106 protein-coding genes, 3 tRNA genes and 1 pseudogene (2 of these 110 running past the window's edge) are annotated in these 113581 nt (G+C 66.5%); 25 read left to right on the top strand and 85 right to left on the bottom strand.

Annotated elements, in window-relative coordinates; all coding sequences use genetic code 11:
- A protein-coding gene (locus tag ACQE2J_RS07755; protein WP_425118786.1) for a heparan-alpha-glucosaminide N-acetyltransferase domain-containing protein crosses the window boundary here: on the top strand, positions 1-436 show its final stretch. 839 nt of this gene lie to the left of the window's left edge; only the last 436 of its 1275 coding nucleotides appear in the window; its start codon lies off the left edge, out of view; its stop codon occupies positions 434-436.
- On the opposite strand, the gene ACQE2J_RS07750 is transcribed toward ACQE2J_RS07755, so the two are convergent.
- The 8 genes from ACQE2J_RS07750 to ACQE2J_RS07715 form a co-directional block, all read right to left on the bottom strand.
- Complete coding sequence (locus ACQE2J_RS07750; RefSeq protein WP_135539369.1) at positions 399-857, bottom strand: tetratricopeptide repeat protein; 459 nt, start codon at positions 855-857, stop codon at positions 399-401. The two genes, ACQE2J_RS07755 and ACQE2J_RS07750, sit on opposite strands and share 38 nt — an antisense overlap.
- Positions 857-1603, bottom strand: a complete 747-nt coding sequence (dapB, locus tag ACQE2J_RS07745) for a 4-hydroxy-tetrahydrodipicolinate reductase (RefSeq protein WP_135539371.1) — start codon at positions 1601-1603, stop codon at positions 857-859. Before dapB ends, ACQE2J_RS07750 begins: the two co-directional genes overlap by 1 nt.
- A 204-nt stretch (positions 1604-1807) precedes the next feature.
- Entirely contained in the window at positions 1808-2368 is a 561-nt protein-coding gene (locus ACQE2J_RS07740) for a GNAT family N-acetyltransferase (protein ID WP_425118787.1), read from the bottom strand.
- Positions 2369-2480: 112 nt separating this feature from the next.
- On the bottom strand, positions 2481-3107 hold the full coding sequence (locus tag ACQE2J_RS07735) for a superoxide dismutase (protein WP_135539373.1): 627 nt from the start codon (positions 3105-3107) through the stop codon (positions 2481-2483).
- A 176-nt stretch (positions 3108-3283) separates the two neighbouring features.
- On the bottom strand, positions 3284-4450 hold the full coding sequence (locus tag ACQE2J_RS07730) for an acyl-CoA dehydrogenase family protein (protein WP_425118788.1): 1167 nt from the start codon (positions 4448-4450) through the stop codon (positions 3284-3286).
- A gap of 103 nt (positions 4451-4553) precedes the next feature.
- Positions 4554-6197, bottom strand: a complete 1644-nt coding sequence (locus ACQE2J_RS07725; protein WP_425118789.1) for a thiamine pyrophosphate-dependent enzyme — start codon at positions 6195-6197, stop codon at positions 4554-4556.
- Positions 6198-6199: 2 nt separating this feature from the next.
- Positions 6200-8242 (bottom strand): acetate--CoA ligase family protein, encoded by a 2043-nt coding sequence (locus tag ACQE2J_RS07720; RefSeq protein ID WP_425118790.1) that lies wholly within the window; start codon positions 8240-8242, stop codon positions 6200-6202.
- Between the two features lie 4 nt (positions 8243-8246).
- Positions 8247-9431, bottom strand: a complete 1185-nt coding sequence (locus ACQE2J_RS07715) for a Glu/Leu/Phe/Val dehydrogenase dimerization domain-containing protein (protein WP_425118791.1) — start codon at positions 9429-9431, stop codon at positions 8247-8249.
- 123 nt (positions 9432-9554) lie between these two features.
- Between ACQE2J_RS07715 and ACQE2J_RS07710 the strand changes: the two are divergent.
- Positions 9555-9647 (top strand): annotated as a pseudogene (locus ACQE2J_RS07710) (SDR family oxidoreductase); the annotation flags it as partial.
- Positions 9648-9679: 32 nt separating this feature from the next.
- Here the strand turns inward: ACQE2J_RS07710 and ACQE2J_RS07705 are convergent.
- From ACQE2J_RS07705 to rimP, 14 genes are all read right to left on the bottom strand, one after another.
- Positions 9680-10327: a TetR/AcrR family transcriptional regulator gene (locus ACQE2J_RS07705; RefSeq protein ID WP_425118793.1), complete on the bottom strand. Its 648-nt coding sequence runs from the start codon at positions 10325-10327 to the stop codon at positions 9680-9682.
- Between the two features lie 15 nt (positions 10328-10342).
- A complete protein-coding gene (locus ACQE2J_RS07700) occupies positions 10343-11596 on the bottom strand; it encodes a M16 family metallopeptidase (RefSeq protein WP_425118795.1) in 1254 nt (417 codons plus the stop codon).
- 62 nt (positions 11597-11658) lie between these two features.
- On the bottom strand, positions 11659-13881 hold the full coding sequence (locus tag ACQE2J_RS07695; RefSeq protein ID WP_135539382.1) for a polyribonucleotide nucleotidyltransferase: 2223 nt from the start codon (positions 13879-13881) through the stop codon (positions 11659-11661).
- Between the two features lie 449 nt (positions 13882-14330).
- On the bottom strand, positions 14331-14600 hold the full coding sequence (gene rpsO / locus ACQE2J_RS07690) for a 30S ribosomal protein S15 (protein WP_135539384.1): 270 nt from the start codon (positions 14598-14600) through the stop codon (positions 14331-14333).
- A 91-nt stretch (positions 14601-14691) separates the two neighbouring features.
- Positions 14692-15630, bottom strand: a complete 939-nt coding sequence (locus ACQE2J_RS07685; RefSeq protein WP_135539385.1) for a bifunctional riboflavin kinase/FAD synthetase — start codon at positions 15628-15630, stop codon at positions 14692-14694.
- A 166-nt stretch (positions 15631-15796) separates the two neighbouring features.
- Complete coding sequence (locus ACQE2J_RS07680) at positions 15797-16168, bottom strand: hypothetical protein (protein ID WP_135539387.1); 372 nt, start codon at positions 16166-16168, stop codon at positions 15797-15799.
- Positions 16158-16784: a hypothetical protein gene (locus ACQE2J_RS07675; RefSeq protein WP_135539389.1), complete on the bottom strand. Its 627-nt coding sequence runs from the start codon at positions 16782-16784 to the stop codon at positions 16158-16160. Before ACQE2J_RS07675 ends, ACQE2J_RS07680 begins: the two co-directional genes overlap by 11 nt.
- A 76-nt stretch (positions 16785-16860) precedes the next feature.
- Positions 16861-17799: a tRNA pseudouridine(55) synthase TruB gene (truB, locus tag ACQE2J_RS07670; protein WP_135539391.1), complete on the bottom strand. Its 939-nt coding sequence runs from the start codon at positions 17797-17799 to the stop codon at positions 16861-16863.
- Positions 17800-17810: 11 nt separating this feature from the next.
- Entirely contained in the window at positions 17811-18671 is an 861-nt protein-coding gene (locus ACQE2J_RS07665; RefSeq protein ID WP_135539393.1) for a ligand-binding protein SH3, read from the bottom strand.
- A gap of 119 nt (positions 18672-18790) precedes the next feature.
- A complete protein-coding gene (gene rbfA, locus ACQE2J_RS07660) occupies positions 18791-19225 on the bottom strand; it encodes a 30S ribosome-binding factor RbfA (RefSeq protein ID WP_135539395.1) in 435 nt (144 codons plus the stop codon).
- 153 nt (positions 19226-19378) lie between these two features.
- Entirely contained in the window at positions 19379-22315 is a 2937-nt protein-coding gene (gene infB / locus ACQE2J_RS07655) for a translation initiation factor IF-2 (RefSeq protein ID WP_135539397.1), read from the bottom strand.
- Positions 22316-22445: 130 nt separating this feature from the next.
- The gene (locus ACQE2J_RS07650; RefSeq protein ID WP_135539399.1) at positions 22446-22721 is read right to left on the bottom strand and encodes a YlxR family protein; all 276 of its coding nucleotides are present in this window, start codon (positions 22719-22721) and stop codon (positions 22446-22448) included.
- 117 nt (positions 22722-22838) lie between these two features.
- Complete coding sequence (nusA, locus tag ACQE2J_RS07645; RefSeq protein WP_135539401.1) at positions 22839-23801, bottom strand: transcription termination factor NusA; 963 nt, start codon at positions 23799-23801, stop codon at positions 22839-22841.
- A gap of 157 nt (positions 23802-23958) precedes the next feature.
- Positions 23959-24423, bottom strand: coding sequence for a ribosome maturation factor RimP (gene rimP / locus ACQE2J_RS07640; protein WP_135539403.1), 465 nt, complete (start codon positions 24421-24423; stop codon positions 23959-23961).
- A gap of 197 nt (positions 24424-24620) precedes the next feature.
- Between rimP and ACQE2J_RS07635 the strand changes: the two genes are divergently transcribed.
- Positions 24621-25625: a hypothetical protein gene (locus tag ACQE2J_RS07635; RefSeq protein ID WP_425118797.1), complete on the top strand. Its 1005-nt coding sequence runs from the start codon at positions 24621-24623 to the stop codon at positions 25623-25625.
- A complete protein-coding gene (locus tag ACQE2J_RS07630) occupies positions 25622-26641 on the top strand; it encodes an aminoglycoside phosphotransferase family protein (RefSeq protein ID WP_135539407.1) in 1020 nt (339 codons plus the stop codon). Before ACQE2J_RS07635 ends, ACQE2J_RS07630 begins: the two co-directional genes overlap by 4 nt.
- Before the next feature lie 51 nt (positions 26642-26692).
- On the opposite strand, the gene ACQE2J_RS07625 is transcribed toward ACQE2J_RS07630, so the two are convergent.
- Positions 26693-27517 (bottom strand): TSUP family transporter, encoded by an 825-nt coding sequence (locus tag ACQE2J_RS07625; RefSeq protein ID WP_240689744.1) that lies wholly within the window; start codon positions 27515-27517, stop codon positions 26693-26695.
- A 9-nt stretch (positions 27518-27526) separates the two neighbouring features.
- Positions 27527-29401: a proline--tRNA ligase gene (locus ACQE2J_RS07620; protein ID WP_135539409.1), complete on the bottom strand. Its 1875-nt coding sequence runs from the start codon at positions 29399-29401 to the stop codon at positions 27527-27529.
- Positions 29402-29643: 242 nt separating this feature from the next.
- Here ACQE2J_RS07620 and ACQE2J_RS07615 point away from each other — a divergent pair, with 242 nt between their 5' ends.
- Together ACQE2J_RS07615 and ACQE2J_RS07610 are read left to right on the top strand one after the other, a co-directional pair.
- On the top strand, positions 29644-30390 hold the full coding sequence (locus tag ACQE2J_RS07615; RefSeq protein ID WP_135539411.1) for an NUDIX hydrolase: 747 nt from the start codon (positions 29644-29646) through the stop codon (positions 30388-30390).
- On the top strand, positions 30387-30803 hold the full coding sequence (locus tag ACQE2J_RS07610) for an RNA-binding S4 domain-containing protein (protein WP_135539413.1): 417 nt from the start codon (positions 30387-30389) through the stop codon (positions 30801-30803). Before ACQE2J_RS07615 ends, ACQE2J_RS07610 begins: the two co-directional genes overlap by 4 nt.
- A 14-nt stretch (positions 30804-30817) precedes the next feature.
- Here ACQE2J_RS07610 and ACQE2J_RS07605 read toward each other — a convergent pair whose 3' ends face one another.
- Positions 30818-31699, bottom strand: coding sequence for a DUF4081 domain-containing GNAT family N-acetyltransferase (locus ACQE2J_RS07605; protein WP_240689746.1), 882 nt, complete (start codon positions 31697-31699; stop codon positions 30818-30820).
- A gap of 89 nt (positions 31700-31788) precedes the next feature.
- A complete protein-coding gene (ispG, locus tag ACQE2J_RS07600) occupies positions 31789-32940 on the bottom strand; it encodes a flavodoxin-dependent (E)-4-hydroxy-3-methylbut-2-enyl-diphosphate synthase (RefSeq protein ID WP_135539415.1) in 1152 nt (383 codons plus the stop codon).
- A gap of 236 nt (positions 32941-33176) precedes the next feature.
- On the opposite strand from ispG, the gene ACQE2J_RS07595 reads away from it, so the two are divergent.
- Positions 33177-34616: a serine hydrolase domain-containing protein gene (locus tag ACQE2J_RS07595; RefSeq protein ID WP_425118799.1), complete on the top strand. Its 1440-nt coding sequence runs from the start codon at positions 33177-33179 to the stop codon at positions 34614-34616.
- A gap of 12 nt (positions 34617-34628) precedes the next feature.
- Here the strand turns inward: ACQE2J_RS07595 and ACQE2J_RS07590 are convergent, their stop codons facing one another.
- Positions 34629-36137 carry a M50 family metallopeptidase gene (locus tag ACQE2J_RS07590; RefSeq protein ID WP_135539418.1) on the bottom strand — a complete coding sequence of 503 codons (1509 nt, stop codon included), beginning with the start codon at positions 36135-36137 and terminating at the stop codon, positions 34629-34631.
- Positions 36134-37426, bottom strand: coding sequence for a 1-deoxy-D-xylulose-5-phosphate reductoisomerase (gene dxr, locus ACQE2J_RS07585; protein ID WP_135539420.1), 1293 nt, complete (start codon positions 37424-37426; stop codon positions 36134-36136). Before dxr ends, ACQE2J_RS07590 begins: the two co-directional genes overlap by 4 nt.
- 171 nt (positions 37427-37597) lie before the next feature.
- Between dxr and ACQE2J_RS07580 the strand changes: the two genes are divergently transcribed.
- Positions 37598-38797 (top strand): acyl-CoA dehydrogenase family protein, encoded by a 1200-nt coding sequence (locus ACQE2J_RS07580; protein ID WP_135539676.1) that lies wholly within the window; start codon positions 37598-37600, stop codon positions 38795-38797.
- 96 nt (positions 38798-38893) lie between these two features.
- Here ACQE2J_RS07580 and ACQE2J_RS07575 read toward each other — a convergent pair whose 3' ends face one another.
- The 9 genes from ACQE2J_RS07575 to rpsB form a co-directional block, all read right to left on the bottom strand.
- Positions 38894-39778, bottom strand: a complete 885-nt coding sequence (locus tag ACQE2J_RS07575; RefSeq protein WP_425118801.1) for a hypothetical protein — start codon at positions 39776-39778, stop codon at positions 38894-38896.
- Positions 39779-39809: 31 nt separating this feature from the next.
- Positions 39810-40496 (bottom strand): hypothetical protein, encoded by a 687-nt coding sequence (locus tag ACQE2J_RS07570; protein WP_425118802.1) that lies wholly within the window; start codon positions 40494-40496, stop codon positions 39810-39812.
- Positions 40489-41049 (bottom strand): DivIVA domain-containing protein, encoded by a 561-nt coding sequence (locus ACQE2J_RS07565; protein WP_425118803.1) that lies wholly within the window; start codon positions 41047-41049, stop codon positions 40489-40491. The genes ACQE2J_RS07570 and ACQE2J_RS07565 overlap by 8 nt, the downstream gene beginning before the upstream one ends.
- A 114-nt stretch (positions 41050-41163) precedes the next feature.
- Positions 41164-42468, bottom strand: a complete 1305-nt coding sequence (rlmN, locus tag ACQE2J_RS07560) for a 23S rRNA (adenine(2503)-C(2))-methyltransferase RlmN (protein ID WP_240689748.1) — start codon at positions 42466-42468, stop codon at positions 41164-41166.
- A 65-nt stretch (positions 42469-42533) separates the two neighbouring features.
- Positions 42534-43556, bottom strand: a complete 1023-nt coding sequence (locus ACQE2J_RS07555) for a phosphatidate cytidylyltransferase (protein WP_426937386.1) — start codon at positions 43554-43556, stop codon at positions 42534-42536.
- Positions 43556-44113, bottom strand: a complete 558-nt coding sequence (frr, locus tag ACQE2J_RS07550) for a ribosome recycling factor (RefSeq protein WP_135539428.1) — start codon at positions 44111-44113, stop codon at positions 43556-43558. Before frr ends, ACQE2J_RS07555 begins: the two co-directional genes overlap by 1 nt.
- Before the next feature lie 168 nt (positions 44114-44281).
- Entirely contained in the window at positions 44282-45034 is a 753-nt protein-coding gene (gene pyrH, locus ACQE2J_RS07545) for a UMP kinase (protein ID WP_135539682.1), read from the bottom strand.
- Between the two features lie 185 nt (positions 45035-45219).
- Positions 45220-46047, bottom strand: coding sequence for a translation elongation factor Ts (gene tsf / locus ACQE2J_RS07540; RefSeq protein WP_135539430.1), 828 nt, complete (start codon positions 46045-46047; stop codon positions 45220-45222).
- Positions 46048-46080: 33 nt separating this feature from the next.
- Positions 46081-47055 (bottom strand): 30S ribosomal protein S2, encoded by a 975-nt coding sequence (rpsB, locus tag ACQE2J_RS07535; RefSeq protein WP_135539432.1) that lies wholly within the window; start codon positions 47053-47055, stop codon positions 46081-46083.
- 588 nt (positions 47056-47643) lie between these two features.
- On the opposite strand from rpsB, the gene ACQE2J_RS07530 reads away from it, so the two are divergent.
- The gene (locus ACQE2J_RS07530) at positions 47644-48774 is read left to right on the top strand and encodes a D-alanyl-D-alanine carboxypeptidase family protein (RefSeq protein ID WP_135539434.1); all 1131 of its coding nucleotides are present in this window, start codon (positions 47644-47646) and stop codon (positions 48772-48774) included.
- 9 nt (positions 48775-48783) lie between these two features.
- Here ACQE2J_RS07530 and ACQE2J_RS07525 read toward each other — a convergent pair whose 3' ends face one another.
- From ACQE2J_RS07525 to smc, 18 genes are all read right to left on the bottom strand, one after another.
- Positions 48784-49836: a tyrosine recombinase XerC gene (locus tag ACQE2J_RS07525; protein ID WP_135539436.1), complete on the bottom strand. Its 1053-nt coding sequence runs from the start codon at positions 49834-49836 to the stop codon at positions 48784-48786.
- Positions 49837-49992: 156 nt separating this feature from the next.
- The gene (dprA, locus tag ACQE2J_RS07520; RefSeq protein WP_135539438.1) at positions 49993-51201 is read right to left on the bottom strand and encodes a DNA-processing protein DprA; all 1209 of its coding nucleotides are present in this window, start codon (positions 51199-51201) and stop codon (positions 49993-49995) included.
- Positions 51198-52778 carry a YifB family Mg chelatase-like AAA ATPase gene (locus tag ACQE2J_RS07515; protein WP_240689750.1) on the bottom strand — a complete coding sequence of 527 codons (1581 nt, stop codon included), beginning with the start codon at positions 52776-52778 and terminating at the stop codon, positions 51198-51200. The genes dprA and ACQE2J_RS07515 overlap by 4 nt, the downstream gene beginning before the upstream one ends.
- A complete protein-coding gene (locus tag ACQE2J_RS07510) occupies positions 52775-53176 on the bottom strand; it encodes a YraN family protein (RefSeq protein ID WP_240689752.1) in 402 nt (133 codons plus the stop codon). The genes ACQE2J_RS07515 and ACQE2J_RS07510 overlap by 4 nt, the downstream gene beginning before the upstream one ends.
- Before the next feature lie 154 nt (positions 53177-53330).
- Complete coding sequence (locus tag ACQE2J_RS07505; RefSeq protein ID WP_135539440.1) at positions 53331-53648, bottom strand: DUF2469 domain-containing protein; 318 nt, start codon at positions 53646-53648, stop codon at positions 53331-53333.
- On the bottom strand, positions 53635-54396 hold the full coding sequence (locus tag ACQE2J_RS07500) for a ribonuclease HII (protein WP_135539442.1): 762 nt from the start codon (positions 54394-54396) through the stop codon (positions 53635-53637). Before ACQE2J_RS07500 ends, ACQE2J_RS07505 begins: the two co-directional genes overlap by 14 nt.
- Positions 54396-55052: a signal peptidase I gene (lepB, locus tag ACQE2J_RS07495; protein ID WP_426937385.1), complete on the bottom strand. Its 657-nt coding sequence runs from the start codon at positions 55050-55052 to the stop codon at positions 54396-54398. Before lepB (ACQE2J_RS07495) ends, ACQE2J_RS07500 begins: the two co-directional genes overlap by 1 nt.
- 221 nt (positions 55053-55273) lie before the next feature.
- A complete protein-coding gene (gene lepB, locus ACQE2J_RS07490) occupies positions 55274-55897 on the bottom strand; it encodes a signal peptidase I (RefSeq protein ID WP_425118806.1) in 624 nt (207 codons plus the stop codon).
- Between the two features lie 31 nt (positions 55898-55928).
- The gene (gene rplS, locus ACQE2J_RS07485) at positions 55929-56270 is read right to left on the bottom strand and encodes a 50S ribosomal protein L19 (protein WP_135539448.1); all 342 of its coding nucleotides are present in this window, start codon (positions 56268-56270) and stop codon (positions 55929-55931) included.
- Positions 56271-56444: 174 nt separating this feature from the next.
- Complete coding sequence (trmD, locus tag ACQE2J_RS07480; protein ID WP_425118892.1) at positions 56445-57215, bottom strand: tRNA (guanosine(37)-N1)-methyltransferase TrmD; 771 nt, start codon at positions 57213-57215, stop codon at positions 56445-56447.
- 74 nt (positions 57216-57289) lie between these two features.
- Positions 57290-57790 (bottom strand): ribosome maturation factor RimM, encoded by a 501-nt coding sequence (gene rimM / locus ACQE2J_RS07475; protein ID WP_425118807.1) that lies wholly within the window; start codon positions 57788-57790, stop codon positions 57290-57292.
- Between the two features lie 190 nt (positions 57791-57980).
- Positions 57981-58211, bottom strand: coding sequence for an RNA-binding protein (locus ACQE2J_RS07470; RefSeq protein WP_135539452.1), 231 nt, complete (start codon positions 58209-58211; stop codon positions 57981-57983).
- Position 58212: 1 nt separating this feature from the next.
- Positions 58213-58647, bottom strand: coding sequence for a 30S ribosomal protein S16 (gene rpsP, locus ACQE2J_RS07465; protein WP_135539453.1), 435 nt, complete (start codon positions 58645-58647; stop codon positions 58213-58215).
- 157 nt (positions 58648-58804) lie between these two features.
- Entirely contained in the window at positions 58805-60418 is a 1614-nt protein-coding gene (ffh, locus tag ACQE2J_RS07460) for a signal recognition particle protein (protein WP_425118808.1), read from the bottom strand.
- Positions 60419-60745: 327 nt separating this feature from the next.
- On the bottom strand, positions 60746-61966 hold the full coding sequence (locus tag ACQE2J_RS07455; RefSeq protein ID WP_425118809.1) for an ammonium transporter: 1221 nt from the start codon (positions 61964-61966) through the stop codon (positions 60746-60748).
- A gap of 161 nt (positions 61967-62127) precedes the next feature.
- Positions 62128-63270, bottom strand: coding sequence for a signal recognition particle-docking protein FtsY (gene ftsY / locus ACQE2J_RS07450; RefSeq protein ID WP_135539459.1), 1143 nt, complete (start codon positions 63268-63270; stop codon positions 62128-62130).
- Between the two features lie 195 nt (positions 63271-63465).
- A complete protein-coding gene (locus tag ACQE2J_RS07445; protein WP_135539461.1) occupies positions 63466-63867 on the bottom strand; it encodes a hypothetical protein in 402 nt (133 codons plus the stop codon).
- A 309-nt stretch (positions 63868-64176) separates the two neighbouring features.
- Positions 64177-67764 carry a chromosome segregation protein SMC gene (gene smc / locus ACQE2J_RS07440; protein WP_426937384.1) on the bottom strand — a complete coding sequence of 1196 codons (3588 nt, stop codon included), beginning with the start codon at positions 67762-67764 and terminating at the stop codon, positions 64177-64179.
- Positions 67765-67850: 86 nt separating this feature from the next.
- Here smc and ACQE2J_RS07435 point away from each other — a divergent pair.
- Both ACQE2J_RS07435 and ACQE2J_RS07430 read left to right on the top strand, forming a co-directional pair.
- A tRNA-Asn gene (locus tag ACQE2J_RS07435) sits at positions 67851-67923 on the top strand.
- 534 nt (positions 67924-68457) lie between these two features.
- On the top strand, positions 68458-68940 hold the full coding sequence (locus ACQE2J_RS07430) for a hypothetical protein (RefSeq protein ID WP_135539465.1): 483 nt from the start codon (positions 68458-68460) through the stop codon (positions 68938-68940).
- A gap of 89 nt (positions 68941-69029) precedes the next feature.
- Here ACQE2J_RS07430 and mutM read toward each other — a convergent pair whose 3' ends face one another.
- From mutM to ACQE2J_RS07395, 7 genes are all read right to left on the bottom strand, one after another.
- Entirely contained in the window at positions 69030-70049 is a 1020-nt protein-coding gene (mutM, locus tag ACQE2J_RS07425; protein WP_135539467.1) for a bifunctional DNA-formamidopyrimidine glycosylase/DNA-(apurinic or apyrimidinic site) lyase, read from the bottom strand.
- Between the two features lie 38 nt (positions 70050-70087).
- Entirely contained in the window at positions 70088-70792 is a 705-nt protein-coding gene (gene rnc, locus ACQE2J_RS07420) for a ribonuclease III (RefSeq protein WP_135539469.1), read from the bottom strand.
- Positions 70793-70796: 4 nt separating this feature from the next.
- A complete protein-coding gene (gene rpmF / locus ACQE2J_RS07415) occupies positions 70797-71000 on the bottom strand; it encodes a 50S ribosomal protein L32 (protein ID WP_025777330.1) in 204 nt (67 codons plus the stop codon).
- Positions 71001-71002: 2 nt separating this feature from the next.
- Positions 71003-71482 (bottom strand): YceD family protein, encoded by a 480-nt coding sequence (locus ACQE2J_RS07410; RefSeq protein WP_240689754.1) that lies wholly within the window; start codon positions 71480-71482, stop codon positions 71003-71005.
- Between the two features lie 155 nt (positions 71483-71637).
- Positions 71638-72828 carry an MFS transporter gene (locus tag ACQE2J_RS07405; RefSeq protein ID WP_135539473.1) on the bottom strand — a complete coding sequence of 397 codons (1191 nt, stop codon included), beginning with the start codon at positions 72826-72828 and terminating at the stop codon, positions 71638-71640.
- Positions 72829-72831: 3 nt separating this feature from the next.
- Positions 72832-73362, bottom strand: a complete 531-nt coding sequence (gene coaD, locus ACQE2J_RS07400; RefSeq protein ID WP_135539475.1) for a pantetheine-phosphate adenylyltransferase — start codon at positions 73360-73362, stop codon at positions 72832-72834.
- A 66-nt stretch (positions 73363-73428) separates the two neighbouring features.
- A complete protein-coding gene (locus tag ACQE2J_RS07395) occupies positions 73429-74187 on the bottom strand; it encodes a GntR family transcriptional regulator (protein ID WP_425118812.1) in 759 nt (252 codons plus the stop codon).
- Positions 74188-74303: 116 nt separating this feature from the next.
- Here ACQE2J_RS07395 and ehuB point away from each other — a divergent pair, with 116 nt between their 5' ends.
- Genes ehuB through ehuA form a run of 4 tightly spaced genes read left to right on the top strand, consistent with a single transcriptional unit; the run spans position 74304 to position 77500 of the window.
- Complete coding sequence (gene ehuB, locus ACQE2J_RS07390; protein ID WP_135539478.1) at positions 74304-75182, top strand: ectoine/hydroxyectoine ABC transporter substrate-binding protein EhuB; 879 nt, start codon at positions 74304-74306, stop codon at positions 75180-75182.
- A 23-nt stretch (positions 75183-75205) separates the two neighbouring features.
- The gene (gene ehuC / locus ACQE2J_RS07385; protein ID WP_425118813.1) at positions 75206-76036 is read left to right on the top strand and encodes an ectoine/hydroxyectoine ABC transporter permease subunit EhuC; all 831 of its coding nucleotides are present in this window, start codon (positions 75206-75208) and stop codon (positions 76034-76036) included.
- Positions 76033-76692 carry an ectoine/hydroxyectoine ABC transporter permease subunit EhuD gene (ehuD, locus tag ACQE2J_RS07380; RefSeq protein ID WP_425118814.1) on the top strand — a complete coding sequence of 220 codons (660 nt, stop codon included), beginning with the start codon at positions 76033-76035 and terminating at the stop codon, positions 76690-76692. Before ehuC ends, ehuD begins: the two co-directional genes overlap by 4 nt.
- Positions 76679-77500: an ectoine/hydroxyectoine ABC transporter ATP-binding protein EhuA gene (gene ehuA, locus ACQE2J_RS07375; protein WP_425118815.1), complete on the top strand. Its 822-nt coding sequence runs from the start codon at positions 76679-76681 to the stop codon at positions 77498-77500. Before ehuD ends, ehuA begins: the two co-directional genes overlap by 14 nt.
- A gap of 35 nt (positions 77501-77535) precedes the next feature.
- Here the strand turns inward: ehuA and rsmD are convergent, their stop codons facing one another.
- From rsmD to thiL, 4 genes are read right to left on the bottom strand one after another with little or no spacing between them, the layout of a single operon-like run.
- Positions 77536-78123 (bottom strand): 16S rRNA (guanine(966)-N(2))-methyltransferase RsmD, encoded by a 588-nt coding sequence (gene rsmD, locus ACQE2J_RS07370; protein ID WP_135539486.1) that lies wholly within the window; start codon positions 78121-78123, stop codon positions 77536-77538.
- A gap of 10 nt (positions 78124-78133) precedes the next feature.
- Positions 78134-80281, bottom strand: coding sequence for an ATP-dependent DNA helicase RecG (locus ACQE2J_RS07365; protein WP_135539488.1), 2148 nt, complete (start codon positions 80279-80281; stop codon positions 78134-78136).
- Positions 80278-81909, bottom strand: coding sequence for a DAK2 domain-containing protein (locus ACQE2J_RS07360; RefSeq protein ID WP_135539490.1), 1632 nt, complete (start codon positions 81907-81909; stop codon positions 80278-80280). Before ACQE2J_RS07360 ends, ACQE2J_RS07365 begins: the two co-directional genes overlap by 4 nt.
- A 1-nt stretch (position 81910) precedes the next feature.
- Complete coding sequence (gene thiL, locus ACQE2J_RS07355) at positions 81911-82954, bottom strand: thiamine-phosphate kinase (RefSeq protein WP_135539492.1); 1044 nt, start codon at positions 82952-82954, stop codon at positions 81911-81913.
- A gap of 32 nt (positions 82955-82986) precedes the next feature.
- Between thiL and ACQE2J_RS07350 the strand changes: the two genes are divergently transcribed.
- Positions 82987-83535, top strand: coding sequence for a DUF3515 domain-containing protein (locus ACQE2J_RS07350; RefSeq protein ID WP_135539494.1), 549 nt, complete (start codon positions 82987-82989; stop codon positions 83533-83535).
- A gap of 4 nt (positions 83536-83539) precedes the next feature.
- On the opposite strand, the gene ACQE2J_RS07345 is transcribed toward ACQE2J_RS07350, so the two are convergent.
- The 7 genes from ACQE2J_RS07345 to leuC all read right to left on the bottom strand — a co-directional run bounded on the left by ACQE2J_RS07345 (position 83540) and on the right by leuC (position 90643).
- A complete protein-coding gene (locus ACQE2J_RS07345; protein ID WP_135539496.1) occupies positions 83540-84655 on the bottom strand; it encodes a D-alanine--D-alanine ligase family protein in 1116 nt (371 codons plus the stop codon).
- 92 nt (positions 84656-84747) lie between these two features.
- Positions 84748-85281, bottom strand: coding sequence for a YbhB/YbcL family Raf kinase inhibitor-like protein (locus ACQE2J_RS07340; RefSeq protein ID WP_135539498.1), 534 nt, complete (start codon positions 85279-85281; stop codon positions 84748-84750).
- A gap of 8 nt (positions 85282-85289) precedes the next feature.
- Complete coding sequence (locus tag ACQE2J_RS07335) at positions 85290-86303, bottom strand: NAD(P)H-dependent glycerol-3-phosphate dehydrogenase (RefSeq protein WP_425118817.1); 1014 nt, start codon at positions 86301-86303, stop codon at positions 85290-85292.
- The gene (locus ACQE2J_RS07330) at positions 86300-87067 is read right to left on the bottom strand and encodes a lysophospholipid acyltransferase family protein (protein ID WP_425118818.1); all 768 of its coding nucleotides are present in this window, start codon (positions 87065-87067) and stop codon (positions 86300-86302) included. The genes ACQE2J_RS07335 and ACQE2J_RS07330 overlap by 4 nt, the downstream gene beginning before the upstream one ends.
- Positions 87064-88380, bottom strand: a complete 1317-nt coding sequence (gene murA, locus ACQE2J_RS07325; RefSeq protein ID WP_425118820.1) for a UDP-N-acetylglucosamine 1-carboxyvinyltransferase — start codon at positions 88378-88380, stop codon at positions 87064-87066. The genes ACQE2J_RS07330 and murA overlap by 4 nt, the downstream gene beginning before the upstream one ends.
- A gap of 162 nt (positions 88381-88542) precedes the next feature.
- Positions 88543-89142 carry a 3-isopropylmalate dehydratase small subunit gene (leuD, locus tag ACQE2J_RS07320; protein ID WP_135539506.1) on the bottom strand — a complete coding sequence of 200 codons (600 nt, stop codon included), beginning with the start codon at positions 89140-89142 and terminating at the stop codon, positions 88543-88545.
- Positions 89143-89158: 16 nt separating this feature from the next.
- The gene (leuC, locus tag ACQE2J_RS07315; protein WP_425118821.1) at positions 89159-90643 is read right to left on the bottom strand and encodes a 3-isopropylmalate dehydratase large subunit; all 1485 of its coding nucleotides are present in this window, start codon (positions 90641-90643) and stop codon (positions 89159-89161) included.
- A 176-nt stretch (positions 90644-90819) separates the two neighbouring features.
- On the opposite strand from leuC, the gene ACQE2J_RS07310 reads away from it, so the two are divergent.
- From ACQE2J_RS07310 to ACQE2J_RS07295, 4 genes are all read left to right on the top strand, one after another.
- Positions 90820-91536: an IclR family transcriptional regulator gene (locus ACQE2J_RS07310; protein ID WP_426937383.1), complete on the top strand. Its 717-nt coding sequence runs from the start codon at positions 90820-90822 to the stop codon at positions 91534-91536.
- 76 nt (positions 91537-91612) lie between these two features.
- Positions 91613-92371 (top strand): DeoR/GlpR family DNA-binding transcription regulator, encoded by a 759-nt coding sequence (locus ACQE2J_RS07305; RefSeq protein WP_426937382.1) that lies wholly within the window; start codon positions 91613-91615, stop codon positions 92369-92371.
- 172 nt (positions 92372-92543) lie between these two features.
- Positions 92544-94241 (top strand): sodium:solute symporter family protein, encoded by a 1698-nt coding sequence (locus ACQE2J_RS07300; RefSeq protein ID WP_426937381.1) that lies wholly within the window; start codon positions 92544-92546, stop codon positions 94239-94241.
- A 17-nt stretch (positions 94242-94258) separates the two neighbouring features.
- Positions 94259-94546 (top strand): hypothetical protein, encoded by a 288-nt coding sequence (locus tag ACQE2J_RS07295; RefSeq protein WP_426937380.1) that lies wholly within the window; start codon positions 94259-94261, stop codon positions 94544-94546.
- Positions 94547-94699: 153 nt separating this feature from the next.
- Here the strand turns inward: ACQE2J_RS07295 and galK are convergent, their stop codons facing one another.
- Together galK and galT are read right to left on the bottom strand one after the other, a co-directional pair.
- On the bottom strand, positions 94700-95992 hold the full coding sequence (galK, locus tag ACQE2J_RS07290; RefSeq protein WP_426937379.1) for a galactokinase: 1293 nt from the start codon (positions 95990-95992) through the stop codon (positions 94700-94702).
- Positions 95989-97215, bottom strand: coding sequence for a galactose-1-phosphate uridylyltransferase (gene galT / locus ACQE2J_RS07285; RefSeq protein WP_426937378.1), 1227 nt, complete (start codon positions 97213-97215; stop codon positions 95989-95991). The genes galK and galT overlap by 4 nt, the downstream gene beginning before the upstream one ends.
- 122 nt (positions 97216-97337) lie before the next feature.
- On the opposite strand from galT, the gene ACQE2J_RS07280 reads away from it, so the two are divergent.
- Together ACQE2J_RS07280 and ACQE2J_RS07275 are read left to right on the top strand one after the other, a co-directional pair.
- A complete protein-coding gene (locus ACQE2J_RS07280; protein ID WP_426937377.1) occupies positions 97338-98432 on the top strand; it encodes an aldose 1-epimerase family protein in 1095 nt (364 codons plus the stop codon).
- A gap of 138 nt (positions 98433-98570) precedes the next feature.
- Positions 98571-99278 (top strand): DUF4282 domain-containing protein, encoded by a 708-nt coding sequence (locus ACQE2J_RS07275; protein WP_426937376.1) that lies wholly within the window; start codon positions 98571-98573, stop codon positions 99276-99278.
- A 118-nt stretch (positions 99279-99396) separates the two neighbouring features.
- Here the strand turns inward: ACQE2J_RS07275 and ACQE2J_RS07270 are convergent.
- The 5 genes from ACQE2J_RS07270 to ACQE2J_RS07250 all read right to left on the bottom strand — a co-directional run bounded on the left by ACQE2J_RS07270 (position 99397) and on the right by ACQE2J_RS07250 (position 103391).
- Positions 99397-99469 (bottom strand) — tRNA-Glu (locus tag ACQE2J_RS07270).
- A 39-nt stretch (positions 99470-99508) separates the two neighbouring features.
- A tRNA-Gln gene (locus ACQE2J_RS07265) sits at positions 99509-99580 on the bottom strand.
- Positions 99581-99706: 126 nt separating this feature from the next.
- Entirely contained in the window at positions 99707-101047 is a 1341-nt protein-coding gene (locus ACQE2J_RS07260; RefSeq protein WP_426937375.1) for an alpha/beta fold hydrolase, read from the bottom strand.
- Positions 101048-101049: 2 nt separating this feature from the next.
- Positions 101050-102462: a glutamate--tRNA ligase gene (gene gltX, locus ACQE2J_RS07255; protein ID WP_426937499.1), complete on the bottom strand. Its 1413-nt coding sequence runs from the start codon at positions 102460-102462 to the stop codon at positions 101050-101052.
- 122 nt (positions 102463-102584) lie between these two features.
- Entirely contained in the window at positions 102585-103391 is an 807-nt protein-coding gene (locus tag ACQE2J_RS07250; protein WP_426937374.1) for a fumarylacetoacetate hydrolase family protein, read from the bottom strand.
- A 178-nt stretch (positions 103392-103569) separates the two neighbouring features.
- Between ACQE2J_RS07250 and hrpB the strand changes: the two genes are divergently transcribed.
- From hrpB to ACQE2J_RS07235, 3 genes are all read left to right on the top strand, one after another.
- Complete coding sequence (hrpB, locus tag ACQE2J_RS07245) at positions 103570-106284, top strand: ATP-dependent helicase HrpB (protein ID WP_426937373.1); 2715 nt, start codon at positions 103570-103572, stop codon at positions 106282-106284.
- An 84-nt stretch (positions 106285-106368) separates the two neighbouring features.
- Positions 106369-107322 (top strand): 3-methyladenine DNA glycosylase, encoded by a 954-nt coding sequence (locus ACQE2J_RS07240; RefSeq protein ID WP_346763084.1) that lies wholly within the window; start codon positions 106369-106371, stop codon positions 107320-107322.
- Positions 107323-107382: 60 nt separating this feature from the next.
- Entirely contained in the window at positions 107383-108438 is a 1056-nt protein-coding gene (locus ACQE2J_RS07235) for a zinc-binding dehydrogenase (protein WP_135539533.1), read from the top strand.
- A 45-nt stretch (positions 108439-108483) separates the two neighbouring features.
- Here ACQE2J_RS07235 and ACQE2J_RS07230 read toward each other — a convergent pair whose 3' ends face one another.
- The 5 genes from ACQE2J_RS07230 to ACQE2J_RS07210 form a co-directional block, all read right to left on the bottom strand.
- Complete coding sequence (locus tag ACQE2J_RS07230; RefSeq protein ID WP_135539535.1) at positions 108484-109062, bottom strand: CG0192-related protein; 579 nt, start codon at positions 109060-109062, stop codon at positions 108484-108486.
- A gap of 23 nt (positions 109063-109085) precedes the next feature.
- A complete protein-coding gene (thyX, locus tag ACQE2J_RS07225) occupies positions 109086-109871 on the bottom strand; it encodes an FAD-dependent thymidylate synthase (RefSeq protein WP_135539536.1) in 786 nt (261 codons plus the stop codon).
- A gap of 63 nt (positions 109872-109934) precedes the next feature.
- Positions 109935-110804 carry a peptidase E gene (locus ACQE2J_RS07220; RefSeq protein ID WP_135539538.1) on the bottom strand — a complete coding sequence of 290 codons (870 nt, stop codon included), beginning with the start codon at positions 110802-110804 and terminating at the stop codon, positions 109935-109937.
- Between the two features lie 28 nt (positions 110805-110832).
- Complete coding sequence (locus ACQE2J_RS07215; protein WP_135539540.1) at positions 110833-111912, bottom strand: lipoate--protein ligase family protein; 1080 nt, start codon at positions 111910-111912, stop codon at positions 110833-110835.
- 9 nt (positions 111913-111921) lie between these two features.
- A protein-coding gene (locus ACQE2J_RS07210; protein ID WP_135539542.1) for a prolyl oligopeptidase family serine peptidase crosses the window boundary here: on the bottom strand, positions 111922-113581 show its 3' portion. It continues 572 nt past the right edge of the window; only the last 1660 of its 2232 coding nucleotides appear in the window; its start codon lies beyond the right edge, outside the window — the gene reads right to left on this strand; the stop codon is at positions 111922-111924.

Here is a 113581-nt window from a genome sequence, read left to right as displayed (position 1 = left end):
CACTCCCGCGACCTCGTGGTGGTGGCTGGCAATCGCCGGACCGCATTCGGGCACACCGTTCGACCTGCTCTCCACCGGCGGGACCGCGGTGATGACGATCGCGGCGTGCCAGGCCGCCGCGGTGCTGTTGGGACGCAGGTCCTGGGCACTCGCGCCGCTGTCGGCACCGGGATCGATGCCCCTGAGCGTCTACGCGGCACATGTGGTGCTGATTGAGATCACCCGGCCGCAGATCGTCGGCGACCCGGTCGAAGGTGCGGCGACCGTGGCCGAGCAGACCACGGAATACTCGATCCACGCACTGGTCTTCGTGCTCGTCCCGCTGCTGTGGAAGATGTGCGTCAACTCGCGCGGACCCTTGGAAGGCGGAATCGCGGCTCTTATTCGGGCGTCTTCGCTCAGGCGCCCTGCTTCTGCCCTTCGCGGAAGAGGCTGATCGACTTCCGCATCGTCGCCCGGGCGCGTTTGCGATCCCCGCTGGCGTCATAGGCGCACGAGAGTCGGAACCAGGAGCGCCAGTCTTCGGGGGCGGATTCGGCTTCGGCCTGGTATTTCACGAATTCCCGATCGGCGGCTTCGCGGATGATCTTCCCGCCCGGCGTGCGCGGCAGATCGTCGACGGGCAGTCCGCCTTCGGCGCCGAGGATGCGGGCAAGCTTCTCGGTCCGTGCTCCGAAGATGAGTTCGACGGTGAGCGTCCACGCGCCGATGAGCGGGAGAACGAACAGGGCGATGCCCATGATGCGCGGGATGAGGTCGGGTTCGCGCACGAGGATCCACGCCCGCTGCCCCATGAGGACGAAGTAGAAGACGAGGACGACGGAGACGATGATCGCCCCGATCTTGGCCTTCGACATCAGAGGTCGAGCATGTTCTCGAGGCCGTGGATGAGCCCCGTGTAATCGGCGATCGAACGCACCGCGGTGATGATGCCGGGCATGAACGCCGAGGTGGAATGCGAGTCGGTGCGGATGGTCAGTGCCTCGCCGTCGGAGCCGAAGAGGATCTCCTCGTGGGCGTTCATGCCCTGTTGGCGGATGGCGTGGACATGGATGCCGTCGATGACGGCGCCCCGGGCACCCTGCGGGTCGGATTCCGTCGAGTCGGGCACAGCGGGCAGTCCGGCGGCGTTGCGGGCCGCGGCGATGCGCTGGGCCGTGTGGTTCGCGGTGCCCGAAGGTGCGTCGAGTTTGCGGGTGTGGTGGATCTCGACGACTTCGGCGGAGTCGAAGTAGGGGGCGGCGAGTTCGGCGAAGCGCATCGCCAGAACCGCACCGATCGAGAAGTTCGGGGCGATGAGCACCGCGGTCTGCGGATGAGCCTCGAGTGTCGATGACAGCCGGGCCAGGCGGTCGTTGTCCCAGCCGGTGGTGCCGACGACCGTGTCGATGTCATGTTCGACGAGGAAGGTGACGTTGTCCTCGGTGGATTTGGGCACGGTGAGTTCGACGGCGACGTCGATGTCCTCATCGAGCAGGGTCTCGAGCGAATCGCTGCTGCCGAGTGCCGCGACGAGTTCGATGCCCTCGGCGTTCTCGATCGCTTCGACGGCGTGGGATCCCATCCGCCCCTTGGCTCCGATGACGGCTACGCGAATGCTCATGTGTCTTTGACTCCTTGTGTGATGATCCCGGCGATCTCCGCCAGCCAGTCTAGCGACCCAGGGGGGTGACTCCTCACATCCGGTGCCCCAAAGAACACTCCCATTTGCTACCTGACGGCGGCGCAGCAACCTGGCGCGAGGTTGCTGGGCAGCCGTCAGGTGCTTCTGGGCGGACTCCTACGGCAAGCAATTGTGCGGTAGAGGTCAGTGAGGCGGAAGGATCGGCAGACGCGGCCCTGCGGTTCGAGGATCGTCGGCGAGCCGGGCGCAGACTTCGGTGTCATATCGGATGCCGTCATAGAGCAGCTTCTGGCGTTCGCGACCTTCGATGATGAAACCAGCGTTCATCGCCACTGCGGCCGAGGCGGGGTTGTTCACTCGGTACCCGAGTTCGAGTCGATAGATGCCGAGTTCGTCGTGGAGGTGATCGACGAGGCTGCGCAATCCCGCCGAGGTCAGCCCTCGGCCTCTCCCCTCGGCGGCAGTCCAGTAGGAGATCCACGCAGTCGAGTGCCGGTGTTCGATCCCGGAGGCCATGACGTTGCCGAGGATACGTAGATCAAATCCGTCGGCATGATCAACGACGGCGAAGGCACAGACCTTGCCCTCCGCCTCGGAGCCGGTGACGATCTCGATCCACTTACGAGCACCATCGGGACTGCGGTCGTCGGGAACGTTCGACAGCAGAGCCGCGTCGGCCTGCTCAAAGACGCGGCCCAACCCTGCGGCATCATCGTCTCGCCAGCGCCTGAGGTTTGCGTTCATAGGATCACCCTGACTTCGACCATGTGTGCGATAGGCACTCCCTCCACACACGTGACGGCGGCCCAGCTACCTCGCGCAAGGTTTCTGGGCCGCCGTCAGGTAGCAATTGGGGTCAGCCGAGGAGAAGGCCCTTGGTCTGTGCGACAGCGCGGTCGAAGCGTGCGCCGGCGTCGGCCCAGTTGACGATGTTCCACCAGGCCTTGACGTAGTCGGGCTTGACGTTCTGGTAGTCGAGGTAGAAGGCGTGCTCCCACATGTCGAGCTGCAGAACGGGGGTGCCGCCGAGCTGGATGTCGGACTGCTGGTCCTTGAGCTGTTCGATGAAGAGGTTTCCGCCGAGCTGGTCGTAGACGAGGACGGCCCAGCCGGAGCCCTGGATCGTGGTGGCTGCGGTCGTGAAGTGCTCGCGGAACTTGTCGAACGAACCGAACTGGTCGTCGATGGCTGCGGCGAGTTCACCGACCGGCTTGTCTCCACCGTCCGGGGACATGTTGTTCCAGAAGATCGAGTGGTTGACGTGTCCGCCGAGGTTGAATGCGAGGTCGCGGGTCAGCTTCGGCACGTTCGCGAGGTTGCCGGACTCGCGGGCCTCGGCCAGCTGCTCAACGGCGGTGTTGGCGCCCTTGACGTAGGTGGCGTGGTGCTTGTCGTGGTGCAGCTCCATGATGCGAGCCGAGATATGCGGCTCGAGAGCGGAGTAGTCGTAGGGCAGTTCCGGAAGTGTGTACTGCTCAGCCATGAGATTCCTCCTGATGAGATTTGATGACCACCACATCGGTGGCTTCATTTCGACCCTATCCCAGGGTCTCATCTCGGACAACAAGGGTTCCCCGAGTCCTATTCCCTTTTCCGCTGATCAGCCCGTCGAAGACACGACCGCCCCGTCTCGATGACACATGAGCCCCTTTCCGCTTCTCAACCGAGGTTGCGCGAGATGAGCAGCCGCATGATATCCGAGGTGCCCTCTTCGATCTCCTCGAGTTTGGCGTCGCGCATCCACTGTTCGACCGGGTGTTCGCGTGAGTAGCCCCACCCGCCGAGCGTCTGCACCGCCGCCCAGGTGCAGAACATCGCCGTCTCCGAGGCGATGAGCTTCGCCATCGCCGCCGCAGCCGTCATCTTCTGCCGCTCCACCGCGTCCCCAGCGTCGAGCATCCGTGCGGCGTTGAGCACCTGCAGCCACGCCGCATCGATGCGCGAGGACATGTCAGCCAGGCGGAAGGCCACAGCCTGGTGGTCGATGATCTTCGTCCCGAACTGCGTGCGCTCGTGCGCGTAGTCGCGCGCGTATTCGAACGCCGCCCGCGCCGTGCCCAGGGCCGCCGCCCCGAGCACGACCCGTGAGATGTCGAAGGTGCGCATGAGGCCGTAGAAGCCCTTGCCCTCCTCGCCGAGGCGGCCCGACGTGGGCACGAATGCGTCGGAGAAGAAGATCTCCCGGCATACGATCGCCCGCTGGCCCATCTTCTTCATCGGCGCCCCGAACTCCATCCCCTCGGTCTCGCGCGGCAGCAGGAAGGCGCTGATTCCGCGTGAGCGCTGAGTCGGGTCGGTCTTGGCGAAGACGACGTAGTAGTCCGCGAGTCCGGCATTGGAGATCCACGCCTTCTGCCCGTTGAGCACGTATCCGCCGTCGACGGCGTCCGCGCGTGTGATGATCGACGCCGAGTCCGATCCGGATCCCGGTTCCGTCGTCGCCAGTGCGGTGATCACCGGCTCCGATCCGGTCAGGGGGCGCAGCCAGGCCTCCTTCTGCTCATCGGTGCCGAGCGCGAGGATCGGATCGGCGAAGAACCCGTTCGAGCACACGAAGTTCCCGATGCCCGGGTCGCCGAAGCACAGCTGCTCCTGGACGAGGCACTGGGTGAAGACATCGGTGAACCCGCCCCCGCCGAACTCATCGGGGACCATGAAGTCCGTGATCCCGAGCTTGGCGGCGGCCCGGAAGATGTCGACGGGCGATTCGGTGTCGGCTTCGTCGACGCGGCGTCCGGCGGGCCGGATCGTGTCCGCGGCGAATCCGCGCACCAGGTCGAGGATGTCATGCTGTTCATCCGACAGCGGCCAAGGCGTGTAGCTCATGCTGATCTCCTTCAGATTCGTGTGCAGGTCGGACGCGCCGTTGCGCCCGACCGAATTCCTTCGTTCTCCACCGGTTGACGACAGCGGCCCCGGCGCGTCCGCCTCACCGGCGAAGCATGTCCGCCCCGGCCCGTGAGTCCTCTGTGATGTGGATGAGCGTCGGACCCTCCGCTGACTCGGCGTCGGTCAGCGCGTCCAGCAGCTCCTGCGAGCCGTCGACGTGGATGCCTCGGGCGCCCATCGCCTGCGCCAGGGCGGGGAAGTCGGGTCTGGTGAGCTTGACCCCGGAGGGCGTATCGCCGCGGTCTTCCATCTCGTTGCGGATCTCGCCGTACCCGCCGTTGTCGACGACGATGAGCGTCATCCGCACGCCGGCCTGCACGGCCGCGGCGAGTTCGGCGATGGTGAACATCGACCCGCCGTCGCCTTCGACGGCAACCACTCGAGCTCGGGGTGAGGCGAGTTTCGCGCCGATTCCGGCGGGCAGTCCGTAGCCGAGCGTTCCGGCCCCGGCCGGGTAGAGGAACCGGTCACCGCGGCGAGCCGCCCACCCGGTCTGCACTCCGTAGTAGCAGGCCATCGTCGAATCCGCGGCGACGATGAGCGGAGATTCCTCGGCTTCCGCGAACGCAGTCAGCGCTGCCGAGAGCTCGGCCCAGGGCCGACCTTCGGATTCCGCCGCCGAGGCGGTCCGCGCCTTCCAGCCGGCCGTCCAGTCCCGTGCGGCAGCCGCGTCGGCGTCGCTCCGCAGACCCGCCACACGAGTGTTCAGATCAGCGGCCGCGGTGGCAGCGTCCGCGAGGATCGGGTGGGTCACGGTCGCGTTCGTGAGCATCTGCACCTCGTCGATGTCGATGCGCACGACGGTCTCGGGCAGCGACAGCGGCTCGGGCCAGAAATCGCTGGACGCCAATTCGGTGCCGATCGCAATGACGGCATCGGCATCGCCGAGGAGTTCGGGCAGCACTTCGAGGAACCCGACAGCGCCGAGGCAGCTCACCGTCCGATCGTCGAGAAGCCCCTTGGCGTTCGAGGACAGGAGGATCCCGGCCCCGAGCGTGTCCGCCAGCGCTTCGATCTCTGTGCCGGCACCCCCGCCGAGCGCGCCGGCGCCGGCGATGATGAGAGGGCGCTTCGAGGCGGCGATCGCCTCGGCGGCGGTGTCGATCTGGGTCTGTACCGGGGCCGGCAGGGCACGGGTCACCGACGGGTGGAGGCGGCCGGGTCCGGTGGTTTCGATGAGGTCGAGCGGAATCTCGATGGCGGCCGGCCGCTTGCGTCCCGAACGCATCGCCGACAGGGTCTGTCCGACGGCCAGGGACACCTCGCCGGGGCTGGTGACGCGGTGGACTTCGGTGAGGACCGCGGACAGCGCCGCCTCCTGGTTGCGCACCTCGTGGAGGAGCCCGTTGCCGCGGCCCGGGTGGGTCAGCGGCATGCCCGGGGTGATGAGGAGGACCGGTACGGAGTCGGTGAATGACTGCAGCAGCGCGGTCAGGGCGTTGAGCGCGGCCGGACCGGTGGTGGTGACGATGACCTGCACCTCTCCGGTGGTGCGCGCGGCGCCGTCGGCCATGTACCCGGCGCCCTGTTCGTGGCGGGGAGAGACGATGTCGATGCCGTGGGCGCTCAGCTGCGCGAAGATCTCGAGGTTGTGGGTGCCGGGGATCCCGAACACGCGGGTGATCCCCTCGGCCTGGAGCGCGCGGGCCAGGTGGGCACCGCCGGTGATGGTCATCTGTTCCATTCTCATTCCTCGCTGTCAGGGTTCTCTGTGGTCACGACGAGTGCGTCGACGGCAACCGCCCCATCAGGGGCGACTCGCACGGGGTTGATTTCGATCTCGGCGATGTCATTGCTGCCGGCGACCAGCCGTGAGACGGAGACGATGACTTCGGCGAGTCCGTCGATATCGGCGGCGGGTCGCCCCCGCCACCCGGTCAGCAGCCGCGAGCAGCTCAGTCGCGAGATCATCTCGAGCGCTTCGGTATGCGACACGGGCGCCAGTTCGAGCCACGTGTCGGCAAAGAGTTCGGTCTCCGTTCCGCCGGCCGCGACCATGACCAGCGGCCCGAAGTTCTCATCCTGCCGACCGCCGACGAGGATCTCGACGACATGATCGCGGGTGTCCATCTCCTCGAGAATGTACTCCCCGTCACCGAGGCGGCCGACCATGTCCGCATAGGCCTCCTCGACGGCGCTGAGATCGTTCAGCCCGAGAGCAATGCCGCCGACTTCGGTCTTGTGCGCCGGCCATCCGGCCTTGAGGGCGAACGGCGGGTTGAGTCCGGAGTCCGGGACCACCTCGGCAGGTTCCCGGCCTCTGCCCAGGCTCACGGCGGCGGGGACGGGAACACCGGCGGTGGCGATGACGTCGCGGGCGGCGGCGTATCCGGTCCCCCACGGAGTGACGGGGCCGGTGACGTCCTGGGTATCGGTGAGTCGGCCGGAGTGGGCGGCGTAGAAGCCGGCACGGCAGAGCACGCGCATGGCGGCCTCGATCGAGGTGTAGGCGGGGACACCGAGCTCCCACAGTCGGGTCACGGCCTGCGAGTCCGCGCTCATCGAATGGACGATGACGGGCTTCTTCGCCTCCGCGACGATCCGGCCGAAGCGTTCGACGACGGCCAGCTCGGTCTCGAGGAGTTCGGGGATGTCTTGGCCGTAGCAGCCGAAGTAGCCGCTGAGGACGACGGCGTCGATGTCCGGGCCGGCCAGCAGCACCTCGGTGAGGTCGGCGTAGGTATCGAGATTCTTCTCCCCGGCCCCGTCGAGGTCGATGGGGTTGTCGACATGGTCGGCTTCGGGCAGTGCGGCACCGATTCGGGTTGCAGTGTCTGAGTGGAGTTCGTGCACATGGAGTCCCCAGTTCTCGGAGGTGTCGGCGGCGATCGCGCCTTGGCCGCCGGAGTCGGAGAGCACGGCGATGCGCGGGCCGGCAGGCAGCCACGCGGTGGTGAAGAAGCCGGCGAGTTCGACGAGCTGGCCTGGGGTATTCAGCCGGATGGCCCCGGCCGCGCGGCAGGCGGCATCGACGGCATCCATCGTCGAGGTCAGCGAACCCGTGTGCGATTTCGCCATCCGCGCGCCCGCCGAGGAGGCTCCGGTGGTGAGGATCATCGTCGGCTTCCCTGCTGCCCGCAGCGCTTTGAGCGCGGCGACGAGGGCGGGGCCGCCGGCGAAGGATTCGAGGTACAGGGCGACCTGAGTGGTGGCGGGGTCGTCGACGAGTGCGGTGAGGATCTCGGCGGCGCGGACATCGGATTGCCCGCCGATCGAGGCGAAGCGGGAGATGCCCAGTCCGCTGCGGGCCGACAGAGTCGCGATCTCCGTGCCGAGCTGCCCGCTCTGCGTGACCACGGCCAAGGAGCCGGGGGTGAAGTTGCCCCAGGCCAGGAGCAGGTCGTTGCTCGAATCGACGAGGCCCAACGAGTTCGGGCCGATGAGACGTCCGCCGGCGGCTCGGATGGTGGCGGCCAGCCCGGCCGCATCGGGCACGCGTGCGGAGATGACGAGGAAGGCGCGCACCCCGAGCTCGAGCGCCTCGGCGACGACTCCTGCCACGGTGGGACCGGGCACGGAGACGACGAGGAGTTCGGGCACCTCCGGCAGTTCGCCCAAGTGCGCAAAGGTGGGGTGGCCCTGGATCGAGGCGGCCTTCGCGTTGATGAGGTGGACACTGCGGCGGTCGGCTCCGCGCAGTGCTCCGGCGGCGAGCCAGAATCCCCATTTGCTGGAATCGTTCGATGCTCCGAGGACGGCCACACTGCCGGGATCGAAGAACGCGTCCATGCCGCTAGCTTTCCGGCACCGAGGCGGGGGCTGGGCTGAGGTCCGCGAGTTTCACGAGGTTCGTGTCGACCTTTTCCTGGGCGGCCTGACGTGGGCTCATGCCCTGGTCGCGGGCGGTGGTGAGCACCTCGGTGGTGAGGTCGCGCAGGGTCGTGGTGACGAGGGCGCGGCTGTCGTCCCAGCTGCCGTCGACGTCGCCGAAGGTCACCCACCACCACCAGGCGTTCGTCGCGGAGTTCGCGAGGAAGTCCGGGATCACGGTGACTCCGCGGGCCAGCAGCTTCTCTTCGGCGGCGGGCAGGACGGGCATGTTCGCGGCTTCGACGATGAGTTCGGCGCGGATCCGGTCACAGCTGTCAGCGGTGATCGCGTAGCTGACGGCGGCGGGGACGAGGACGTCAGTGGCGGCGGCCAGCCAGTCGTCGCGGTCACCGTCGTGGTCTGTCGGCCGCAGTCGGGCACGGTCGATTCCGCCGAATGGGTCGCGGCTGGCGAGCAGGGTTTCGACGTCGAGTCCGTCCGGGTTGGAGACGAATCCGTCGGCATCGGCGATGCCGACGATACGCAGTCCCGCCTCGGCGAGGTAGCGGGCGGTGGCTCCGCCCATGGAGCCGAAGCCTTGGATGACGGCGGTGGATTCGCTGGGTTTCCGGCCGGCGGCTTCGAGTGCGGCGATCACCGAGGTGGCCACGCCGAGTCCGCCGACGAGTTCGTCCTGAGCGACGCCGTCGACGATCGTGGAGAATGCGGTGTTCGCGCGGGCTTCGACGGCGTCCGGATCATCGACGAGTTTGTTCACGGCGGAGAGTCCGGAGCCGAGTTCGCGACGGGCGAGGATCTCGTCGATGTCGTCCTGGCGGACTCCGAAATCTTCGCCGAGGGCCCAGTAGGTGCGCATGATCGGGTTCATGGCGACGAGGAAGCGTTCGAGGACGTCTTTGGCTCCCGGTGCGCGGGGGTCGAAGTCGATCCCGCCTTTCGCCCCGCCGACCGGGACGTAGTGGCGGCCTTCGCGCAAGTGGATGGCTTCTTTCCGCGTCATGCCTTGAGCCAGTCCGCGCACCTCTTCGAGGGTGCAGCCCTTGCGCATGCGCAGTCCGCCGGAGGCCGTGCCGCGCACGAGGGTGTCGATGACGACGTAGCCGAGTGCGCCGGTGACAGAATCCTGCCACGTGATGTCCATGAACATAGGGCCTCCAGGAGGGCATCGGGGTCAGACCGCAGCAGAAGGTTACTGAACCGCGATTCAGTAGCGCTGTGACACCAGTCTGACTCGGCGAGGGCTGGCGCGTCAAGACCACGTGCGACGAGGGCTGGTCTCACCGCATTCCTGCTCTCCGAGGAGGGACGATGGATCAGCGGTCAGCTGCTCTCCGCTGACGGTGGGTTCTCTGCTCGCTATTGACGCGAAGGAATCAACTGAGATGGCTGAAGGAGTCAGGCGAGTTCGCGGGCGAGGAAGTCCTCGACCCAGACCGCGATCCGCTCGGCGTCGACGGTGTCGGGATTGACCATCATCTGGATCGCCAGGCCGTCAAGATAGGCCAGCATCCTCGTCGCACAGGCTTCCGTGCCGCCTTCAGGAGGCCGGCACTCCCCCGCGGCTATGCCCTCGTCCATGAGACCGCTGAGCACCGACTTCCATTCGCGGTCGAGTCCGGCGAACGTCGACTTCACTTCCTCGTCGAAGAGACCAGCCGACCAGGCGTCGATCCAGATCCGCCAACTGCGCGACGAGCCGCTGGGCATGTACCACCGGATGACATTCCACAGACGCTGCCGAGCCGAGAGCGCCGCTGAGTCCGGCTCCGCAACCGCGTCGGCGGCAGTGGCAGTGGGATGCGCGGGCGGCGCCCCCGAAGCGAGGTCCCGGGCATGGTCGATGTCCTGACGTCCGGCATAGCCGAAGGCCTCGGAGACGAGAGCTTCCTTCGTCTCGAAGTGATAGATGACGAGGCTCGCGCTCAAACCGAGCCGAGCAGCGACATCGGAGACGCGCAGGGTCCGCAGACCGGAGGCTTCGATCTCCTCGACCGTCGCCGCCAGGATCTCGTCCCGGCGCACGGCCGCGTTCTTCCGCGCCATCGTCTCAGACTCCCTTCAGGGCAATTCGACCTCGGCCGTCGGGCCGACCATGGCCAGGGCCTTCGGCCGCGAGAGCAGCCGACCGGCCATCGCACTGACGTCCTCGGCCGTGACCGAGCGGACGCGTTCGATAAGGTCCATCGGCGATTCCATCGGCAGTCCGAAGATCTCCGACCGCGCCAGACGATTCATCCGCGCCGCCGAGGATTCGAGACCGAGCACCATCGAGCCCGAGAGCTGTGAGACGATCTCGTCGAGTTCGAACTGGCTCGGAGCCTCCTGCGCCAACCGGTCCCATTCGCTCAGAGCCAGATCGACGACAGCCTGCGCGTTCTCCGCAGTGCATCCGGCGTAGATGCCGAAGGTGCCGACATCCGTGAACTGGCTGGCCACGCAGTTGACAGCATAGGCCAGTCCGCGTTCCTCACGAACGCTCTGGAACAGACGCGACGACATGCCGCCGCCGAGCATGGTCAGCAGGACCGAGTAGATGAACCGATCCTCGTGACCTTCTTCCAGGCCTTCGCAGCCGAGCATGATGCCCAACTGCTCGATGTCCTTGACGGTATGGGAGATTCCGGCATGGAAGTCCGGGCGCACGCGTGCGGCCCCACCCAGATGCGATCCCTTCTCGACCCCCGCACCCGACCAGACGTCGGCACGGGATCCGAGCCCCGCCTCGGAGAGGGCATCCTCAACCATCGCCAGCACATCCTCATGGGTCGCCCCACCGGCGGCAGCGATGACCAGCCGCGGCGGAATGTACGTCGAGGTGTAGTGGTCGATGACCGTGTGATGGCCGAGCGCCCGGATCTGGTCCTTCGTCGCCCCGACCGGGCGCGCCAGCGAATGCGAACCGAAGACGAGCGAATCGAAGTCGTCGAAGAGCACATCGCCGGGATCGTCGGCCGACATCGCGAGCTCTTCGATGATGACACCGCGCTCCCGCTCGAACTCCTCGACGTCGAGTTGGGCGTTCGAGACCATGTCGAGCAGCAGATTCGTGATGTTCGGCAGATCGGTCACGAGGCACCGCGAGTAATAGCAGGTGAGCTCCTTCGCGGTGATCGCGTTCGAGTCACCTCCAGTGCGGTCGAAGGCCGCGGCGATCGTCTTCGCGTCACGGCTGCCGGTGCCCTTGAACAGCATGTGCTCGAGGAAGTGCGTCGAACCCGCGGTCGCAGCGGATTCGTCCCGGGAGCCGGCGGCGACCCAGATGCCGATCGTCTCCGAGGCCAGGCCCGGCATGTGTTCGGTGGTCAGCGTCAAACCACCGGGGAGGACAGACCGATCGATTCGGCTGCCCTCCCCGGTGTGTGAACTGTTGAGTATCAGTTGTCTGATCCCTCGTCGTCCGACTGCTCATCGTCATCGGAGACCGGAGCCAGCGAAAGCTTGCCGCGGTCGTCGATCTTCGTGATCTCGACCTGGACCTTCTGGCCGACACCGACGACGTCTTCGACGTCCTCGACGCGCTTGCCCTCATTGAGCTTACGCAGCTCCGAGATGTGCAGCAGACCGTCCTTGCCCGGCGTGAGGGAGACGAAGGCACCGAAGCTCATCGTCTTCACGACGGTTCCCAGGTAGCGTTCGCCGACCTCGGGCACCTGCGGGTTCGCGATCGCGTTGATCATCGAGCGGGCGGCCTCGGCAGCCGGTCCGTCGGTGGCACCGATGAGGACGGTTCCGTCGTCTTCGATGCTGATGTCGGCGCCCGTGTCCTCCTGGATCTGGTTGATCATCTTGCCCTTGGGCCCGATGACCTCACCGATCTTGTCGACGGGGATGTTCACGGAGATGATCCGCGGAGCCGTCGCAGCCATCTCGGCGGGAGTGTCGATGGCGTCGTTGATGACGCCGAGGATGACCATGCGGGCCTCGTGCGCCTGCTTCAGCGCTGCGGACAGCACCGAGGCGGGCAGACCGTCGAGCTTCGTGTCGAGCTGGATCGCGGTGACGAAGTCCGGGGTGCCGGCGACCTTGAAGTCCATATCGCCGAAGGCATCTTCAGCGCCGAGGATGTCGGTCAGCGCCGCGTATGCGGTCTGCTCACCCTGGTCGGTGGAGATGACGTCGGAGACCAATCCCATGGCGATGCCGGCGACAGGGGCCTTGAGCGGCACACCGGCCGAGAGCATGGCCAGGGTCGAGGCGCAGACCGAACCCATCGAGGTCGAACCGTTCGAACCGAGGGCCTCGGAGACCTCGCGGATGGCGTACGGGAAGTCCTCGCGACTGGGCAGGACCGGCACGAGCGCACGCTCGGCAAGGGCGCCGTGACCGATCTCGCGGCGCTTCGGGCTGCCCACACGGCCGGTCTCACCGGTCGAGTAGGGCGGGAAGTTGTAGTGGTGGATGTAGCGCTTCGACGTCACCGGCGACAGCGAGTCGATGTGCTGTTCGAGCTTGAGCATGTTGAGCGTGGTGACACCGAGGATCTGGGTCTCGCCGCGTTCGAACAGGGCCGAACCGTGGACGCGCGGGATGACGTTGGTCTCCGCGGTCAGCGGACGGATGTCCTTGAGTCCACGTCCGTCGATGCGGACCTGATCGGTGAGGATGCGCTTGCGCACGACCTGCTTGGTCAGAGCGTTGAGCGCGTTCGCGATCTCCTTCTCACGTCCGGCGAAGCGCTCCCCGAGCTTCTCGAAGAGCTCGTCGAGGAGGACGGCACCGGCGGCTTCGCGCTCCTGCTTGTCCGCGATCTGGAAGTTCTCGGTCTGCTTGGCCTCGGCGAGCTCGCGCACGGCCTCGTAGACATCGTCCTCGTAGTCGCGGAAGACGGGGAATTCGACGGTCGGCTTCGCGGCACGACCGGCGAGTTCGGACTGGGCGCGGCAGAGCTCGGCGATGAAGGGCTTGGCGGCGTCGAGGCCTTCGGCCACGACTTCCTCAGTGGGAGCCTGGGCGCCGGTTTTGATCTTGTCGATGACGTTGTCGGTGGCTTCGGCCTCGACCATCATGATGGCGACGTCGTCACCGACGACACGGCCCGCGACGACCATGTTGAACACGGCGTCTTCGAGCTGCGAGTGGTTCGGGAAGGCGACCCACTGACCGTCGATGAGCGCGATGCGCACAGCGCCGATGGGGCCGGAGAACGGCAGACCGGACAGCTGGGTCGACATCGAGGCGGCGTTGATCGCCAGGGCGTCGTAGAGGTGGTCGGGGTTGACCGACATCACGGTGACGACGACCTGGACCTCGTTGCGCAGGCCCTTGACGAAGGAGGGGCGCAGCGGGCGGTCGATGAGGCGGCAGGTGAGGATCGCGTCGGTCGAGGGGCGTCCCTCACGGCGGAAGAACGAGCCGGGGATGCGTCCGGCGGCGTACATGCGCTCTTCGACGTCGACGGTCAGGGGGAAGAAGTCGAAGCCCTCACGGGGGTGTTTGCCGGCTGCCGTAGCCGACAGCAGCATGGTGTCGTCGTCGAGGTAAGCGACGGCGGAACCGGCGGCCTGCTGGGCCAGACGCCCGGTTTCGAAGCGGATGGTGTGCGAACCGAAGCTGCCATTGTCGATATTGGCAACGGCGGATTCAGGGTTGAGTCCCACGTAGTCTCCTATGTTGTGCCGGTGCGCGGTGGCCCTCATCGATGTGAGGCCTGCAGCGCTCGAGGAATGGCCCTCGACGTATGAGGCATCGCTCTGCCTTGTGCAGCGCGAGGCCCCGCGTCCTGCCGGCGGGATATTGGCTGTGGACTCTCCATGGATCCAGGCCGGTCATCGATCGGGGCCCACGGAACCGGCGCTGCACACAGGTGAAAGCAGATGCAGACGCGCATTCCTCCGGAGGCCACTACCGAAGACCGAAACGTCCATGGCAAGAGTGTCCACGTCCGAGTCTACCGCAGAAGCACGAAACCGCCGAAGCACCGTTGCGAAGCGGCACGCACCGGGCCGGACCCGGCCGCGGAAGCACGAAAGCGCCCCACCGAGTGGTGGGACGCTTCCGAATCGATCGGTGAGAGAAGATCAGCGTGAGCTGATCGGCTCAGACCGAATCAGCGGCGCAGGCCGAGGCGCTTGATGAGCGAACGGTAACGCTCGATGTCGACCTTCTGCAGGTACTTGAGCATGCGGCGACGCTGACCAACGAGGAGCAGCAGGCCACGACGCGAGTGGTGGTCGTGCTTGTGATCCTTGAAGTGCTCGGTCAGATCGGTGATCCGGCGGGTCAGCAGTGCAACCTGAACCTCGGGAGAACCGGTGTCGCCCTCGTGAGTTGCATATTCCTTGATGATCTCTTGCTTCACAGCAGTGTCGAGAGCCATGGAGTTCTCCTTCGTATCGTTGCGCGGCGCGAAGACCTGAAATCCTCGCACTCTGGGACCGCGGCCGGTGAAAACGGCAGAGTTCAGCGTATCAGGTGTGCAGGACCTCGCGCACATCGGCGATGTCCTCATGCATCTGCACGATGAGGTCGTCCATCCCGGTGAACGCGACCTGGCCGCGGATGCGGGAGACGAATTCGAGAGTCATCTCACGGTCGTAGACGTCGAATTCGCCGAACTCCTTGTCGAGCACATAGGCCTCGACCCGACGCGTCTCACCGTGGAACGTCGGATTCGTGCCCACGGAGATCGCCGCCGGATACGCCTGACCCTCACCGGAGAACGTCGCCCATCCCGCGTAGACGCCATCGGCGGGCACGAGCCCTTCGGGGTCGGTCGAGAGGTTCGCGGTCGGGAACCCGAGGTCGCGGCCGCGCGCATCGCCGTGGACGACGGTGCCGTGCAGGGCGTGGTAGCGACCGAGCTGGTCGGCCACCTCGGCGACATCCCCGGCTGTGAGCTGTTCGCGGATGCGCGAGGACGAATATCGTCCCCCACGTCCGACTTCGTCGATCGTCTCGGTCCGGAACCCGTACTTCTCGCCGAGGCGGCGCAACGTGTCGATGGTGCCTTCGTTGTCGCGCCCGAAGCGGACATCGTCGCCGACGACGACGATCTTCGTGGCCAGGCCCTCGACGAAGTAGGTGCGGACGAACTCCTCGGCCGTCTGGGCGGCGAAATCGAGATCGTAGGGCTGGATGAGGAGGGCGTCGATGCCCGTCTCGGCGATGAGGTCGGCCCGCTGCCGGGTCGAGGTGATCATCACGGTCGGGTCGGCTGGACGGTGCACCGTGCGCGGATGCGGGTCGAAGGTCATCGCGATCGAGCGCAGTCCCTCTTGCCGAGCGAGGGCGGCGACGGTCTTGAGAACCGTCTGGTGCCCGCGGTGCACGCCGTCGAAGTTGCCGAGGGTGACGACGGTGCCGACAGCGTCGGCCTCGACTTCACCGAGTCCGTGATACAGCTCCACCAGACATTCGCTCCTTCCGTGCACCGATTCAGATTATCGCAGAGATCTCACGCCTCCTAACCCACACCTCGCCGAGGCGGCTCCACCCGATCTCGGGCGCGGACGAACCGGCGGAGGCGGGCGGGTCACGCCGGTCGGGCGATTACGGTCGTCTGCGCGTCTGCGCTCAGGCGATGATCGCCCAGCCGACGACCCCGACGAGGGAGGCGAAGGCGATCGAAACGAAGGTGCCGATGATGAACCGCTCCCCCGCTGCCGCCGAGGATTTGATCTCGGCGAAGCGACCGAGGCCCTTGACCGCGATGACCACGGCCATGAGTTCGGGACGGCCGAGGACGATGGCCCCGGCGATGAGGGCACGTTCGACGATGCCGACCCACAGTCCTCCGCGCAGGACTTCGACATCTTCGGCTCCGGTGCGCTCGGGTCTGCTTCCGGGACCCGAATGGGTCAGCCGCAGGAAGGCGGGGACGAGGGGCCAGCCGATGAGTGCAGCGACGAGTGCCGCGCCGACGGCGACGAGGACTTCAGTCCACATCGAATGCTCCTTCCGCCAGCTCGAGATGGTGACGGGCGAGTGTCTGGGCGCCGGCGACGATATCCGCGGTCCCGGGAGCGAGCACTCGCGACACGGCCTGCTGGGAGACGTCGAAGCGGGCGGCGATCTCGGCCTGAGTCGCCTCGGGGTGGTCGAGCCGGTAGTCGACGTAGCCGCGCGATTGTGCGCGCAGTTCGGCCAGTGTGCTCACGAGCAGGCGCAGGGCCGCCTCGGCGAGCGAACAATGGTCCGCCGTCGCGGACCTCTCCCCCGGGTCCTCCCCGGAGCGGACGACGAGGTGGGCGGGAGCGGATTTCGCGGCTTCGACGGCTTCTCGGGCGACGTAGAAGGCCGGGCCCCGGCCCGCGGCCGTCGCTTCGGGCAGCGGTTCGTCGACCTCGCCGATGCCGATGCCGATGTGCCAGCCGGTGCGGACCGCGAGTCGGCGCACCGCCTCGGCGACGGCGTTCGCATCCTCCAGGGCTCCCTGGACCTCATCGCCGATGGTGCGGGCGAAGGGCACGACGGTCGCAATGGGGGCCAGCACCGCGAGGACCTCGGGCACGGCGTCGGCGCTCGTGCGCGAATTCTGCTGGTCGATGGTCAAGACGAACATGGTTCCAGTACAGCAGACCCTCGGCCGCAATACAAGAGTTTCCATTGTATTGATCGAATACAATCTTTTAGGTTGTTCAGGCGAGGTCGATGGCGAAGGCAGTGACGGATTTGAGTCCTCCGTCCGCTCGCACCTCTGCCACGGAAACGAGCGTGTCCTCGCAGATCACGGACACTTCCGTGCCGGGGAGGGCGTCGGCGGCCGAGTCGCCGGCCCAGTCGCGGGAGGCGACGATCTTGCCCTGCATGAGCGCCGTGGCCCGGTCGCGCGTGACCGTGACGACGGGCAGAAGGGTGCGGGCCGCCTCGGCGAGGGGGATGAGCCCGGGAGCAGGGTCGTCGAGGTCCTCGGGCAGGGTCACGGCCTGGTCGAGCTCGAAGTCGCCGACGCGGATGCGGCGCAGAGCCGTGAGGTGGCCGTAGACGCCGAGGTCGGCGCCGACATCGCGAGCCAGGGCACGCACATAGGTGCCCGAGGAGCAGTCGATTTCGACATCGACGTCGATGTGCCCTTCGTCTGCCGCGAAGCGGATGTCGATGACCTCGAACGCGGAGACTTCGACCCGGCGGGCCTTGAGCTCGACGTTCTCACCGGCGCGGACGCGGGCATAGGAGCGTTTGCCGTCGACCTTGATCGCCGAGACGGCGCTGGGCACCTGGTCGATCGGGCCGCGCAGGGCTGCCACGGCGCCCTCGATGGCGGCGGCGTCGATGCGCGCGAGCGCTGCGGGCTCGGCGAAGCGGTCGGGTTCGGAGTCCGCGTCATCGGTCGGGGTCGACGCGCCCAGTCGGATCGTCGCGAAGTAGGTCTTCGAGACTCCGGTGATGTAGGTGAGCAGTTTGGTGCCGCGGCCGAGGCCGAGCACGAGCACACCGGTGGCCATGGGATCGAGCGTGCCGGCATGGCCGACCTTCTTCGTGCCGAACCAGCGCCGGATCCGCGAGACCACACCGTGGGAGCTCAGGCCCTGCGGCTTGTCGCAGACGAGGATGCCCTGTGGGGAACTATCGCTCACTGAGGCCGACTTCAGTTGAAGGAGGCGTGCACGTGGTCGAAGTGGTTGGCAGTCGTGCTGCCGCGGTCCTCCATGCCCTTCCAGCCCTGGCCGGGCATCCAGATGCGCTGCTTCCAGATGACGTACTTGACGTTGAGGCTGCCCTGGTTCTTGATCAGGTAGTCGGCGATGCGGTCACCCGTGGCGCCGCTGATCATGATGTCCACGGCTTCACCGGTGTTGTGGTCCGACCCGGTGCCGGGGCGACGGCCGCCGAAGGTCTTGACTTCGGGGAACTTCGCGCACACGGCACGGTATCCGTTGACGGCGTTGGGCAGCAGACCGGATTCGATCGACGATGACACGCTGCACGACGGGGCGGAGGTGTCGTCCGAGGTGCCTCCGCCCTCGGTGGACTTGTCCTTGGACGAGGAGTCGCTGCCGCTCTTGGTCGCCGCGGTCGAGGATTCGGCGGTCGGCTCCGGCTTCGGCGTCTTGACCTCGAGGGTGGACTTCGAAGACTTGTTCTTGTACTTCGGGTTGTCCTTGACCTTCTCGAGGTACTCTTCGCCGGCCTTCTTCCGCTGCGCGTCGATCTCGTCCTGGCTCACAGACGAGGGACTCGCCTGCTCAGGCGTGGTGCTGGCGGCTTCGCTGGTGACCTCGCCGGATTCCGGCGGGCCCATCACGACGGTCGAACCGACCACGGCCGCGGTCGCTGCGGCCGGAACGGCGATCGCGGCGACGACGGGACGCTGCTTGACGGTCGCCAGCACGGATGTCGCCGTCGACGGCGCAGTCGCTGCGCGTCGTCCCGCGGGGCGCCTGCCGGGAGTCAGGTCCCGGATGAGCTGCTTCGCGAACGACGGCTTCGGTGAAGAGTGCTTACCCAATGCAGAATTCCCTTAACAGAGTCGTGATCATTTCGTTACCCGAAGAAGTCTACGACATCTCGGAAACATAACAAAACTGTTACGACGACGTTTTCTGCATTCGTGACGAAGATCGCCGATCACTCGTCGTCGGCGCTCTCGCTCTTCTTGTACGGATCGGCGTCTCCCGCGTGCTCCGCGTTCTCAGCCAGATCGGCCACGCGGGCATCGTCGGCGGCGGCCTGAGCGAGCAGTCCATCGAGACGGGCGGCCGCCTCGGGGACGGCATCGGCGATGAACTCGAGGCTCGGGGTCAGACGGATCGTCAGCCCCTTGCCGACCTCGGAGCGGATGAAGCCCTTCGCGGATTCCAGCGCTTTGCCGGTGCCGATGAGGTCCTGGTCGTCACCGTAGACGGTGTAGAAGATGGTGGCGTGCTGCAGATCTCCGGTCACACGCACATCGGTGACGGTGACGAAGCCGAGGCGCGGATCCTTGAGCCGACGCTCGATCGTGCTGGCGACGATGACCTTGATCTGATCGGCGATCTTGCGAGCCCTGGTGGGGTCTGCCATAGTGCTGTCCTTCGTGGTTCGGGGCCGGAGCGTGTCTCCGGCCCTATCTTAGACGTGGAATCGAACCGGCTCCGGCCGGTCCCCTGTTCCAGGGGCCGACCGGAGCCAACGGTTGCGACTCACATCGTGAGCGTGCGACTCAGACTGGTCCGCTCAGTCGCGCGGCTTCTCCTGCATCTCGAAAGTCTCGATGATGTCTCCGACGCGCAGGTCGTTGAACTTGCCGAGTCCGATACCGCACTCGTAGCCCTCACGGACCTCGGTGGCATCGTCCTTGAACCGGCGCAGCGACTCGATGCTGACACTGTTGCCGATGACGACTCCGTCGCGAGTGACGCGTGCGGTCGAGTTCCTCTTGATGTGACCATCGCGGACGATCGAACCGGCGATGTTGCCGAACTTCGAGGACCGGAAGACCTCGCGGATCTCCGCGGTACCGGTCTGGACCTCTTCGTACTCGGGCTTGAGCATGCCCTTGAGCGAGCTCTCGATGTCGTCGATCGCCTGGTAGATGACCGAGTAGTAGCGGACGTCGACGCCTTCGCGGTCTGCCAGGTCGCGAGCCTTCGCTTCCGGACGGACGTTGAAGCCGATGACGATCGCGTTGTCGACCGTGGCCAGGTTGATGTCGTTCTCGGTGATCGCACCGACGCCGCGGTGGATGATCCGCAGATCGACTTCCTCGCCCACATCGATCTTGAGCAGCGAATCCTCGAGTGCTTCGACAGCACCGGAGACGTCGCCCTTGAGGATGAGGTTGAGCATGTCGACCTTGCCCTCGGCCAGCGCCTTCGTGAAGTCCTCGAGGCTGATGCGCTTGCGACCGCGGGCCTGAGCGGCATTGCGCTCGATGGCGTCGCGCTTCTCAGCGATCTGACGTGCGGTGCGGTCGTCATCGGTGGAGATGAACGAATCACCGGCACGCGGGACCGAGGACAGACCGAGGACCTGGACCGGACGGGAGGGACCGGCCTCCTCGACGAGGTTGCCGTTCTCATCGAACATCGCCCGCACACGTCCGTAGGCGGTGCCGCAGACGATGGCGTCGCCCTGGCGCAGGGTGCCGGACTCGACGAGCACGGTCGCAACCGCGCCGCGGCCCTTGTCGAGCTTGGCTTCGATCGCGATGCCGCGAGCGGACTTGTCGGGGTTGGCCCGCAGGTCCAGTGCCGCATCGGTGGTCAGGAGCACGGACTCGAGCAGCTGGTCGATGCCCTCACGCTTGAGCGCGGAGATCGGCACGAACATGGTCTCGCCGCCGTACTCTTCGGCCACGAGGTTGTACTCGGTCAGCTGCTGCATGACCTTGGCCGGGTTCGCCCCCTCCTTATCGACCTTGTTGACAGCCACGACGATCGGCACATTCGCCGCCTGAGCGTGATTGAGCGCTTCGATGGTCTGCGGCATGACACCGTCATCGGCGGCGACCACGAGGATCGCGAGGTCGGTCGACTTCGCACCGCGGGCACGCATGGCGGTGAACGCCTCGTGGCCCGGGGTGTCGAGGAAGGTGAGCTTGCGCTCCTGGCCCTCGTGGTCGACCTCGACCTGGTAGGCGCCGATGTGCTGGGTGATGCCGCCGGCTTCCCGTGCTGCCACATTGGCCGAGCGGATCGCGTCGAGCAGCTTGGTCTTACCGTGGTCGACGTGACCCATGACGGTGATGACCGGCGGACGAGCCTGGAGGTCTTCATCGTCTTCTTCGGCGGCTTCGGCATCGAGATCGATGTCGAAGGTCTCGAGCAGCTCACGGTCTTCGTCTTCGGGCGAGACGATCTCGATCTTGTAGCCGAGCTCCTCGCCGAGGATCTCGAAGGTCGCCTCGTCGAGGGACTGGGTGATCGTCGCCATCTCACCGAGGTGGAAGAGCACGGTCACGAGGTTCGTGGGATCCGTGTTGATCTTCTCGGCGAAGTCGGCCAGCGAGGAGCCGCGACGCAGACGCAGCGGCGTGTTGCCGTTTCCGCGCGGAACGGTGACGCCACCGACCGACGGAGCCTGCATCTGCTCGAGCTCTGCGCGCTTCGCCCGCTTCGACTTCCGTCCCTTCTGACGGGGACCGCCGCCGCGGCCGAATGCACCCTGGGTGCTTCCGCGACCGCGACCTGAACCGCGTCCGCCCGGACCGCCGGGACCGCGACGCGGACCGCCGCCGGGACCGCCTGCCGGAGCACCGGGACCGCCGCCGGGGGCATTGCCGCGTCCCCCGCCGCGACCGCGGCCGGGAGCGGGCTTGTTCAGTGCCGAGTTCTTCAGCATCGACGGGTTCGGGCGAGGTGCGCCCGGACGCGGTGCCGGACGCGGACCTGCCGCGGACTCCTCACCGGTGCCGCGCGGCTTCTGGCCGGGCTTCGGCATTCCCTGCGAGGGAGCAAACGGGTTGTTGCCGGGGCGTCCGCCCTGACCACCCTGACCGCCGGGACGGCCGCCGGGCTTCGGGCCGCGACCGGGCTTCGGCATTCCCTGCGAGGGAGCAAACGGGTTGTTGCCGGGGCGTGCCGATGACCGGCCCCCGGGCTTCGGCGCACCGGGCTTGGGCGCACCCGGCTTGGGGGCACCGGGCTTCGGCGCACCGGGCTTCGGCGCACCCGGCTTGGGTGCGGCAGCCGGCTTCGGTGCATCGGGCTTGGCGGAGGCGGAGCCTTCGGGCTTCGTCTCGGCCGCGGGAGCCTCGGCGGGAGTCTCTGCCTTCGGGGCAGCCGGAGCTGCGGGCTTGGCGCCCGGCTTGGCTGCCGGCTTCGACGCCGGCTTCGCTGCGGTCTCGTCCGCCTCAGCGGACTTGGACTTCTCCGGGGCCGGCTTGGCCGTCGACTTCGCGGCGGGCTTGGGTGCCGGCTTCGCACCGGGCTTCGGGGCTCCGGGCTTCGCCGCGGGCTTGGCAGCGGACTTCTTCGCGGCACCACCGGCAGACTTCTCGCCAGCGGCGGGTGCGGAATCGGCGAAGGCTTCCTTCACTCGGCGCACGACGGGCGCTTCGAGCGTCGAGGAAGCAGAGCGAACGAATTCGCCCATGTCCTGAAGCTTCTCAAGGACGTTTTTACTGGTTGTGCCGAGCTCTTTCGCGAGCTCATGGACACGGGGCTTTGCCACAGTTCTCCTGTCCGGGTTCTTTCCCGGTCAGGAAAGAACCTCATCAATGAAGAGCAGTACTCATTTCACTGCTCTCTCGATTTCCGTCTGGGTGTCATCGTGCGACACTCACAACTTGTCATCCATTCGGCTACCCGTTCTCTTTGGGTTCGGTGTCCGGCTTCGGGAGGTCCGAGGCCGTGATCTTCGTTCGAAAGGCTCGAGCGAAGGGGGCAGCGGTCCGTGCCTTGGTCAGGCACTTCTCGTCAGGGTGCACCCAGGCGCCGCGTCCCGGCAGTGTCGCTGACACGTCGTGGACGACGGCGGGGTGCTGATCGGGGCGGAAGACGAATCGCGTCAGCTCGCTCCGATCGGCCTTCTGCCGACAGGCGATGCACGTCCTTACGGGTCCATCGCCAACATTCACAATGAATGATTCTACAGCACCGACGCCACGGCGCGCGCCAAGGGGCCAGTGGTGAGGATCACTGCGGAAGGCTGTTCGCCTGCGGCGATGTCGACCGGTGGGCCGCCTCGGCGAGGATCAGTCGGCTGCGACGATGTCGATCTTCCAGCCGGTGAGCTTCGCGGCCAGGCGGGCGTTCTGCCCTTCCTTGCCGATGGCCAGTGAGAGCTGGTCGGTCGGTACGACGGCGCGGGATTCTTGGGCGGCTGCGTCGAGGATCTCGACACTTCTGGCCTTCGCCGGCGACAGCGCGTGGGCGATGAACTTCGCCGGATCGTCGGAGTAGTCGACGATGTCGATCTTCTCCTGGCCGAGCTCGTTCATGACTGCCCGCACACGGGATCCGAGCTCGCCGATGCACGAGCCCTTCGCGTTGACGCCGGGCTTCGTGGCGCGCACCGCGAGTTTCGTGCGATGGCCGGCCTCACGGGCCAGGGACACGATCTCGACGGTGCCGTCGGCGATCTCCGGGGCCTCATGGGCGAAGAGACGGCGCACGAGGTTCGGGTGGGTGCGGGAAACGGTGACCGAGGTGCCCTTCTGCCCCTTGTGGACGTCGGCGATGTAGACGCGCAGACGAGTGCCGTGGGTGTATTCCTCGCCGGGGACCTGTTCGTGCGGGGGCAGAACGGCCTCGACATCGCCGAGGTCGACCTGGACCATCTGCGGATCCCTGCCCTGCTGGATGGTACCCGAGGCGATCTCGCCCTCGCGGCCCTTGAACGTGCCGAGCACGGTTTCGTCCTCGACGTCGCGCAGGCGCTGGTAGATGACCTGCCTGGCGGTCTGGGCGGCAATGCGGCCGAAGCCGGTGGGGGTGTCGTCGAATTCGCCGATCGGGTTGTCGTCGTTGTCGAACTCAACAGCGAGAATGCGCACCTCACCGGAGGACTTGTCGAGCTCTGCGCGGGCGTCGGGCCACGCACCCTCGGTCTTCTGGTAGGCGAGGTAGAGAGCCTGTTCGATGAGTTCGACGAGGGTCTCCAGCGGAATCTCACGCTCTCGTTCGATCACGCGCAGAACATTGAGATCGATGTCCATATGCCTATGTCCTCTCCGGCTCACTCAAGCATTGCAGCTCACTCGAGCGTTGAATTGTCTGTGTTCACTTATGCAGGCGTAACAGTCTATCCCAGTCCGCGCCCGCACCGTATCAGCGAAGCCCCACGTTCGGCCGCGGCGGAACGTCAGTTCGACCTCAGCGGAACTTCAATTCCACCTGCGCCGTGCGGATGTCGTCGAGCGGCACCTGCTTCGTCTGCCTGTTCTGGGGGTTCGTTCCCGTGATCGAAGTCTCCCCCACCTCGGCGAGGTCGAGTTTGAAAGTGTCCTTCTTCGTCGTGATCTCCAGGCGGCGGCCGATCACGCGGCGGAAGTGACGCGGGGTCTCGAGCTTGCGTGTGGCACCGGGGCTGGTGACCTCGAGCTGGTAGGGCTTGTCTCGGAAGATCTCGACCTCGTCGAGGGCGGCGCCGACGATCTTCGTCGATTCGGCGATCTTCTCCATCGACATCGGATCCGTGCTCGACTCATCGAGGTCGACGACGACGGTGAGCGTGCGGCGGGGGCCTGCGGCGACGGCCTTGACGTTCTCCAGGTGGAATCCCGCGGATTCCAGGGGTGGGGCGAGCAGACCCTTGATCCGTTCGATGTCCTCGTCCATATCTCCTCCTCGTCACTGGACGGCCCACTCGCCGAGGCGGCGGCGTGGGTGCGGTGGCCCGTGCGCATGCCCGGTCGACCGTTTCACCCCACCCTAAGCGACACCCTCGCTCGACGTTAAGCATCCGATCCGCGGGGCGAGTTTCCGCCCGGACTGTGCGTCCGGGCCGGCCGGTGGGCATCCGATAGGATTGCCGTATGCGTTTTCCCGTCAGTCGCCGCGTCCTCCTGACTACCGGCGTCAGCGGAATGAGTCTGAGTCTACTCACGGCCTGTGGCCTGCGCATCGACTCCGACCCCGACATCCCCACCCTCGATTCCACGCAGCAGCTGCGCAACCGCATCGCACGCATCCTCGACGCCGCCTCCCCCGGCTCCGGTGACCCGGAAACCGCTGGTGAGGATCTTGCCGATTTCAAGACGGCGATCGGCCCCGAGTGGAACCCGCCGACGGAGTTCGCCACCGATCCTCCCCCGACGGAGGAATCACGCCCATTCGTCGACGCCGCCGAGGTCGTCCTCAAGGCCGTCTTCTCAGCGTCGTCGCCGCTCGGATCGGGCCTCATCCCCGTCCTGGCCGACGTCGCGACCGGGCTGGCACTGACGGCCGGGACGAAGCGGCCCGAGCTCATCGACACTGCCGATGACCTCATCCGCACCGGGCGTGAGGACATGTCCGACCGTGCGCAGCCGTCGGCAGCCGCCGAGGATGCCGAGGGCGGCGAGGATGGCGAGGGCAGCGAGGATGGTAACGGCAGCGGCGATTCCCCGTCCGGCGGTGCGGAGGATCGGCAGGCGATGTTCAACGCGATCCTCAATCAGTCGCGGGCGGCGGCCTACGGCTACGAACGCCTGGCCGTGAATTTCCCGGTCAAGTCCTCTCAACGCATGAGGGCGCTGGCCCGGCTCGAGTCCCTGGGGGCCCTGTCCGGGGAGATGCTCGAACTCCTCGGCGAGAAGCAGGCGGACCCGAACGCCTCGGCGTGGAAACTCGAGCCCACCCCCACGGATGCCGAGTCGGCGAAGGAGCTCGCCCTCAATCTCGAAGACGGCGTGGCCGCCTCGGTGCTGCCGTGGTTGGACGGTGACGCCTCGGCGATCCTGCGGTTGTGGGAATCGGCGCGGGCACGCACGGTCTTCGCCGCACCGCAGCCGCTGCGTTTTTCCTACGACGATCCGGGACGGGCGGAGGCGACGAAGTGAGGGTTCCACCTGTTCTCTACCGGTCCACTCGCGACATCATCGGCGAGTTCCGCACCGATGCCTGGGTCGCGGCGCTCGATTTCATGGCCACTGAGCTCCTCGATCGGTGGAAGCTGCGCTTCGACGATGTGCCCGGCTCCCCGTGGGCCGGCTGCGAATCGCTGGTCATTCCGGTGCTCACTCAGGAGAACTATCAGGGTGTGCTGCGGTTCGCGGCCCCCACCTCGGCGCATACCGCCGCGCATGCGCAGGTGCTGCGCGCGTTGAAGATGTGGAACGGGCACGGCGCCGTGCGGGTCATCCGCGATGATCGCAGCTTCCGCGTGACCCTGCAGGAGCGGCTGCGCACGAAGGACAATCTCTCGGTGCTGCCCTTGGCCGATGTGCCTCCCGTGTGGGGTGCCCTGCAGCGGTCTCTGGAGATTCCGGCGGCGGCGGAGTTCCTGCGCGTCCAGGACGTCGTCGGCGGGTGGCTGAACAGCTTCGATGCCGATGCCGGGCTGCTCACCGGGTGGTCGGAGGCGGGTCCGAATGATCGGCTGCTGCTGTCGTTCGCCCGCAATTGGATGCAGACCTTGGCCTCCTCGGATGAGAACTGGCTCATCCACGCCGACCTGCACTACTACAACATCCTTGCCGGCAATCCGGATCCGACGGGCATTTCGACGTGGAAGGCCATCGACCCGCAGCCTCTGGCCGGGCCGACCGCCTATACCTTGGCCCCGGTGCTGTGGAATCGTCTGGCTGAGATCCCATCGAACCATCCGCAGGCGCAGGCGGCGTGGCTGCGCGGTTTCGCCACGGACCTGGCCCTGTGCGCGCGCATCGACCCGCAGTACGGGATGGGCGCGACCGTGGCCCGCGAGATCACGAACATGTTCTGGTATCTGCGCTCGGCCTCCGAGGGGTCGACGTCGAGCCTGGCCGATGCGGCGCGTTCCCTGTGGGTCGCCCGCGCCCTGTCCGGCGCCGACGTGGCCGGAGTCAACGCCCACGCCCTCAAACCCATCGGCTAATTGCTACGTGACGGCGGCCCAGCAACCTCGCGCGAGGTTGCTGGGCCGCCGTCAGGTAGCAAGGGGTGGGTGGATGAGGGTGGTCAGGATGTCGAAGCCGAGTTTGAGGATCATCGCGGAGACCACGACGACGAAGATGACGCGGACGAACCCGGACCCCTTCTTCAGCGCGGTCCGAGCCCCGAAGATGCCGCCGGCGACGTTTCCGACCGCCACGACCATTCCGAGCAGCCACACCACCTGACCATCGGGGACGAAGTAGACGAGCGCACCGAAGTTCGTCGCCCAGTTGATGACCTTGGCCGTGGCCGAGGCCTGCAGGAACGAGAACCCGATGACCGAGACGAAGGCGATGACGAGGAACGATCCCGTCCCCGGCCCGAGCACCCCGTCATAGACGCCGATGACGAGCCCGATGAGCCATGACAGCGCATGGTGCCGCTTCGACGTCTCCCCGAACCGCAGGCTCGCATCCGCGCCGAGGCTGGGGTTCAGCAGCGTGAACAGTCCGACCCCGATCAGAGCGAGCAGGATGATCGGCGTGAACAATGCGGAGGGAACCAGGGTCGCAAGCTTCGCCCCGAGCACAGCGCCGAGGAACGCCGAGGCAGCCGCCGGGATCGTCGCCGACCGATCCGGGGTGATCTTGCGCAGATACGTGATCGCCGAGGCGGTCGTGCCCGCGATCGACCCGATCTTGTTCGTCGCGACCGCCTGGACCGGGGTCATCCCCGGGACGAGCAGCAGCGCGGGCAGCTGGATGAGTCCACCCCCGCCGACGACCGCATCGATCCACCCGGCCAGGACTCCTGCGGCGAGCAGCCACAGGACCATGGCCACGGTGACATCGATGCCGCCGGTGAGCGCTTCGAACACCGAGGAGGCTCAGTCGTTCGCGTCGGCGGTGTCGGACGCGTCCGCGCCGTCGGCAGCCACCGCCGCATCGGCTGCATCGTTCGCCTTCGCATATGCTGCGCGCACTCGTGCCACGGTCGACGGCACCACCTCGGCGACGGGGACATCGCCCTTGCCGTCACCGAGACGGTCGCGGACCTCGACGACACCGTCGGCCAGCCCCCGTCCGACGACGATGACCGTGGGGATGCCGATGAGTTCGGCATCGGCGAACTTGAAGCCCGGTGAGACCTTGTTGCGGTCGTCGAGCAGGACGCTGACACCTTCGGCTTCGAGCTCGGCGGTCATGGTCTCGGCCGCTTCGGCGATCTCGTCGCCCTTGCCGGCGACGACGATGTGGACATCGGCCGGGGCCAGATGCTGGGGCCACAGCAGGCCGTTCTCCGAGTGGTACTCCTCGGCGATGCAGGCCATGACGCGGGTGACGCCGAGCCCGTAGGAGCCCATCGTCACGGTCTGCGCCTTCCCGTTCTGGTCAAGCACCTTGAGGTCGAGGGCTTCGGCGTACTTGCGGCCGAGCTTGAAGATCTGACCGATCTCAACGCCGCGAGCCAGTTCCAGGGGTCCCGAACCGTCCGGTGCGGGGTCGCCGAGAACCACCTGGGCGGCTTCGATCGTGCCGTCGGCGGTGAAGTCACGACCGGCGACGAGGTCGAAGACGTGACGTCCGGGTTCGTTGGCTCCGGTGATCCAGCGCGTGCCGTCGACGACACGGGGGTCGAGCAGGTAGCGGATCTTCGAGGGCGATTCGAGACCGAGCACGGGGTCGGCCAGGTCGTTGCCGGGCCCGATGTAGCCCTTGACGAGTTCCGGGTGGGCGGCAAGATCCTCGGCGGTGGCGGCCTCGAGGCCGACCTCGCCGTTGCCGAGCATTCCGGTGCCGGCGGCCCGGTCGAGGTCGACTTCGCGATCACCGGGCAGGCCGATGACGATGATCTCGCGCGTGCCGTCGGGATGGGTGACGGCACAGACGACGTTCTTCAGTGTGTCTGCGGCCGTCCACTCGCGGTCGGCGCGCGGATGCTGAGCGTTCGCGGCGGCGACGAGGGTTTCGATCGTCGGGGTGTCCGGGGTGTCCTCGACGTGGGCGGCAGGAGATTGAGCGTACGGAATCGCCTCGGGAACGATCGAGGTCACGGCCTCGACGTTCGCGGCGTACCCGCCGGGCGAGCGCACGAAGGTGTCCTCGCCGACCTCGGAGGGGTAGATGAACTCTTCGGTGCCGGAGCCGCCCATCGCGCCCGGGGTCGCCTTGACGGGCAGGCAAGGCAGGCCGAGGCGAGCGAAGGCCCGCAGGTAGGCCACGCGCATGGCCTCATAGGAGGCGTCGAGTCCGGCATCGTCGATGTCGAAGGAGTAGGCGTCCTTCATGATGAATTCGCGTCCGCGCAGCAGTCCTGCCCGGGGCCGGGCCTCGTCGCGGTACTTCGTCTGGATCTGGTAGATCGACAGCGGCAGGTCCTTGTACGAGGAGTAGAGATCCTTGACGAGGAGGGTGAAGACCTCCTCGTGGGTGGGCGCGAGGATGTAGTCGTTGTCCCGACGGTCCTTGAGGTGGAAGAGGTCGGGTCCGAAGGCTTCCCAACGGCCCGAGGTCTTGTACGGGTCGGCCGGCAGCAGGCCGGGGAAATGGACTTCCTGGGAGCCGGCGCGCGCCATCTCTTCGCGCACGATGGCCTCGATCTTGCCGAGTACGGCCAGACCCAGCGGCAGCCACGTGTAGATCCCCGGGGCGGACCTGCGGATGTATCCGGCGCGGTGCAGCAGTTTGTGGCTGGCCACCTCGGCGCCGACCGGGTCCTCCTTCTGGGTTCGCACGAACAGGGACGACATGCGCAGGGCCATGGGTGATTCTCCTCAACTTGTCAGGACTCTGCTCGAACACTATCGCACGCGGGCGAGGGTCAGGGAATCGGCGCGGAACAAACGGCGGGGGCAGGATTTCGCTCACCGGTGAGAGAGGATTCGTCACCCGGCAGAAGAGAATTAGACTGGTGCGTGCTGCACGGAAGTCCAGCACCACGCGAGACCTCCGGTCTCCTCGCCGACCACCTGCACCGACGACGAATTCGAACGATACGAAGAGCATGCCTGATCCGAGTCAACTCACGCAGTTCCCGCGGCCCTCGGTCGCGGTCGACACCGCGGTCCTCTGCCCCGTGCCCGGCCGCGGCCTGCATGTTCTCATGACCCATCCCGGGGATGGGGTCTGGCAGCTGCCCGGGTCGATCCTGCGTCCGCAGGAACGGCTCGCCGAGGCGGTCGCCCGGTGCCTGCGCGAGAAGGCCCGGCTGGTCGACCGGGCACCGGTGCAGCTGCACGTGTTCGATCAGCCCGACCGTGACGATCGCGGGTGGGTGATCTCCGTGGCTCACCTCGATGTGCTCTCGGCCGCCGACGTCGGCCTCGCCGAGGATGATCATCCCCACCCCGCCGCCGAGGAGGCTGCGCGGGATTCCGATTACGCCGACTCCCCCGCCCACCGCCGCAGACTCGTGCCCGTGCACGAGGTCGAGGAGCTCAGTGAGGAGCATCGGGAGATCGTGCGCGTGGCCGTGCACCGGCTGCGGGCGCTGCACGAACGGACTCCGGATCCCTTCGGTCTGCTCGAAAGCGAGTTCTCGCTGCGGCAGCTGCGCGAACTCCACGAGGTTGTGGCCGGGGAGAGTCTGCAGGCCGATACGTTCCGGCGCACCATGCTGCCGCTGCTCGATCCCACCGGTCAGGCCGTGACTCAGGGGCGGGGCCGTCCCGCCCAGACGTTCACCCGCCGCTCCGAGCTGGCCCTGCGGGCCGACTCTCGCAGCCAGGAGCCCGAAGGACACCGGCGATGACCGAGATCAACCGTGATGCGGCAAAGCACATGCGCGTCGACGTGTGGCTGTGGACGACGCGGATGTTCAAGACCCGCAATCTCGCCACTCAGGCCTGCCGAGGCGGGCATGTGCAGGTCGACGGTCAGCGGGTCAAAGCCGCACAGAAGGTGACGATCGGCCAAGAGGTGCGGGTGCGCAAGGCCGGGTCCGAATTCACCTGGAAGATCACCGGCTTCATCCCGACCCGGATGCAGGCGTCCGTCGCAGTCAAGTGCTACGAAGATCTCACTCCCCCGCCGGACCCGGCTCTGCGCGGGTTCGTGCCCCGTCGCGACAAAGGGCTGGGACGTCCGACGAAGAAGGACCGTCGGGAGATGGAGAAGTTCTTAGGCGACATGGCCAAGCCCCAGTCCCGCAACCGCCGCGACTGAGGTTTACCACCCGATCAGTACATGACGGTGGCGAAGGTGCCGACCTGGTCGAAGCCGACGCGGGCGTACATCCGCAGCGCGGACTCGTTGTAGTCATTGGCATACAGGCTCACCGTGGAATGGCCCTTGTCGCGCGTGCGTTGGACGACGGCGGCCATCCCGGCCGCCCCGAGCCCCTGGTTGCGCACCTCAGGGTGGACCCACACGCCTTGGACCTGGACGATGCGGCGGGCCCGAATGCCGATATCGGCTTTGAACAGCACCTGCTCGTCCTGTTCCGTCGCCGGCCATCGGGGCACGGCTCCGCCGTCGGGCAGAGTGGTCGAGATCCGGGCGTAGCAGTTCTTGCTGCGGATGATGCCGCGCACCCGAGACAGGTAACCGGCGGTGCCGTCTTCGACGGGTGAGAATCCGACCTCTTTGGTGAACATGTCGACGCTGGCGGGAAACACCGCGCCGAGGTCATCGAGGGTCACCCGGTGAACGTGTTCGTCCGGGGTCACGAGCGGATCCGAACTGATCGCCAGCAGCGGCTGGCGCTGCCTGACGCCTCGCGGTCGACCCCAGTTCAGCCGCGACTGCAGGTCGAGGATGACGGTGCGCTCACCGATGAGCGAACAGGAGACGCGGCCATCGGCATTGAGTTTGCGTGCCAGCACCTCGTTCGTCTCCGGCGTCGCCGCGACCGGGATGATGTTCCCGCCCACCCAGTAGGCGGCCACCGGCCGGTCGCGGTCGAAGACCCCATAGAGAGTCCCGGCGGGCGAACCGAGTCGGGCGGTGCCGGTGACTTCGAGCAGGGAGATGAGGTAGACGTTCTGGCAGGGATTGCGGGCGAGCAGGTCTGTCAGCCACTGCGTATGCTGATGCTCCAGTCGCGCGATTCTCAGCACCATCTGCCCGTGCACTCTTCCCTGACGCTGTCCGTGGCCGTCACGAAGGAGGCGGCCCGGATGATGAACGTGTTCGACTCAAGGTATCGCACTCACCCGACGACGACCGCAGGCGGGCCCGATGAGTCCCCGGTGGCATCCTCGGCGATCCGGTTGGCCTCCTCGATGAGCGTCTGGACGATCTCGGATTCGGGCACGGTCTTGATGACCTCCCCCTTGACGAAGATCTGGCCCTTGCCGTTTCCGCTGGCGACTCCGAGGTCGGCGTCGCGGGCTTCACCGGGGCCGTTGACCACGCAGCCCATGACCGCCACGCGCAGCGGCACTTCCATGCCTTCGAGCCCGGCGGTGACCTCCTCGGCGAGGGTGTACACGTCGACCTGAGCCCGACCGCACGAAGGGCAGGAGACGATCTCGAGCCGGCGCGGGCGCAGGTTGAGCGATTCGAGGATCTGGTTGCCGACCTTGACCTCTTCGGCCGGAGGCGCGGACAGGGAGACGCGGATCGTGTCGCCGATGCCCTCGGCGAGCAGGTGGCCGAAGGCGGTCGCGGACTTGATGGTGCCCTGGAAGGCGGGTCCTGCCTCGGTCACACCCAAGTGCAGCGGCCAGTCCCCGCGTTCGGCGAGCAGTTCGTAGGCACGGACCATGATCACCGGGTCGTGGTGCTTGACGGAGATCTTGAAGTCATAGAACCCGTGCTCTTCGAACAGGGAGGCTTCCCACAGCGCGGATTCGACGAGTGCTTCCGGGGTGGCCTTGCCGTACTTGTCCATGAGTCGCCTGTCCAGGGAACCGGCGTTGACGCCGATGCGGATGGACACTCCGGCGTCGGCGGCGGCCTTCGAGATCTCACGCACCTGATCGTCGAACTTCCGGATGTTGCCCGGGTTGACGCGCACTCCCGCACATCCGGCGTCGATCGCGGCGAAGACGTACTTGGGTTGGAAGTGGATGTCGGCGATGACAGGGATCTGGGACTTCCCGGCGATGATCGGCAGGGCCGCGGCATCCTCGGCCGTCGGGCAGGCGACACGCACGATGTCGCAGCCGGCTGCGGTGAGTTCGGCGATCTGCTGCAGGGTCGCGTTGATGTCGGTCGTCGGCGTCGTCGTCATCGACTGCACGCTCACCGGGGATTCGGATCCGACCCCGACCTTGCCGACCTGGATCTGCCGGGTCTTCCGCCGGGGCTGAAGCACGGGAGGTGGAGCGGCGGGCATTCCGAGATTCACCGATGTCACGAAGACGATCCCTTCCGTCTGGCTGGTGACCAGCGACGATGATGGTGCCGACGCCGAGGTGGCGCCTCGCTGCGGCCGGATTGTTCGAACCACGTCCATTGTAGGACCTCTGGGCGAGTCCCGGTCGCGCGTTCGAAGGTCGATTCCGTCCCAGCCGCCCCTTCCGGTCTGCCGCCCGACCGGTAGTGTGACAGTGACCTGTCAGAACTGTGCCGGAAATGTGAAGGAGCGGACCCGTGAGCGAAGGCGCATACCCCGAACCCGACATCGAGGCGATGACCGCCTCCCTGGATGCGGAGGCGAGCGCGCTGGCCGATCAGGGTGGATCCCTGGCTTGGGGGATCTTTCGCCGAGGCGGCCCCGCACGAGCCGTCAACGCCGACGTTCCGTACCGGATCGCGTCGATGACGAAGTCCTTCACCGCCGGCGCCATCGGTCTCCTCGCCGCGGACGGCCTCGACCTCGACCGGCCGTTCGGTCGGCTTGTGCCCGAACTGGCCGGCACGGCGATCGCCGACCGCACCTGCCGGCAGGCTCTGACCATGGGCACCGGGTTCACGAAGGACGATCCGTGGGCCGACCGGATGGAGCCGATGGCCCCGGACGAGCTGATCGCCTGGCTGCGCCGCGGCGCGATCGCCACAGCGCCCGCCGACACCGGTTACGAGTATTCGAACCTCGGCTATGCGGTGCTCGGCATGGTCGCCGAGGCGGTCACCGGACGCCCCTTCACCGAACTCGTGAGCGCGGAAGTCTTCAATTCCCTGAGACTCACGCGCACCGGTTTCGACCACACCGACTTCCCGGACCTGACACCGGGATTCCGAGTCGATGCCGACGGCGGTCTTCACCCGGCCGAGCTCACCGGGCCCGGGGTCTTCTCCCCCATCGGCGGCGTGATCTCCACGGTGGGCGACATCGGCACGTGGATGGCGGCCCACCTCGACGCGCTCGACGACCTCGATGCGGAGCCCGGAACGCTTCCGCACATTCTCACCGGCAATCAGCAGGGCCGACGGCTCATCGAGACCCAGCGCAGCGAGCACCATACGGAGACCCTGGTCTACGGGTATGGCCTGGAGACCCGGCTGGATTCGCGCTTCGGGCGAGTGGTCTGCCATTCGGGCGGCTATCCCGGCTACGGCTCGCACATGCGCTGGTTCCCCGACCTGGGGTTGAGCATCGTCGTGCTCGGCAACACCACGTACTACCCGGCTCAGCGCAGTGTTCAGAACGCCGTCGACGCCGGTTGGGCGGCAGCCATTGGGAGGCCGGGCCTGGCTCTTGACCGCAGCTCCACCTCGGCGCCGGTGCCCCGCTATGAGGCGAAGTCCGCACAGATTCAGACGGTCTTGGACGCGGCGAACCTCGTCACGCAATTCGACGACACGATCGCCGATGAGCTGTTCTCGATGAACATGGACCTCGACGAACCCCGGGACGAACGACGGGAGCGCTTCACAAGGTGGCGGGCGACCAAGCAGGTCACGGCCCCGTTCACCGAAGCGGACCTGACCATGGTCTCCCCGCTGCGCGGAGTGGTCACGGTGCCGGGCAACGGGACAGCGACGGGCACCAGCGATGCAGCAGCGACGGATGCACCGGATCAGACGGTGACGATCACGGTCGGGCTCAACCACCTCGGTGAGGTGCAGGCGATCACCCTGAGCGCCTGAGGCCCTGCACCCCTATCCGCCGGCGTTGAAGATCGCGTCGAGGGTGATGGGTTTGACGAGGTCGACGTAGATGAGCAGCGCCGTCATGCACAGCATGAGTCCGATGCACACGTAGGTCAGCGGCAGCAGCTTCGCCGTGTCGAAGGGTCCGACCAGTCCGCGACCGCGCAACCGATTGATGCGGCGGCGAGCGCCTTCGTAGAGGCCGACGGCGATGTGTCCGCCGTCGAGCGGCAGCAGCGGGATCATGTTGAACGCGAAGAGGAAGATGTTGACCGAGCCGAGCATGCCCAGACCCATCTGCGCCTTGTCCATGACGTCGATGCGGTCGGTGGACACGATCTCACCCGCGATGCGGCCGACGCCGACCATGCCGACGAGCCCTTCGGCGTCGCGGTCCTTCGACCCGACCGCGACCTCGCCGATGTCGACGAGCTTGACCGGCAGGGTGACGATCGCGTGGAAGACTCCCGAGACCTGGTCCCAGACGGCTCCGGGGAATTCGCCGAGCGGCAGAGGCTGGCGATCGAACACGGGTCCGATGCCGAGGAAGCCCTGGCTCTCGGTCTGCGGGGTGCCGTCGGCGTTCATCAGCGCATTGCCGGAGTCATCGACCTTCGGACGTTCAGTCGCGATGATCGGCACCGTCACCGACGCTGCCTTTCCGTCGCGGATGTAGTCAACGTCAACGCGCTCACCGGCATGGTCTTTGATGACTGCAGACAATTGGTCCCAGTCCTTCGTCTCGACACCGGCGATCGCTGTGATCTCATCGCCGGGTTCGATCCCGGCCTCCCAGGCGGGGGTGAGCTGGTCATCGGCACGGCACGTGTTCTGCTCCGACGCGGGACGCTGCTGAGCCTCGGAGGCCGGCACCGCGCATTCGACGACGGTCTGCACCGTCGTCGTCGGCGTCATCACGCCGATGCCCAGCAGCGAGATCGCCATGATGAGGATGCCGAGGACGAGGTTGACGAAGGGTCCGGCGAACATGACAACGAGCCGCCTTGGCACGCTCAGCGCGTAGAACGTCCGGTGCTCTTCCCCCGGCTCGATCTCCTGATTCGAAAATTCCCGGGCATCAGCCATCGTGTTCTCAAACAGGCGACCCTTCCGCCGATTCCGACGTGGTGAGTCACCGTCGAGAGGCTCGCTCCGATGAAGGTCGGAATCACCCTCGCCGAGGTGGCCCGCCGTTGCCGTGACTTCACCGTCCGTCCCCGTGCCGCTGTCGACCGCAGCCACAGCACCGACCCGGTCGACGCGCTGCGTCGTTGCTTCGGCAGGCGGGTACATGCCAGGCATCGCGATGAACCCGCCGAGCGGGAACGCTTTGATGCCGTATTCGGTCTCTCCCCTGCGGAAGGAGAACAGGGTCGGGCCGAACCCAACCATGTAGTGGGTGACCTTGACCCCGAACTTCTTCGCCGGGGTGAGGTGGCCGAGTTCGTGCAAGGCGATGGAGATCGAGATGCCGATGAGGAAGAGGATGATCCCGACGATGTAGAGCACAACGGTCATGCGCGGCCCCCGTTCCCTGCAGAGTCGTGCGCGGAATTCCGGGCAGAATCGCGTGCGGAGTCGCGCGCAGGCTTCTGGGCCGCCTTCTGTTCTGCGACGTCGGTGTGGGCGAACTCGCGGGCCCAAGCATCGGCTGCGAGCACGGTGTCCACGGTGTGTGCGGCGGCCGGTTCGTGCGCGGCCAGGGCTCGGGCGAGGCCTTTGTCGATTCCTGTGAACGGAATGTCACCGGCGATGAACGCTGCTACGAACACCTCGTTGGCGGCGTTGAGCACCGCCGGATAGCTGCGTCCCTTCCGCCCGGCATCGATGGACAGGCCGAGTGCCGGGAACGCGAGATGGTTGACGGGTTCGAACGACCAGTGCATGGGCTGGCCCCAGTTGTTCGCCACCGCGCCCGAGGACAGACGTTTCGTCGTTCCATCGTCCTCAGTGCCCAGGGCGTAGGAGATGGGCAGTCGCATGTCCGGCGGGGAGATCTGCGCGATCGTCGAGGCGTCGCTGAATTCGACCATCGAGTGGATGTGGGACTGCGGGTGGACGACGACTTCGATGTGGTCGAAGTCGATGTCGAAGAGCAGATGGGCTTCGATGACTTCGAGGCCCTTGTTGACCAGAGTCGCGGAGTTGATGGTGATCATCGACCCCATCGACCATGTGGGATGGTTGAGCGCCTGTGCCGGGCTGACACGGCGCAGGGCATCGCGAGTCATGCCGCGGAAGGGCCCGCCCGAGGCGGTGATGATGAGTTTGCTGACCTCACCGTGGGTGCCGGCGCGCAGTGCCTGCGCGATCGCCGAATGCTCGCTGTCGACGGGAATGAGCCGGGCACCGGTGGCACGGGCGGCGTCGAGGACGATGGAGCCGCCGATGATGAGGGATTCCTTGTTCGCCAGAGCCACATCGGTGCCCTGGGCGAGGGCGGCCAGGGTCGTGCCCAGGCCGGCGGCACCGGTGATCGCGTTGAGGATCATATCCGCGTCCAGGCCCGCAACCGCCTCGGCGGCGGTGTCGCCGAGGTGGATGACCTCGACGGGATCGGCGATTCCTCGCTGCGCGGCCATCTCAGACAGGCGCGCACGCACTTCGGCCTCTCCCCCGGCCGGTGGGGTCGTGAGCCCGATGACGGGAACGCCGAAGGTCAGCGCCTGGTCGGCCAGCAGATCGAGTTGGGATCCGGCGGCGAGGCCGACGATCCGATGCTCGTCCCGATGTCCACGGAGAACATCGAGGGCCTGGGTGCCGACCGAACCGGTGGAGCCGACTACAATGAAGCTACGTTTACTCACGCCAACCGATGATGCCAAAGTTCTCTGGGAAATGACTCGACACGACCCCGCGTGGCAGCTCGTGTCCCACCCGATGAACCGCAGGTGTCTGCTGTGGTTCGCCGGCGCTGGTCTTCCACCGCGATCCGGTGAAACAGTGAGTGAGAAGAATCAATGGCGAAAGAGATGGATATGAGCAAGACGCTGAGCCCTGACGACATTCTTGGACTGGATTCGGTCTTCGAATCCGATGACCTCGAATTCGCATCGATTGTCAAGAAGTGGTTGGACGAGAACGTTCGCGAGAAGATCGGTGACTACTTCCTCGACGCGACCATCCCCGCCCGTGAGCTCGCGGAGGGTCTCGGCGAACTCGGTCTGCTCGGCATGCACCTCGACGGCTACGGCTGCGGCGGATCGACTGCCACACAGTACGGTCTGGCCTGTCGTGAGCTCGAAGCCGTCGACTCCGGTCTGCGCTCGCTCGTGTCCGTGCAGGGCTCGCTGGCGATGTTCGCCATCCACCACTTCGGTTCCGAGGAGCAGAAGGAAGAATGGCTGCCGAAGATGGCCGCCGGCAAGGCCATCGGCTGCTTCGGACTGACCGAACCCGATGTCGGCTCCGACCCTTCGGGGATGAAGACGACCGCGAAGAAGGACGGGTCCGATTGGGTCCTCAACGGCGCGAAGATGTGGATCACGAATTCCCCGGTCTCCGATGTCATGGTCGTGTGGGCCAAGACCGAAGAGGTCGACGACAAGGGCAAGCAGGTCGTGCGCGGTTTCGTCGTGCCGTCGAACACGGAGGGTGTGCAGACCCCGGAGATCCATCGCAAGATCTCGCTGCGAGCGTCGATCACCGGTGAGATCGTCCTCGACAATGTCCGTCTGCCCGAAGATGCCATGCTGCCGAAGGCCAAGGGACTCAAGGGCCCCCTGTCCTGCCTGTCCGAGGCTCGCTACGGAATCGTCTTCGGTGTCACCGGCGCCGCTCGTGACGCGCTGCTCTCGGCGCTGGAGTACACCGGAACCCGGATCCAGTTCGACCGTCCGCTCTCGTCGTTCCAGATCACGCAGCAGAAGCTCGCGAAGGCCTTCGGCCAGTATTCGCAGATCACTCTGCTCGCCGCTCACCTGGGCAAGCTCAAGGATTCCGAAAAGGGCGTGCGTCCGGAGCAGATCAGCCTCGGCAAGATGGTCAACGTCGATACCGCGATGAACGTCTGCCGTGACCTGCGTGCCCTGTTCGGCGGTTCGGGCATCACGAGCGAGTACCCGCCGCTGCGTCACGCGGTCAACCTCGAAACCGTGCTCACCTACGAAGGCACGCATGAGGTCCACCAGCTCACCCTGGGTCGGACGATGACCGGAATCAACGCCTTCGCCAACTGAAGTTGGGCCGCCGGCTTCTGCGCAAGCTCGGCGCTCCCGCCGCTCAGTGTCGCTGCCGCCCGCCGGCCCTTCGGGGTTCGGCGGGCGGTGTCGCGTTCACGACACCGGTCGCAGTTCCAGCGTGATCGTCAGTTCGTCCTCGCCGAGGCGGCTGTGAGCGTGCATCCCATGGGCAGTGGCGAACTCGGCGGCGTCCGCGGCCTGTTCCCGGCCGAGTTCGATGAGCAGCACACCGTCGGCTGCGAGCCAGTCAGTGGATTCGATGATGAGACGTCGCACGAGGTCGAGCCCATCGGGACCCGCGAACAGTGCACGGGCCGGTTCGAAGTCCACGGCTTCACGGGGCAGGAAGTCCGCGGCGGTCTCGGGCACATAGGGTGGAACGGCGGCGATGACCGAGAACCTGTGCCGCAATGCCTCGGGCAGGCCGTGCAGACAGTCGAGAGTGTGTCCGTGCACGGTGATCCCCGGCCGCGGCGCATGCCCAGACATCCCTGACTGCCCAAGCGCTCCCGGCTGCCCAGGCGCCCCGGCCTGCGAGGATGCTGTCACATTCCGCACGGCGCACCTCACCGCCTCTGCCTGCACATCACCGAGATGGATCTGAACGTCCGGCACCGAAGCGGCCGTGACTGCGGCGGCTGCGACCGAGGCGACGGGACCGACTCCGCAGAAGACTTCGAGCACCACCGGGCCTGCTCCTCCTGCACCGCGGCGGCGCGCCACGTCCCTGATCGCGGACGCCGTGGCCTCGGCCAGCTGGCGGGTGCGCTGCCGGGGAACGAACATTCCGGGCAGCACGTTCAGGCGCAGTCCGGCGAAATCGACCCAGCCGACGATCTGTTCGAGCGGTTCTCCCGCGACCCGTCGTGCAACGAGGTCGACGAGCTTCGTGTCCGGGTCGCCGAGGTGCGCCGCTTCGAGAAGAATCGCCGCTTCGTCTTCGGCGAAGACGCAGCCGGCGGCGCGCAGACGCTCCACGGTCGGTGCGAGCTGCGGATCGTGCTGCGGCCTACGAGGCAGAGAGGGCCTCGTTGCGCAGCCACTCGAGGCTCGACTCGGCATCGATCTCGCCGGAGTCCGTGAGCAGAAGGATGTGGTCGGGTGTCAGCGGGACGAGTGCGGCGAATTCGACCCGGGAGTCGCGCATCGCCTGATCGAGGTTCGCGGTCTCGGCCCCGATGGTCACGCCCACGCCTTCGAACCGCGAGCGGGTGACCCGCACCGACGCCCGACCCGGTTCGACCGGTTCGGCTTCGATGGCGTGCAGAACGATCGCATCCCCGGCACCCGCGACACCGTCAGAGGAACCTTCAGGGCCGCGCAGGTCCACGGTCAGCCCGATCCGGGCGGCGGCGAGGAGACTGAGCGCCCGCGCCACCGGTGGGACATCCTCGGCGACGGTGAGCGTGGCACCGGACTCCGGGACCACACCCATGGCCCGCAGCACCCCGGCGAGTTTCGAACTGCGGTCGAGCACCTCCGCGCGGTCGAGTTCGACAGGCACGGACAGGGCCTTGATGAGCCGGGGGTCGGTGACTTCACGACCGTCGACGAGCGGTTTCTCCGGTGCGGGACCGGTGAGGACGACGTCGTCGGCCTGCCCCATGGCGATCGGGAAGTCGAGGATCTCGTAGACGGGGTTGAGGGTGCCGGGATGCGACTTCGTCGGAACGGAGAAGAAGTGGAAGTCAGTCAACGGAGGCCATCACCTCGACGACGCGGTCGATGAACGCATCGACCTGGTCCTCGTTGTAGGCCTTCTTGCCCTTCGCCGTCTTGAACAGCACACGGCGGACCTGGTCGACGCTCATCGCCACGCCCTGCGTGAAGTAGGAGTTGACCTTGTCGCACATGTCATCGACCTGCTCGATGTCATAGCCGATAACACCGGGAGGCGGGTTGTCGAAGCGTTCCCCGGCCTCACGCACCAGACGGCCCCGCAGGGACGCGGCGACGCGGGTGAGCTCGGAGACCCAGGCGTCCTGACCGGACTGTGCGATGAGACGGTCGCGGGCCTGCTTGGCGAAGGCGTCTTCGAGGCGGTCGAGTGCGGCATCGACGACGGCGACATGATAGCCCTTGCGGACGAGGTCGAAGCCGACCGTGCGCACGGCACGCGAATCCAGGTCCCCGGGCTGCGGGGTCGGCCGTTCGAAGGACTCGCGGGCGCGCTTGAAGAAGCTGTCGACCTGCTTGGGGTCGTATCCGTTCTTCCAACCGGACATCCGAGGGAAAGTCGTGTCCGCCATGTCTCCTCCAGAAGCGAGTGGCTGTGGTGTTTCCACCATGATAGATGGAAGCCGCAGAAATTGCGTGCCGGCACGTACGTGCCGGGCATCGGATGTCTCCGACCGGGCCGTGTCTCAGTCGGCGGCGGCGAGCTGACCGCAGGCACCGTCGATGTCGGAGCCGCGGGTATCGCGGATCGTCGTCGGAATGCCGTGGTCGAGGAGGCGGCGGACGAATTCGTCGGCGACTTCCGGTTCCGAGGCCGTCCACACCGATCCGGGGGTCGGGTTGAGGGGAATCGGGTTGACGTGCACCCAGCCGCGGCCACGCGCATTGAGTTTCTTCGCGAGCAGTTCGGCGCGCCAGACGTGATCGTTCATGTCCTTGATGAGCGCGTACTCGATGCTCACGCGCCGCCCCGTGACCTGGTAGTAGTTGAAGGCGGCGTCGATGGCCTCATCGGCCTTCCACCGGGTGTTGACCGGAATCATCTCATCGCGCAGCTCATCATCGGGTGCGTGGAGGCTGAGCGCGAAGGTCACGGGGATGTCCTCGGCGGCGAGCTTGTTGATGCCCGGCACCAGCCCGACCGTGGAGATCGTGATCCGCCTGGCCGACATGCCCAGGCCCTCCGGTGCCGGTCCGACGAACCGGCGAACCGCGTCCATCACCCGCTTGTAGTTGGCCAGGGGCTCGCCCATGCCCATGAAGACGATATTCGAGACCCGTTCGGGTCCGCTCGCCGAGGCGGCCGTGCCGTCCCCGTCGAACGCGGACTCCCCTGCCGCGTCATCATCGTCGGCTTCGGCGCCGAGCGCGGTCTCGCCGGTGCCCGGCATGTCCGACTTCGGTGCCTCGGCGAGTTCGCCGGCGGCGATGACCTGGTTGGCGCGGATGACCTGTTCGACGATCTCGGCGGTGGACATGTTGCGCGTCAGCCCCTGCTGACCGGTCGCGCAGAACGGGCAGTTCATGCCGCAGCCGCACTGGCTGGACACACACAGGGTGACCCGGTTGCGGTAGCGCATGAGGACGGACTCGACGAGGGCGCCGTCGAAGAGACGCCAGAGGAATTTGATGGTGTCGCCGTTCTCGGTGCGCAGCCGACGGACCTCGGTGAGCAGGTGCGGGAAGAACCGCTCCTGGATCTCAGCCCGCTTGTCCTTGGGCAGGTCGGTCATCGCCTCGGTGTCGGTGACGTAGTGGCTGAAGTAGTGCGTCGAGATCTGCTTGGCGCGGAAGGCCGGCAGGCCCATTTCTTTGACCGCTTCGACCCGTTCGCCCATGCTCATGTCGGCCAAGTGCTGGGGAGGCTGCTTGACCCGCGCGGACTTGAAGTTGAGAAGGGGACGGCCATCGCGCATCGGGGTCTTCGATGTCGTGCCGTCGGCGTGTTCGACGACGGGCCTGGTCTGCCTTCTGCCTGCTTGAGAACTCACGGACCCATTGTCTCATGTCGGGCACGGGACTGTCGTGTGTGAGCCGCCACGCCGGTGAACGCTGCTCAGAGGTAGCCGGGCAGCACCATGAACAGGACGAGGGCGACGGGGGCGGTGGGCAGGATCGAGTCGAGTCGGTCCATCACTCCGCCGTGGCCGGGCAGCAGGGTGCCCATGTCCTTGAGTTCGAGATCGCGTTTGATCATCGATTCGCTGAAGTCGCCGAGGGTCGCGAACGCGGGAATGACCGCACCGATGACCAGTCCGGTCCAGAACGGGGCACCGACGAGGGTGACGGCGAGGATGGTCGCGACGATCGCGGCGAAGACCGTGGAGCCGAGGTAGCCCTCCCAGGACTTCTTCGGCGAGATCCTCGGTGCGATGGGGTGCTTGCCCCACAGCACGCCGAAGACGTAGCCGCCGGTGTCGGAGGCGACGACGGAGGCGAGGAAGATGATGATGTAGAAGTTGCCGTCGGGCTGGGTGAGCAGGAAGACGATGAAGCAGGCCATGAGGCCGACGTAGGTGAGGGCGAAAAGGGAGAGCGAGACGTCTTTGACCGCGTTCTTCCGCCGTTCGACCATCGTGAACAGCATGACCGCGCCGGCGCTGGCGGCGAAGGTCACCCACAGGGCCTCACGACCGCCGATATAGGTGGCCACGACCATGCAGGCCGCGGAGACCATGGTGGGCACATGGGAGACGAGGGAACCCGAACGCGAAAGCGCATTCGCCAGTTCCCACATCGCAGCGACGATGCCGATGAGGACGATGAAGAGGAACGAGATCGGCAGGAACACGAGGGAGGCGAGCACGACGCCGCCGATGAGCATGCCCATGCCGATGGCGGCGGGGAGGTTGCGGCCGGCTCGACCGTAGTCCTTCGGTTCGGGTTCTTCGGACTCTTCGACCGCCTCGGGGGTCGGGTTCGAATCCGGATCGTCCGGCGAATACGGCTTGTCCGAGTGGCGCAGGTCCCGTCGTTTGGGGAACGGCGCCTCTGATTGTGCTGCGTCGCGCGAGTGATCCGGATCCCCGAGGGGAGCCGGATCTGCGGCTGGGCTGTCGGACCCGGTCACGGAGATCATCAGACCTCGAGGAGTTCGGCTTCCTTCTGGGAGAGCAGTTGGTCGATGTTGTCGACCTTGCTCTTCGTCAGATCGTCGAGTTCCGAGATGCTGCGAGTGACCTCGTCCTCGCCGGCCTCGCCGTCCTTCTTGATGCGCTCGAGGACATCCTTGGCGTGGCGACGGATGTTGCGGATGGAGACCTTGCCGTCTTCGGCCTTGCCCTTGACGATCTTGACGTATTCCTTGCGACGTTCCTCGGTGAGTTCCGGGAGGACGACGCGGATGACATGTCCGTCGTTGGCCGGGTTCGCACCGATGTCCGAGTTGCGCAGAGCGTTCTCGATATCGCCCAGGGTGCCCTTGTCGTAGGGGGTCACGAGGATCGTGCGGGCCTCGGGGGTCTGGAACGATGCCAGCTGCTGCAGCGGGGTCGCAGCACCGTAGTAGTCGATTTCGATGTCGGCGAACAGTGCGGGGTTGGCGCGGCCGGTGCGGATCGACGCGAAGTCGTCCTGCGTGAATTCGACGGCTTTGTCCATCTTCTCTCTGGCTTCGGCCAGTGTCTCTTCAATCACGGTTCACTCTTTCCATCTCTGTAAGCTTTGGGTTCATTCTATGGGTCATGACTGAAAAATGCCGCACCGAATCTTCACAGGGGTGTCCTCACCTGCGTGGATGCGAAACGGTGGGCCCGCCTCGGCGCCTCCTCTGTGGAGGGGTGACCGCCTCGGTGGCGGCGGATCTCAGTGGACGACGGTGCCGATCTTGTCGCCCATGATCGCCTTGCGCAGATTGCCTTCGCCTTCCATGCCGAAGACGTGCATCGGCAGCTTGTTGTCCATGCACAGGCTGAAGGCGGTGGCGTCGACGACTTTGAGTCCGCGCTGCAGGGCTTCCTGGTAGGTGATCTCGGTGAGCTTCTCAGCAGCCGGGTCGACCTTCGGGTCGGCGGTGTAGACCCCGTCGACGCCGTTTTTCGCGATGAGCACCTCATCGGCGTGGACTTCCAGGGCGCGCTGGGCGGCGACGGTGTCGGTGGAGAAATAGGGCAGTCCAGCGCCGGCACCGAAGATGACGACGCGGTTCTTCTCCATGTGCCGCATGGCGCGGCGGGGGATGTAGGACTCGGCGACCTGGGACATCGGGATCGCCGTCTGGACCCGGGTGTCGACTCCGGTCTGTTCGAGGAAATCCTGCAGTGCCAGGCAGTTCATCACGGTGCCGAGCATGCCCATGTAGTCGGCGCGGGTGCGGTCCATGCCGCGCTGGGACAGTTCGGCGCCGCGGAAGAAGTTGCCGCCGCCGACGACGATGCTGACCTCGACGTCCTCGACCGTGGGGGCGACTTCGCGGGCGACCGCAGCCACGACATCCGGGTCGACGCCGATCCGACCGCCGCCGAAGACCTCACCGGAGAGTTTGAGCAGGACGCGCCGGCGATGGGTGCGGACGGGATGGCTGACGTGAGCAGATTCGTGAACCGGGGTGCTTGTCATGGAGTCCTTCTTCCGTGCGGGCAGATCGATGCCCGGGTGGATCGTCATTCGGTTGAGTCGTCTGGGCCAGTCTAGCGAAAAACGGGGTCGGACCGATCGGTCCGACCCCGTTGCGCAGGTGAGTTCTCACTCACGCAGCGAACCTGCCGAGCAGACGCAGGGGCTGCTCAGCGGTCAGTGGTGTTTCAGGCTCCGACGCGGTAGCGCAGGAAGCCGGTGGCCTTGACGCCGGCAGCCTCGAGCACCGCGGCCACGGACTGCTTGGGATCCTTGGCGAATCCCTGGTCGAGCAGGCAGTTCTCCTTGAAGAAGCCGTTGACGCGACCTTCGACGATCTTCGGCATAGCCTTCTCGGGCTTGCCTTCGTTCTTCGCGGTGTCTTCGGCGATGCGGCGTTCGTTCTCGACGATGTCGGAGGGAACGTCTTCGCGGGAGAAGTACTTCGGGCTCATGGCAGCGATGTGCACGGCGACATCGTGTGCCACGGTCTCGTCGTCACCTTCGAAGGCCAGCAGCACACCGACCTGCGGGGGCAGGTCCTTGTTGGTGCGGTGCAGGTAGGAAGCGACCTTGGCGCCTTCGACGCGACCCACGCGACGCAGGTCGACCTTCTCGCCCAGGGTGGCACCGGACTCGGTGATGAACTGGGAGATGGGCTTGCCGTCGGTCTCGGCGGCGAGCAGCGACTCGGCCGATTCCGACTTGTTGGCCACGGCCAGCTCGAGGACCTGGTCGGCGAGCTTGACGAACGGCTCGGACTTCGCGACGAAGTCGGTCTCCGAATTGAGTTCGATCATGGTGCCGACACCGCCGTCCACGTGCGTGGCGACGAGGCCGTCGGAGGTGGAGCGGCCTTCGCGCTTGGTGGCTCCCTTGAGCCCCTTCACGCGCAGAGCTTCCATAGCCTTGGCCTGGTCGCCGTCGGACTCGTCAAGAGCCTTCTTGACGTCCATCATGCCGGCGCCGGTCTTCTCGCGCAGTGCCTTGATGTCAGCGGCAGTGTAGTTTGCCATTCTTTCTCCTCAGGGTGGTGGAGTTAAAGGAAATCAGGACTCGGTCGACTCGGTGGAGTCGGCAGCTTCAGCGGTCGGAGCGGCTTCAGCGGTCTCAGCTTCAGCAGTCTCGGCGGCGGGAGCTGCGGCAGCGGTCTCAGCCTCGGCGGCAGGAGCTGCGGCAGCGGTCTCGGCCTCAGCGGCAGGAGCGGCTTCAGCGGACTCGGCAGCAGCCTCGGCGGGCTTCTCCTCGGTCTTGCCTTCGAGCAGCTCGCGCTCCCATTCGGGCATGGGCTCGACAGCGGAGACGTTCTTCTCACCGGACTGCTCGTCCGAGGAGTGACGGGCGATGAGGCCCTCGGCGACAGCGTCGGCGACCACGCGGGTCAGCAGCGAGACCGAGCGGATGGCGTCGTCGTTGCCCGGGATCGGGTAGTTGACGTCGTCCGGGTCGCAGTTGGTGTCGAGGATGCCGATGACCGGGATGCCCAGCTTCTTGGCCTCATCGACGGCGAGGTGTTCCTTCTTGGTGTCGACGATCCAGACGGCCGACGGGGTGCGCTGCATGTCGCGGATGCCGCCGAGGGTCTTCTCGAGCTTGTCCTTCTCGCGACGAAGGATGAGCAGTTCCTTCTTGGTGTGCGAGGAGCCTGCAACATCGTCGAAGTCGATCTCTTCGAGTTCCTTGAGGCGGCGCAGACGCATCGAGATGGTCTGGAAGTTCGTGAGCATGCCGCCGAGCCAACGCTGGTTGACGAAGGGCTGACCCACGCGCTTGGCCTGTTCGGCGATGGATTCCTGGGCCTGCTTCTTGGTGCCGACGAAGAGGATCGTGCCGCCGTGGGCCACGGTCTCCTTGACGAACTCGAAGGCTGAGTCGATGTAGCCCAGCGACTTCTGCAGGTCGATGATGTAGATGCCGTTGCGCTCGGTGAAGATGAAGCGCTTCATCTTCGGGTTCCAACGACGGGTCTGGTGTCCAAAGTGTACGCCGCTGTCGAGCAGCTGGCGGATGGTGACGACGGCCATGCCGACGCCCTCCTTTCTGTTGCACCCGAGGGTGCTTTTACGTCACGCGCGCGTCGGTCCTTCCGCGATGCGAAACCCGTGAGGGATCGCTTCGATCCGACCGACGGGGAGCGTCGATGACATTTTCGGTTGATTCCTGGTACCCGGTTCGTCCGCCCCACAAGCACACCTGATGGCAGCTTGCACCATGGGAAGGAGAAGAATTCGGATACGCGTAGTCAGAAGACATGCTTCTGCTGACGCGATTCTATCCCGGTTGGGCAAGTCATTTCCAATCGAGGTCCGCCCTCGCCGAGGCGGCGCTCGGCTGCCTCCCGAACCCGCCGACTCGTGCGCCGCAGGGTGTGGAGGGGAACCGCCCCTGGGACGGTTCCGGTGCGCGGCCCTGCAGGCAGTCGCGCGCGGTTCGTGCCTGAAGTCCGCAGACCGGAGAGGGCTGCACGCGGGTGCGCACGCGGGCACTCGACCACCTGTTTCTGTGGACCCTGCCCCGACTCCACCTCCCGAGCCCTGGGGACGGCCTACACGTGTCCACAGGCGGCTTCTGGGAGGGTGACACGGTGGAGGGGCGGGGGCTTCTATGGGCGCATGAACCTCGTCTCCCCTGATCCGCATCACCCGCTTCACCGCCGAGGATGGACCCACCCGCTTCACCGCCGAGGATGGACCCGCCGGTCCCACTATCGCGGTGCATCCGGCGGGCCCCACCATCGTCGACGGTCATACCGCCCCGAGTGGTCGTTCGCCAGTTCCGGGCAGATCCGGTCTCTGCTGCTGACGTCGCTCCTCGCCTCGGCACTCATCTTCACCACGTCTCCCCCGAGTGCTTCAGCGGCGACCGATGCACAGAACTGGGTCAGCCCGGTGCCCGCGATGGAGATCATCAACGCTTTCGACCCGCCCGACAAGCCCTGGCTCAAGGGACACCGGGGAATCGATGTGCTCGCGGTCGAGGGAGAACCGCTGCGGGCGCCGACGAAGGGCACCATCCGCTTCGCCGGCACGGTCGCAGGCACGGCCACCGTCAGCGTGCTCACCGCCTCCGGGCATGTGCTGTCATTCCAACCGGCGGCGACAATGCTGAAGAAGGGCGAAGAGTTCTCGGCCGGCGAGCGCATCGGCACGATCGGCTCCGGTGACCACTGCGACCGGTCGTGTCTGCACATCGGGGCGTGGCCGGACGAGGCGAAGAAGCGCTATATCGATCCGAGCAGGTTCTTCGGGCAGGAGCAGTCCCTGCTGCTGCCGCTGTCGCGGAAACCGGATGAGGAGGCCAAGGCCGGCGGTGGCGGTTCGGCGACGTCGGGGGCCGGGGCCTGGGGCGGACACAGCAACGGCCGGATTCCCGCCTCGGCGATGTGTCCGCTGAAGACGGCGCCCGGTCAGATGCTGCGCTGCGATGCGCAGGCCGCCTTCGACCGGATGTCGCTGGCGTTCGCGGCTCGGTTCGGATCACCGATCTCGGTCACGGATGCCTATCGCGACTACGCCACGCAGGTGATCCTCAAACGACGGAAAGGTCGGATGGCCGCCACACCGGGCACGTCGAACCACGGGTGGGCTCTCGCGGTCGATCTCGGCAGCGGCATCAATTCCTTCGGCACCGCTCAGCACCAGTGGATGCGGGCCAATGCCCCGAAATTCGGATGGATCCATCCCGGGTGGGCGAGGCAGTCGGGTTCGCTGCCCGAGCCCTGGCACTGGGAGTTCCGCAAATAGCGCTGGTGTTCAGGCCCGCGGATGGGCGCGGCGGTACGTCTCCTGCAGACGCTGCATCGACACGTGAGTGTAGATCTGGGTGCTGCTCATGGTCGAGTGGCCGAGCAGCTCCTGAATCTGTCTGAGGTCGGCCCCGCGGTCGAGCATATGGGTGGCCGCCGAGTGCCGCAGCCCGTGGGGCCCGATGTCCGGTGCGCTCGGATCCTCGGCACCGTAGCGGTGGACGAGTTCGCGCACCTGCCGGGCTCCGATGCGTCCGCCGCGGACCCCGAGGAACAGAGCGTCCCCGCTGTTGGGCCCGGCGAACAGATCGCGGGCGGCGAGCCAGTCGTTCAGCGCCGTCTGTGCCGGAGCGCCGAAGGGCACTCGGCGTTCCTTGTCGCCTTTGCCGAGCACTGTGATCATCGCTTTCCGGTGGTCGACGTCGCGGCGGTCGAGGCCGGTGAGTTCGGAGACACGCACTGCGGTCGCGTAGAGCATTTCGAGGATCGCGGCATCACGGAGACGTTTGGCGGCTTCGAGAGGATCGTCGCTGCGCTCACGTGCGGATCGCTGAGAACCCGATCCTGGCGAGGCTGAACCGTCGGCGGCGGAGGCTTCGGGCGGAGAATCGTCCCGATCGGCGGCGGAGACGAGGGCAGCGGCCTGCTGCGGTTTGAGCACCGTGGGCAGGCGCGAGTCCTTCTTCGGAGTCCGCAGCCGTGCCGCGGGGTTGTTCGGCAGTCCCAGATTGTTCACGCCGAAGGCGAAGAAGGAGCGGACGGCGGCGATCTTGCGTGCCACCGTTGACTTCGCGGCACCGGCATCGTCGAGGGCGATCAGCCATGATCGCAGATCATCGAGTTCGACGGCAGCCAGATCGATCCGCTTTCCCTCAGCCTTCGGCGAACCGGAGTTCTCCTCTGCCCTGCCGAGGCGCAGCTTCGACGAGTGCACGGCGTGGTCGAGGAAATCGGTGACATCGGAGACATAGGCGCGAGCGGTGTGTTCGGAGACGTCACGGGATCGCAGGTGGTCGGCATAGCCTGCCACCACTTCGGCGACCGTCGACAGTGTGCTCACAGTCCCCAGGATACGTGTGCGATCACGTGCGAGTGAGGATTGGCCTCTGCGGCAGGTCGGACACCATCGGATCGAGGTCGTCGACGATGAACTCACCGATGGAGAAGACGCCGGTGAAGCCTCGCGGCACGGTTATGGGGAATCACCCACGAGGAATCAGCGCCGCACGCGCAGCTTCACCCACCCGGTGTCGCGGCGTTCGGCCAATCCGGCGAGGTCGAGCACGGTCAGGGAGCTGAGCGCACCTGTGATGGTCAGTCCCGCCCGGGAGGCGATCGTGCCGACGTCGAGTGGTTTCGACACGGTCAGCGCATTGAGGCAGATCTTCTCCCTCTCCCCGAGGTCCTCAAGCGGATCGGGTCGTTGAGAGGCACCGCTGTCGGTGTCGAAGAGCGCCGGAGCGTGATCGTCCATGAGTGCGATGACGTCGTCGCTGCAGGTGACGAGTTCTGCCTCATGCTCACGCACGAGCCGGTGGGCCCCGGTCGATGACGCCGAATAGACCGATCCGGGGAACGCAGCGACCTGCCGGGAGAGTTCGAGGGCATGACGGGCCGTGTTGAGCGCTCCGCTTCGCCATCCGGCCTCGACGATGACGCTCACCTGTGCGGAGGCGGCGATGAGTCGGTTGCGCAGAAGGAACCGGTGGCGCATCGGGGTCATCCCCGGAGCGGTCTCGGACACGATCGCGCCGGTGGCCAGGATCTGCTCGAACAGATCGGCGTTTGCGGCCGGATAGAAGCGGTCGACTCCCCCGGCCATGAACGCGATCGTCGGTGCCTCGCGGGCGATGGCGGCCCGGTGCGCGGCGGCGTCGATGCCGAACGCTCCACCGGAGACGACGGTGATCCCGTGAGCGGCGAGATCCCAGGCGAGGTCGGAGGCGCATTTGGTGCCGTAGTTGCTCGCGGCCCGGGCTCCGACGACGGCGACCGCGCGGGAGAGGGCGCGCGTGAGGCTCACAGTGCCTCTCACCCACAGCCCCAACGGTGCGGCCGGACCGAGGTCGTCGAGCATGCTCGGCCATTCTTCGTCGCCGGGGATGACGAGCCGACCGCCGAGTCGTGCGATCTTGTCGAGATCGCGCCCGGCGACAGCAACGTCCTCGTCGCCTGCGCGGACTGCCCACCTCTCGATGGCTTCGCGCATCTGCCCGTGCGTGGCCGCCTCGGCGCCGGTGGAGTTCAGCCCCGCCATCGCCTCATCCGCGGTGGCCTCACCTCGGCCGACGACGGTGACGATCGTGTGCGCGGCGACCGGTCCGATGTCGTCGACGAGGCGTTTGAGCAGACCGTCGCCGGGTTCGCCGATGCGCAGCAGGGAGGCGATGGCCGCGCGGACCTCCTCGTTCGTGTTCACGGTCATGACTCCTGCGTCCTCAGGGCGAGCGCCATCCGCATCGCGTCGTGGTCGGGTCCCGGTTTTCCGTCGAGGTCGGCCAGGGTGGTCGCGACCCGCAGCACCCGGTCGTAGCCGCGCATCGTGATCCGTCCCGTGTCGAGTGCCCGGTCGAGGTCGGTCAATGCCGCAGGGCTGAGACCGAAGTGGTCGCGCAGCCAGGTGCCGGGCGCTTCGGCATTGAGGTGCCAGGAACAGTCGGCGAAGCGTTCGGTCTGTCGCCTCCGGGCTTCGAGCACACGTGCGGCCACGACGGCGCTGGTCTCCTGTCCCCCGCCGAGGCGGATGTCTGCAGGAGAGACGGGGAAGAGTTCGAGCTGCAGGTCGACTCGGTCGAGCAGCGGCCCGGACAGGCGATTGCGATAGCGGCGTTTGTCCAAGGGGGTGCACCGGCAGTCCGCTCCGGCCCCGGCCATTCCGACTCCGCAGGGGCACGGGTTCGCGGCCATGATGAGTTGGAAGGCCGCCGGCAGCACCATGGAACCCCAGGCCCGGTGGATGTGGACGCGGCGGGATTCCATCGGCTGCCGCAGCGCTTCGAGCACATCGCGGGAGAATTCCGGAGCTTCGTCGATGAACAGCACCCCGCGGTGTGCGCGGCTGAGGATCCCGACCGTTCCGGGGCGACGTCCCCCGATGAGCGCCGAGGCGGTGCTGCGGTGGTGGGGTGCTTCGAACGGGGGTCGGTGGTCGAGTCCCTCGCTGCCGTCGAGTTCTCCCCGCAGGGACCGTACGGTGGCGACTTCGACGGCTTCGTCATCGTTGAGAGCCGGCAGAATCCCGGGCAGGCACTGGGCGAGCAGTGTCTTGCCGGCTCCGGGTGTGCCGCGCATGAGCAGGTTGTGTCCTCCGGCGGCGGCGACTTCGAGTCCGAATCGCCCTTCGGCTTGGCCCTGCACCTCGGCGAGGTCGTGGAGTTCCGGTGTGACGGGGACGGGACGGTCCATGTCGATCACCGCGGGCAGAGGAGGTACGGCCATGGATCCGCCGTAGGCGTTGACGAGTTCGGCCAGGGAGGCGACGGGGAGGGTGCGGGCTCGTCCGAGCAAAGAGGCTTCCGAGGCATTGCCGATGGGGACGACGAACCGGTCGAAGCCTGCCTGCATCCCGGTGTGCAGGGCGGGCAGAATTCCCGTCACGGGTCGGATCCTGCCGTCGAGTCCGATCTCGCCGCAGTGGATGATCGACCCGGTGTCCTCGCTCGAGATGAGGTCCAGGGCCTTGAGCACGGCGACGGCGATGCCGAGGTCGAAGCCGGTGCCGATCTTCGGCACCGTGCCCGGGGTGAGGTTGATCGTCAGGTGCTGTGTCGCCACAGGGGCACCGAGGAAGGCGAGGGCCGCACGCAGTCGTTTGCGTGACTCGCTCACCGAGGTGTCCGGCAGTCCGACGATGTCGATTCCGGGCAGACCGGCGCTGATGCTGGCTTCGATCGACACGATCTTTCCGCTCAGTCCCCACAGAGCCACGGCGCAGGCGCGGCCGATGATGTGGCCCTTCGGCTCAGCGGTGCCGGGTTCCCGCATTTCCGGTGCCTCGGTCATGAGTCGACCTGGATGTTCGGGCAGTGGAAATACTGGATGCTCGGCTCGATGATGATGCCGAGCGCGTCGATGCGGACTGCGGGGAAGTATTCGCTCTGCCCCCGCAGCCAGATTCCGGCGAGCATGCGGATGCGGGTGAGTTTGGCTCGCGTGACGGCTTCGAGCGGTGATCCGAGGGCAGCGGTGCGACGGGTCTTGACCTCGACGAAGACGGCGGTGTCACCGTCTCGGGCGATGATGTCGAGTTCACCGCGCGGACAACGGAAGTTGCGTTCGACGATGACGAGCCCGGCGTGCTCGAGGTAGGCCGCCGCGAGGTCCTCTCCTCTGTCGCCCAGAGCCTGCTTGCGCATGCCCTTCGCAGTGCGTTTTCGCCGAGTTGCCCGTGTCTGTGCCATGTCGGCCAGCTGACCACGGCAACGAGAGCGGCGAGAAGAGGGAGAAATGAGCCTGTGGAAGCCGCACGGCCGTCCACAGCCGAATCACGCCGGAGTCAGAGCATGATCCACAGATGCTGGTGCGCGAGTGCCCGCCCGGACTCGCTTCCCGAACTCAGCCCCGGATCGACGTCGGCGGTTCGAGATCGGATTTCGCGATCTCCTCGATGTTCACGTCTTTGAAGGTCAGCACGTGCACGGTCTTGATGAACCGGGAGGAACGGTAGCTGTCCCACACCCACGCATCGCGCAGGGTGAGTTCGAAGTACACGTCCCCGGCATCGTTGTGGGCTTTGAGGTCGACGTGATTGGCGAGGTAGAAGCGTCGTTCGGTCTCGACGACATAGGCGAAGAGACCGACGACATCTCGGTATTCCTTGTACAGCTGGAGCTCGAGTTGAGCCTCGTAGTCGTCCAGATCATCGGCGCTCATGATGACCCCTCCCTTCTGATACCGCGTGCAAGCGGAAGCTCTGACGGTGGTGGATGCTGGGACCGAAGTCGACGATGCCCTGCCGGTGCTTCGCCGTGCCGTATCCCACGTTCGACTCCCAACCATAGTGCGGCAGATCCTCGGCGAGTGCGATCATCGTCTCGTCGCGAGTCACTTTCGCGACGATGCTCGCCGCCGCGATCGCCGGCACGGAGCCGTCGCCCTTGATCACGGTGCGAACCGGCGGCAGTTCGAATTCGGCGCAGTGCCCGAATATCCCCAGGCAGTCGAGGGTAAGTGGGGCCGAGAGCCAATCGTGGCGGCCGTCGAGGAGAACCATCGTCCGCTCCGGGCAGTCCCCCGCCGAGGCGACCGAACCAACACCGGCACCACCCCAAGCGTCGAGCATCTCGATCATCGCCCGCCGTCCGGCGAGGTTGAGCGCCATGGTCATGCCGATCTCGTCGAGTTCGGCGGGGCTCGTCGAACCCACCGCCGCGGCAGTCGCCCACGAACGCACACGGTCGGTGGCGTCCTGCCGAGACCGGGCGCTGAGCTGCTTGGAATCATGGATGCCCGCGGGCACCTCGGCGCCGGTGATCTTCCGCAGATCGAACAGGGCGACACCGACACTGACGGGGCCGGCCAGGGCGCCGCGTCCGACCTCGTCGACACCGATGACGAAGTCGAAGCCCTCTCTCAACAGTCCGTTCTCGACACTGAGGTCGGTCAGTCCGCGCATGGTCATCAGTTCCCGGTGATTCCCTGCGAATCGGGGACGTCGGCGAAAACGTCTTCGGGGTTCGACACCCAGCTGAAGTGATTGAACGGCCAATTGATGAGGAACACGGTCCCGACCATGTCGTCTTCGGAGACGAAGGGTTCGCTGTCCATGTGATAACGGGAATCGGCGGAGTTGCCGCGGTTGTCGCCCATCACCCAGTAGTGGCCTTTGGGGACGGTGACCTTGAACTCGACCTCGGACGGTGCGGTGCCTTCATCGAGGTAGGTCTCGTCGATCGATTCGCCGTTGACCATGAGGCGCCCCTGCCCATCGCAGCATTCGATGGTGTCGCCGCCGACCCCGATCACGCGTTTGATGAGCTGGTTTCCCGCATCCGAGGGGGCCAGGCCGATGAATTCGAGGACCGGGTTGGGGGTGTATTGGGTGGTCTCGGCTGCCGAGAGCCAGTGCGCGGGGTCGTCGAAGACGACGATGTCGCCGCGGTTGGCCGGCCCGAACCGTGGGGCGAGCTGGTTGACCAGCACCCGGTCATCGACCTGCAGGGTGGTCATCATGGATTCCGAGGGAATGTAGAACGAGCGGACGACCCAGGTCTTCAGCGCCGTCGAGATGAGCAGGGCGATGACGATGATCGCCACGGTCTCCAACAGCCCCCGCACGAACCGTTTCGAGGCGGGGGGCGGGGAAGCTTGAGAGTCGCTGGTCATTCGTTCGCTTTCACATTCGGCCACGGTTTCCGCTGGGACTGAACCGAGCGTACCAGCACGAACCTGACCGGATCCTCAACCGCACACGGTTGCCCTCGCCGAGGCGGAGGCGCAGTCGCGAACCGCCTCACCCACCATGGCGGTTGAGTCGCACCGACGGTCGCGGCGAAGGCTCAGTCGATCGAGGAACCGTGGCCGATGACCGGGCCGATGACCCGGTCGGTGGGGATGAATCCCCCACCGGGACGGCCGAGCAGCGACCGCGAGTCCGCGGAGTCGGTGCGGTTGTCACCCATCACCCACATCGTGTCGGCCGGCACTTCGACGGAGAATTCCACCGCCGAGGCGGGGGTGGGGGCATAGTCTTCACGCAGAGGTTCGCCGTTGAGCAGGAGCCGACCGTCGGCATCGCAGCACTGCAGAGTGTCGCCGCCGACGGCGATGACGCGTTTGACGTAGTAGACGTCGCGGGGGCCGAGTCCGACCCAGGACCCGATCTTCTGCAGAGGCGTCGGCAGGGCATCGTCGACGAAGGAGCCACGGCCGTCGAAGACGACGATGTCGCCGCGCTGGATGTCGCCGCGCAGGGCGTCGGGACGCCAGACGGTGATCGAGTCGTCGACCTTGAGAGTCGGCTCCATCGAGGCGCTGGGAATGGTGAAGCGCTGGATGACGAATCCGCGGACGGATCCGCCGAGGATGACGATGACGACGGCGATGGCCGCGATCGTCTTCCAGAACCTGGCCGAATACAGAAGACGCGACCCGAAGGTCGCGTCTTCATGTCGGTTCGGCACGGTGTGATCATCTCCCACAGTGCCGGGCAAATCAGGCCTTTTCGCGGATGCGAGCAGCCTTGCCGCGCAGTTCGCGCAGGTAGTAGAGCTTCGCACGGCGGACATCGCCGCGAGAGAGGACCTCGATCTTGTCGACGTTGGGCGAGTGCACCGGGAAGGTACGCTCGACACCGACGCCGAAGCTGATCTTACGAACGGTGAAGGTCTCACGGACTCCGTCGCCCTGGCGACGGATGACGATGCCCTTGAACACCTGGATACGCGAGCGCGAGCCCTCGATCACCTTGACGTGAACGTTGAGGGTGTCGCCGGCGCGGAATTCAGGCACATCGGACTTCAGCGAGGCTGAATCTACAACATCGAGCTTCTGCATTGTGGTTTCTCCTGTGGCCCCAGCTTCAGGTCGAGGACACGCATATCGGACCGGTGAACCGGTGACTGGATCGTCTGTCGGGATTGCTCCCCGTCGATCCGCCGCATCAGAGACGGCGGATCATGGTGGACCCACATCCCCCTGAAGCAGGTGAGGGCCAACAAACGCGACGCTCTATTCTGTCACGGTTCCACGCTCAGACTCAAACCGTTCGAGCGCGGCCAGGTCCTCTCTGCTCAGGTCGGTGAGCCGGGCGAGGAGGTCGGGTCTGACCTCGGCGGTCTTTTCGAGACGTCGGTCACGCCGCCACCGCGCGATCGCCGCATGGTTGCCGCTGAGCAGGATCTCCGGCACGTCCCGGCCACGCCAGCTCGCCGGCTTCGTGAAGATCGGGTATTCGAGCAGACCGTCTTCGTGGCTCTCCTCGGTCAGGGATTCCGGGTTGCCGATGACCCCGGGGATGAGTCGGCTGATCGCTTCGATCATCACCATCGACGCGACTTCACCGCCGTTGAGGACGTAGTCGCCGATGCTCATGGGCCTCAGTTCGAAGCGCTCCCCGGCCCAGTCGATGACCCGCTGATCGATGCCTTCGTAGCGACCGCAGGCGAACACGAGATGCTGCCGGGAGGCGAGATCCTCGGCGATGCGCTGGTCGAACACCTCTCCGGCGGGGCTCGGGACGATGAGCGTGGGCTTCGCCTCCCCGGCGGGGCGACCGGCGAGGATGTGTTCGAGCGCCAGCGCCCAGGGTTCGGCCTTCATGACCATGCCCGCTCCCCCGCCATAGGGAGAGTCGTCAACGGTGTTGTGCCGGTCGAAGGTGAAGTCGCGCAGGTCATGGACGTTGAGTCCGAGCTGCCCGCGTTCGACGGCCTTGCCGATGAGCGAGAGCTGCAGTCCGGCAAGGTACTCGGGGAAGATCGAGACGACGTCGATCGACATGGCCCGGTCCCCCTGCCCAACGGCGGCGGCCTCTTCGGCGGGGGTGTCGTTGCTGCTCATCGGGGACGGTTCACTCATTCGGCGTCGAAGAGGCCTGCGGGCGGGGTGACGACGAGGCGGCCGGCCTCGATGTCGACATCGGGCACGATCGCGGTGACGAACGGGATGAGCACGACGTGGCCGAGCGTGTGCTTCATGTGCAGCAGGTCCTGAGCGGTGCCGTTGGTGACGTCGACGATCTCTCCGACGAGCTCGTCGTTCTCATACACGTTGAGGCCGATGAGGTCGTCGAGGTACCAGGCGTCGTCGTCCTCATCCTCTTCGTCCTGTTCTGCGAGGATGAGGGTGTTGCGGATCTCCTCGGCGCGGTTGCGGTCGGGGACTTCCTCGAAGGCCAGGAGAAGTCGGTCGCGGTGCCACCTCGCCGACTTCAGCGTCAGCGTGCCGATGTCCGGGTCGGTGGCGAAGCTCGCCCCGGGGGTGAGCCGTTCCTCGGGACGGTCCGTGCGCACCTCGACAGTGAATTCGCCCTTGATCCCGTGCGGCTTGCCCAGGCGGGCGATCACCGTGTCCATTCTGCTCCTCGAAGTTCGCGGTCGTTGAGTGTCCGGCCGGCTGACGTCGGTGCATGTGCGCGACGATCCGTCGCGGCAGATCCTGCGCCTGCGGCCGTGTTCAGGCACCAGTCTAGTCGGCGAAGGGGTGGTGAATGCACGAGAGGGGATGCAGCGCATATGCACTGCATCCCCTCTCGCACAGAAGGTGTTACGCCTCGATGAGGTCCACTCGCACCGACTCACGGCCGGCCAGAGAGTTCATCACGGTGCGCAGGGCCTTGGCGGTCCTGCCCGCACGGCCGATGACCCGACCGAGGTCTTCGGGGTGAACCCGAACCTCGAGGGTCGTGCCGCGGTGCGATGAACGCGAGCGAACGGACACGTCGTCGGGATGATCGACGATGCCGCGGACCAGATGCTCGAGCGAATCAGCCAACATCTCAGGCTTCAGCGCTTTCTTCAGCGGCCTCAGGTGCGGCTTCGGCGGCCGGAGCCTCAGCAGCGTCAGCGGACTTGCCGCCCTTCTGCGTGATGGCTTCCTTCACGACCGACTCGGCGTTGGGAGCCACGTAGGCTTCCTTCTCCTGCTGCGGCTTGACGGTGTTGACCGCTTCGCCCTCGCCGGTGAACTTCTGCCAGTCACCGGTGAGCTTGAGCAGGGCACGCACCTGTTCGGTGGGCTGAGCGCCCACCGAGAGCCAGTACTGAGCGCGCTCGGAGTCGATCTCGACGACCGAAGGCTCACGGGTCGGGTGGTAGATGCCGATCTGCTCTTTGGCCTTGCCGTCGCGGCGCGTCCGCGAATCCATGACGACGACGCGGTAGAAGGGTGCACGGACTTTGCCCATGCGGGTCAGACGAATTTTGACTGCCACTTGAGTGGTGTCTCCTTTTGTGTTCTGTGTGCACAGCTGATCCAGTTCGATCGTGGGGTTGACCTGCTGGAAGCCGCGGCTCGGACTATCACTTCGGCGCGGATGAGAGGGCCCGGACCGAGAGCAAAAGTACAAGAGTCAATTGTGCCAGAAGGCTCTACTTCTTGCCACCTGGAACGATTCCGCCGAATCCCTTCGGCAGGTTCGAGGGGTCGAATTCCTCGTCCTTGCCCAGATCGACTCCGCCGAAGGCCGAACCGACCGGATCTTGGGTCTTGCCGGCCTTCTTATCGGCCAGCGCCTTCGCTTCCTGGGCTCGCTTGGCCGGGTTGCCTGACTGACCGCCCTTGCGGCCCTTCTTCTTCCCCGAGACCTTCTTCTTCCGGGTCCCCGGACCACCGGGCATTCCGCCCATTCCGGGCATCTGCGGCATGCCACCGCCGCCACCGGGCATTCCGGGCATCCCGCCGCCGCGGGTCATCGAGCGCATCATCTTCTGCGCCTGGCCGAAACGCTCCATGAGCTGGTTGACCGCGGTGACGGTGGTGCCGGCACCCTTGGCGATGCGGGCGCGGCGGGAGCCGTTGAGGATCTTCGGGTTCGATCGCTCCTGGGGTGTCATCGATCTCACAATCGCTTCGACCCGGTCGACCTCACGCTCGTCGAAGTTCGCCAGCTGTTCCTTGTACTGGCTCATGCCGGGCATCATGCCCAGCATCTTCTTCATCGAGCCCATCTTCTTCAGGCCCGCCATCTGCGTGAGGAAGTCGTTGAGATCGAAGTCCTCGCCGGCTTCGACCTTCTTCTTGAGCTTCTCGGTCTCTTTTTCGTCGAAGTTCTTCTCGGCCTGCTCGATGAGCGTCATGATGTCGCCCATGTCGAGGATCCGGTCAGCCATCCGGTCCGGATGGAACTGTTCGAAGTCCTTCATCGACTCACCGGTCGAGGCGAACATGATCGGCTTGCCGGTCACCTCGGCGACCGACAGTGCCGCACCGCCGCGGGAGTCGCCATCGAGCTTCGAGAGCACGACGCCGGTGAAGTCGACGCCTTCGAGGAACGCCTCGGCGGTCTTCACCGCGTCCTGGCCGATCATCGCGTCGATGACGAAGAGGACTTCGTCGGGGTTGACCGCGGTGCGGATGTCCGCGGCCTGGGCCATGAGCTCCTCGTCGATGCCGAGCCGGCCGGCCGTGTCGACGATGACGACATCGTGCAGCTTCGACTTCGCGACCTCGAGGGAGTCGGTGGCGACCTGGATCGGATCGCCCACACCGTTGCCCGGTTCGGGAGCGTAGACGACGGCTCCGGCACGTTCACCGACGATCTGGAGCTGGTTGACCGCATTGGGCCGCTGCAGGTCGGCGGCGACGAGCATCGGGCGGTGGCCCTCGGACTTCAGCCAGTGCGCGAGCTTTCCGGCCAGGGTGGTCTTACCGGCACCTTGGAGGCCCGCGAGCATGATGACCGTCGGCGGACGCTTGGCGAAGTTCAGACGGCGCGTCTGACCACCGAGGATGCCGACGAGTTCGTCGTTGACGATTTTGACGACCTGCTGGCCGGGATTGAGTGCGCCCGAGACTTCCTCGGACAGCGCACGCTCCCGGATCCGGCCGGTGAAGGCACGCACGACAGGCAGGGCGACGTCGGCGTCGAGCAGGGCACGTCTGATCTCACGAATGGTGGCATCGACGTCGGCTTCGGACAGCCGGCCCTTCCCGCGCAGATTCTTGAAAGTCGCGGTGAGCCTGTCTGACAGAGAGTTAAACACGTACAAGCCTTCTTCACGATGATTTGGTCGACTCTTAAGCCTAGCAACTCACCCGCGTCCGGCTGAAACCGTGAGTGCTGACAATGCCCGGTGAACTCTCGCCGAGGCGGCCCCGCCTCGCACTCCCCCACCCGCTCCCTCGCAACAGGCACCGTTAGTCGCAACAGGCACCGTAAGCAGCAAACCCCCTCGCTGCGCCACGGTGATTTGCGGTGAACGATGATGGATGCCCGCCTGACTGCAGGAGAGAGCACCTGCAGACGGGCGGCGGGGCAGTGACCACCGGGCCGCAGTGACCGGCGGGAAGCGGCGGCCGCCGGTCGCAGGTCACCGGAAGGAGTAGGCCTGCTCCGCGTGCTCGAAGGCATCGATCCCCTCGAGCTCCTCGCGAGGGTCGATCCGCAGCCCCATCGTCCCGCGCAGCACCAGTGCGATGGCAAGCGTGGCGAGGCCGGCGAAGACGACGGCCACGAGACAGGCGAGCACCTGCGCGATGAGCAGTTCGAAACCGGCTCCGTAGAAGAGACCGGCCGGCCCGTCCTCGTGCGGGAAGGCGAAGAAGCCGATCATCACAGTGCCGATGACCCCCGCGACGAGGTGGACGGCCACCACATCGAGCGCATCGTCGTAGCGCAGACGATTCTTCGCCTCCACGGCGAAGATCGCTCCGGCACCTGCGGCGATGCCGATGAGCACGGCAGCATAGGGGTCGACGTCAGCGCACGCCGGGGTGATCGCGACGAGGCCGGCGATCGCTCCGGAGACGCTGCCGATGCTGCTCGGTCGCGAAGCCCGGAGGCGTTCGATCATGATCCAGGTGATCATGCCGGCGGCCGGGCTGGCCAGGGTGTTGATCCAGATCAGACCGCCCTGTTCGATCGTCGCGGCGGCGCCCCCGTTGAAGCCGAACCATCCGAACCACAGCAGGGCCGCTCCCAACACGGTGATCGGAATATTGTGCGGCTTGTGCGGGGCCGAGAATCTGGCGCGGCGACCCATGACGATGACGAGGACGAGGGCGGAGATGCCGGCGTTGATGTGGACGACGGTGCCGCCGGCGAAGTCGATGGCGGGTCCGAACAGGCGGCCGATCGCACCCGATTCGCTGAGCAGACCGTCGCCCCAGACCATGAACGCCAGCGGGCAGTACACCAGAGTCACCCAGGCGGCGGAGAAGACGAGCCAGGTGGAGAACTTCGCTCGGTCGGCGACGGCTCCGGCGATGAGCGCGATCGCGATCATCGCAAAGGTCGATCCGTAGCCGATCGAGATGAGCGAGGCGGGATCATCGGCCACGGCACCGCTGAGTCCGAGCTGGGACCGCGGATTGCCGACGATTCCGGCGATCGAATCACCCGAGCTCAGACCATATCCGCAGAGCACCCAGACGAGCCCGCCGACGGCCATTGCGGAGAAGACCATCATCATCATATTGATGGCCGAGGTGATTCGCGTCATCCCGCCGTAGAAGAACGCCACCCCCGGTGTCATGAGCAGCACCAGCCCTGCCGCGACCATCATCCATACGTTCACTGCATCGAGTTCCATGTCGTCTCTCATCTGTCCAAGCCGGTTCCGGATCGAACCGCGCAGAGACAGTCTCCATGACGCATGTCACAGTGATGCTTCGGTCATGTTTCCGCAGTGTGACAAGCCGGGCCCCACCCCGTCGATACAAGGGTGAGACCCGGCAGGATCAGTACGCGAAATCAGTCGAGCAGCGCGTCGACGAATCCTTCGGCGGTGAAGGGCGCGAGATCGTCTGCACCCTCACCCAGCCCGATGAGCTTGACCGGCACGCCGAGCTCACGCTGGACGGCTATGACGATGCCGCCCTTCGCCGTGCCGTCGAGTTTCGTGAGCACGATTCCGGTGACGTCGACCGCCTCGGCGAAGACCTTCGCCTGCTGCATGCCGTTCTGCCCGGTGGTCGCATCGAGGACGAGGAGCACCTCGTCGATCTCGTGGCCCTCGCCCAGCGGGCGGGTGGCCACACGCTTGACCTTGCCGAGCTCGTCCATGAGGCCGCGCTTGTTCTGCAGCCGTCCGGCGGTGTCGACGAGGACGACGTCAGTGCCGTCGGCCTGCCCCTTCTCCACGGCCGAGTAGGCCACCGAGGCGGGATCGGCCCCTTCTTCCTTGCGCACGGTTTCGACGCCGACGCGTTCACCCCAGGTGGCCAGCTGCTCGGCGGCGGCTGCGCGGAAGGTGTCCGCGGCCCCGAGGAGCACGGTTCTGTCCTCAGCGACGAGCACGCGGGCGATCTTGCCCACGGTCGTGGTCTTCCCCGATCCGTTCACTCCGACGACGAGGATGACCGCGGGATCTCCGCCGGTTCCCTGATCGGCCAGGGAGCGGTCCATGGTCGGGTCGACGAGGGTGATGAGCTCTTCCCGGAGCAGCCCGCGCACCTCGTCGGGGTCACGCGTGCCGAGGACCTTGACGCGTTCGCGCAGCCGGTCGACGAGTTCGGTCGTCGGCTCCACACCGACGTCGGCGAGGATGAGCGTGTCTTCGATCTCCTCCCATGCGGATTCGTCGAGGTTGTCCCGCGACAGGAGATTGAGCAGGCCGCGGCCGAGCCCGGAGTTCGACTTCGCGAGGCGTTCGCGCAGGCGCACGAGCCGGCTGGCCGGTTCCGTGGGAACCTCCGAACCGCGGGCCTCGGCCTTCTCCTTCGCGACCGCCTCGGCGACCTCATCGGTACTGAGCTCACCGGTGACATCGGCATCGATGCTGCGTTCTTCGCGCGGTCCTCGCTTCGTGCCGCTGACGCGCAGGGAGATGCCCAGCGCAACAACGAGAATGAAGACGATGGCCGCGACGACGAGCAAGATGATCGGCTGATCCATTGTTCTTCCGTCCTCCTTTGAGAGCCTTCGGTCAGGCCGCCGGCACTCGAGTTCCCGGACTCATCCGGTGGTGTCTGTCTGTCGTGTCCCACGCCGGAATCAGTCGGCGCGGTTTCCATTGTCCTCGGCCCCGATTCCGCGGGGACCGGTTTGTCTGTGATCTTGGTTTCGTCTGCGCTCAGAACCTGTCAGCACTCAGGATCCGCGGCTGCCGAAGAGCAGACCGGCGGTGGTCTTCCACCCGGTTCCCGACTCCGGGATCTTCCAGTGGCGGGTGCGCGGACGCACCGTGATGAGCGAGGGGGCCGCGTGACGGCGAGGCTGCGGACGCAGCACATAGGAATGGTCGCGGATCGCGGTGACCGCCGCCTGTTCCCGCGTGGCCAGATGCGAGGTGCCGTCGTCGTGGCCGAAGAATTCGTGGACTTCGTCGTCGTAGCCGGTCCATTGGGCGGGCAGACGGAATCGCTGCACCTCGGAGGAGTACTTGAGTCGGCCCTCGGCACGCAGGCCGGGCAGAGCGACGAGGAGGACGACGACGAGAGCCAGAGCGAACGAGATCGCCAGTCCTACGATGATGACAAGCACCGAATTCATGCCCTCGAGCCACCTCGCAGATCAGCAGCCTCGGCCATGGACGTCCCGCTCCTCACATTCTTCGAATACCTGGGTCTCGGCCCAAGTCTATAGTCCCGGGCGACGACAATCGTATTACAGGGCCGCATGGCAGTTGGAGAATTCCCTGGGACTGTCCTGGGCGTCCGTGCCGAATCGCCTCATCGGCCCGGGCCCGAACCTCCACATCGCCCCCTCAGGCGCCCCCGCCGCCGCCTCGGGCGCGCCCGCCGCCGCGCTCGTGGCCGCGCTCGTGGCCGCGGGCAGTCCTTCGACATTGACAAGCTGGGCTCACGGAATGCGCTGCGATATGACTTTCGACACCCCATCGCCGTGCATCGTCACCCCGTAGAGCGCATCGGCGATCTCCATCGTCCGTTTCTGGTGGGTGATGACGATGAGCTGCGAGGAGTCCTGCAGCTCCTCGAACACCGTGAGCAGACGCGAGAGGTTGAGGTCGTCAAGAGCGGCTTCGACCTCGTCCATGACGTAGAAGGGACTCGGTCGGGCCTTGAAGATCGCCACGAGCATCGCCACGGCGACCAGCGAGCGTTCACCGCCGGAGAGCAGGGAGAGCCGTTTGACCTTCTTGCCGGCCGGCCGGGCGTGGACGTCGACGCCGGTGGTGAGCATATCGTCGGGGTCGGTCAGGCTCAGCGCACCTTCACCGCCGGGGAAGAGTCGGGAGAAGATGTCCTCGAATTCCCGTGCCGTGTCCGCATAGGCGTCCGCGAAGACGCGTTCGACGTGCCGGTCGACCTCCTCGACGAGCTGCATGAGGTCCTTGCGGGAGGTTTCGATGTCGGCGATCTGCTTCTCGAGGAACTGATGCCGTTCCTTCAGCGCCTCATACTCCTCGAGCGCGAGCGGATTGACCGTGCCGATGCGCTTGAGCGAGGCAGACGCCTGCTTCTGTCGCTTCTCGACTTCGGCACGCACGTACGGCGTGTCCTCCACACCCTCCTCGAACGAGGGCACGGGCAGGTGGGGGCCGAATTCGTCGATGAGCCGATCGATGCCCAGCCCCGTCTCCTCTTGCGCCCGGTGGGCGATCTCCTCGAGTTTCAGTCGATACCGTTCCTTGGCCAGCTCCGCCTCGGCGGCGGCGTCCTTGAGCTTCTGCAGCTGAGTTCGAGTGGCAGCCAATTCCTCGCCGAGGCGGCCCTTCTCCTCGCGCAGACCGCCGCGTTCGTCGACGAGGACCTGGATCGCCTCGCCGAGTTCGACGACCGTCGACTGTGCCAGTTCCGCGGCGTCGGCCGCGGTTTCAGCGATGAGTTTCGCCGAGTCGGCCGCGCGCTTCTTCTTCGCAATCGTGCGCTGGTTCTGCTCCCGCGCCGCCTCTTCGGCCTTCGCCGCCCGCAGCAGAGAGTCGACCCGGTCGCTGAGGAACCGTGCCCGGTCCGTGGCCGAACGGTGGCTGATGCGTGCCTCGACGAGGTCTTCGGACGACTGGGAGACCTGCGCGCTCAGTTCGTCCCGGCGGGAGGTGTCGACGACTTCGACGACCTCGGCGGTTCCGGCCAGCGCCGCCTGCGCGGTCTCGACCTCGCGCTGGGCGGCATCGAGGCGGGACTTCAGCTCCGTTTCGTTCTCTTCGGCACGCTGCAGGCGGGTGCGGGCAACACCGATCTCGCCAGTGATGCGCGAGACCTCTTCGGCTGCGGCCATGATCTTCGCGTCCGAGGAGTGGAGCGCATCGAGTGCCGCCGCCGCTTCCTCGCGGGCTCTGCTCAGGCGCGGTTCGAGGTCGGCGAGCGCAGTCTTGAGCGTCTCCGCCCGATCCTCGAGTTCGGTGATCGTCGCATGGGTGTCGTCGAGTGCGGTCTGAGAGGCCAACCGGGTGCCCGAGGCCGTGCGCGCCCGGCTGATGCGCGTGGCCGAGACCACCTCCCCGTCGACGGTGACCGCGGTGAGTTCGGGGCGGGCCTTGGTCAGAGCGACGCCGGCACGAGCGTCGGGGACGCAGACGACTGCGTGCAGGGCGGCCGCGAGCAGGATCCGCAGCTCGGGGACATCGCTGGTGACGAGTTCGCTCAGCCATTGCAGCTTCCCCGCCCCGGCAGCTGGCTGCCCCGCCTCGGTGCCGGAGAGCCCCGCCAGCTCGGGCAGCGGAGCGAGCTCCGTTCGCCCCGTTCCATTGCCGCCCTTGCCGGCGACCGCCTCGGCGCCGGTCGGGATCGTCAGGGACACGTTCGTGTCCTCGCCGAGGTGGTCGAGGACTCCCAGCGCCGACTGGCCGTCGTCGACGATGACGCCGGACACCGTGGTCGACAGGGCCGCGGCCACCGCCATCTCGAAGCCGGTCGTCACACTCAGGTGTTCGGTCACGGCGGTGCCGACTCCGGGCAGTTCGGCGTTGATGATGTCTTCGAGGTCGGCCTCGAGCGCGGTGCCCAGTGCCAGGGCTTCGGCCCGGGCTCTGGCCGAGGACAGCTCGGAGGCGACCTGCGACTGCTTCTCCTGCAGCTCGGCGCGTTCGGCCTCACACTTCTCCTGGGCCTCCAGCGCCGTCTCATAAGCGGAGTCGAGTTCGGTCTCCCCTGCTTCGACGTCTTCAACCCCGGTCTCTGCGGTCTCGAGTTCGGCGCTGCGTTCGGCGATGCGAGCGGTGACGGTGTTGATTTCGGACCGGTTGGCGGCGATGCGCGACTGCAGGTCCGCGATGCGCTCCTCGGCCTGGGTCTGCTTCGACTGCAGAGCCGACCGGTTCTTCACTGCTTCGGTGATGGCGATCTGTGCTGCCTTGACTTCGTCTTCGGCGGTGCGCAGGTCCCGGGTGAGTTCTTCCTTGCGTTTCTGGCTGGCCTCGAGCGCTGAGTTCGTCTCGGTGACGGCCGCCTCGGCCTCGGTGAGTTCGTCCTTGAAGCGGGCGGCTTGGGCACGCAGCTCATCGGGAGACTTGGATTCGCGGCGGCCCAGGCTCGCGACCTCCGAGAGCAGGTGGGAGCGCTTGTCTTCGGCCCGCTGGCTCAGGCCCTGGGCACGGACGATCTGCGTCTGAGTCTTCGATTCGGCGGTCCGCTGCGCCTCGAGTTCGGTGTCGAGTCCCGACAGGCGGGTTTCGACCTCACCCAGTCGCGCCTCGGTGCTGGTGCGGAGCCGGTCGAGTTCGTCGATGCGGTCGCTGTGGTCCTCGCCCCCGCTCGTCGTCGCCAGCGAGGACTGCATCCGCACCGCATCGTCGGCGAGGAGTCGGGCGGTGGTGTCTCGCAGTGTGGCTTGGACGGTGGCGGCCTTCGCCGCGGCTTCGGCCTGTCGGCCCAGGGGCCCGAGCTGCCGGTTGAGTTCGGTGCGCAGATCGGTGAGCCTGTCGAGGTTCGTCTGCAGTCCGGTGAGTTTGCGGACCGCTTTGTCTTTGCGGCGACGGTGTTTGAGCACACCGGCGGCCTCTTCGATGAAGCTGCGTCGCTCCAGCGGGTCGGCGTGGAGGATCGCGTCGAGGCGGCCCTGACCGACGATGACGTGCATCTCCTTGCCCAGGCCGGAGTCGTTGAGCAGCTCTTGGATGTCGAGGAGCCTGGCCGGGGCCCCGTTGACGGCGTATTCGGACCCGCCGGTGCGGAAGAGGGTCCGCGAGATCGTCACCTCGGTGTAGTCGACAGGGATGGCTCCGTCGGTGTTGTCGATCGTCAGAGTCACCTCGGCGCGCCCCAGGGCCTGGCGTTTCGAGGTTCCGGCGAAGATGACGTCGTCCATCTTTCCGCCGCGCAGATTCTTCGCACCCTGCTCGCCCATCACCCAGGACAGGGCGTCGACGACATTGGATTTGCCTGAACCGTTGGGACCGACGACGCAGGTGATGCCCGGCTCGAATCTGAGAGTCGTCGCCGAGGCAAAGGACTTGAATCCCCGCAGTGTCAGGCTTTTGAGATGCATATTGGAAACCAGCATATCCGGGCGGGCCACGAGATTCGGAATCTTTTGGTAAAGTGTCTCCCCGTGCGCAGGCAACTGCGCCGTTTTCCTCCGTAGCTCAGTTGGCAGAGCATTCGACTGTTAATCGAAGGGTCGCTGGTTCGAGCCCAGCCGGGGGAGCTGGTGGGGGCCCTGTCGTGCGCGACGGGGCCCTTGACCATTCACCGCCCGCCGACGGCAGGTGGTGTTGCACAGCGAATGCGACCGATGACGGTCCGAGAAGACGGACATCCGGCCATCTTCGCCCATTGCCCGCAGGCGGCTTCATTGCGCCCGCGACGATCATGGGGGTGAGCCGATCGGGTGCATTCTGCTCGGTTCGCATCGGCCGCCAGTCCGAGCCCGTCTCCGAGCTTCAGCCGGGCATCCGGCACCGTTAGCGGCAATTCAGCGCGCCGCACCGGTGCATGCTGCCGCGAACGGTGTGATTCGCCGCGAACGGTGTTGGATGCGTTCGTACACAAGAGACGAAACAGCACCGGCGAGCAGAGCTTCTGCCCCGTCTCCCCGTGCCCGCTTCAAGGAGCGCTGCGGGACAGGTGTGGGATCATAGTGACGCTGAGACGCTGACGCGCACGGCGATCGCTGTTCTTGAGGGATCGGTTCGCGGGGAAGCCAGCTTGGTCGACACGAGGAAAGGCAGAGTCTGATCAGATGAACGCGGTCATCAGGCGCGAGGGGAAGATCTCATTCGTCATCGGCTGGATGCTCACCATCATGGCGGCTCTGGCTCTCATTGCGGTGATCCTCTTAGCCGTCCTCGGCGACACCATGTTCCTCATTTTCCTCTTCGGCCCCCTCCTCCTGCTCATCGGTGCCGGAGTGAACTTCTGGCTCGGCTCGCGGGCTCGGCTCGAAATCACTCCCGACGAGTTCATCTGGTGCGGGTTCGTCGGGCGGGCCAGGCGAATCTCGTGGCGAGAACTCGACAGGATCCTCATCCCGGCTCCCGGCTCCCGCCCCCGCCTCGTCGCGGCTGCACGACTGAAAAACGGAGCCGTCGTGGAGGTCGACGCCTTGTGGCTGTCACCGACGAACCCCGCGAACATGCTTTCGGCCCCGAACCACTCGCAGGCGCAGCGAACTCTCATCGACGGTCATCGCGCTTTCCTCGCCGGGGCTGCCGGACGTCGCTGATTCCACTCCCCGTAACCGGCACCCCTCACCCGCTCGGACGGTCGGCAGCTCGGCCGAGCCCACGTTCGCCGAGGTGATCGGCCCGGGGACTACCGGTACCGTGGGGGTTTCTGGCACTCCGGGCAGAAGTGAGTGCCGCGGCCGCCGACGGTGATCCTCGCGATCTCGGTCCCGCAGCGCACGCATTCCTGTCCTCCGCGCCCGTAGACGAGCAGCGCCCGGTCGAAGTATCCGGATTCGCCGTTGACGTTGACGTAGAGGGCATCGAAACTCGTCCCGCCCACGGCCAAGGCATCGGTCATCACCTTCGTCGCGGATTCGAGGACCGCAACGAGGCGGCTCTTCCGCGTGCGCGCAGGGACAGCAGAAGGATGGACTCCCGCCCGGAACAGCGCCTCATCGGCGTAGATGTTGCCGATGCCGCTGACTAAAGTCTGGTCGAGCAGCGCCGCTTTGATCGCCGTGCGCTTCTTCGCCAGAGCTTCCACGACCCGTTCGGGGTCGAATGCGGGTTCGAGTGGGTCTGCGGCGATGTGGATCGCCGAGGCGGGCACGAGCCGCCCATACCCGTGCACGAGCGGTTGGACGCCGATATGACCGAAGATCCGTTGGTCGACGAAGCGCAGTTCGCGACCCACTCCGGCGACGCCTCCCCCACCGTTGGCTGCCCCACCGTTGGTTGCCCCATCGCCTGCTCGGCCACCGAGCTCACTGTCGCTGCCGCCGAGGCGCAGGATCGCTCGCGTGTGCCGGTGCAGTTCGTCATTCGGATCGTGGATGCGCAGCTGCCCGCTCATCCCGAGATGGACGAGAATGCCCAACTCGGGCGTCTCTCCGAGCATCGTATTCTGCCGATCGGCCGGGCCCGGCTGTGGCCGGCTGCCCTCCCCCAGGCTCAGCCACATGAACTTCCCGCGCCGTTCGGCACCGAGGATGTGCGCACCGTTGACGGCGGTGACGAAGCCGTCGATCGCGGACGGGTCGATGCGGCGCTGGGAGGTCGTGCCGAGTATTCGGGGGTCGATCACCTCGGCGCCGGTGATCGTCGTCCCCGTCGTCCATTCGTCGACGCCGCGGCGGACGCTTTCGACCTCGGGAAGCTCAGGCATGGGAACACCGTCCTGTCACACGCGGACCCACAGATCGCTCAGCGACGGTAGTCCGGGTAGACGGTGCGGATGGCTTTGACGGCGACCTCGGCGGCGGCGGCTTCGGCGGCCTTCTTCGACGAGCCGTCCCCGCTGCCCCAGCCGTTGTCGCCGAGCATCGCGGTGGCGGTGAACACCATAGCGTGGTCGGGCCCGGACGAGGTGATCTCGTAGCTCACGGCCCCGAGGCTGAGGTCGGCCGCAGCCTCCTGCAGCGTGGTCTTGTAGTCCATTCCGGCGCCGAGGTTGACCGCGTCGTCGAGCATGCCGTCGATGAGGCGATGGACGAAGGCGAAGGCGACGTCGCGTCCCCGAGAGACGAAGACGGCGCCGATGAGAGCCTCGACGGTGTCGGCGAGGATCGAATCCTTGTTGCGGCCGCCGGTCAGCTCCTCACCCTTGCCGAGCAGAATGTGCTCGCCGATCCCATGCCTGCGGGCGATCGCGGCCAGGGCTCGAGTGTTGACCACGGCCGACCGCATTTTGGCCAGCTGGCCTTCGGGCAGGTCCGGGTTGTCGTAGTAGAGCGATTCGGTGGCCACGAGGCCGAGCACGGAATCGCCGAGGAACTCGAGGCGCTCATTGGTGGGGATTCCGCCGGCCTCGAAGGCATAAGAACGATGCGTGAGCGCGAGACGAAAAGTCTCGGGATCAATATCGATCCCGAGACTCTTCTTCAGTGCTGCTGTGGTGTCAGTGTCCACAGTCTCAGACGTCAGCGACCTTGCGGCCCTTGTACTCGAGGTACAGCGGGGTGCCGGCTGCGTCTTCGACGACTTTGGCCTGGTGGGGGCGCGAGTACACAACGCGACCGTTCTCCACAGTCTTGACCAGGTTCGGAGCCTTGGCCTTCCACTGCGAACGACGGTGGCGGGTGTTGCTGCGCGACAATTTACGCTTCGGAACAGCCACGTCTAGCTCTCTTTCTTCTCATCCAACAGATTCTTCAATGATGCGAACGGCGATTCGGATTCGTCCGGTTCCACCTCGAGGTCCTCCCCCAGGGTGTAGCTGAACTCCTCGCTCTCATCCTGTGAAGGATTGAACGGCAGAGCCATCACCACGGCGTCTCTGATCGCGGGCTCGAGGTCGAGCTGATCCCGGTCGATGACGTAGGAGTCCTCGTCGCCTTCGGCCTGCTCATAGACGTACATCTCCTGGATGTCGACATCTATCGGCAGCTCGATGGGCTCGAGTGTCCTCGCGTCCTCGCCGCGGGCCGTCGCCGAGACTGTGCCCGACACGTAGATCCCCTCCGACACGCTCTCGAACATCAGCTCGAGCGCCAGTGGTGAACCTTGACCAACCCCGATCACTTCGATCTTGAGATCCGCTGGAGCAGACAAGGTGGTGTTCACCCGTTCCCACTCACCCGGATTGCCGAGCAGACCCATCGATCTGAGATCGAAGACGAATTCAGATCGCTGCTTCATGCCGTCCTCCCGGTGGTTTGAGGATGTCGCTCCTGCGTTCACACGCGACTCACCATTCTAATCATCATCGGCGGTCATTACCAATCGCCCCGATCGACCGCCGCAGGTGTTCCTCATCACCATCGCTCGTGTTCGTTGCGCCAGGTCACTCCCCCGGCAACGAGGAGCAGCGCGCCGGCGATCATGAACACGGCCCCGGAACCGGCGATGACCGTCAGCGCCGAGGCGGCCGAGGGGATCGCGACCTGGCTGAGTCGATTGCCCGCCAAACGGATGGACAGCACCGCGGCCCGATTCTTCGCATCGGCCAGGGTCGAGACCCAGGTCATCGTCAGCGGCTGGGTGAGTCCGAAGCAGAATCCGGCGAGGGCGAGCAGGAGTCCGAGCGTCCACGGCTGACTGAGCACGGGGATGAGCGCGACACAGACACCGGCCGTCGCCGAGGCGGTCCACAGCAGGGACAGGTTGCGCCACCTGGTCGTGAGCATCCCGATGAACAGGCGCGAGATCACCGAGGCGAGCGTTCGCAGCGCCAGCAGCCAGGTCACCAGCGTCACGGACAGTCCGTTCTCCTGTCCGATGAGCGGCAGGTACGCCGTCATCAGGTCGACGGCGGCGAGCGTGGCCATGGAAGCGAAGATCGCGGGTTTCATTCCCCGGGTCGACAGGAGCGTCCACGGTGCGATGGCGCCTTCGGCCGCCTCGGCGCGGGAGACGTGCGGGGTGCGCCCGCGGAGCATGACGACGACAGCGGCGATGAGGGTCAGCGCCGACAGCGCGGTCATGAACCACAGCGCATTGGTGATCGCGGCGTCACCCGAGGTGGCGTCGGCGATCATGCCGGCCACGGGCAGTCCGATGGTCTGGCCCATGGACACCCCGAGGGTGAGGTGGCCGAACTTCGCGGTCATCCGGTCGGCGGGGAAGCTCTGCGGAATGAGCGCTTGGGAGGCCACGGTCGTCAGCAGCTGCCCGACGCCCAAGCTCATCGTGGCGATGAGGAGTACGCCGAGGTTGGGTGCGACGGCCGCGAGCGCGACGGGCAGGATCGACAGGATGGTGCCGACCCACAGCACCGCGGTGGCGTACCCCCGATCGACGAGCCGGCCGACGAAGAGGGCCGTGAGCAGCGGAACGAGGGAGTAGACGGCGGTCATGAGACCGAGGACGACCCCCGATCCGCCGAGCTCGAGGGTCCGGTAGGAGATGAGCACGCGCACGCCGTTGTACGTCGCGTGTGCGATGACGGTGTGGGTGACGAGGCCCGGGAACCAGGCCCTGTTGGCAGGTGTTGCGGCCGCGCTCATCCCTCAGTCGGCGCTGTCGTTGCCGGAGCCGTCATCACCGGCACCGGTGTCATGACCGTGCAGAGCTTCCAGCACCGAGGCGGGGACGAGCCCGTGGATGTCCCCGCCGTTCGCGTGGACTTCCTTGATGAGAGACGAGGAGACGTGTTCGAACCGCGGATTGCCGGGGACGAAGATCGTTTCGAGCTCGGTGAGGTGTTTGTTCATCAGCGCCATCGGCAGTTCGTAGGCGAAGTCCGTGCCCGAACGCAGCCCCTTGACGACGGCGGGTGCACCGATGCTCGTGCAGTAGTCGACGAGGAGGCCGCCGGAGACGATGTCGATGCTCACGTTCTCGGCGCTCCGGGTTCGCTCATCGTCATCGAGCGAGCGGCGGATGAGGTCCGCGCGGACTTCCGGGGCGAAACGACCGGACTTCGAGGGGTTGTGCACGACGGCCACGACCACTTCCTCGAACAGGCGTGCGCTGCGGGCGATGATATCGAGATGACCCATGGTGATCGGATCATAGGAACCGGGACAGACGACCTTCATGCCCTCATCGTATCGGCTGGCGGTCGCCTGCGGTGCCGATCCCGGGTCGCGGACGCCCCACCGTGCTCACTGCACTCTCTCCCGCAGCCGCGACCACTGGTCATCGGCGGCGGCACCGTCGTCGAGGGCCTTGACGACCTGCGCGTCGACTCCGGCGTCGGGCCCGTGCAGTCGGGAAGCCGCTTCGGCCATGATCCGGGCAAGGACCCCAAGGGATTGTGATTCGCGGCCGGCGGTGACCGCCTCGGCGAGTTCGCGGTGGCTGTCGAGGACGTCGCAGCGAACCTCGTAGCCGCGTCGGTCCGACAGAGACAGCAGACGGGTGTGGACCATCGAGACCTTCATCAGGTCTGTCAGCCGGGCCGAACCGGAACAGGCGACGAGCGCATGATGGAACGACAGGTCGGCATCGCCGATGGTGCGCGCAGCATTGTCTTCGATCGCCCGCTCCAGCTCCCTGAGCGCGCGGGTGATCCGGGCGGTGGCGCGCTCCCGCCGGATGATGAGCTTGATCGCCTGCGATTCGATGGCTTCCCGGACGGCATAGACGTCGTCGATGTCGGTCACCCGCATCTTCTTGACATGGACTCCCCGCCCCGGCGCATGCGTCATCACGCCTTCGCTGATGAGCCGCTGCAGCGCTTCCCTCAGGGACGGCCGCGACACCTCGAGGAGTTCGGCGGTGCGCACTTCGTTGATCGACTGCCCGGGTTCGAGCGATCCGTTGTAGATGGCATTGCGCAGCTGGTCGGCGATGAGGTCGCTCGTCGAGGAACGGACCACTTTGCGCAGGACCGGCAGCTCGGAGGCGGGAGGATTCGTCACGGTTACGATCATATAACTTTGTCTGACAGTGTGACATTCGGACAACATAAGTATTGAATACTGTCCAGGAGACGCACGTCACGACGATGTGTCGACGTTCAAGGAAGGAACAGCACATGAAACTCAAAGGACTGGCCGCCGCGACATCGATTCTCGCGCTGACGCTCACCCTCGGTGCCTGCGGAGGAAGCGACTCGGACAAGTCGACTCTGCAGAAGGCCATCGACGACGGAAAGATCACCGTCGGCTTCGCCGGCGAAGCCCCGTACAGCTTCGAAAAGGGCGGAGAGCTCCAGGGAGCGTCCGTCGCCATAGCGAAGGCCGTGTTCAAGGAGCTCGGCGTCGACGACGTCGAAGGCGTCAACACCGAATTCGGCTCCCTCATCCCCGGCCTCAACGCCGAACGCTTCGACGCGATCTCAGCCGGCATGTCGATCCTGCCCGACCGCTGCAAACAGGCCTCCTTCGGCGATCCCGAATTCATGTACACCACCGCCCTGATGACGAAGAAGGGCAAGCAGGACGGCATGAAGAACCTCGACGACGTCAAGAAGAAGGGCGCCAAACTCGCGACGATGACCGGCGCCGTCGAATCAGATTATGCGAAGGACCTGGGCATCAAGACCCAAGAGGTCGGCACGCCCCAGGACGGCATGGACGCCGTGACGACCGGCCGCGCCGATGTCTTCGCCCTCACCGCCATCTCGCTCAACTGGATGGAGAAGAACACGAAGGACTCCGGCGTCGAAGTCAGCGACTCCTTCGTCCAGGTCATCGACGATGTTCCGCAGGTCGGTGCCGGTGCCACGGTCTTCCGCACCGATGACGATGAACTCCGAGACGAGTGGAACAAGGCTCTGGAGAACATCGTCTCCGATGAGAAGTCCTACCTCGACGTGGTCGGTGACTACGGATTCACGAAGGAAGAGCGTCCTGACGGTTCGATCACGACCGATCAGCTGTGCAAGGGCGACCTGCCCACCGCTGATTCCTGAGTCGTCCTTCGGCACTTGAGATCATGAACGACAATCTCGCAACGTTGCTGAGTTTCCTCCCACAGCTGTGGGAGGGAATTCAGACAACGATCATCCTCACGGTCGCGGGCTCGGTCGGCGCCATCATCATCGCGCTCGTCCTCGGCATCACGATGACCTCGCCGCACTGGTGGCTGCGCGCCCCTGCACGGATCATCGTCGAGTTCTTCCGCGGCACGTCTCTGCTCGTGCAGCTGTTCTGGCTGTTCTACGTCCTCCCGCTCCTCGGATTCGAACTCGACCCGCTGCTCTGCGGCATCGGGGCTCTCGCGCTCAACTACGGTGCCTATTCGGCCGAGGTCGTCCGCTCGTCGATCAAGACCGTGGCGCCCGGCCAGTGGGAGGCCGCGATCGCGCTCAGCCTCTCCCCCACCCGCCGGATGCTGCGTGTCATCTTCCCACAGGCCTGGGCTCTGATGATCCCCTCCTTGGCGACGCTGCTCATCCAGCTGCTCAAGGGCTCGGCGGTCGTCTTCTTCATCACGCTGTCCGATCTCACCGACAAGATCAATCAGCTGCGCCAGTCGACGGGCGATACATACTTCGCATTCTCCATCGGTCTCATCATCTACTTCATCCTCGCTTGGATGCTGCAGGAGTTCATGAACTTCCTCGAACGCAGGGCCACGGCCGCACTCGGCCGCCGACGCCCGAATTCGCGCACCGACCGTCGTGAGGCCCGACGCGCCGCCCGCGCGGACACCGTGCGCAAAGACCGCCTCGTCTCACACGGCGTCGCGGGTGAAGGCACAAACTCGGGACTCGGAACGGATCCGCTCAAACGTCCCTCTTCAGGCGAGGGAGGTGACCTGTGAACTGGAATTGGGAATTCGCCGCTGAAGCCCTGCCCCTCCTGCTCCACGGTTTCGTCAACACTCTCATCGCCACGGTCATCGGCACTGTCATCGCCGCGATCCTCGGCCTCATCCTCGCCGTGGCCATCCGCGGACTGCCGCGGTGGATCAACTGGCTCGTGCGACTGCTCGTGGCATTCATCCGCAACACTCCACTGGTCGTTCAGCTGATGTTCGTCTACTTCGCCTTCTCCGGCATCCCCGGACTCGTGGACGTCCCTGCACTCGTCATCGGCTTCATCGTCATCGGCATCCACTACTCGACGTACATGTCCGAAAGCTATCGTGCCGGCATCGACTCTGTGCCTCCCGGACAGCACGAGGCGGCGACAGCCCTGTCGCTTCCGCCCGTGCGGAAGTTCACGGCCATCATCCTGCCGCAGGCGCTGCGTGCGACCATCCCGTCATTGGGCAACTACGCGGTCGCGATGTTCAAGGACACCCCGTTCCTGTTCGCGATTTCCGTCGTCGAGCTCGTCACTGCGGCCAAGCAGTTCGGCGGTTCGACCTTCGCCTACACGGAAGCCTTCACCTTGGCCGGCATCATCTTCCTCGCCGCCAGCTACCCGACCTCACTGCTCATTCAGAGATTGGATCGACGCCTTGCCACCTACTGAGAACACCCCAGCCACCCCCTCCGGGCCGAACGCCTCAGCCTCGGGCACCCCGGCGATCGAGTTCAAGGACGTGGAGAAGAGCTTCGGGCCCACGACCGTGCTCAAGGACCTCAACTTCACCGTCGCACCCGGCGAACGCGTCACCCTCATCGGGCCCAGCGGTTCCGGCAAGACGACGATCCTGCGCCTGGTGATGACGCTCGAGGAGCTCACCGGCGGCTACATCTTCGTCGACGGCGAGCCGCTGACCTTCGAGGAACGCGACGGCAAGCGCGTCGAACTGCCGAAGAAGCGCACTCGCGAGATGACCACGCGCATCGGCATGGTCTTCCAGCAGTTCAACCTGTTCCCGAATATGACCGTGCTCGAGAACATCATCGAGGCCCCTGTCCATGTGCTCGGCAAGTCCAAGAGCGAAGCGAGCAAGGAAGCCAAGGAGCTGCTCGAACGCGTCGGGCTGGCCGAGAAGGCCGATGAGCACCCGACCCGGCTCTCCGGCGGTCAGCAGCAGCGTGTGGCGATCGCCCGTGCGCTGGCGATGAGCCCGGAGATCCTCCTCCTCGACGAGGTGACCTCGGCACTGGATCCGGAGCTCGTCGGAGACGTGCTGGGAGTGCTCCGCGACATCGCCGAGACCACGGACATCACGATGCTGCTCGTCACGCATGAGATGCAGTTCGCCCGCGACGTCTCCCACCGGGTGATGATGTTCGACGGCGGTCAGGTCCTCGAGCAGGGTCCGCCGGATCAGATCTTCAACAACCCGCAGCACGAGCGCACGCGGTCGTTCCTCTCCAGCGTGCTCTGATCTCGCCTCCGAAGCGTCAGCACCGCGTCGGGGAGTCAGGCCTCGCCCGGCTCCCCGACGAGCTGGACGAAATGGACCGCGGTCTCACCGAAGGTCTTCGACCGGAAGACTTCCAGCCCGTCGGGCATCGTCGGCTCCGGTGAGCGTGCGGCGCGTTCGACGACGACGATCGACTCGAGATCCAGGTGCGCGGTCAGCCGCCCGAGGATCTGTGTGACCGCGTCTTCGCTGAGCGGATACGGCGGGTCCATGAACACGAGGTCGAACGTCCGCGCCTCCGGGGCGTCCGTCACCGGCAGTCCCGCCAGGAAGTGGAGGACGTCTCCGGCGTGCACCTCCGCGGAGTGTTCGATACCGAGCTTCTCGGCATTGGACTGCAGGGAGCGGATGGAAGTCAGCGACGAATCGACGAAGTCGACCTGCGCGGCGCCCCGTGACATCGCTTCGAATCCGAGGCCTCCGGATCCGGCGAAGAGGTCGAGGACGTTCGCGGCCTGCAGCACCCCATAGCCTTCGAGCATGGAGAACAGGGATTCCTTGACCCGATCGGCAGTGGGGCGCGTGTTCGCCCCGGACGGGGAGGACAAGCGGGCACCCTTGTGCGCTCCGGCGATGATTCTCATACCTGCCTCCTCAGCCTGCTTCGATGAAGTGTGCGTCGCCTTCGGGCAGCACCCGCCGGATGAAGGCCTTGAGCGCCGGTACCGCGTCGAGCTGCGGGTCGACGGCGACGATCTGCTCGGCGACTCTCCTGGCTTCGGCCACGATCTCGGAATCGCGGAGGATCGACAGGTGCCGCAGCGAGGATCCGCCCCATTGGGAGGCGCTGAGCACATCGCCTTCCCCGCGGGAATCCAGATCGTACTCGGCGAGGGCGAATCCGTCGAGCGTCTCGGCCACGGCCTGCAGCCGCGCGAAGCTCTCATCGGTCTCGCTCAGCTCGGTGAGCAGGAAGCACATGGCCGCACTGCCGTCACGTCCGACACGTCCGCGCAGCTGGTGGAGCTGGGCGACACCGAAGTTCTCCGCCTCGGCGATGACCATCATCGTCGCCCGTGACACGTCGACTCCGACCTCGATGACCGTCGTCGAGACGAGGATCTCGATGTCCCCGTCGGCGAAGTCCTTGAGCACCTTGTCCTTCTCACCGGTCGACATCCGCCCGTGCAGCAGCCCGAATCTCTTCCCCGACAGCTCCGGGGTGTCTTCGAGTTTGCGGCTGAGATCCTCGATGCCCTGCTTCTGTCCGATCACGGCACCGGTCTCCGGGTCCTCGATGTCCGTGGGTTCGATCCGAGGGAAGACGACGAAGACCCCGCGCCCCGATTCGACGGTCTCGCGCATGAGCGTCCGGACCCGTGCGAACCAGTTCGGCTGGTCGACGATCGGCACGACGTGGGTGGCGATGTTCTTCGGCCCGGCCGGCATCTCGGTCAGTGTCGAGATGTCGAGATCGGCGAAGACCGTCATCGCGACCGTGCGCGGGATCGGGGTCGCGGACATCACGAGCGTGTGCGGGGTGGACTCCCCGCCCTTGGCCCGCATCGCCTCACGCTGTTCGACACCGAAGCGGTGCTGTTCATCGACGACGATGAGCCCGAGGTTCTCGAAGATCGTCGATTCCGACAGCAGCGCATGCGTGCCGACGACGATGTCGATGTTCCCGGTGGCCAGGTCGAGGGCGAGTTCCCGCCGCTCCCGGGCCGGCATCGATCCGGTCATGAGCGCCACCGTCACCTGGTCGTCCTCGGACAGCAGGGGCGAGAGCCCCATCTGTTCGCCGAGGAAGTGCTGGATGGAGTGGAAATGCTGAGTCGCGAGGACCTCGGTGGGGGCGAGCATCGCGGCTTGGGCCCCGGAATCGACGGCAGTGAGCATCGCCCGCAGAGCCACGAGGGTCTTGCCGGAGCCGACATCTCCGTGGAGGAGTCGGTGCATCGGCTGCTCCCGGCCCATGTCCGCACCGATCTCCTCACCGACTCTGACCTGGGACGGGGTGAGCGTGAAGGGCAGCGAGGAGTCGAAGCGCCGGCTCTTCGGCCCCTCGGTCAGCAGCGGGGTGGCGTTCTCCTGCGCATAGGCGGCCTTGCGGGAGACGAATTCGGTCTGCAGGGCCAGCGCCTCTTCCCACTTCCACCGCTGGCGGGCCCTCTCGACGTCCTCGATCCGGCGCGGCTTGTGCATGTCCTCGAGCGCCGTACGCAGATCCGGCAGATCGTATTTCTCGCGCAGGCCCTTGGGCAGGGGGTCGGCGAACTCTTCGGGCCCGGCCACGCTGAGCAGAGTCTTGATCGCGCTCCACAGCCGCGACTGCGCGATCTTCTTGACCGCCGGGTAGATGGGAAACGGCGAGTTGAGATCCTCTGGCGTCCACTCGTGGTCGTCCTCGGTGCGGTTGAGCCACGCAGGGGAGGCCAGGGTGAGCTGCCCGCGGTAAGATTCGACCTTGCCGCCGAATACCACGGTCAGCCCCGGCGTCAGAGCCTTGTCCAACCAGTGCTGGTTGAAGAACGCGATCTTCATCGACTGTTCCCCGTCGTGGACGATGACCTCGGTGATCGTGCCGCGCCGCTGCTTCATCCGCCGTGTGCTCACGCTGATCACCTCGGCCTGGATGATCGCGGTCTCCCCCAGCGGCAGATCGCCCAACCGTGTGGACTCACCGGGGACGAGGTAGCGACGGGGGAAGAACCGGAACAGGTCGGCCACCGTGTGCACACCGCGTTTGGCCAGGTGCGTGCGGTCGGCCTTGCGGAAATTGTCTTCGAGCCGGGTCGTCATTCGACCCCCATGATGACGAGCACCCCGCGGTCGCGGGCGTCGAACTCCTGGAAGTGGACATTGTCGTGGGACTTCGCGATCCAGTCCCGCAGATGGTCGAGCACCTCGGGGACGCAGTCGGGTCCGTGGACGACGGTGAGCAGCTCTCCCCCGGCCCCGAGGAGCCGGTCGGCGAGTTTGACGACGAGCGTGCTCAGCTCCGTGCTCTGCGTCTTCGCCTTGCCTTCGATGTAGACCCGGTAGAACTGCGCCGGATGAGCCGCTGCTCCCAGCGCCGAGGCTGTTCCTGCGTCGTCGCCTTCGCGGACGATCGGCAGCACCCCGGTCGGCGGGTCCGTGGCGAGTTGATCGGCCGAGAAGATCGTCCCGACCCGGGTGCCGGCAGCGGCTTCGGTCATATCGGCGAAGATCTCCGCGGCCGGGGCGAAGGGATCGTAGACGGCCAGAGCCGAGAGCAGGGTGGCGGCGTTGCGTGAGCGCACGACCTGCGCCCGCCCGGCCCGTTCCGCATCCTTTCCCGTGACCGCGCGCAGCCCGGAGAGGGCCTTGAGCGCCGAAGTGGAGCTGGGCACGACGATCACCTCACGGTCTTCGGAGGCGATGAGTTCGGACATCGTCTCCGCGAGATCCCCGACCGACGAGGTCAGTGCCGTGGCCCCGTTGAGCGCAGCATGCATGAGCAGTCCCGTGCCCTGGACGAGGGCGACGAGCTTCGTCTCCCCCTCCTCCTCGTGCAGGCGCAGATCCTCCATGTCCAGGCGAGCGATCCCATAGCCGCCGAGGTGGTCGATGACCGTCGCGGCGACCGTTTCGTCGATGACGTGGACGTGGACCTTGTGCGCGGTGATGACGATCGAGGTCCCGCCGAGGCGGTCGAGCTCCTCAGCGAGCTCGGCGGCGGGGGCGGTCGCGAGGATCACGACGATCTCGAGCTCCTCGGCCGTGGCCTCGTGGATGATCTTCGGGGCGCGGGCCACCTCGGTGAGCATCGAATCCTGCGGGGTGCGTCCGGTGACGGTCGCGTAGAGGAGGTCGAAGAGTTCGACGATGCCGGTCGATCCCGCGTCGACGACTTCGGCTTCGCGCAGGACCGTGAGCTGACCGGTGGTCTCACGCAGGGCCGAACGCGAGCGTTCGCGCACGGCTTCGATGACTTCGAGCAGGTCACCACCGGTCTCGGCGCGTTCACGCGCCTCGGTGGCCATCGCGTCAAGGACCGTGAGCATGGTGCCGTCGACGGGCCGGGCGACGGCGGCGCGGGCCCGGTCGGATGCGGTCTCGAGGGCGGTGGCCATCGCGTCGGCGGTGGCGACGGTGACCTCGGCCAAGGCATCGGCGACGCCTTGGAGGGCGACGGCGAGGATGAGTCCGGAGTTGCCGCGTGCGCCTCGGCCGGCACCGGCGGCGAGTGCGGCCACGACCTGCGGGAGGGTGACGGGTCCGGTGAGTTCTTCGACGGCGAGGTAGGCCGAGCGCAGGGTGTGGTACATGTTCGTGCCGGTGTCGCCGTCGGGGACGGGGAAGACGTTGAGTTCGTCGATCTCGGTGCGTTCCTTGCGCAGCCGGTCGACCGCCCGACGGGCCCAACGGGCGGCCAGTCGACCGTTGAGGCTGATGGCGTTGCTCATGTCACTTCCCGAAATGGCTGAAACCGCTCGTCGGCACGGGTGTGCCGTCGAGGCTGACATCGTGTCCGGTGCGGATCTCACCGATTCTCCGCCAGCCTACTCCAGGGTCCTGACTCGAGGCGCTCGACGCGACGAAGCCGTGGTCCTCTCCTCCGTGGAGGACCCAGGACAGGGCGAGGTCCGCTGCACCCGCCACTTCACCGAGCACCTGTTCAGCGGCCGGCAGCAGCGGGTCGACGAGATCCTGCAGCGCCGTCCGGTCGAGCTCGACGCCGACCCCCGAGGCGACGGCGATCCGGGCCAGATCGAGGCTCAGACCGTCGGAGACGTCGATCATCGCCGAGGCGGCCCTCAGACCGAGCAGCGCCCCGTAGTCGGGGCGTGGGGCCAGTTGGGCGGTGATGAGGGAGGCGAGTTCGGGTGCGGCCGTGTCCGGTCGGAGACCGGAGAAGAGGAGGTCGAGTCCGGCCGCGGCCCGACCGACCGTCCCGGCGAGGTAGAGAGAATCTCCCGGTCGGGCGCCGGAGCGCAGAATCGCCGGACCCGTGCCCGGCCCGTCCACACCTGCGGTGCCGACAGCGGCCGCGGTGCTGCCCTGGCCCACGGTCCCGAGTGCGGTGATCGCGACGACGATGAGGCCGGAGGACGACAGATCTCCGCCGATGATCGGCACGGTGGTCTCGAGTGCGGCACCGGCACGCCCCGCCTCGGCGAAAAGACCCGAGTACAGGGCTTCGACGGCGGTGATGTCCGTGTCGTCGGGAACGGCCAGGGACACGAGCAGTCCGTGCGGGCGGGCACCCATGGCGCAGACATCGGCGAGGTTCTGGGCGGCGGCCTTCCGGCCGAGCTTCTCCCATTCCAACCAGTCGCGGGTGAAATCCTCGTTCTCCACCAGCATGTCCGCCGTCGATACGAGCCGACCGTCCGGTGCGGTCACGGCCGCATCGTCTCCGGGTCCGACGATCACGTGAGCGCTGCTCGGGTTGCCAGTGAGCACGCGGGCGATGATGTGTGATTCGCGAAGTTCGGACAGTCGGGTCATGCCTCCAGGTTATCGGGAGATACGGTAGTCCTATGAGATCTCGCTCTGCTTCGCCGCGCCGCGTCTCACAGTCGCCGCGCCGCGCCTCGCGGTCGCCGCATCGCCCGCGCTCTCTGGCCCTGGCCGCCGTGGCCGCCGTATTGGTCGGCGTCGCGCTCTCCGGCTGTGCGCACAAGGTCATCGTCGAACCGGCGAAGGATGCCGCGAACCCGAAGTGTGCGGACATCATGCTCACCCTGCCCGATGAGATCTCCGGGCAGAAGGCCCGCACCACGTCCTCACAGGGCACGAAGGCGTGGGGCGATCCGAACATCGCGGTGCTGCGCTGCGGGGTCACCCCGCCCGGGCCGACGACCGATCAGTGTGTGAGTGTCAGCGGAGTCGATTGGATCTCGAAGCCGTCGGACGACGATGACGATGCGACGTGGATGTTCACCAGCTATGGCCGGAAGCCCGCCGTCGAGGTGCTCGTCAACCGCAAGGCCGAATCCGGCAACGATGTGCTCGCCGCGGTCTCCCCGGCCCTGGCGAAGCTCGAGCCCGAAGCCGAATGCGTCGGCGCCGAGGACGTCGAAGACTAGAGGTTCACTTCGCGCGGGCGTGATCGACGAGCGCGATGGAGATGAGTTCGCCGATGAGCTCGGAGTATTCGACTCCCGACTTCGCCCACATGAACGGGTACGCCGAGGTGGGGGTGAACCCGGGCAGGGTGTTGAGTTCGTTGACGACGACGTCCCCGGTGTCCGTGACGAAGGTGTCGACACGGGCCAGGCCGGTGCAGTCGAAGAGACGGAACACCGCTGCGGCCACGTCCTGCACCGCCTCCGTCGTCATCTCATCGAGGTCGGCCGGGCAGGTGACCTCGGCATCGGCGAGATCGAGATACTTCGCATCGAAATCGTAGAAGGCGTGGTCGCCGGTGACGCTGATCTCCCCCGGTGAGGACACGCGCAGGGTCGTATCGTAGAGCGAGCCGAGCACCGCGCATTCGACCTCTCGGCCGTTGACCTGGGGTTCGACGATGACCTTGGAATCGTGTTCGAAGGCTCCGGCGAGTGCGGCCTCGAGGTCGGCCGCCTCGGCGACTCGGCTCACGCCCATGGACGAGCCGGCGCGGGCAGGTTTGACGAACACGGGCAGGCCCAGGCCGGCGATGCGGGCCTCGACCTCGGCACGGTCGATCTCCCACATCGTCTCGGTCACGAGCTCCCACGGGCAGGTGGGGATCCCGGCCTGCGCCATGAGCGACTTCGTGAAGTGCTTGTCCATGCTCGCGGCCGAGGAGAACACACCGGAACCGACGAACGCGGTATCGCTGAGCTCGAACAGACCCTGCAGCGTCCCGTCCTCACCGAAGCGTCCGTGCAGGAGCGGGAAGAACACATCCACGGAGCCGAGTTCGGAGCAGTTGCCCTCGGCGTCGCGCTGCAGAAGAGGCGCCCCGTCTGCGGCCAGCGGAGGAATCACCTCGGTGCCGTTGTCGGTGACCTCGGGCATGTCCTGGGGGTCGAAGCGCATGCTCGCCCAGTCGTCGACGACCCGCCACACGCCGGTCTTCGTGATGCCGATCGGCAGGACGTCGAAGGCTTCGGCGTCGATGGCACCGATCACTCCGGCCGCGGTGACGCAGCTGACGGAATGCTCGCTCGAACGCCCGCCGAAGAGAACTGCGACGAGGGGCCGGTGATCGTTGTCTGCCATGAGATTCCTTGTTGTGTGGAGCTCCCCCGAACTGGGACCGGAAACGGGGGTGCGCACGCCGTCGAGGTGTGCGCGGACTGAAAGACTCTAGCTCACTTGGCCTCGAAGGTGCATTCCAGCCACGCGCGGCCGATGCCCTTGAAGAACATGTTGAAACCGGCGAAGGCAGGTGAGGCGGATTCGTCGATGCCCAGCGGTTCGGCCAGGGCCGTGACGATGAAGAAGTAGCGGTGCGGGCCGTGGCCTTCCGGAGGGGCGGCACCGACGAAGCGCGGCTCTCCGGCGTCGTTGCGCAGCGTCACGGCACCACCGGGCAGCAGGTCTGCGGCCGGGTCACCGGCGTTGGCGGGCAGGCTCGTCGTCGTGGCGTCGAGGTCGGTGACGACCCAGTGCCAGAATCCCGATCCGGTCGGGGCATCGGGGTCGAAGCAGGTCACGGCGAAGGCCTTGGTCTCGGCCGGGAAGCCGGACCAGGACAGCTGCGGGGAGACGTCCTCGCCGCCGGGAACACCCATGGCACCGGAGAGCTGGGGGCCGGTGAGCACCCCGCCGTCCTCGATGTCAGTGCTGGTCAGCGTGAAGGTCGGGAGTTCGGGAAGATTGTAGAACGGTGAGTTCGCACTCATGATGCTCCTTAGGCCGGGGGTCCTTCGTGCTTACGCTTCCGAGACAACAGCAAACCGGCGAGTTCGTCAACCCGCAGCTTGCCGGCGAGCACCGCGCACACCGCCTCGGTGATGGGCAGGTCGACGTCGAAGCGGCGGCCCAGGGCGAGCACGGCCGGGGCCGACTTCACGCCTTCGGCCGTCTGCGAGGTGTGGGCGATGACGTCCTCGAGGCTCATCCCCTCACCGAGGTGGCGCCCGAAGGTGCGGTTGCGCGACAAGGGTGAGGCGCAGGTGGCGACGAGGTCGCCGAGCCCGGCCAGCCCGGACAGGGTGTGCGCTTCCGCGCCCATGGCCGCGGCCAGTCGGGAGGTCTCGGCGAGTCCGCGGGTGATGATCGAGGCCTTCGAGTTGTCGCCGAGCTTCTGCCCGTCGGCGATGCCCACGGACAGGGCGATGATGTTCTTGATTGCACCGCCGACCTCCACGCCGACGACGTCGGTGTTCGTGTACGGACGGAAGTACGCGTTCGCGCTGATCTCCGCGACCACCTCGGCGGTGGTGATATCGGCCGATGCCACGACGGTGGCGGTCGGCTGCCGGTCCGCGATCTCACGGGCGAGGTTCGGGCCCGAGACGACGGCGATCTGGTTCTCGTCCACCTCGGCGACCTCGGCGATGACTTCGGACATGCGTTTGCCGGTGTCGACCTCGATGCCCTTCATCAGGCTCACGAGCTTGACCCCGGGACGCAGGTGCGGCTTCCACCGGGAGAGGTTCTGTCGCAGAGTCTGGGCGGGAACGGCGAGCACGATGACCTCGGCGTCGGTGACGGCGGCGATGTCATCAGCGGTCGCGGACAGACCCGCGGGCAGGATGCGCTCGCCGAGGTAGCGGTCGTTCGTGTGTGAGGTGTTGATCTCCTCGGCGACCTCGGCGCGGCGGGCCCACAGGGTGACGGGGAACCCGGCGTCGGCGATGACCGCGGCATAGGTCGTCCCCCACGATCCGGCTCCGAGGACCGCGATCTTGTCCACACTCATTCGCCCGTCTCCTTCTCTTCGAATCGCTGCGGCAGTGCACGTTCGGACAGTTCGGCGACCATCCGTGCGATGGTGTCCTTCAGCCGTTTGGACAGCTTCCCCATCGTCGCCTTCTCGGCACGGTGGACCCACAGGTCCGAGTAGTCGACGGGCGGTCCGAAGACGACCGTCGACTCATTGCTGAAGGGTTTGAAGCGCAGCTTCTTCTGGCCGCGCGGGAAGATCGTGTTCAGTCCCCAGTGGGCGGCGGGGATGATCGGGGCTCCGGTCTCGAGCGCGAGCCGGGCGGTGCCGGTCTTGAAATGCTGGGGCCAGAGCTCGGGGTCCTTCGTCAGCGTGCCTTCGGGGTAGATGACGACGGTCTGCCCGTGGGCCAGGGCGTCTTTCGCGTATTCGAGGGAGTCTCCCGCCGAAGCCGATGACCGCAGCACGGGGATCTGTCCGATCGTCTTGAGGATGAGGCCGAGTGCCCCGGAGAACAGGGTGGACTTCGCGAGGAAGTGCGGCATCCGACCGTTGCGTTTGAGGGCGAGGCCGACGAGGATCGGGTCGAGGTGGTTCGCGTGGTAGGCCGCGACGATGATTCCGGTGCCCTTCGGCGGCAGGTGTTCGATGCCGCGCACGCTCATCTTCGTGGCTGTGCGCATGAGCCCGAAGGCCGCGGTCGCGGCCACGGTGCCCGCCCGGTTCTGAGACCGCACCGAGGCGGGGTCGAAGGAGACCAGGTCGTGGTTGTTCGAGTCCGGTTCGGTGACCGCGCTCATGCGGACACCTCGGCGCCGAGTCCGACGAGCTTGTCGAGGAAGTTCTCGTATCCGCGGTTGATGAGTTCGATGCCGTGGACTTCGCTCGCGCCCTGGGCGGCCAGAGCGGCGATGAGGTGGCTGAATCCGCCGCGCAGGTCCGGTACGTCGATGCGGGTGCCCTTGAGGTCGGTGGGGCCGGAGACCACGGCCGAATGCTGGTAGTTGCGGCGGCCGAAGCGGCAGGGGGTGCCGCCGAGGCATTCGCGGTAGAGCTGGATCTGTGCCCCCATATCGCGCAGGGCCTCGGTGAAGCCGAAGCGGTTCTCATACACGGTTTCGTGAATGATCGACAGTCCCTCGGCCTGGGTCATTGCGACGACGAGCGGCTGCTGCCAGTCGGTCATGAAGCCGGGGTGGACGTCGGTTTCGAGGGCGAAGGATTTGAGTTTGCCGCCGGGATGGCGGAAACGGATCCCCGATTCCTGGACCTCGAACTCGCCGCCGATCTTGCGGAAGATGTTGAGGAAGGTGATGAGCTCGGGCTGGCTGGCTCCGGCGACGAAGATGTCTCCCCCGGTGGCCAGGGCGGCCGAGGCCCAGGAGGCGGTCTCATTGCGATCGGGCAGGGCACGGTGGATGAAGCCGCGCAGCGACTCCACGCCTTCGATGCGCACGACCCGGTCGGTGTCGACGGTGATGATCGCACCCATCTTCTGCAGCAGCGCAATGAGGTCCATGATCTCGGGTTCGATCGCGGCATTGCGCAGCTCGGTCACGCCTTCGGCACGCACGGCCGTCAGCAGCACCTGTTCGGTGGCGCCGACCGAGGGGTAGGGCAGTTCGACCTTCGTTCCCTGCAGGCAGCTGGTCGCCTTGAGCATGATGCCGCCGGGAGTCTTGTCGACCTCGGCACCGAACTGGCGGAGGACGTCGAGGTGGAAGTTGATGGGCCGGTCCCCGATATGGCAGCCGCCGAGGTCGGGGATGAAGGCCTGCCCGAGACTGTGCAGCAGCGGTCCGCAGAAGAGGATCGGGATGCGCGAGGAGCCGGCGTGAGCGTCGATGTCGACGATCGAGCCCTGCGCGACGTCGGCCGGGTCGAGGTGGAGTTCACCGTCGGGCTGGTCTCCGTCGGGGGCCGAGCTCACACGCACCCCGTGGAGCTCGAGGAGTCCGGTGACGATTTCGACGTCGCGGATCTGGGGCACACCGCGGAGCACGGATGGGGTCTCTCCCAGCAGGGAGGCGACCATCGCCTTGGGCACCAGGTTCTTGGCGCCGCGGACTCTGACGGTGCCGTCCAGCGGGTTTCCCCCACGTACTTCGAGCATGTTCCTCCCTGATTCCGATGATCGGATCCGGGCATGGTGACGCCCGGAGACGGTGCCCGAACGTTGGCCGGGGCACCGTCCTAGACTATCGCAGGCATCGGGTTCCCACCGACTCGCCGAGGCGGGGCCGACCCGAGCCGGAGTCGGCCGCCTCGGCGAGGGTCAGACCTTGGCGGGCAGGGTCTTGGGCTTGAATGCGAACCGGGAGGATTCGTAGGCGACGATGTCCTCTTCCTTGGCCAGGGTGAGGCTGATGTCGTCGTGGCCTTCGAGCAGGCGCCAGCGCGTGTAGTCGTCGATCTGGAAGGGCACGGTGACCGAATCGCAGGTCACTGTCTTCTCCTCGAGATCGACGGTGATGGAAGTACCCGGCTGGTTTTCGAGGATCTTCCAGATCAGCTCGATGTCGTGCTGTTCGAGCTGCGCGGCCAGCAGGCCCTCCTTGCCGGAGTTGCCGCGGAAGATGTCGCCGAAGCGCGAGGACAGCACGACTCGGAAGCCGTAATCCTTGAGCGCCCAGACGGCGTGTTCGCGTGAGGACCCGGTGCCGAAGTCGGGGCCAGCCACGAGCACGGAGCCGGCCGAGAAGTCCGGGTCATTGAGGACGAAGTCGTCACTGGTCCGCCACCGGTAGAACAGAGCGTCTTCGAAGCCGGTGCGGGTGACCCGCTTGAGGAACTTCGCGGGGATGATCTGGTCGGTGTCGATGTTGGATCGGCGCAGAGGAACGCCGACGCCGGTGTGGGTGCTGAAAGCTTCCATGGCTCGTCTTCCTTCTTCAGTCGTTCGCCGAGATCGGGGTCAGGGACAGGCTGAGTCGTTCGTCGGCCCATTCCACGGGTTCGGCGTCCCGCGGCAGGTCGGCGACGTCGCCGGGCGAGGACAGGGTGCCGCGCACCGCGGTGGCCGCAGCCACGAGCGGTGAGACGAGGTGGGTGCGTCCGCCCTTGCCCTGGCGGCCTTCGAAGTTGCGGTTCGATGTCGAGGCGCAGCGTTCGCCTTCGGCGAGCTGGTCGGGGTTCATGCCCAGGCACATCGAGCAGCCGGCGAAGCGCCATTCGCCGCCGAAGTCCTTGAAGATCCTGTCCAGGCCTTCCTCCTCGGCCTGGAGGCGGACCTTCGCCGAGCCGGGCACGACCATGAAGCGGACGTTCTCGGCTTTCTTCCGGCTGCGGACGATCTCGGCAGCGGCCCGCAGGTCCTCGATCCGGGAGTTCGTGCAGGAGCCGAGGAAGACGGTGTCCACGGCGATCTCGCGCAGTGGGGTGCCCGGGGTCAGCCCCATGTAGGCCAGGGCGTTGGCCGCGGCGGTCTTGTCGTTCTCGTCGGTGAAGTCATCGGGGCTGGGCACCGAGGCCGACAGCGGCAGGCCCTGCCCGGGGTTCGTGCCCCAGGTGACGAAGGGTTCGATGTCTTCGGCCTTGAGGACGACCTCGGCGTCGAATTCGGCGCCTTCATCGGTGTAGAGGGTCTTCCAGTATTCGACTGCGGCGTCCCAGTCTTCGCCTTCGGGGGCATGCGGGCGGCCCTTGACGTAGTCGAAGGTCGTCTCGTCGGGGGCGACCATTCCGGCGCGGGCGCCGGCTTCGATCGACATATTGCAGATCGTCATGCGCGCTTCCATCGACAGCTGACGGATCGCCGAGCCGCGGTATTCGAGGACGTAGCCCTGTCCGCCGCCGGTGCCGATCTTCGCGATGATGGCGAGGATGATGTCCTTGGCGCTCGAGCCTTCGGGCAGGTCACCGTCGACGGTGATCGACATCGTCTTGAACGGTTTGAGACTCAGCGTCTGAGTGGCGAGCACATGCTCGACCTCGGAGGTGCCGATGCCGAAGGCCAGAGCCCCGAAAGCACCGTGGGTGGAGGTGTGCGAGTCGCCGCAGACGACGGTCGTGCCCGGCTGGGTCAAGCCCAGCTGCGGTCCGACCACGTGGACGATGCCCTGGTCGGCGTCGCCGAGGCTGTGCAGGCGGATCCCGAACTCTTCGGCGTTCTTGCGCAGGGTGTTGATCTGCGTGGCCGAGGTGGGTTCGGCGATCGGCTTGTCGATGTCCCAGGTCGGTGTGTTGTGGTCCTCGGTGGCGATCGTGAGGTCGGGGCGGCGCACGGGGCGCCCGGCGAGTCGGAGTCCATCGAAGGCCTGCGGGCTGGTGACCTCGTGGACGAGGTGGAGGTCGATGTAGATAAGGTCCGGCGCACCGTCAACACCAAGTGAGACGACGTGATCGGCCCAGACCTTCTCGGCCAATGTGCGTGGCATGGTTCCTCCCGCCGGTGCAGGGGTTCCCTGCACCCGATGTAGATCTGACGCGACGAGGGTCGGCGCGTCGATGAACTGGGTTGTCTGCACTGGAGTGAGTGCGTAAGGGAAATCTACTCGCCCGTATCGCAATGCGAACTTGCATCTCGCCCACTGAGACGCGCACAATGGTGTCTATGACAAGCAATGGTAGCGGCGTCGGGGTCATCGACAAGGCCGCAATGGTTCTCTCCGCACTTGAGGCCGGACCCGCCTCTCTCGCCGAATTGGTGACGCTGACCGGACTGGCACGCCCCACTGCCCACCGCCTGGCTGTTGCCCTCGAATTCCACCGCATCGTCGGTCGTGACCTGCAGGGGCGCTTCGTCCTCGGTCCGCGCCTGGCCGAGCTGTCCTCGGCCGCCGGCGAGGATCGCCTGCTGGCCGCGGCCGGTCCCGTGCTCGGGCAGCTGCGCGATCAGACCGGTGAGTCCGCCCAGCTCTTCCGCCGTCAGGGCGATCTGCGTCTGTGCGTGGCCGCGGCCGAACGCCCCGTGGGCCTGCGCGACTCCGTGCCGATCGGGGCGACCCTGTCGATGCGCGCCGGTTCCGCCGCCCAGGTGCTGCTGGCCTGGGAGGAGCCCGACCGTCTGCACACCGGGCTGCGCGGGGCCCGGTTCTCCGCGACCATGCTCTCCGGCGTCCGTCGCCGAGGATGGGCGCAGTCGATCGCTGAACGCGAGCGCGGTGTCGCCTCGGTGTCGGCCCCCGTGCGCGGGCCGAGCAGTCGCGTGGTCGCGGCCGTCTCGATCTCCGGACCCGTCGACCGACTCACCCGGCAGCCGGGTCGCCTGCACGCGAAGTCCGTCATCGACGCCGCGAGGACGCTGACCGAAGCACTCGTGCGCGGCTAGCCACGCTCCCGAAGCCGCACCCGACCGCGGGCCCGGAGGAACTCTCCTCCGGGCCCGCGGTCTGTACTATGGCCCCATGATCGCCGCTCAGAGACGCAACATCATCGTCGACACGATCGAACGCGATGGAGCCGTATCGATCTCCTCGCTCTCGGAGAAGCTCGACACCTCGGCCGTGACCATCCGGCGCGACCTCGACCAGCTCGCCGATGAGGGGCGGCTCATCCGCACGCATGGCGGCGCCGTGCTGGTATCGAGTGCCCGCGAGTCGAGCTATGCGGAGAAGCTCGAGCAGGCGCTGGCAGAGAAGACCGCAATCGCCAGGGCCGCGGCGGCGTATGTGCGCAACGGCGACGTCGTGGCACTCGGCCCCGGCACGACGACCGAACTGCTGGCCAAGGAGCTCATCGGTCGCTCAGGACTGCGAGTCGTGACGAACTCGCTCCTCGTCGCCGAGGCCATGGTCTCCTCTCCCGACAACGAGGTCATCGTCGTCGGCGGAATCCTCCGCCACTCGATCCGGGCCTTCGTCGGCGGCGGGACGGTCTCGCAGCTGCTCGGACTGCGCGCCGACACCGTGTTCCTCTCCGGCAATGGGCTGGCCGCGGACTTCGGCCTCTCGACTCCCGCCTTCCCCGTCGCCGACACGGATCGCGCCATGGCCGCCGGCGCCACTCGCGTCATCGCCCTCGTCGATCACACGAAGATCGGCCTGCGCTCGTCGGTGCTCACTGTGCCCACCGACGAGATCGACCACCTCATCACCGACGGCAAGAGCGAGAAGACTCCGCTCGAGGCGCTGCGGTCTGCAGGCGTCGACGTCGAAGTTGCGTGACCCTCCGACCCACTGTCGACGCCTCCGTCGACCCCGGGCTCGACACACCCCCGGACAAGCGATCAAAACTGTTCAGGTTCGATCACTAGCGATCAAGCTCACAATCCTCTAAAGTGTCGGTTTGGGTGGCTCAGACCACAGACGACCATTCACCGACGCTGTTGGAGGAACCTTGGAAGCAATCCGCTTGGACGCACAGTGGATCGACTATCTGCTGATTGCGATCTACTTCATCTTCGTCCTCGGAATCGGGTGGTTCGCCAAACGCGGGATCTCCTCGAGCATCGAGTTCCTCCTCTCGGGCCGGAGCCTTCCGGCGTGGGTCACGGCTCTCGCGTTCGTCTCGGCCAACCTCGGTGCCGTGGAGATCATGGGCATGTCGGCCACCGGCGCTCAGTACGGCATGCCGACGATGCACTACTTCTGGATCGGAGCGGTGCCGGCGATGCTCTTCCTCGGCGTCGTCATGATGCCCTTCTATTACGGGTCGAAGGTCAGGTCCGTACCGGAGTTCATGCGCAAGCGCTTCGGTCCCGGTGCTCACCTGGTCAATGCGCTGTCGTTCGCGGTCGCGCAGATCCTCATCGCCGGCGTCAACCTCTTCCTGCTCGGCACGATCGTCAACCGTCTGCTCGGGTGGCCGCTGTGGATCGCCCTCGTCGTCGCCGCGGTCATCGTCCTGTCCTACATCACCCTCGGCGGACTGACCGCAGCGATCTACAACGAGGTGCTCCAGTTCTTCGTCATCGTCGCAGCCCTTCTGCCGCTGACGATCATCGGGCTGAACCGGGTCGGCGGCTGGGACGGCCTCGTGGAGAAGGTGAGCAACGACGGCATGCTCGGTGCCGAGCAGCTGAACAGCTGGCCCGGTGAGCAGCTCTCCGGTTTCGCCAACCCTGTGCTCTCGGTCGTCGGCATCGTCTTCGGTCTCGGCTTCGTCCTCTCGTTCGGCTACTGGACGACGAACTTCGTCGAAGTCCAGCGGGCCATGGCCTCGAAGAGCATCAATGCCGCGCGGATGACACCGATCCTCGGTGCATTCCCGAAGATGCTCATCCCCTTCATCGTCGTCATCCCCGGCATGATCGCCGCCGTCCTCGTCACCCAGCTGTCGAAGTTCAAGGAGATCTCCGCCTCGGTCGGCGAGGCCAGCGCCGCCGCCGAGACGGGAGTGACCTACAACGATGCGCTCCTGCTGCTCATGCGCGAGGTGCTACCCAACGGCCTGCTGGGCGTCGCGATCGCCGGTCTCCTCGCCGCATTCATGGCCGGAATGGCCGCGAACATCTCCGCGTTCAACACCGTCTTCAGCTACGACCTGTGGCAGCAGTACGTGGTCAAGGACCGCGAGGACGACTACTACCTCAAGGTCGGCCGCTTCGCCACGATCGGCGCCTGCATCGTCGCGATCTTCACCGCGCTCATCGCCGGCAACTTCTCCAACCTCATGGACTACCTGCAGACGCTGTTCGGCTTCTTCAACGCGCCGCTGTTCGCCACGTTCATCCTCGGTATGTTCTGGAAGCGGATGTCCGCAGCCGCCGGCTGGGTCGGTCTGGTCGGCGGTACGCTCTCGGCCGTCGCGGTCTTCATCCTCAGCGAGACCGGGGTCTTCGACCTGCCGGGCCAGGGCGCGGCGTTCCTCGCCGCCAGCACGGCCTTCGTCGTCGACATCCTCCTCTCGGTGATCGTCACCTTCCGGACGGCACCGAAGCCTGCCCACGAGTTGCGCGGACTCGTCTACTCCGAGACTCCGAAGGCCGACTTCGAGGACTTCAACGAGCCGAAGCCGCCGGTGTGGAAGCGTCCGGTCCCGGTGGCCGGAGCCGCGCTCGTCCTCGTCATCATCCTCAACGTGACCTTCGGGTGAAGGAGCCAGTGAATCCAATGAGCAATTCGAACGAACTGACCAAGACCGCGGGCGCCTTCGACATCCGCAATTTCATCGGCGTGCTGCTGGGGATCTTCGGGATCGTCCTCACGATCGCCGGCATCGTCGACTTCACTCCCGATGAGGCGGAGCGGACGGGAGGCATCGACGCGAACCTGTGGACCGGAATCGGCCTCATCATCGCGGCCGTCCTCTTCCTCGCCTGGGCCAAGGTGCGACCGATCCGGATCGTCAAGACCACCGATGACGTCACCGGCACCGAGGCGGCCCCGGACAACGACTGACACTGCAGTTTGCAGCTGGTGCAGTTCAGGGCCCAGCCGCGATGAGGGCGCTCCTCACGCGCATCCGGTGACGAAACCGACGGACCGGCAGGCATCACGCCTGCCGGTCCGTCGGTTTCACTGCTGGTTCATGGGGGCAGTCCGGCTGCCTGGTCACTCGAACCGTCCGGCTCCTCGTCCCGCGCTGACGGCGAAGATGTCCGGTGCCCGGTATCCGAGTTCGGCGAAGGCCGCGGTCACGGCCTGCCCGACAGCGTCGACTTCAGCAGCGTCGATGAGCGCAATCGCCGATCCGCCGAAACCGCCGCCGATCATCCGCGCCCCGATCGCCCCGGCTCCCAGCGCTGCCGTCACGGCGGCGTCGAGCTCGACGCATGAGACCTCGTAGTCATGGGCCAGGGACTCGTGAGAGGCCACCAGCAGATCGCCGATCGCCTGGATGCGAGCGTCATGGTCGGCGTCTGTCGACGATCTGCTGTCTGTGAGGAGTTCGACGGTGGCGCGGACGCGAGCGTTCTCGGCGAGGACGTGGCGCACCCGCTTGCGCTGCTCCTCGGTGAAACCGGTGAGGTCGACATCGTCGGCGAGTTCCCGCGGGCTCTCGACGCCGCAGAGTGCGGCGACGTCCTCGCAGGTCTTCCTCCGGGCCCCGTATCCGCTTTCGCTGTGCGAGTGGGAGACGTGGGTGTCGATGACGAGCAGTCTGAGCCCTTCGGCGTCGAGGTCGAAGGGGATCTGGCGGGCGCTGAGGTCGCGGCAGTCGAGGAACAGCGCATGTCCGGCCTCGGTCATGATCGACGCGGCCTGGTCGACGATTCCTGTCGGTGCGCCGACGAAGTCGTTCTCGGCCCGCTGGGTCAGCAGCACCTTCTCCCGGTCGTCGAGCCCGAGCCCAAAGACCTCGTCGAGGGCGATGAGCACCGCCACTTCGAGGGCGTGCGATGACGACAGTCCCGCACCGACGGGGACGGTCGACTCGATGTAGAGGTCGACTCCGCCGACCATCGTGCCGGTCGTCTTGGCGATTTCGTCGACGACGCCGGCCGGGTGGCTGAGCCAGCCGGGCAGCGTTCCGGGGGTCAGCTCTGCAACCGTGAACTGTCCGCTGACGCGTTCGCCCGATTCGTCGCGGTGGTCGGAGATGATGCGAATGCTCTCCCCGCACCGAGGCGGCTGTGCACTTCCTCTGCCCGTGTCGTTCGCGTGGTTTCGCCCGAGTGCGCCGTCGTCGGTTTCTTCGGTGTTGTGCGCCGGACGCCGTCCGATGGCCACGTACACGGCCCTGTCGATGGCGATGGGCAGCACGAAGCCATTGTTGTAGTCCGTGTGCTCGCCGATGAAGTTCACGCGTCCGGGCGCGCGGTAGCAGCCGAGCGGCGCATATCCGAAGAGGGTCTCGAACTCCGTCGAAAGGCTCTCGGGGGTCGGTGCTGCTGCGCTGCTCATCGGCTTCTGCCTTCGTTCGAGTCGTCGACCGTGCCGGTCGCATCGGTGTCCGCACTCGGCACGGCACGCAGCCGTGCCGCGGTCTCTTCGGCCGAGACGTCGCCGACGAAGGCACCCATGGCCGTTTCGGAGCCGGCGAGGAACTTGAGTTTGGCTTCGGCTCTCCGCGGGCTCGTGATCTCGAGGTGGAGCCATTCGGCGTCGCGATCCTCGCTGTTGACCGGCGCCTGATGCCAGGCCGCGATATAGGGGGTGGGCGTCGGATAGAGGCCGTCGATGCGCCGCAGCACTTCGGGGTAGGTTCGAGCCAGATCGTCGCGTTCGACCTCATCGAGTTCGTCGAGGCTGCCCACCTGCCGGTGAGGGACGATATGGACTTCGATCGGCCAGCGGGCGGCGAAGGGCACGAAAGCGGAGAAGTGTTCGGATTCGAGGACCATCCGCTCCCCCGACTCGCGTTCGAAGGCCAGCACGTCTCCCATCAGCGCCCGGCCGCTCGCCCGCAGATGCTGCTGCGCCCGGGCCGAGGTGATCGCCGTGTGCGGAGTGACATACGGGTAAGCATAGATCTGACCGTGCGGGTGGTTCATCGTCACCCCGATCTCCTCGCCCCGGTTCTCGAACATGAAGACCTGCTCGATGCCCGGCAGGGCCGACAGTTCGGCTGTCCGATGCGCCCAGGCGTCGATGACGGTGCGAGCGCGGGCGGTGCCGAGCTCGGCGAAGGAGCCGTTGTGTTCGGAGGAGAACACGACGACTTCGCAGCGGCCGTACCCGGGCGCCGACAGTGCGGCTCTCACGGATTCGACGGCGGCTGCGTCGGCCCCGGTGGCGGTGTCACCAGAACTGGGTGCCGCCTCGGCGAGGGCCTCGTCGACGGTCGTCACGGGCGCGACCTCGCCGAGGTCGGGTCCCAGCGAGGGGAACCGATTCTCGAAGACGACGACGTCGAAGTCCTCGGCCGGGACTTCGGTGGGCCGATCGGTCGTCGACGGGCACAGCGGGCAGTCGGCGGCGGCCGGCAGGTGCGTGCGCGACTGCCGGTGCGTGGCCACGGCCACCCATTCGCCGGTGAGCACATCGAAGCGCAGGGCGCCGCTGGCCGGCCGGGATTCGTCGGGACGGGGGTCCGCGGCGATCGTCGGTGCTGGTGAGTCGGGGTCCTGGAAGAACAGGACCTCACGACCATCGGACAGATTCGTCCGGCGATGCGACGCTGGCATCAGACCTCCCAAAAGTTATCATTTTCGATCATAATGCTAACATCAGCCCGCCGCGGCGACGGCGGACAGCGTAGAATATCGGCAACGAATCCTCCCACCTCCATCGCCGACTCCGGAGACCTATGACCACCAGCATCGAACTCGTCTGCAGCGAGTCCACGGCAGTCGTCTCCCCCATCGGTGCGGCCCTGCTCAGCTTCACCGTCGGCGATCGCCCGATCGTGGTGCCGATGGCGGCCTTCGACGGTGCCGTGCTCGCGCCGTGGCCGAACCGGATCGCCGGTGGGCGCTTCGATTTCGACGGGCGAAATCATCAGCTTCCGATCACCGAGCCCGGCAACGATACCGCTCTGCATGGTCTCGTCGCCGACGTCGAGTGGACGGTGACGCAGCGGTCCGAGTCCACCGTCAGCCTCGACTACGCACTGGAGCCTGCGGAGGGTTACCCGTTCGCCTTCGCACTCCGCATCGTCTACGAGCTCGCCGAGGAGGGGCTGAGCGTCCGCGCCCGTGCCCTCAACACAGGGTCGGGTCGGGCTCCGTTCGGTTTCGGTTTCCACCCGTGGATCTCTCCCGGCTCGCACTCCTCCGACGGTCCCGGCACTCACTCCCCCGGCGGCAAGGGCTCGGGCTCCTCCGGCGGCCCCGGCTCGGACTCCTCTGACGGCGCAGTCGACGACGCCCAGCTGGTCGTTCCCGCCACGACCTGGTTCGAGACCGATGAACGACTCATCCCGACCGACGTCCGTCCTTTCGACGACGGCACGGTGGTCCCGGCCGACCATGCAGCCGATGAGTCAGCGTGCATCGTGTGCAAGGACTTCCGGGCGCTGCGCACGATCGGCCACACGGTGCTCGATGATGCCTTCGGTTCGCCTCGGCGCGGGGACGATGCATGGTCACGCGCCCGGCTCAAGGGCGCCGACGATCGCGAGGTCATCATCGGGATGGGGCCCGGTTTCCGCACCTGGCAGGTGTGCACCGGTGATGGACTCGGCGCGGATCTGGCCCGGCGGGCGATCGCGATCGAGCCGATGACCTGTCCGCCGAACGCATTCGCCGCCGGAATTCCAGGCGAGGACTTCGACGTCGTCGCACCCGGAGACGAGCTCGCCGTCGAGTGGAGCATCGGTCTGCGGCCCCGCGCGGGATCCTCGTCGGCGAGTCCGGAGTGCTCGTCGGCGAGTGCGGACTCCGCTCCGGAGGATGCCGTCTGAATCGTCGTTTCTCCTGTCTCTGTCAACATGACGGACGACGTTCCCTCTGAAAGGGTGCCCTGATAGGTTGCGACTACAGGCAGATAGCCAGGGAGTGCAATCCGGACGGACCGCTCTCCATTCGCGAAAGGGACGAACATGTCGACTCCTCAGAATCCGAACGACCCGAACACCGGCCAGCCGAACCCGAACGACCCGAACAGCGGTCAGCCCAATCCGAATGAACCGCTTCCCGAGGGGCAGCCCACCCCCAATGAACAGCTTCCCGAGAGCCAGGGCGCAGGCGCCGGCGATCAGGGACAGGGCCAGGCCCAGCAGGCCGCCTACCAGCAGGGAACGTATGATCCCAACGCCTACCAGTCTCCGTCGTATCAGCAGGGCTCCTACTCACAGCCCGGCGCCTATCAGCAGGGCGCGGGCCAGCAGGCCTACGACCAGCAGGCGTATGGTCAGCCGGTCTACGGTCAGCCCGCGTACGGGCAGGCCCCGCAGCAGGCACCCGCTCAGGCCGGATTCTTCAAGTCGCTGTTCGACATCCGCTTCGACAACTTCATTGCGGTGAAGTGGGCGGGCTTCATCTACATCATCGCGATGATCGTCGCCGCGCTTTCGTACCTCGGCACCATCGTCGCCGGCATCAGCGCTGGAGTCGTCGCCGGTACGACGGCGAGCTACTTCAACGACGGCCCGAGCTTCAACGTCCTGCCGCTGATCCTCTCGATCGTCTTCGGCTGGATCATTCCGGCGCTGTGGGTCATCGGCGTGCGTCTCGTGCTCGAGCTCATCGTGTCGAACATCAAGACGGCCGAGAACACGAAGAAGATCGCCGACTCCGTCTCCCGCTGAGTCCGCCGCCGCGGCTCGGGCAGATCGCCGCCCCGGGGGAGGCCGGCGATCCTGCCGAGCTCAGGCCCCGTGAATTAGAGTGAGCCCCGCACCGAAACTTCGATGCGGGGCTCAACCGTACCCCCGAGCAGATTCGAACTGCCGTTACCGCCTTGAGAGGGCGGCGTCCTAGGCCACTAGACGACGGGGGCTCAGACCACTCACCTGGAGACTCCTCCGGATGATGTCCGCTGGGCTACCAGGACTTGAACCTAGACTAAATGAACCAGAATCACTCGTGCTGCCAATTACACCATAGCCCAATGTTTTTCAAGGTCATCCCCGTGGGGATTTTCCCTGAGCAACGAGATATAACTCTACACAAGCACCCCGCCTCACGACAAATTTCCGGGGCTCCTTTTCGGTGTGAGCTTCTTAACACGCCGGCCTCACCCGCGGGCGAGCCCGATGAGCCGGTCGAGGACTCGGTAGCCGTCGGCTCGCAGCCCGTTGTGCTCGTACTCGTTCGTCACCCACGCCTGCACCCCGGAAAGGTGCTCGGCAGTGGCCAGCGAGTGCTCCACGGGCACGTAGGCGTCCTCGTAGTACACCGCCGCAGCACCGCGGACTTCGGCGGCCCGCAGCGCATCGACGTCGTAGAGCCTCGGCCACTGACGAACGGCAACGAGGTCGGCCACCTCGGCGAACGGCGCGAGCTCGGGATCCTCGTGGAGGGATTCGGGCCCGGCATGTTCGCCGGCCAGCAGAGTGGGATCCTCGGCGACGGCGTCGGGCATCGCCCGTCGCGCGGCCCAGTTCGTCACCGTGCCGTCGGCCCAACACGATTCGTGGATGACCGCGTAGAGCGGGTTGCGTCCCGAGAACGGCAGGGACGCGGCCAGATCGTGCCGGAACGCCGCCGAGGCGGGATCAAGGTCGAGCAGATAGTGCAGCTTCTCCGGTCCGTCGGAGGCTCCGAGGAAGTGCCCGAGCAGACGGATCCGCTCGGGCGTCGCGCGTGCTCCTCCGGGCAGGGCGATGCCCTCGCCGGCCGACGCGAGATCAACCAGACGACGCATCTTCTCCCGGTCGCCGGGGAAGGTCCGATAGTGCTGCTCAGACTTGCCGATCATGCCTTCCCACGTCCGCCCGTACACGGCGGCCGGGTCGAGGCCGATCGCCGGCAGACCGCCCGTGAAGTACACTTCGTCGAGCGAAGACGCATGCGCTGAGACGTACCGCAGGGTGGTGAAACCCCCAAAGGACTGGCCGAGCAGCGACCAGGATTCCACGCCGAGGTGGCCGCGCAGGATCTCTGCATCCTCGACGATCGAGTCGGCTCGGAAGTACGAGAGCGCCTCGGCGATCGCGGCCGGGTCATCTCCGACGGACTCCAACCCGGTGATCGTCCCGTCGACCGAACCGATCGGGTTCGACCGGCCGGTCCCCCGCTGGTCGAGCATGACGACCTGGAATTCCTCGAGCGCTCGGGCCACCCAGCTGCCGGGGCTCACCGGTGTCACCGGCCGCGGGGCCTCGACGCCGGGTCCGCCCTGCAGAAAGACGAGGTAGGGCTTGGTGCTCGCCGGCTCGGTCGCGATGATCCGTGCGAACACGGTCAGCGTCTGCGGCAGGTTGACCGGCGGCGAGGTCATCCCGCCCGAGGTGGCACCCACCGAGGCGGCCGTCCCCGGTCCATCGTCCGACCGTCCGAAATGGTCGAAGGGCGCGTCGATGACGATATCGGAGAAGTGCAGTCCCCCGCGGGTCCAGTTCGTCTGTTCGACCATGGTCACAGCTGTGCGGCCAGCGCCTTGAGGCGGGTGAGCGAGGAGTCCTTGCCGAGGATCTCCATCGACTCGAACAGCGGCGGGGAGACCTTGCGGCCGGACACGGCCACGCGCAGCGGACCGTAGGCCAGGCGCGGTTTGATCTCCATCTCGTCGACGAGCTTCGCCGAGAGCACTTCCTCGAGCTTCTCCGTCGTCCATTCCTCGAGTCCTTCGAGGACCGAGAGCGAGGCGGCGAGCACTTCGGGAGCAGAGTCTTTGAGCGTCTTCAGCCCGTCTTCGGCCATGACGAGATCCGCGTCGGGAGTGAAGAGGAACGCAAGCAGGTCCGGGGCTTCGCCGAGCAGCTTCATCCGGGTCTGTACGAGCGGTGCCGCCTGGTCGAGGATCGCCAGCTGAGCCTCCGTCGGCGTCTCCGGCAGCACCTCGGCGGCCTGGAGGTAGGGCACCAGTCGATCACGGAAGTCATCCGTCTCGAGCATGCGGATGTGGTCGGCGTTGATGGCGGTGGCCTTCTTCACGTCGAAGCGGGCCGGGTTGGGCAGGACATCGTGGATGTCGAAGGCTTCGGTGAATTCCTTGACGCTGAAGATGTCGCGGTCGGGCCCGATCGACCAGCCGAGCAGCGCGAGGTAGTTGATGAGGCCTTCGGGGATGAAGCCGTTGTCGCGGTGGAGGAACAGGTTCGATTCCGGGTCGCGTTTGGACAGCTTCTTGTTGCCTTCGCCCATGACGTAGGGCAGGTGGCCGAACTCGGGGGTCGCCTCGGCGATTCCGATCGCCTTGAGGTGTTCGTAGAGCGCGATCTGGCGCGGGGTCGAGGACAGGATGTCCTCGCCGCGGAGCACATGAGTCACGCCCATGAGTGCATCGTCGACGGGGTTGACCAGGGTGTACAGCGGCTGCCCGGTGGCGCGGACGACGACGAAGTCGGGCACGGTGCCGGCCTTGAAGGTGATTTCGCCGCGGACGAGGTCGGTGAAGGTGATGTCTTCATCGGGCATGCGCACGCGCCACACCGGCTCGCGGCCTTCGGAGCGGAAGGCGGCCTTCTGCTCGTCGGTCAGGTCCCGGTCGAAGCCGTCGTAGCCGAGCTTCGGGTCACGCCCGGCGGCTCTGTGCCGGGCTTCGACCTCCTCGTTCGTCGAGTAGGACTCGTAGATGTGGCCGCCGGCCTTGAGCTTGGCGATGACATCGGCGTAGATCTCACCGCGCTGCGATTGGCGGTAGGGTCCGTTGACGCCGCCGACCTCGATGCCTTCGTCCCAGTCCAGGCCCAGCCATTTGAGGGCCTCGACGACCTGGCCGAAGCTCTCCTCAGAGTCACGGGCGGAGTCGGTGTCCTCGATGCGGAAGACGAACTTGCCGCCGGTGTGCTTGGCGTAAGCCCAGTTGAACAGGGCTGTGCGGACCATGCCGACGTGCGGAGTGCCGGTGGGTGATGGGCAGAAACGAACTGTGACGCTCACGATTGTCCTTTGCGTGTTCTTCTCGGGTGTGAGTCGGTGGTGTGTGAGTCGGTGCGCGGTGGCGCGGTTCAGGCGTCCATGACGGGGTTCGACAGGACGCCGAGTCCCTCGATGGCGATGTCGACGCGGTTGCCGGACACGATCTGGCCGACTCCGGCCGGTGTTCCGGTGAGGATGACATCGCCGGGCAGCAGGGTGATCGTCTCCGACAGGTGTTCGATGAGAGTCGGGATGTCGAAGATGAAGTCGGCGGTGGTGCCGTCCTGCTTCTTGTCTCCGTCGACCCAGGAGCGGATGTTCAGATCGTCGATGTCGAGTGCGGTTTCGATCCACGGACCCAGCGGGCAGGAGGTGTCGAAGCCCTTCGCTCGCGACCACTGCTTGTCGGCCTTCTGGATGTCGCGCAGGGTGACGTCGTTGCCGGCTGTGTAGCCGAGGACGTGGTCGAGGGCGTTCTCGGCCTTCACACCCTTGGCGACGCGGCCGATGATGACCGCGAGTTCGGCCTCATAGGAGACGTATTCGCTGATGGCCGGCAGTCGGATGGGGTCGCCGGGACCGATGACCGCGGTGTTGGGTTTGAAGAAGGTCAGCGGTGATACGGGCACTTCGTTGCCGAGTTCGGCGGCGTGGTCGGCGAAGTTGCGGCCGACGCCGATGACCTTCGAGCGCGGCAGGATGGGGCTGACCAGACGCACATCGTCGAGCTTCAGCCTCTCCCCCGTCGATTGGGCCGGTGAGAAGAACGGGTCCGAGTCGAGGACGGCGAGTTCGAGTCCCGAGGTGTCCCAGCTGCCGTCGGTGATCGGCGGCACGTCTCCCTCGACGACTCCGTATTTGGGTTCGTCCTGATGCACAAATCTGGCGATACGCATGTGCCCCAGTCTAGTCAGTGACGGGCCGCTTCCGCGCACGGGTCGTTGTCGGTCCGTGAGCCGGTGGGCCGGATGCGTCCGGATGACTGGTCGGCTCCCGTCCAGGAGCGCCGCGCAGCCGCGTGCGCGGGTGGGGCTGAGTGCGCGGGTGGGGCCGCGCGGCTGAGAGACTGGTGTCATGCCCGATCCGTCCGCCCCGCACAGCTTCGATCTCGCCCGCATCGGTGCGGGCCTGCCCGCAGCCGCGCTCATCGAGGAGCTCCACCTCGCCGAGGCGGCCGGTCCCCCGCGATTGGTCATCGAGGCTCCTCCCGGCACCGGTAAGACCACCGTGGTGCCGCCGATGATTGCCGAGCGCCTGGCCCTGGCGGCCGGTGCGACCGCTGCTGGCGGTGCAGACGCCGCACCGGGGCGGATCATCGTCACCCAGCCGCGGCGGATGGCTGCCCGCGCGGCGGCCAGGCGACTGGCCGCATTGACGGGGACCCGCCTCGGCGAGGTGGTGGGGTTCACGGTCCGCGGTGATTCGCGGACCTCAGCGCGCACACGCATCGAGTTCGTCACCACCGGTGTGCTCATGGCCAGGATGCTGCGGGATCCGGAGCTGGCCGGGGTGTCGGGGGTGATCCTCGACGAGGTGCACGAGCGGCAGTTGGACACCGATCTGATGTTCGCGATGTGTCGGGAGCTGGTGGATCTGCGCGAGGACCTGTCCGTGGTCGTCATGTCGGCGACTCTCGATGCCCGACTGTGGGCTGCACGCCTCGGTGAGGGTCTGCAGTCGCCGGCGACGCTGCTGTCGGTGGCCGCGGACGTCCATCCTCTGGAGATCCGGTGGGCACCGGCGAAGGAGCGGCCCCTCGACGCCAGGGGTGTGACCCGAGATTTCCTGGATCACCTGGCGGCGACGACGCTGCGGGCGATCGAAGAGAACGGGTCCGGTGATGTGCTCGTCTTCGCACCCGGTGCCCGTGAGGTCGACGAAGTGGCTGTGCGGGTGCGGCGGCGTTTGGAGTCAGCCTCGTCCGAGTCTGCGTCGTCCGGGACGGAACCCGCCGCGCCGGTCGAGGTGCACACGCTCACCGGCCGGACGCCGGCGAAGGAACAGGACGCGATCCTCCGCCCTCATGAGTCGCAGTCTTCCCGTCGCGTCATCGTCTCGACCTCGGTCGCCGAATCGGCGCTGACGGTTCCGGGTGTGCGGATCGTCGTCGATTCCGGGCTCGCACGCGGGCCGCGATTGGATACACGTCGGCGCATGTCCGGCCTGGTGACGATGCGCGAGTCGAAGGCCTCGGGCACTCAGCGTTCCGGTCGCGCCGCGAGACAGGGGCCCGGTGTGGCCTATCGCTGCCTGTCCGAGGCCGATTGGGCGAGCCTGCCCGAGCACACTCCGCCCGAGGTTGCGACCTCGGACCTCACCGCAGCGGTCTTGGCCCTGGCGGTGTGGGGTGGGGATGAGACGCTGCTGCCCGAACCGCTGCCGGCCGGACCGAAGCGGCAGGCGATCGACAACCTCGTGGCGATCGGCGCTGTCGATGTCAGTGACACGACGGACGGGTCAGGCGGTGCACCCGACCTCCCGATCTCCGGGCTCCACGTCACCGAGACCGGGCGGGCGATTGCGGCGATTCCCGCCTCGGTGTGGTCGGCACGCGGCCTCCTCGACGGCACGGCGCTGCTCACCCCCGCGCTCGCAGCTGAGGCGATCGCCGTCATCGAATCCGACCAGCGCGCTCCCGGAGCCGACCTCTCAGCACTGCTGCGACAGCTCCGCAGCAGCAAGGATTCCCGCTTCGTCCAGGACCGGAAGCGCTTCACCGGCATGGCCCGGCAGTTCGGCGACGGCGGACCCGAAGCGCCCGACGACGCCGCGCTCGACAGACTCGGCCGCCTCGGCACGGACGATCTCGGGCTCATCACCGCTCTGTCCTTCCCGCCGCAGATCGCCCGGCTGCGCAGCGGTTCGGACTCCGACTATCTGCTGGCGTCGGGAACCGCGGCGAACCTGCCGCGGGATTCCTCTCTGCAGGGCAGTCCGTGGCTGGCCATCGCCGAGGTGGGGCTGGCCGGTTCGCGGGCGATCATCCGCTCCGCGGTGCCCATCGACCAGGACACTGCCGAACTCGCCGGTGCCGGCCTGCTCCGCACGGAGGAGACAGCGAGCTTCGAGGGCGGCAAGGTGCGAGCGATCCGGCGCAGCCGCCTCGGCGGGATCGAGCTCTCGGCCACCCCGATTCAGGCCGGTCCCGAACTCGCCCGCCGCGCCATCGCCGAATCCGTGCGTGAGCGTGGGGCACGGGAGGTGCTGCGCCCCTCGGAGGCCTTCGAAGCGCTGCGGGCCAGACTCGGGATGCTGCGGCTGGTGTTCGGCGAGCCGTGGCCCGAGGTCAGCTGGCAGCACCTCACGGACACGCTTGACCACTGGTGCCCCGAAGCTCTCGACCGGGTTGCGAAGGGTGCCGACCCTGCGCGGGTCGACCTCGTATCCGCGCTGCGCACGCTGCTGCCGTGGCCGGAGGCGGCCCGCCTCGAGGAGTTGGTGCCGAGCCGCCTCGAGGTGCCCAGCGGATCCCGGGTTCGGCTGGACTACCCGGATCCCGATCTCGTCGATCCGGAACAGATCCCCGGCCCCGTGCTCGCAGTCAAGCTCCAAGAGTGCTTCGGGTGGAGCGAGATCCCCCGCATCTGCGACGGCAGGGTCGCCGTCACCGCGCACCTGCTCTCCCCCGCCCGACGCCCCTTGGCGGTCACCAGCGATCTCGCGTCATTTTGGGCCAATGCGTATGCCCAGGTCAGGGCCGAGAACAGGGGCGCATACCCGAAGCACCCGTGGCCCGCGGACCCGTTGAGCGCTCCAGCGGCGAAAGGCACGAAACGCTCCGGACGCTGAACCGCAGGCGAATCCGATCTCGCCCACTGTCGGCATCGCCGCCGTCGAATCTGCATCCGCCTCGCGGTCTGGGACAATGGACCGGTGACTTCCGCACTCTCGTCGACTCCGTCCGCGACCGAGCGCGCCGACTCCGCGTCGGGCAACCTCGGTGAGGGTGTCGTGCCTGCCGCGATCTGGCGGCCGCTGCGCGATGCGCACGCTGCCGGGATCGCCGAGCGCACCGATGCGCACATCGAGCGGCGGATGCGGCAGGAGTCCCACCCGGTCGAGGATTTCCTCTTCACCTACTATCCGTTCAAGGTCGGGCAGCTGAAGAAGTGGCATCCCGGTCCGGGAGTCCGCGTCGAGCTCGCCGAGGCGGCCGATCATCGGTATTTCGACCGTCGTTGGTATCGCATCGATGAGGACCGGAATTTCGCCGAGGTCGACCTCGGGTCCTGGCGCACAGACCGCGGGGACGGGGCGAAGTTCATCGCCTCTCTGCTGTCGTCGACACTCCATCGGGAAGCGAATTTCGGGTGTTTCGGCATCCATGAGTGGGCGATGGTCTACCGTCTGACCGACGAGCAGCGCCGGCATCAGCAGGTGCCGCTGCGGCTGAGCCCGGCCGAGACCGATACTGTCGTCGAAAGTCACCGCATCCAGTGTTCGCATCATGATGCGTTCCGCTTCTTCACCGAGCCCGCGAGGCCGCTCAACACTCTGCAGCCGCGCCGGGAGGGCATGATCGCCGATGAGCAGCCCGGCTGCCTGCATGCCGGCATGGATCTGTACAAATGGGCGATGAAGATCTCGCCGATCGCTGATTCCGGTCTCGTCGTCGACTGCTTCGATCTCGCGCTCGACATCCGCACGCTCGACATGGAGGCCTCCCCCTATGACCTGCGCGGATGGGGGTACGGTGTCGTCGCCATCGAGACCGCTGCCGGCAAGGCCGAGTACATGCGCCGACAGAAGGAGTTCTCGGCCCGGGCGCAGGCTCTGCGGGCACGGATGCTCGAGGCTCTGGCGGCCGCCGACATCCACCCGCGCTGACGTCCGCCAGAACGCGGACGCGATGATTCCGGGCCGAACGTGCCGTCTACGATCAGCAGTATGCGCGCCATCGTCTTCGATCAGTTCTCCGTCCGCCCTCAGCTGCGCGACATCGCTGCTCCGACCGCGCCCGCTGCGGGCGTGGTCATCGACGTCGAAGCCACGGGGGTCTGCCGCAGCGATCATCATGCCTGGTCGGGCCACGATGCGACGATCGATCTGCCTCATGTTCCCGGACATGAGCTGGTCGGTCGGATCGCCTCGGTGGGGGTCGGCGTGGAGGAATTCCGCACCGGTCAGCGCGTGACCGTGCCGTTCGTCTGCGGCTGCGGGACCTGCCGCTGGTGCCTCTCCGGCAATGCACAGGTCTGCCCCGAGCAGACGCAGCCGGGCTTCACGCATTTCGGCTCATGGGCTGATCAGGTCGTCATCCACCATGCCGATGCGAACCTCGTGGCCGTGCCGGAGGAACTCCCGGCCGCGGCTGTCGTCGGTCTCGGCTGCCGCTTTGCCACGGCTTTCCACGGGCTGCGGGCACGCGCACAGCTGAGCGCCGGGGAGACGGTGGCCGTGTTCGGCTGCGGCGGAGTCGGACTGTCGGCGATCATGATCGCCCGGGCTCTCGGCGCGCAGGTCGTGGCGATCGACATCGCCGAGGCGAGCCTTGAGTCCGCGCGGACCCTCGGTGCCGGCAGGACCGTCAACGCCTCCGGGCTGAGTCCGGACGAGCTGAGCGCCGAGGTGGTCGCGCAGTTCAGCGACGACTGCCCCGATGGAGTGGATGTGACCGTCGATGCGCTGGGTCGGGCCGATACGATCCGGGCGGCGATCGGGGCGTTGGCACCCCTGGGCCGGCATGTGCAGATCGGTCTGCTGCCCGAAGAGCCGGTCATCGATGTGCCGCGGGTGATCGCGCTCGAGCTCAGTGTGCTCGGTTCGCACGGAATGGCCGCCGCCGACTACCCCGGACTCGTCGAACTCGTCGTCGCGGGTCGGCTGCGCCCGCAGGAGCTCGTCACGAAGGTCATCGGTCTCGATGAAGCACCCGAGGCGATGGAGGCGATGAGCGTCCCCGCGGTGACGGCGGGGATGACGATCATCGACCTGGGTCGGTGACGGGCCGACCGTGAGCCGGCCGCCGCGGGTCGGTGCCTCGGAGTCTCAGGCCATGACGGCGAGGACGACCGAGTTTTCCTGACCGGCCCAACGTCCCAGCAGCAGGCCGCCTTCCGAGCCTTCGCCGGGCGAATCGAGGTTGAGCTGGTAGAGCATCTCAACGTCGCCGGCGCCGGGCAGCGGTCCCGTCCCGAAGGCATGGGCCACCTCGGTGATCTCGTCTCCGCGGTTGCCGGCTTCGTCCACGCGGTACTGCTTGGCCGAGGTTCCGGCTGTCGCGATGGCGTCGTCGAGGCGCTGGCGGAACACGGGATCGCCCATGCCCGCGTACACCCAGCGTTTCCCGAGCACCGAGTGCTCCATGGTCGCGACCAGATGCTCATCGGCACCCTTCAGCGGTTCCCCGCGGTAGCTCAGCGGAACCTGGAGGTGCCGGTCACCGCTGCGGACGATGTGGACCTCGAGCCCGACCTCGCCGGCGGGGTCATCGAAGCGGTAGGACGTGACCTGTTCCAGCGGGTTCGCCGCGAGGTCGAGTTCGCTCGCCCACTTCTGCGCGGCAACCCAGTCGGTGACGACCTCGAGCTTGCCGGGATTGAGCTGGGCTGCGTAGATATCGGCCATGACGGTTCCTCCTGGTCTCTGGTTCAGGCCTTGCGTGTGCCGGGGATCCATTCCCCGTCGACGACCTCGTAGTCGGCGAAGACTGCGGGGGCCTCTTCCCGCATCACCTCACCGATCTTGTTGAACACGAGGCGGATCTCCTCTTCGGCGCCCTTGGCGGTGCGCATCTCGATGACGTGGCGCAGGGAGCGCAGGTTCGCGGTGTAGACGATGCCGGTGGCCAGGCCCTCCGGGGCGAAGCGGCGCATGAACGAAGTCATGTGCTTCTTGTGGGAGAACTTCGTGCTCGACTCATCGAGTTCGAAGTGCTCGGCCATCCACTTCTGGTGCTCTTCGAGCGTGTCGAGGACCTTGAGGCTGCGTTCCATGAGTTCGGGATCTTCACGGGCCCATTCGGGGAACCAGAACGGGATGTCGGACAGGCGCACATAGCGCAGGGATTCCTGTGAGAATGCGGAGCCCGCGCGGTGGCGGATGAGCTCGTGGGTGAGCACCCGGGAGACGTTGTGGAGGACGAAGGAGAAGTTCGCGTGTTCGAGCACGGAACCGTGCTGGGACCTCACGACATTGCCGATGTACTGCGCGGAATCGGTGCGCACGCGAGAGACGTTCGGGTTCAGCCCCGGCTCCCACGAGCGGTAGCACATACGACCGGAGAACTCGAGGAGATCCTCGGCGTCGGGAGATTCCGCGTCCTCGACCCGATCCGCCCAGGACGTGCCGCCGACTTCGTCGAGGTAGGTCCGCATCGCTTCCCAATCGATGCTGGGCTTGGCGAGCAGTTCAACGGACGGTTCGACCTGGCGCATGGCTCTCCTCGTGAAGGGGATGTGGTTGACTCCCAATCCTACAGACCACCGGGGCCGATGCGGTCATTCGTCCGTCCCGAAGTTCTCCTCGGTTCGCTCGTGCTCAGCGACGGCCGCGACCTGTCCGTGTTCGTCGAGGATTCGGATCCCGCCGTGTTCATCGACGCTGTAGGCTTTCGCCTCCGGAGCTTCAACCAGCACCGAGGTGGCTCTGCCGTCTTCGAACACGACCGCGGCGTGATCGTCGATGGCGATCCCGGGGCTGGGAAGTCGGCCCTGTTCGATCCAGCGGATGAAGGATTCCTCCCGTCCGGGTTCGCCGTGGAAGTGAGGGCAGGCGCTTCCCGGGAGGAAGCCGAGCCCGTCATCGAGCGGGGCCAAAGGACCGAATGAGTCGGTCGAGGAGGCGGCGAACCAGCAGTTCGCTCCCGCGCTGATCCCGGCGAGGATCGTCCCGCCGTCGGCGGCTAGTGCCATCGCCTCATCGACTCCGTGCCGACGCCACAGGCTGAGGAGGTTCGCCGTCGAACCGCCGCCGACATAGACGAGGTCCATGTCGCCGAGCATGTCCGGGGCTCGGTAGTCCCAGGGACTCTGGCCGAACAGGGAGAGCACGTGGGTGTGCGCCCTCCCGGCGAACGCGGCTTCGAAGCGTTCGATGTAGTCGCTGCTGTCGCCCGACGCCGTGGGGACGAAGCACACATGCGGTCGTGGATCGTCGGCGCGTCGGTCTCCGACACCTGCAGCCTGAGCCATCCGCAGGAGTGCGTCATCGATGGCCGACTCCCCTGTCTCCGACATGGAGAACCCGCCTCCGCCGAGGGCGACGATCGTGCCGCGGAATGTCGGGCGATCGGCGAGGTTCGGCTCGCCTGCGGTCGCCTCGCCAGCCACGGTCGACTGGCCTGCGGTCGCCTCGCCGGCCACGGTCATCTGCTCGTCCAGGATCGCCTGCTCGGCCTCACGGGACTCGGTGCGTCCACTTTTCGGTGCCGAACTTCTCGTCGACGAGCTCCTGCGCTCGCTGCAGCTCCGCCTCGGTGTAGGTGCCGTAGGTGGCCCCGTACCGGGTCGCGAAGGTGTCAGCCATGACGTCGATGATGTCCTTGCGTGCCTCACCGGTCTGGCTGCGCAGCGGATCGACGCGCTTCTTCGCACTCGCTACGCCCTTGTCGGAGATCTTCGCCTCGCCGATGCGCAGGACTTCGACCATCTTGTCGGCATCGATGTCGTAGCTCATCGTGGCGTGGTGGAGCAGGGTGCCGTCGCGCATGCGCTTCTGCGCGGCGCCGCCGATCTTGCCGCCGGTCGAGGAGATGTCGTTGATCGGCTTGTAGAAGGCTTCGACGCCGAGAGTCTTCAGCGCAGCGAGCACCCATTGGTCGAGGAAGACGTAGGACTCCTCGAAGTCGAGGCCGGCGACGAGGGCGGGCGGGACGAACATCGAGTAGGTGATGCAGTTCCCGCCCTCCATGAACATGGCACCTCCGCCGGAGATCCGACGGACAACCTGCACTTCGTGCTTCTCCGCCCCTTCGGGCCGCAGCTCGTTGACGTAGGACTGGAAGGCACCGATGACGGTCGCGGTGTCCTCCCATTCCCAGAACCGCAGGGTCGGCTTGCGGCGGCCGGCAGCGACCTCTTCGAGCAGCACCTGGTCGAGAGCGACGTTGAGCTGGGTCGGCAGCACTTCACCGCGGATGACCTGCCAGTCGAAGTCGGTGAAGTTCGCGGCCGAGCCGAGGGCCCGGCGCACGACCGTGGCGATATCGGCGGTGGAGAACCCGTGCATCGCCAGCTCCGAACCGTAGCCGGCGAGCGCCTCGTCGAGGCGGCCGCGCAGTGCCGCATTATCGGCGCTGACGCTGGCGCCGACGAGTGCCGGGGCGAGGTCGAAGTAGGCTTCTTCGGGTTCGAGGAAGAAATCGCCGGAGATCTTCACCTCGGTGATGGTCTTGCCGTCGGTCACCACATCGGCGACGACGAGTTTGCCGCCGATGACCTTGTATTCGCCGTGGAAGTGCTGTGTCTCGTTCGTCATCTCTCCAACCTACTCCCCTGTCAGGGCGTTCCACAGGAAGCGGTAGCTCAATGCTCTGGTGAACGCTGTCTGCTCATTGTCCGACGCCGCCGAGTGGCCGCCTTCGGTGTCCTCGAAGAACCACACGTCATCGATTCCTGCCGCCTGCATTCGGGCCGCCATCTTCCGGGCCTGGACCGGTCCGACTCGGTCGTCGGACGTGGCGGTCCAGAACAGGACCGGTGGGTAGTCACGGTTGTCTTCGATGAGGTGGTAGGGCGAGAAGCTCTTGATGAACTCCCAATCCTCAGCCACGTCCGGGTCGCCGTATTCGGCCTTCCACGAATATCCTGCGCTGAGCTTCGTGTATCGCCGCATATCCAGCAGGGGTACACCGCAGGACACGGCGCCGAAGAGATCCGGGTACTGGGTGAGCATGTTTCCCACCAGCAGTCCGCCATTGGATCCGCCCGCGCAGCCCAGGCGGCGCGGGCTCGTCACTCCGCGGTCGATGAGGTCACGGGCCACGGCGGAGTGGTCCTCATAGCAGCGCATGCGGTTCTCCCGCATCGCCGAGGTGTGCCATTCGGGTCCGTATTCGCCTCCCCCGCGGATGTTCGCCAGCACGTAGACGCCTCGGCGACCGAGCGAATCGGTGCGGGTCTGTCGGCCGAGCCAGCCGATGCCCACGACCGGAGAGTATCCGGGTGTCCGGCTGACTTCGAAGCCTCCGTAGCCGTCGAGGAGTGTGGGGTTGTTCCCGTCGAGTTCGAGGTCTGAAGCCGCGATCTGGAAGTACGGGATCGTCGTTCCGTCGGCGCTGGTGGCGAAGTGCTGCTCGACGCTGAGCCCCTCGGTCGGGAACAGCGCCGGTGCCGTTTTGATCACCTCGGCGATGGGCGTGCGGGTGGCACCGTCCTCCGAGGTCGAGGTTGCGGGAGTCTCACCCAGCGTTCCGTAGGACAGGGTCGAAGGCGTGAGGAATCCGGTGCTGACCATCCAATAGTCGTTGGCTGTGGCGGGGTCGAACTTGTCGACGGCGCTGAGGCCGACCATGTGGTTGGCGGGGACGCCGGGCAGGGTGGACTCGGCGAAGTCGTTGCCGAGGTCGAACACGGTGAGTTTCGACTGCACATCGGCCAGCAGCTCGAGGACGAGGTAGTCGCGGGTGAAGGTGAACGACTGGAGCGAAGTGTGGGCATCGGGGGTGAAGATCACACGCGGAGTGACTTCGCCCTGCTTGACCGCGCTGATGTCGGCGACGGCGAGTCCGCCGGCGGGCACCTCGGTGGTGGCGGCGTTCCAGTTCGACTGGGGGCGGAAGAGGACGAGGTCGCGTTCGAAACCGACCTCGACATCGGTGGGCACGTCGACCGCGGTGAGTGCTTCGGTCCACTCCGCGGGGTCGGTGGTGAGCGTGCTGTCGGTATCTGCGGTGTCACCGGCGACGCGGATGTCGTCGAGGTCGAGGAAGCTCAGCTGCGAGTTGAAGAAGTCGATGGCATCGACGATGACGGCTCGGTCCGTCGTCTCCGCTCCTGGTCGCACGTCGCTGCCGACGAAGATGGCGACGTGGTCGCGAGGCACCTCGGCGATGATCGGGGCCTCGGATACGGCCTGTCCGCGTTTGAGCACTCGAGCTTGGCGGGGGTAGGACGAAGTCGTCAGCGAGTCGGCGTCGGTTTCGGTG

Source organism: Brevibacterium sp. LE-L (genome assembly GCF_050214925.1).
Taxonomy (GTDB): domain Bacteria; phylum Actinomycetota; class Actinomycetes; order Actinomycetales; family Brevibacteriaceae; genus Brevibacterium.
Note: the sequence above shows the minus strand (reverse complement) of the source record. Positions and strands in the feature narration are given on the sequence as shown.

What these genes read in the sequence shown, in the direction of transcription:
- ACQE2J_RS07750 (WP_135539369.1), bottom strand. Translation starts at nt 857, where the DNA reads ATGTCGAAGGCCAAGATCGGGGCGATCATCGTCTCCGTCGTCCTCGTC.
- dapB (WP_135539371.1), bottom strand. Translation starts at nt 1,603, where the DNA reads ATGAGCATTCGCGTAGCCGTCATCGGAGCCAAGGGGCGGATGGGATCC.
- ACQE2J_RS07740 (WP_425118787.1), bottom strand. Translation starts at nt 2,368, where the DNA reads ATGAACGCAAACCTCAGGCGCTGGCGAGACGATGATGCCGCAGGGTTG.
- ACQE2J_RS07735 (WP_135539373.1), bottom strand. Translation starts at nt 3,107, where the DNA reads ATGGCTGAGCAGTACACACTTCCGGAACTGCCCTACGACTACTCCGCT.
- ACQE2J_RS07730 (WP_425118788.1), bottom strand. Translation starts at nt 4,450, where the DNA reads ATGAGCTACACGCCTTGGCCGCTGTCGGATGAACAGCATGACATCCTC.
- ACQE2J_RS07725 (WP_425118789.1), bottom strand. Translation starts at nt 6,197, where the DNA reads ATGGAACAGATGACCATCACCGGCGGTGCCCACCTGGCCCGCGCGCTC.
- ACQE2J_RS07720 (WP_425118790.1), bottom strand. Translation starts at nt 8,242, where the DNA reads ATGGACGCGTTCTTCGATCCCGGCAGTGTGGCCGTCCTCGGAGCATCG.
- ACQE2J_RS07715 (WP_425118791.1), bottom strand. Translation starts at nt 9,431, where the DNA reads ATGTTCATGGACATCACGTGGCAGGATTCTGTCACCGGCGCACTCGGC.
- ACQE2J_RS07705 (WP_425118793.1), bottom strand. Translation starts at nt 10,327, where the DNA reads ATGGCGCGGAAGAACGCGGCCGTGCGCCGGGACGAGATCCTGGCGGCG.
- rpsO (WP_135539384.1), bottom strand. Translation starts at nt 14,600, where the DNA reads ATGGCTCTCGACACTGCTGTGAAGCAAGAGATCATCAAGGAATATGCA.
- ACQE2J_RS07680 (WP_135539387.1), bottom strand. Translation starts at nt 16,168, where the DNA reads ATGTGGACTGAAGTCCTCGTCGCCGTCGGCGCGGCACTCGTCGCTGCA.
- ACQE2J_RS07675 (WP_135539389.1), bottom strand. Translation starts at nt 16,784, where the DNA reads ATGTTCGTCTTGACCATCGACCAGCAGAATTCGCGCACGAGCGCCGAC.
- rbfA (WP_135539395.1), bottom strand. Translation starts at nt 19,225, where the DNA reads ATGGCAGACCCCACCAGGGCTCGCAAGATCGCCGATCAGATCAAGGTC.
- nusA (WP_135539401.1), bottom strand. Translation starts at nt 23,801, where the DNA reads ATGGACATCGATCTCAATGTTCTGCGCGTGATCGAACGAGAGCGTGAG.
- rimP (WP_135539403.1), bottom strand. Translation starts at nt 24,423, where the DNA reads ATGGACGAGGACATCGAACGGATCAAGGGTCTGCTCGCCCCACCCCTG.
- ACQE2J_RS07635 (WP_425118797.1), top strand. Translation starts at nt 24,621, where the DNA reads ATGCGTTTTCCCGTCAGTCGCCGCGTCCTCCTGACTACCGGCGTCAGC.
- ACQE2J_RS07620 (WP_135539409.1), bottom strand. Translation starts at nt 29,401, where the DNA reads ATGGCCCTGCGCATGTCGTCCCTGTTCGTGCGAACCCAGAAGGAGGAC.
- ACQE2J_RS07615 (WP_135539411.1), top strand. Translation starts at nt 29,644, where the DNA reads ATGCCTGATCCGAGTCAACTCACGCAGTTCCCGCGGCCCTCGGTCGCG.
- ACQE2J_RS07610 (WP_135539413.1), top strand. Translation starts at nt 30,387, where the DNA reads ATGACCGAGATCAACCGTGATGCGGCAAAGCACATGCGCGTCGACGTG.
- ACQE2J_RS07605 (WP_240689746.1), bottom strand. Translation starts at nt 31,699, where the DNA reads ATGGTGCTGAGAATCGCGCGACTGGAGCATCAGCATACGCAGTGGCTG.
- ACQE2J_RS07590 (WP_135539418.1), bottom strand. Translation starts at nt 36,137, where the DNA reads ATGACCGTTGTGCTCTACATCGTCGGGATCATCCTCTTCCTCATCGGC.
- ACQE2J_RS07580 (WP_135539676.1), top strand. Translation starts at nt 37,598, where the DNA reads ATGAGCAAGACGCTGAGCCCTGACGACATTCTTGGACTGGATTCGGTC.
- ACQE2J_RS07565 (WP_425118803.1), bottom strand. Translation starts at nt 41,049, where the DNA reads ATGGCGGACACGACTTTCCCTCGGATGTCCGGTTGGAAGAACGGATAC.
- ACQE2J_RS07555 (WP_426937386.1), bottom strand. Translation starts at nt 43,556, where the DNA reads ATGATCTCCGTGACCGGGTCCGACAGCCCAGCCGCAGATCCGGCTCCC.
- pyrH (WP_135539682.1), bottom strand. Translation starts at nt 45,034, where the DNA reads ATGACAAGCACCCCGGTTCACGAATCTGCTCACGTCAGCCATCCCGTC.
- tsf (WP_135539430.1), bottom strand. Translation starts at nt 46,047, where the DNA reads ATGGCAAACTACACTGCCGCTGACATCAAGGCACTGCGCGAGAAGACC.
- rpsB (WP_135539432.1), bottom strand. Translation starts at nt 47,055, where the DNA reads ATGGCCGTCGTCACCATCCGCCAGCTGCTCGACAGCGGCGTACACTTT.
- ACQE2J_RS07530 (WP_135539434.1), top strand. Translation starts at nt 47,644, where the DNA reads ATGAACCTCGTCTCCCCTGATCCGCATCACCCGCTTCACCGCCGAGGA.
- dprA (WP_135539438.1), bottom strand. Translation starts at nt 51,201, where the DNA reads ATGACCGTGAACACGAACGAGGAGGTCCGCGCGGCCATCGCCTCCCTG.
- ACQE2J_RS07515 (WP_240689750.1), bottom strand. Translation starts at nt 52,778, where the DNA reads ATGACCGAGGCACCGGAAATGCGGGAACCCGGCACCGCTGAGCCGAAG.
- ACQE2J_RS07510 (WP_240689752.1), bottom strand. Translation starts at nt 53,176, where the DNA reads ATGGCACAGACACGGGCAACTCGGCGAAAACGCACTGCGAAGGGCATG.
- ACQE2J_RS07505 (WP_135539440.1), bottom strand. Translation starts at nt 53,648, where the DNA reads ATGAGCGCCGATGATCTGGACGACTACGAGGCTCAACTCGAGCTCCAG.
- ACQE2J_RS07500 (WP_135539442.1), bottom strand. Translation starts at nt 54,396, where the DNA reads ATGACCATGCGCGGACTGACCGACCTCAGTGTCGAGAACGGACTGTTG.
- rplS (WP_135539448.1), bottom strand. Translation starts at nt 56,270, where the DNA reads ATGCAGAAGCTCGATGTTGTAGATTCAGCCTCGCTGAAGTCCGATGTG.
- trmD (WP_425118892.1), bottom strand. Translation starts at nt 57,215, where the DNA reads ATGTCGATCGACGTCGTCTCGATCTTCCCCGAGTACCTTGCCGGACTG.
- rimM (WP_425118807.1), bottom strand. Translation starts at nt 57,790, where the DNA reads ATGGACACGGTGATCGCCCGCCTGGGCAAGCCGCACGGGATCAAGGGC.
- ACQE2J_RS07470 (WP_135539452.1), bottom strand. Translation starts at nt 58,211, where the DNA reads ATGTTGGCTGATTCGCTCGAGCATCTGGTCCGCGGCATCGTCGATCAT.
- ACQE2J_RS07455 (WP_425118809.1), bottom strand. Translation starts at nt 61,966, where the DNA reads ATGGAACTCGATGCAGTGAACGTATGGATGATGGTCGCGGCAGGGCTG.
- ftsY (WP_135539459.1), bottom strand. Translation starts at nt 63,270, where the DNA reads ATGGATCAGCCGATCATCTTGCTCGTCGTCGCGGCCATCGTCTTCATT.
- ACQE2J_RS07445 (WP_135539461.1), bottom strand. Translation starts at nt 63,867, where the DNA reads ATGAATTCGGTGCTTGTCATCATCGTAGGACTGGCGATCTCGTTCGCT.
- smc (WP_426937384.1), bottom strand. Translation starts at nt 67,764, where the DNA reads ATGCATCTCAAAAGCCTGACACTGCGGGGATTCAAGTCCTTTGCCTCG.
- ACQE2J_RS07430 (WP_135539465.1), top strand. Translation starts at nt 68,458, where the DNA reads ATGAACGCGGTCATCAGGCGCGAGGGGAAGATCTCATTCGTCATCGGC.
- mutM (WP_135539467.1), bottom strand. Translation starts at nt 70,049, where the DNA reads ATGCCTGAGCTTCCCGAGGTCGAAAGCGTCCGCCGCGGCGTCGACGAA.
- ACQE2J_RS07410 (WP_240689754.1), bottom strand. Translation starts at nt 71,482, where the DNA reads ATGGGTCTGCTCGGCAATCCGGGTGAGTGGGAACGGGTGAACACCACC.
- ACQE2J_RS07405 (WP_135539473.1), bottom strand. Translation starts at nt 72,828, where the DNA reads ATGAGCGCGGCCGCAACACCTGCCAACAGGGCCTGGTTCCCGGGCCTC.
- coaD (WP_135539475.1), bottom strand. Translation starts at nt 73,362, where the DNA reads ATGAAGGTCGTCTGTCCCGGTTCCTATGATCCGATCACCATGGGTCAT.
- ehuB (WP_135539478.1), top strand. Translation starts at nt 74,304, where the DNA reads ATGAAACTCAAAGGACTGGCCGCCGCGACATCGATTCTCGCGCTGACG.
- ehuC (WP_425118813.1), top strand. Translation starts at nt 75,206, where the DNA reads ATGAACGACAATCTCGCAACGTTGCTGAGTTTCCTCCCACAGCTGTGG.
- rsmD (WP_135539486.1), bottom strand. Translation starts at nt 78,123, where the DNA reads ATGAGAATCATCGCCGGAGCGCACAAGGGTGCCCGCTTGTCCTCCCCG.
- ACQE2J_RS07365 (WP_135539488.1), bottom strand. Translation starts at nt 80,281, where the DNA reads ATGACGACCCGGCTCGAAGACAATTTCCGCAAGGCCGACCGCACGCAC.
- ACQE2J_RS07360 (WP_135539490.1), bottom strand. Translation starts at nt 81,909, where the DNA reads ATGAGCAACGCCATCAGCCTCAACGGTCGACTGGCCGCCCGTTGGGCC.
- thiL (WP_135539492.1), bottom strand. Translation starts at nt 82,954, where the DNA reads ATGACCCGACTGTCCGAACTTCGCGAATCACACATCATCGCCCGCGTG.
- ACQE2J_RS07350 (WP_135539494.1), top strand. Translation starts at nt 82,987, where the DNA reads ATGAGATCTCGCTCTGCTTCGCCGCGCCGCGTCTCACAGTCGCCGCGC.
- ACQE2J_RS07345 (WP_135539496.1), bottom strand. Translation starts at nt 84,655, where the DNA reads ATGGCAGACAACGATCACCGGCCCCTCGTCGCAGTTCTCTTCGGCGGG.
- ACQE2J_RS07340 (WP_135539498.1), bottom strand. Translation starts at nt 85,281, where the DNA reads ATGAGTGCGAACTCACCGTTCTACAATCTTCCCGAACTCCCGACCTTC.
- ACQE2J_RS07335 (WP_425118817.1), bottom strand. Translation starts at nt 86,303, where the DNA reads ATGAGTGTGGACAAGATCGCGGTCCTCGGAGCCGGATCGTGGGGGACG.
- ACQE2J_RS07330 (WP_425118818.1), bottom strand. Translation starts at nt 87,067, where the DNA reads ATGAGCGCGGTCACCGAACCGGACTCGAACAACCACGACCTGGTCTCC.
- murA (WP_425118820.1), bottom strand. Translation starts at nt 88,380, where the DNA reads ATGCTCGAAGTACGTGGGGGAAACCCGCTGGACGGCACCGTCAGAGTC.
- leuD (WP_135539506.1), bottom strand. Translation starts at nt 89,142, where the DNA reads ATGGAAGCTTTCAGCACCCACACCGGCGTCGGCGTTCCTCTGCGCCGA.
- leuC (WP_425118821.1), bottom strand. Translation starts at nt 90,643, where the DNA reads ATGCCACGCACATTGGCCGAGAAGGTCTGGGCCGATCACGTCGTCTCA.
- ACQE2J_RS07310 (WP_426937383.1), top strand. Translation starts at nt 90,820, where the DNA reads ATGACAAGCAATGGTAGCGGCGTCGGGGTCATCGACAAGGCCGCAATG.
- ACQE2J_RS07305 (WP_426937382.1), top strand. Translation starts at nt 91,613, where the DNA reads ATGATCGCCGCTCAGAGACGCAACATCATCGTCGACACGATCGAACGC.
- ACQE2J_RS07295 (WP_426937380.1), top strand. Translation starts at nt 94,259, where the DNA reads ATGAGCAATTCGAACGAACTGACCAAGACCGCGGGCGCCTTCGACATC.
- galK (WP_426937379.1), bottom strand. Translation starts at nt 95,992, where the DNA reads ATGAGCAGCGCAGCAGCACCGACCCCCGAGAGCCTTTCGACGGAGTTC.
- galT (WP_426937378.1), bottom strand. Translation starts at nt 97,215, where the DNA reads ATGCCAGCGTCGCATCGCCGGACGAATCTGTCCGATGGTCGTGAGGTC.
- ACQE2J_RS07280 (WP_426937377.1), top strand. Translation starts at nt 97,338, where the DNA reads ATGACCACCAGCATCGAACTCGTCTGCAGCGAGTCCACGGCAGTCGTC.
- ACQE2J_RS07275 (WP_426937376.1), top strand. Translation starts at nt 98,571, where the DNA reads ATGTCGACTCCTCAGAATCCGAACGACCCGAACACCGGCCAGCCGAAC.
- ACQE2J_RS07260 (WP_426937375.1), bottom strand. Translation starts at nt 101,047, where the DNA reads ATGGTCGAACAGACGAACTGGACCCGCGGGGGACTGCACTTCTCCGAT.
- gltX (WP_426937499.1), bottom strand. Translation starts at nt 102,462, where the DNA reads ATGGTCCGCACAGCCCTGTTCAACTGGGCTTACGCCAAGCACACCGGC.
- ACQE2J_RS07250 (WP_426937374.1), bottom strand. Translation starts at nt 103,391, where the DNA reads ATGCGTATCGCCAGATTTGTGCATCAGGACGAACCCAAATACGGAGTC.
- hrpB (WP_426937373.1), top strand. Translation starts at nt 103,570, where the DNA reads ATGCCCGATCCGTCCGCCCCGCACAGCTTCGATCTCGCCCGCATCGGT.
- ACQE2J_RS07235 (WP_135539533.1), top strand. Translation starts at nt 107,383, where the DNA reads ATGCGCGCCATCGTCTTCGATCAGTTCTCCGTCCGCCCTCAGCTGCGC.
- ACQE2J_RS07230 (WP_135539535.1), bottom strand. Translation starts at nt 109,062, where the DNA reads ATGGCCGATATCTACGCAGCCCAGCTCAATCCCGGCAAGCTCGAGGTC.
- thyX (WP_135539536.1), bottom strand. Translation starts at nt 109,871, where the DNA reads ATGCGCCAGGTCGAACCGTCCGTTGAACTGCTCGCCAAGCCCAGCATC.
- ACQE2J_RS07220 (WP_135539538.1), bottom strand. Translation starts at nt 110,804, where the DNA reads ATGACCGTGGCCGGCGAGGCGACCGCAGGCCAGTCGACCGTGGCTGGC.
- ACQE2J_RS07215 (WP_135539540.1), bottom strand. Translation starts at nt 111,912, where the DNA reads ATGACGAACGAGACACAGCACTTCCACGGCGAATACAAGGTCATCGGC.